This window comes from Streptomyces sp. NPDC059895 (assembly GCF_042731035.1).
Lineage (GTDB): Bacteria > Actinomycetota > Actinomycetes > Streptomycetales > Streptomycetaceae > Streptomyces.
Genome location: NZ_JBHWKO010000002.1, coordinates 1 through 115,343, shown reverse-complemented (window position 1 = coordinate 115,343; position 115,343 = coordinate 1). Strand labels below are relative to the sequence as shown.

The 115,343-nt window shown below is 74.3% G+C and carries 61 protein-coding genes and 4 pseudogenes (1 of these 65 running past the window's edge); 36 read left to right on the top strand and 29 right to left on the bottom strand.

Features of this window, described 5'->3' with window-relative positions:
• The 6 genes from ACFV9M_RS02555 to ACFV9M_RS02530 all read right to left on the bottom strand — a co-directional run.
• Nucleotides 1–6,729 carry the beginning of a non-ribosomal peptide synthase/polyketide synthase gene (locus tag ACFV9M_RS02555; protein ID WP_385102316.1) on the bottom strand. Its footprint begins 13,773 nt before the window's first position, so only the first 6,729 of its 20,502 coding nucleotides appear in the window; its start codon is at nt 6,727–6,729; its stop codon lies beyond the left edge, outside the window.
• Between the two features lie 13 nt (nt 6,730–6,742).
• A complete protein-coding gene (locus ACFV9M_RS02550; protein WP_385064832.1) occupies nt 6,743–25,573 on the bottom strand; it encodes a non-ribosomal peptide synthase/polyketide synthase in 18,831 nt (6,276 codons plus the stop codon).
• 258 nt (nt 25,574–25,831) lie between these two features.
• A complete protein-coding gene (locus tag ACFV9M_RS02545) occupies nt 25,832–27,181 on the bottom strand; it encodes a serine hydrolase domain-containing protein (RefSeq protein ID WP_385064829.1) in 1,350 nt (449 codons plus the stop codon).
• Between the two features lie 91 nt (nt 27,182–27,272).
• Nucleotides 27,273–28,397 carry a cytochrome P450 gene (locus ACFV9M_RS02540; RefSeq protein WP_385064826.1) on the bottom strand — a complete coding sequence of 375 codons (1,125 nt, stop codon included), beginning with the start codon at nt 28,395–28,397 and terminating at the stop codon, nt 27,273–27,275.
• A 949-nt stretch (nt 28,398–29,346) separates the two neighbouring features.
• Complete coding sequence (locus ACFV9M_RS02535) at nt 29,347–30,270, bottom strand: Rieske 2Fe-2S domain-containing protein (RefSeq protein ID WP_385064823.1); 924 nt, start codon at nt 30,268–30,270, stop codon at nt 29,347–29,349.
• 228 nt (nt 30,271–30,498) lie between these two features.
• Entirely contained in the window at nt 30,499–30,915 is a 417-nt protein-coding gene (locus ACFV9M_RS02530) for a DUF1761 domain-containing protein (RefSeq protein WP_385064820.1), read from the bottom strand.
• 278 nt (nt 30,916–31,193) lie between these two features.
• On the opposite strand from ACFV9M_RS02530, the gene ACFV9M_RS02525 reads away from it, so the two are divergent.
• The 14 genes and pseudogenes from ACFV9M_RS02525 to ACFV9M_RS02460 all read left to right on the top strand — a co-directional run bounded on the left by ACFV9M_RS02525 (nt 31,194) and on the right by ACFV9M_RS02460 (nt 55,144).
• Nucleotides 31,194–31,988: a 2,3-dihydro-2,3-dihydroxybenzoate dehydrogenase gene (locus ACFV9M_RS02525; RefSeq protein ID WP_385064817.1), complete on the top strand. Its 795-nt coding sequence runs from the start codon at nt 31,194–31,196 to the stop codon at nt 31,986–31,988.
• Nucleotides 31,989–32,133: 145 nt separating this feature from the next.
• Nucleotides 32,134–33,741 (top strand): annotated as a pseudogene (locus tag ACFV9M_RS02520) ((2,3-dihydroxybenzoyl)adenylate synthase); the annotation flags it as partial.
• A 108-nt stretch (nt 33,742–33,849) separates the two neighbouring features.
• Nucleotides 33,850–34,419: an isochorismatase family protein gene (locus ACFV9M_RS02515; RefSeq protein WP_385065014.1), complete on the top strand. Its 570-nt coding sequence runs from the start codon at nt 33,850–33,852 to the stop codon at nt 34,417–34,419.
• A 336-nt stretch (nt 34,420–34,755) separates the two neighbouring features.
• Nucleotides 34,756–36,336: a tryptophan 7-halogenase gene (locus ACFV9M_RS02510; protein WP_385064814.1), complete on the top strand. Its 1,581-nt coding sequence runs from the start codon at nt 34,756–34,758 to the stop codon at nt 36,334–36,336.
• Nucleotides 36,337–36,370: 34 nt separating this feature from the next.
• A complete protein-coding gene (locus ACFV9M_RS02505) occupies nt 36,371–36,643 on the top strand; it encodes a hypothetical protein (RefSeq protein WP_385064811.1) in 273 nt (90 codons plus the stop codon).
• A gap of 236 nt (nt 36,644–36,879) precedes the next feature.
• Nucleotides 36,880–38,076, top strand: a complete 1,197-nt coding sequence (locus tag ACFV9M_RS02500; RefSeq protein ID WP_385064809.1) for an isochorismate synthase — start codon at nt 36,880–36,882, stop codon at nt 38,074–38,076.
• 295 nt (nt 38,077–38,371) lie between these two features.
• Nucleotides 38,372–38,611 (top strand): phosphopantetheine-binding protein, encoded by a 240-nt coding sequence (locus ACFV9M_RS02495; protein WP_385064807.1) that lies wholly within the window; start codon nt 38,372–38,374, stop codon nt 38,609–38,611.
• A complete protein-coding gene (locus ACFV9M_RS02490) occupies nt 38,608–39,552 on the top strand; it encodes a siderophore-interacting protein (protein ID WP_385064804.1) in 945 nt (314 codons plus the stop codon). Before ACFV9M_RS02495 ends, ACFV9M_RS02490 begins: the two co-directional genes overlap by 4 nt.
• Before the next feature lie 94 nt (nt 39,553–39,646).
• Nucleotides 39,647–40,651: an ABC transporter substrate-binding protein gene (locus ACFV9M_RS02485; RefSeq protein WP_385064801.1), complete on the top strand. Its 1,005-nt coding sequence runs from the start codon at nt 39,647–39,649 to the stop codon at nt 40,649–40,651.
• Nucleotides 40,648–41,670: a FecCD family ABC transporter permease gene (locus ACFV9M_RS02480; protein ID WP_385064798.1), complete on the top strand. Its 1,023-nt coding sequence runs from the start codon at nt 40,648–40,650 to the stop codon at nt 41,668–41,670. Before ACFV9M_RS02485 ends, ACFV9M_RS02480 begins: the two co-directional genes overlap by 4 nt.
• Nucleotides 41,671–41,780: 110 nt before the next feature.
• The gene (locus tag ACFV9M_RS02475; protein WP_385065011.1) at nt 41,781–42,710 is read left to right on the top strand and encodes a FecCD family ABC transporter permease; all 930 of its coding nucleotides are present in this window, start codon (nt 41,781–41,783) and stop codon (nt 42,708–42,710) included.
• A complete protein-coding gene (locus ACFV9M_RS02470; protein WP_385064795.1) occupies nt 42,707–43,492 on the top strand; it encodes an ABC transporter ATP-binding protein in 786 nt (261 codons plus the stop codon). The genes ACFV9M_RS02475 and ACFV9M_RS02470 overlap by 4 nt, the downstream gene beginning before the upstream one ends.
• A 1-nt stretch (nt 43,493) precedes the next feature.
• Nucleotides 43,494–53,738 carry an amino acid adenylation domain-containing protein gene (locus ACFV9M_RS02465; protein WP_385064792.1) on the top strand — a complete coding sequence of 3,415 codons (10,245 nt, stop codon included), beginning with the start codon at nt 43,494–43,496 and terminating at the stop codon, nt 53,736–53,738.
• Entirely contained in the window at nt 53,735–55,144 is a 1,410-nt protein-coding gene (locus ACFV9M_RS02460) for an MDR family MFS transporter (protein WP_385064789.1), read from the top strand. The genes ACFV9M_RS02465 and ACFV9M_RS02460 overlap by 4 nt, the downstream gene beginning before the upstream one ends.
• A gap of 158 nt (nt 55,145–55,302) precedes the next feature.
• Here ACFV9M_RS02460 and ACFV9M_RS02455 read toward each other — a convergent pair whose 3' ends face one another.
• The 9 genes and pseudogenes from ACFV9M_RS02455 to ACFV9M_RS02415 form a co-directional block, all read right to left on the bottom strand.
• The gene (locus ACFV9M_RS02455) at nt 55,303–55,605 is read right to left on the bottom strand and encodes an alpha-amylase (RefSeq protein WP_385064786.1); all 303 of its coding nucleotides are present in this window, start codon (nt 55,603–55,605) and stop codon (nt 55,303–55,305) included.
• A gap of 485 nt (nt 55,606–56,090) precedes the next feature.
• Nucleotides 56,091–59,162, bottom strand: a pseudogene (locus tag ACFV9M_RS02450) (alpha-amylase family glycosyl hydrolase); the annotation flags it as partial.
• 255 nt (nt 59,163–59,417) lie between these two features.
• Nucleotides 59,418–62,522, bottom strand: a pseudogene (locus tag ACFV9M_RS02445) (alpha-amylase family glycosyl hydrolase); the annotation flags it as partial.
• A gap of 146 nt (nt 62,523–62,668) precedes the next feature.
• Nucleotides 62,669–64,369 (bottom strand): carbohydrate-binding module family 20 domain-containing protein, encoded by a 1,701-nt coding sequence (locus tag ACFV9M_RS02440; RefSeq protein ID WP_385076019.1) that lies wholly within the window; start codon nt 64,367–64,369, stop codon nt 62,669–62,671.
• 421 nt (nt 64,370–64,790) lie between these two features.
• Nucleotides 64,791–65,840: a LacI family DNA-binding transcriptional regulator gene (locus ACFV9M_RS02435; protein ID WP_385076022.1), complete on the bottom strand. Its 1,050-nt coding sequence runs from the start codon at nt 65,838–65,840 to the stop codon at nt 64,791–64,793.
• A complete protein-coding gene (locus ACFV9M_RS02430) occupies nt 65,837–67,522 on the bottom strand; it encodes a glycoside hydrolase family 13 protein (protein WP_385076025.1) in 1,686 nt (561 codons plus the stop codon). The genes ACFV9M_RS02435 and ACFV9M_RS02430 overlap by 4 nt, the downstream gene beginning before the upstream one ends.
• A 25-nt stretch (nt 67,523–67,547) precedes the next feature.
• Nucleotides 67,548–68,447, bottom strand: coding sequence for a sugar ABC transporter permease (locus ACFV9M_RS02425; protein ID WP_385076085.1), 900 nt, complete (start codon nt 68,445–68,447; stop codon nt 67,548–67,550).
• Entirely contained in the window at nt 68,441–69,451 is a 1,011-nt protein-coding gene (locus ACFV9M_RS02420) for a carbohydrate ABC transporter permease (RefSeq protein WP_385076028.1), read from the bottom strand. Before ACFV9M_RS02420 ends, ACFV9M_RS02425 begins: the two co-directional genes overlap by 7 nt.
• Nucleotides 69,452–69,474: 23 nt before the next feature.
• On the bottom strand, nt 69,475–70,749 hold the full coding sequence (locus ACFV9M_RS02415; RefSeq protein ID WP_385076031.1) for an extracellular solute-binding protein: 1,275 nt from the start codon (nt 70,747–70,749) through the stop codon (nt 69,475–69,477).
• A 405-nt stretch (nt 70,750–71,154) separates the two neighbouring features.
• Here ACFV9M_RS02415 and ACFV9M_RS02410 point away from each other — a divergent pair, with 405 nt between their 5' ends.
• Nucleotides 71,155–72,219, top strand: a complete 1,065-nt coding sequence (locus ACFV9M_RS02410; RefSeq protein WP_385076033.1) for a LacI family DNA-binding transcriptional regulator — start codon at nt 71,155–71,157, stop codon at nt 72,217–72,219.
• Between the two features lie 245 nt (nt 72,220–72,464).
• On the opposite strand, the gene ACFV9M_RS02405 is transcribed toward ACFV9M_RS02410, so the two are convergent.
• Entirely contained in the window at nt 72,465–73,412 is a 948-nt protein-coding gene (locus tag ACFV9M_RS02405; RefSeq protein WP_385076035.1) for a zinc-binding alcohol dehydrogenase family protein, read from the bottom strand.
• A gap of 88 nt (nt 73,413–73,500) precedes the next feature.
• Here ACFV9M_RS02405 and ACFV9M_RS02400 point away from each other — a divergent pair, with 88 nt between their 5' ends.
• Nucleotides 73,501–73,971: a MarR family winged helix-turn-helix transcriptional regulator gene (locus tag ACFV9M_RS02400; RefSeq protein ID WP_385076038.1), complete on the top strand. Its 471-nt coding sequence runs from the start codon at nt 73,501–73,503 to the stop codon at nt 73,969–73,971.
• A 172-nt stretch (nt 73,972–74,143) separates the two neighbouring features.
• Here the strand turns inward: ACFV9M_RS02400 and rfbB are convergent, their stop codons facing one another.
• Nucleotides 74,144–75,121 carry a dTDP-glucose 4,6-dehydratase gene (gene rfbB, locus ACFV9M_RS02395; RefSeq protein ID WP_385076040.1) on the bottom strand — a complete coding sequence of 326 codons (978 nt, stop codon included), beginning with the start codon at nt 75,119–75,121 and terminating at the stop codon, nt 74,144–74,146.
• Nucleotides 75,118–76,182, bottom strand: a complete 1,065-nt coding sequence (locus tag ACFV9M_RS02390) for a glucose-1-phosphate thymidylyltransferase (RefSeq protein WP_385076043.1) — start codon at nt 76,180–76,182, stop codon at nt 75,118–75,120. Before ACFV9M_RS02390 ends, rfbB begins: the two co-directional genes overlap by 4 nt.
• A 265-nt stretch (nt 76,183–76,447) precedes the next feature.
• Here ACFV9M_RS02390 and ACFV9M_RS02385 point away from each other — a divergent pair, with 265 nt between their 5' ends.
• The 17 genes from ACFV9M_RS02385 to ACFV9M_RS02305 all read left to right on the top strand — a co-directional run bounded on the left by ACFV9M_RS02385 (nt 76,448) and on the right by ACFV9M_RS02305 (nt 101,436).
• A complete protein-coding gene (locus tag ACFV9M_RS02385) occupies nt 76,448–77,740 on the top strand; it encodes an aspartate aminotransferase family protein (protein ID WP_385076045.1) in 1,293 nt (430 codons plus the stop codon).
• Nucleotides 77,737–78,885, top strand: a complete 1,149-nt coding sequence (locus ACFV9M_RS02380) for an ATP-binding cassette domain-containing protein (protein WP_385076048.1) — start codon at nt 77,737–77,739, stop codon at nt 78,883–78,885. The genes ACFV9M_RS02385 and ACFV9M_RS02380 overlap by 4 nt, the downstream gene beginning before the upstream one ends.
• The gene (locus ACFV9M_RS02375; RefSeq protein WP_385076051.1) at nt 78,882–79,691 is read left to right on the top strand and encodes an ABC transporter permease; all 810 of its coding nucleotides are present in this window, start codon (nt 78,882–78,884) and stop codon (nt 79,689–79,691) included. The genes ACFV9M_RS02380 and ACFV9M_RS02375 overlap by 4 nt, the downstream gene beginning before the upstream one ends.
• Entirely contained in the window at nt 79,688–80,509 is an 822-nt protein-coding gene (locus ACFV9M_RS02370) for an ABC transporter permease (RefSeq protein WP_385076054.1), read from the top strand. Before ACFV9M_RS02375 ends, ACFV9M_RS02370 begins: the two co-directional genes overlap by 4 nt.
• A 7-nt stretch (nt 80,510–80,516) precedes the next feature.
• Nucleotides 80,517–82,082: a hypothetical protein gene (locus tag ACFV9M_RS02365; protein ID WP_385076057.1), complete on the top strand. Its 1,566-nt coding sequence runs from the start codon at nt 80,517–80,519 to the stop codon at nt 82,080–82,082.
• 2 nt (nt 82,083–82,084) lie between these two features.
• Nucleotides 82,085–84,184 (top strand): glycosyltransferase, encoded by a 2,100-nt coding sequence (locus ACFV9M_RS02360; RefSeq protein WP_385076060.1) that lies wholly within the window; start codon nt 82,085–82,087, stop codon nt 84,182–84,184.
• A complete protein-coding gene (locus tag ACFV9M_RS02355; protein WP_385076063.1) occupies nt 84,177–85,346 on the top strand; it encodes a sugar phosphate nucleotidyltransferase in 1,170 nt (389 codons plus the stop codon). Before ACFV9M_RS02360 ends, ACFV9M_RS02355 begins: the two co-directional genes overlap by 8 nt.
• Nucleotides 85,343–86,263, top strand: a complete 921-nt coding sequence (locus tag ACFV9M_RS02350; RefSeq protein WP_385076066.1) for a carbohydrate kinase family protein — start codon at nt 85,343–85,345, stop codon at nt 86,261–86,263. The genes ACFV9M_RS02355 and ACFV9M_RS02350 overlap by 4 nt, the downstream gene beginning before the upstream one ends.
• Before the next feature lie 11 nt (nt 86,264–86,274).
• On the top strand, nt 86,275–89,520 hold the full coding sequence (locus ACFV9M_RS02345) for a Cof-type HAD-IIB family hydrolase (RefSeq protein WP_385076069.1): 3,246 nt from the start codon (nt 86,275–86,277) through the stop codon (nt 89,518–89,520).
• A complete protein-coding gene (gene malQ, locus ACFV9M_RS02340; protein ID WP_385076071.1) occupies nt 89,517–91,595 on the top strand; it encodes a 4-alpha-glucanotransferase in 2,079 nt (692 codons plus the stop codon). The genes ACFV9M_RS02345 and malQ overlap by 4 nt, the downstream gene beginning before the upstream one ends.
• Nucleotides 91,596–91,603: 8 nt before the next feature.
• Nucleotides 91,604–92,770, top strand: coding sequence for a sedoheptulose 7-phosphate cyclase (locus tag ACFV9M_RS02335; RefSeq protein ID WP_385076074.1), 1,167 nt, complete (start codon nt 91,604–91,606; stop codon nt 92,768–92,770).
• On the top strand, nt 92,767–93,168 hold the full coding sequence (locus ACFV9M_RS02330) for a cupin domain-containing protein (protein WP_385076077.1): 402 nt from the start codon (nt 92,767–92,769) through the stop codon (nt 93,166–93,168). The genes ACFV9M_RS02335 and ACFV9M_RS02330 overlap by 4 nt, the downstream gene beginning before the upstream one ends.
• Nucleotides 93,149–94,234, top strand: coding sequence for an ROK family protein (locus tag ACFV9M_RS02325; protein WP_385076079.1), 1,086 nt, complete (start codon nt 93,149–93,151; stop codon nt 94,232–94,234). Before ACFV9M_RS02330 ends, ACFV9M_RS02325 begins: the two co-directional genes overlap by 20 nt.
• Nucleotides 94,234–95,154: an SDR family oxidoreductase gene (locus tag ACFV9M_RS02320; protein WP_385076082.1), complete on the top strand. Its 921-nt coding sequence runs from the start codon at nt 94,234–94,236 to the stop codon at nt 95,152–95,154. Before ACFV9M_RS02325 ends, ACFV9M_RS02320 begins: the two co-directional genes overlap by 1 nt.
• Before the next feature lie 507 nt (nt 95,155–95,661).
• Complete coding sequence (locus tag ACFV9M_RS02315) at nt 95,662–97,152, top strand: GMC family oxidoreductase (protein WP_385071615.1); 1,491 nt, start codon at nt 95,662–95,664, stop codon at nt 97,150–97,152.
• Entirely contained in the window at nt 97,145–98,116 is a 972-nt protein-coding gene (locus ACFV9M_RS02310; protein WP_385071612.1) for an aldo/keto reductase family oxidoreductase, read from the top strand. The genes ACFV9M_RS02315 and ACFV9M_RS02310 overlap by 8 nt, the downstream gene beginning before the upstream one ends.
• Nucleotides 98,117–98,469: 353 nt before the next feature.
• Entirely contained in the window at nt 98,470–101,436 is a 2,967-nt protein-coding gene (locus tag ACFV9M_RS02305; protein WP_385071610.1) for a carbohydrate binding domain-containing protein, read from the top strand.
• 137 nt (nt 101,437–101,573) lie between these two features.
• Here the strand turns inward: ACFV9M_RS02305 and ACFV9M_RS02300 are convergent, their stop codons facing one another.
• The 4 genes from ACFV9M_RS02300 to ACFV9M_RS02285 form a co-directional block, all read right to left on the bottom strand.
• Nucleotides 101,574–102,554: a zinc-binding dehydrogenase gene (locus tag ACFV9M_RS02300; RefSeq protein WP_385071607.1), complete on the bottom strand. Its 981-nt coding sequence runs from the start codon at nt 102,552–102,554 to the stop codon at nt 101,574–101,576.
• 32 nt (nt 102,555–102,586) lie between these two features.
• On the bottom strand, nt 102,587–103,009 hold the full coding sequence (locus tag ACFV9M_RS02295; RefSeq protein WP_385071605.1) for a PPOX class F420-dependent oxidoreductase: 423 nt from the start codon (nt 103,007–103,009) through the stop codon (nt 102,587–102,589).
• Nucleotides 103,010–103,038: 29 nt separating this feature from the next.
• A complete protein-coding gene (locus ACFV9M_RS02290) occupies nt 103,039–103,929 on the bottom strand; it encodes an NAD(P)-dependent oxidoreductase (RefSeq protein WP_385071602.1) in 891 nt (296 codons plus the stop codon).
• Nucleotides 103,930–104,024: 95 nt separating this feature from the next.
• Nucleotides 104,025–104,552 (bottom strand): SRPBCC domain-containing protein, encoded by a 528-nt coding sequence (locus ACFV9M_RS02285; protein WP_385071600.1) that lies wholly within the window; start codon nt 104,550–104,552, stop codon nt 104,025–104,027.
• Nucleotides 104,553–104,756: 204 nt separating this feature from the next.
• Here ACFV9M_RS02285 and ACFV9M_RS02280 point away from each other — a divergent pair, with 204 nt between their 5' ends.
• A complete protein-coding gene (locus tag ACFV9M_RS02280; protein ID WP_385071597.1) occupies nt 104,757–105,713 on the top strand; it encodes a LysR family transcriptional regulator in 957 nt (318 codons plus the stop codon).
• 38 nt (nt 105,714–105,751) lie between these two features.
• Nucleotides 105,752–106,675 (top strand): polysaccharide pyruvyl transferase family protein, encoded by a 924-nt coding sequence (locus ACFV9M_RS02275; RefSeq protein WP_385071595.1) that lies wholly within the window; start codon nt 105,752–105,754, stop codon nt 106,673–106,675.
• A 327-nt stretch (nt 106,676–107,002) separates the two neighbouring features.
• Here ACFV9M_RS02275 and pqqE read toward each other — a convergent pair whose 3' ends face one another.
• The 7 genes and pseudogenes from pqqE to ACFV9M_RS02240 all read right to left on the bottom strand — a co-directional run bounded on the left by pqqE (nt 107,003) and on the right by ACFV9M_RS02240 (nt 112,973).
• Nucleotides 107,003–108,157: a pyrroloquinoline quinone biosynthesis protein PqqE gene (pqqE, locus tag ACFV9M_RS02270; protein ID WP_385071593.1), complete on the bottom strand. Its 1,155-nt coding sequence runs from the start codon at nt 108,155–108,157 to the stop codon at nt 107,003–107,005.
• Nucleotides 108,154–108,375, bottom strand: coding sequence for a pyrroloquinoline quinone biosynthesis peptide chaperone PqqD (pqqD, locus tag ACFV9M_RS02265; RefSeq protein WP_385071629.1), 222 nt, complete (start codon nt 108,373–108,375; stop codon nt 108,154–108,156). The genes pqqE and pqqD overlap by 4 nt, the downstream gene beginning before the upstream one ends.
• 284 nt (nt 108,376–108,659) lie before the next feature.
• Nucleotides 108,660–109,370: pseudogene (gene pqqC, locus ACFV9M_RS02260) on the bottom strand (pyrroloquinoline-quinone synthase PqqC); the annotation flags it as partial.
• Between the two features lie 8 nt (nt 109,371–109,378).
• The gene (pqqB, locus tag ACFV9M_RS02255; protein ID WP_385102312.1) at nt 109,379–110,293 is read right to left on the bottom strand and encodes a pyrroloquinoline quinone biosynthesis protein PqqB; all 915 of its coding nucleotides are present in this window, start codon (nt 110,291–110,293) and stop codon (nt 109,379–109,381) included.
• 9 nt (nt 110,294–110,302) lie between these two features.
• A complete protein-coding gene (gene pqqA / locus ACFV9M_RS02250; RefSeq protein ID WP_385071585.1) occupies nt 110,303–110,440 on the bottom strand; it encodes a pyrroloquinoline quinone precursor peptide PqqA in 138 nt (45 codons plus the stop codon).
• A gap of 53 nt (nt 110,441–110,493) precedes the next feature.
• Nucleotides 110,494–111,606, bottom strand: a complete 1,113-nt coding sequence (locus tag ACFV9M_RS02245; RefSeq protein ID WP_385071582.1) for a PQQ-dependent sugar dehydrogenase — start codon at nt 111,604–111,606, stop codon at nt 110,494–110,496.
• Between the two features lie 218 nt (nt 111,607–111,824).
• Complete coding sequence (locus tag ACFV9M_RS02240; RefSeq protein WP_385071580.1) at nt 111,825–112,973, bottom strand: PQQ-dependent sugar dehydrogenase; 1,149 nt, start codon at nt 112,971–112,973, stop codon at nt 111,825–111,827.
• A gap of 430 nt (nt 112,974–113,403) precedes the next feature.
• Between ACFV9M_RS02240 and ACFV9M_RS02235 the strand changes: the two genes are divergently transcribed.
• Nucleotides 113,404–115,056 carry an FAD-dependent oxidoreductase gene (locus ACFV9M_RS02235; protein WP_385071577.1) on the top strand — a complete coding sequence of 551 codons (1,653 nt, stop codon included), beginning with the start codon at nt 113,404–113,406 and terminating at the stop codon, nt 115,054–115,056.
• Nucleotides 115,057–115,343: the final 287 nt, after the last annotated feature.

Genomic DNA, 115,343 nt, shown 5'->3' with positions numbered 1-115,343 from the left:
GACCCGGGCGGCCGTGCCGGTCGTGGTCACCAGGATCACCGGGGCGGCGTCGGCGAGGAGGTGGCCGATGCGTTCGGCGGGCGAGGCCGGGTCGATCGGCAGGTAGGCCGCGCCGGTCTTCAGGACGGCGAGGATCGCGACGACCTGGTCGCACGAGCGGGGCAGGGCGAGGGCGACGAACCGCTCGGGCGCGGCGCCGAGTTCGGCGAGCCGGTGGGCGAGCCGGCCGGCGCGGGCGTCGAGCGTCGCGTAGTCCAGTCGCTCGGTTCCGCAGGTGACGGCGACGGCACCGGGCGTGCGGGCGGCCTGCGCCTCGAAGAGGTCGACCAGGGTCTGCTCGGGGCGGCCGGGGTCGGTGCCGTCGCGGTCGGTGCCGGTCCGGTCGATGCCGTCGCGGTCGACGCCGGTCCGGTCGATGCCGTCGCGGTCGGTGCCGGTCCGGTCGGTGCCGCTGCGGTCGGTGAGCGTGCGCCGTTCCGCGGCGGTCGGCCGGGCCAGGGTGCGCAGCGGTCGGTGGAGGCCGTCGGCCAGCTCCGTGAGGAGCCGGCACAGCCGGTCGGCGAGCGAGCGGACGGTCGCCGCGTCGAACAGGGCGGGGTCGTAGGCGAGGTCGAAGCCGAGGCGTCCGCCGTGGTGGGCACGGAGCACGAGGGGGTAGTTGGTGGCGTCGCGGGAGGTCACCTCGGCCAGGCGGACCCCGGAGCCGGCCGTGCGGGCCTCGTCGAAGGGGTAGTTCTCGAAGGCGACCATGCTGTGGAAGAGCGGGCTGCCGGACGGCACGTCGCTCAGCTGGGTCAGCTCGGCCAGCGACACGGCCGCGAACCGTCTCGACTCGGCCTGGGCCTCCTGCAGTTCCCGCAGCCACGCGCCGGCCGGGCGCCCGGCGTCGACCCGCACCCGGGTCGGTACGGTGTTGATGAACATGCCCACCATCGACTCCACGCCGGGCAGGTCGTCGGGCCGGCCGGAGACGGTGGTGCCGAACACCACGTCGTCCTCGGCGGCGTACCGGGCCAGCAGCAGCGCCCAGGCGCCCTGGACGACCGTGTTGAGGGTGAGTCCGGCGTCGCGTGCGGTGCGCGCCAGCCGGGCCGACGCCTCGTCGTCCAGGCCGGCCGCGTGCACCTGGGCGGAGCGGGCCAGGTGGGCCTCGCGCAGGGGGCGGTCGGCGGGCAGCGGGGTGGGGGTGGTGAAGCCGGCGAGGACGTCCTGCCAGTGCGCGCGGGCGGCGCCCGGGTCCTGCTCGGCGAGCCGGCGCACGTAGTCGCCGAAGGGACGCCGTACCGGCGGCCGGGACTCGGCGCCGGCGGTGAGCGCCGCGTACTCCTCGAACACCTCGGTCAGCACCTGGGCCAGGCTCCAGCCGTCCAGGATCAGGTGGTGGGAGGTCCACAGCAGGTGCAGCCGCGCGTCGGGCAGCCGGACCAGGGCCAGCCGCATCAGCGGCGCGGCGGCGAGGTCGATGCCGCGGGCCAGGTCGTCCGCCCGCAGCCGGGCGAGGCGCTCGGCGCGCTCCGGCTCGTCCAGGTCCCGCCAGTCGAGGTGGGTCACCGGCACCCGCGCGTCCCGGCGCACGACCTGGAGGGGCACCGGTACGTCCTCCCAGACCACGTGGGTGCGCAGGGCGGGCGTGCGGTCGGTGACGCGCTGCCAGGCCACGGCGAGGGCGTGCGGGTCGGCGACGCCGTCGAGCAGGAGCGCCGCCTGGTCGACGTAGACGTCGTCGGGGCCGCCGACCAGCCGGTGGAAGAGCATGCCCTCCTGGAGCGGGGTCAGCGGCAGGACGTCCTCGACGTCCCGCCCGTCGCCGACCAGCCGGTCCAGGCGGTCCTGGTCGAGGCGGGCCAGCGGGAAGTCGGACGGGGTGCGGCCGCCCGCGCCGGGGCGGCCGCAGTGCCCGGCGATCGCGGCGAGCGCGCGGGTCATGCCGTCGGCGAGGGCGCGGACGGTGTCCTCGTCGTGCACCTGGTCGCTGTAGTGCCAGGTGATCTCCAGTTCGCCGCCGACGACCACGGCGGAGACGTCCAGCAGGTGGGCCGGTGGCTCGTCGGCGGCGACGTCCCGGCCGGGCGCCTCGCCCGCCGGGGCGAAGTCCCGACCGTCGCCGGCCTCCCACTGGCCGTGGTAGTTGAAGCAGACCTGCGGCAGCGGCAGGTCCCGCAGGGCGCGGGCGGCCGGGTCGGGCGAGCCGAGGCGGGCCAGGGCCTCGTAGCTCAGACCGTGCCGGGGAACGGCCCGCAGGCGCTCCTTCACCGTCTTGAGGGTCGTGCCCCAGTCGGGCGCGTCGGACGGTCCGGCGGGTGCCAGGGTGACGGGGTACTGGGTGGTTAACCAGCCCACCGTGCGGGACAGGTCCAGCGTGTCGTCCTCGCGGCCGTGGCCCTCCAGGGCGACGGTCACCCGCTCGGTGCCCGTCCAGTCGGCGAGGACCCGGCTCAGCGCACTGAGCAGCACGTCGTTGACCTGCGTGCGGTAGACCGCGGGCACCTGGCGCAGCAGGGCCCCGGTGGTGGCGCGGTCCACGCGGGTGCGCAGGGTGCGGACCGAGCCGGCGAGCGGGGTGCCGGGACGGTCCACGGGCAGCGGGGTACGGGGTTCGGCGGCCTCGGCCGTCCAGTGCGGCAGGTCGGCGTCGAAGTCGCCATCGCGCACCCGGCGGGACAGGTGGGCGGCCCAGTCGGCGAACGGCGTGGGCACGGGCTCCAGGTGGACCGGGTCGCCCTGGGCCGCCTGCCGGTAGGCCCGCGCGAGGTCGGCGAGGAGGACGCGCCAGGAGACGCTGTCCACCGCCAGGTGGTGCGCGGTGACGAAGAGCTGGGGGCGCCCGCCGGGAAGGGGCGGCAGCAGGGCGGCGCGCAGCAGCGTGCCGGTCTCCGGGTCGAGCCCGGCGCGGGCCGCCTCGGCGGCCTCCTCGCGGGCGGCCGTCGCGTCGGCGGCACGGGAGAGGCCGTGACGGGAGAGATCGTGGCGGGTGAGGTCGTGGCGGGACAGGTCGTGACGGGAGGGGCCGTGGCGGGAGAGGTCGTGGCGGGACAGGTCGTGGCGGGACAGGTCGTGGCGGGACAGGTCGTGGCGGGACAGGTCGTGGCGGGACAGGTCGTGGCGGGACAGGTCGTGGCGGGAGAGGTCGTGGCGGGAGAGGTCGTGGCGGGAGAGGTCGTGGCGGGTGAGGGGGCCGGTGGCCGGGGCGTCGCCGGGGTGCTGGCGCCAGGTGTCTCCCGAGCGGAGGAAGCGGGTGCGCAGCGCGGGGTGGTGGGCGACCAGTGCCTCCAGGGCGCGCTCCAGGGCCGGCTCGTCCAGGTCGTGCGGCAGGTCCAGCAGCATCGACATGCTGAAGTGCCGCAGCGGGCCGTGCGTGGCGAAGAACCACTCCTGGACCGGCGTCAGCGGCGCCGGGCCCTCCTCGCGCGGGCGCCGGGGCGCGGGCACGTCGGCGGTCCGCGCGGACGCGGCGGCGGCGAGGTCGGCGACGGTCTGGTGCCGGAAGACGTCCCGCGAGGTCAGCCGGAGACCGGCCGCGCGGGCGCGGGAGACGGCCTGGATGCTGAGGATGGAGTCGCCGCCCAGCTCGAAGAAGTTGTCCGTCACGCCGACCCGGCGCGCGCCCAGCACCTCGGTCCAGACGCGGGCGAGGGTCTCCTCCTCGGGGGTGCGCGGGGCGACGAACTCCCTCTCGCGCTCGCCGCCGTCGAGGTCGGGTGCGGGCAGGGCACGCCGGTCGACCTTGCCGCTGACGGTCGTCGGCAGGGCGTCGATCACGGTGAAGGAGGACGGCACCATGTGGTCGGGCAGCACGCGCCGGCAGGCCGCCCGCACGTCGGCCGCGGTGAGCCGCGCCTCAGGGCCCGCCGGCACCAGGTAGGCGGCGAGCCGGGTGTGGCCGTGCGGGTCGGTGACGGCGACGACCGCGGCGGCGGCGATGCCGGGCTGCTCCGTCAGGGCCGCCTCGACCTCGCCGGGCTCGATGCGGTGACCGCGGACCTTGACCTGGTCGTCGGCGCGCCCCAGGTGGTCCAGGCGTCCGTCGGCGGTCCAGCGGGCCAGGTCACCGGTGCGGTACATGCGGGTGCCGGGCGGGCCGAACGGGTCGGGCAGGAACCGTGCGGCGGTGAGCCCCGGCCGGCCCGCGTAGCCGCGGGCCAGTTGGACGCCGGCCAGGTACAGCTCGCCGCCGACCCCGGGCGGCACGGGCCGGAGCCCGTCGTCGAGGACGTAGGCGCGCACATTGGCGAGCGGCCGGCCGACGGTCGGGCGGCCGTCGCCCTCGATGCGGCAGGCCAGGGCGTCGACCGTGCACTCGGTGGGCCCGTAGAAGTTGTACGCGGCCACGTCCGGCCGCGTCGCCAGCTCCCGCCACAGGGCGGGCCCGACGGCCTCGCCGCCGAGCATCAGCACCCGGGGGCGGTGGCGCGGGTCGGTGAGCAGGCCGGCGGGCAGCAGCTGGCGCAGGTAGGTGGGGGTCAGGTCGAGGAAGTCGATGCGGTGTGCGACGACGTACTCGACCAGCGCGGCGGCGTCCAGCCGGGTCGTCTCGTCGACCAGGTGCAGCGGGTGGCCGTCGGCCATCAGCAGCACGCCCTCCAGCGAGGTGTCGAAGGAGAACGACGCCGTCAGCGCCACCCGCAGCGGCCCGCCGCCCGCCTCGGCGACGAAGCCCTCGCGATGGCCCGCCAGGAGGTTCGCCGCGGAACGGTGGGCCACGGCCACCCCCTTGGGACGGCCGGTGGAGCCGGAGGTGTAGAGGACGTAGGCGGTGGTGTCCGGGTCCGGCGGCGCGAGCGGACCCGCGTCGGCGGCGGGGCCGGCGGCGGCAGCGTCGGCGGCGGGGCCGGCGGCGGCAGCGTCGGCGGCGGGGCCGGCGGCAGCAGCGTCGGTGGCGGGGCCGGGGTCGGCGGCGGACAGGTCCCGCAGGGCGGCCTCGTCCAGGACGAGCGACGGCCGCGCGTCGTCCAGCAGGAACCGCACCCGGTCCTCGGGCAGCGCGGGGTCCAGGGGCAGATAGCCGGCGCCGGCCTTCCAGACGGCGAGGATCGCCACGATCATGTCGGCGGTGCGGGGCAGCCTGAGGGCGACCAGCCGCTCGGGTCCCGCGCCGCGCGCGAGCAGGTGGCGGGCGAGACGGTCGGCGCGGGCGTCGAGCGTCGCGTAGTCCAGGCGTACGTCCCCGGCGACCAGGGCGGTGGCGTGCGGGGTGCGGGCGGCCTGCCGCGCGAACAGCTCGGGCAGGGTCTCCTCGGGCACGGGCCGCGCGGTCGCGTTCCAGTCCTCCGTCACCTGCCGCGTCTGCCGGGGCGAGAGCAGGGGCAGGGCGCCGAGCGGGCGGTCCGGGTCGGCGGCGGCGCCGTCCAGCGTGCGCAGCAACTGGTCCGCCATGCGCTCGGCGGTGGCCGCGTCGAACAGGTCGGTGCGGTACTCCAGCAGGCCGGTCAGCCCGTCCCCGTCGGGGACGAACTCCACGCTCAGGTCGAAGGTGGCGGCCCGCCGGGGAACGGCGACCGGGGCGGTGGCCAGGCCGCGGGGGTCGGGGGCGGCGGGCGGCGCGGGGTGCAGCAGGACCATCACGTCGAACAGGGGGTTGCGGCCCGCCTCACGGGTCGCGCCGACGGCCTCCACCAGCCGTTCGAACGGCGTGTCGCCGTGGGCGAAGGCGTCGTTGACGGTGTCCGCGGCGGCGGTGAGCAGATCACGGAAGGACGCGCCGGCCTCGACGCGGGTGCGCAGCACGACGGTGTTGACGAAGAACCCGACGGCCCGTTCCAGGTCGGTGCGCCCGCGTCCGGGGGTGAGGGAGCCGACGGTGATGTCGTCCTGCCCGGACCAGCGGGCCAGCAGGGCCTGGCAGGCGGCGGCCAGGGCCGCGAACAGGGTGGTGTGCCGCTCGGCCGCGAGGTGCTTCAGCCGGGCGGTGGTGGCCGCGGGGACGGTGAAGGTGTGCACCGCGCCCGCGCCGGACTCCTCGCCGCGGCGCGGCCGGTCCAGCGGCAGCCCGGGTGCCACCGCCCCGGACAACCGCTCCTTCCAGTGCGCCAGTTCGCGCTCCAGCCGGTCCCCGGACAGCTGCTCGCGCTGCCAGACGGCGAAGTCCGGGTACTGCGTCGCCACCGGCGGCAGCTCGGGTCTCTCGCCCCGGGCGAGGGCGTCGTAGGCGGCGCACAGCTCCTCCAGCAGCACGCCCATCGACCAGCCGTCGGTGACGATGTGATGGGCCGTCAGCAGCAGGACGTGCGTGTCGGGCGCCTCCCTGAGCAGCAGGGCGCGCAGCAGTGGCCCGGTGCGCAGGTCGAAGGGGCGCTCGTACTCGGCCAGCAGCACCGCGTCCAGGTCCGCCGGCCCGTCGCCGGGAGCCGTCAGGTCCCGGACGGGCAGCGGGAGGGGCCCGGCGGGGTGCACGGTCTGGGTGGGGCTGCCGTCGGTCTCGTCGAACGTGGTGCGCAGCGCCTCGTGCCGGCCCGCCGTCCGTTCCAGCGCGGCGGTCAGGGCGGTGTGGTCGAGGGTTCCGGTGAGCCGCAGCGCGACCGCGCTGTTGTAGCGCGGGTCGCCGGGGCGCAGCCGGTCCAGGAACCACAGGCGCTGCTGGGCGAAGGACAGCGGCAGCGGCCGGCCGCGGTCCGCGTGCGGGATGGTCCGCCGGGCGGCGGCGCCCGCGGCGCGTCCGGCGAGCCGGCGGCGGAGTGCTTCCTGGAGGTCCTGGGGCAGGGCCTCGGCGCGGTTTCGCTTCGACGACGTCATGGTTGTCCGGTCCTCACCGTTCTGCGTGGTCGCTGTCGCCGCGTGCGGCGTCTTCGAGTTCGCTCAGCACCTGTTCCTCCACCAGGTCCGCCAGAGCGGCGACGGTGCGGTTGACCAGGACGTCGCGGGGCGTGAGGGTCACGCCGAAGGTGTCGTTGGCGCGGGAGGCGATGAGCAGGGCGCGCAGGGAGTCGCCGCCCAGGGCGAAGAAGTCGTCCTCGGCGCCCACGGTGGTCTCCAGGGCCTCCTCCCACAGGGCGGCGACGGCCTCCTCGGTGGGCGTGCGGGGCGGCACGTGCCCGGCGGCCGGCTCCTGCGCCCGCGGGCCGGGTGCGGGCAGCGCGGCCCGGTCGGTCTTGCCGTTCTCCGTGAGCGGGAACCGGTCCAGGGCCACGAACGCCGAGGGCACCATGGGGGCGGGCAGGGTGCGGGCGGCGAAGGCCCGCAGGTCCGCGCCGGCGGGCGGTTCGGCGCCGGGCGCGACGAGCAGGTGGGCCACCAGGCGCGGCAGGCCCGGTTCGTCCTCCCGCACGCTCACCACGGCGTCCAGCACCGCGGGGTGGCGCACCAGGGTCGCCTCGACCTCGCCGGCCTCGATGCGGTGGCCGCGCAGCTTGAGCTGGTGGTCGGTGCGTCCGAGGTAGTGCAGTTCGCCGCGGGCGTCGCGGCGGACCAGGTCGCCGGTGCGGTACATGCGGGTGCCGGGCGGTCCGAAGGGGTCGGCGGTGAAGCGGGTCGCGGTCAGGCCGGGGCGGCCCAGGTAGCCGCGGGCCAGGGCCGGTCCGGCGAGCCACAGTTCGCCGGGCACGCCGTCGGGGGCGGGGCGCCGGCGCGCGTCGAGGACGTAGGCGCCGGTGGCCGGCAGCGCGCGGCCGATGGGCGGCGCGGAGCCGTCCGGTTCCAGCGGGTCGGACCAGGTGGCGACGACGGTCGCCTCGGTGGGCCCGTAGGAGTTGACCATGCGGTGGTGCGGCGCCCACCGGGCGACCAGTTCGGCCCGGCAGGCGTCCGCGCCGACGATCAGGGTGCGCAGGTCCGGCAGGGTGCCGGGGGTGTCCGGCGGGAGGGTGGCGAGCGCGGCGGGCGGCAGCAGGGTGTGGGTGATGCGCTCGGTGCGCAGGACGTCGGCCAGTTCGGCGCCGAGCAGCGGGCCGGGCCGCGGTACGACGAGGGCCGCGCCGCTCGGCAGGGACATGCACAGCTCCAGCACGGAGGCGTCGAAGCTGGGCGTGGCGAAGGCCAGGACCCGGTCGCCGGCGCGGACCCGGTAGTGCGCGGCCTCGGCGGCGGCGAAGCCGGCCAGTCCGCGGTGGGTGACGACGACGCCCTTGGGGGTGCCGGTGGAGCCGGAGGTGTAGATGACGTACGCCGGGTCGTCGAGGTGGAGCGGGCGGACGCGGTCGGTGTCGGTGGGCCGGTGGCCGGGCGTCCCGTCGGGCGGCGCCGCGAGCAGGCCGGCGACCTCCTCGGCGGTGAGGGTGACGGCGGGGTCCGCGTCGCGCAGCATCAGCGCGATCCGGTCGGCCGGGTAGCCGGGATCCACCGGGAGGAAGGCGGCGCCCGCCTTGGCCACGGCGAGCTGGGCGAGGACCATGTCCGCCGACCGCGGCAGGACGAGGGCGACGGTGTCGCCCGGTCCCGCTCCGCGCGCGATGAGCCGGTGGGCGAGCCGGTCGGCGTGTGCCTCGGCCTCGGCGAAGGTCAGCGTCGACTCCGCTGCGGCCAGGGCCGGTCGGTGCGGCCACCGGTCGGCCGCGGCCTCGATCAGCGCGGGCAGCGTCGCCGGGGGCACCGGCGCCATCGGCGGGCGGGTGGGGCCGTGCGGCAACCGGTCCCTTTCGTCGGGGGGCAGCACGTCGACGGCGTGCAGCGGCGTCCGGTCAGCGGATGCGGCGAGGGCGGACAGGGTGTGCGTCAGCCGGGCGGCCAGGGCGTGGGCCGTGCTCTCCTCGAAGTACCGGGTGTCGTAGCCGAGTTCGACGCTCAGCTCGTCGCCGGGCGAGATCACCACGGTGAGCGGGTAGTTGGTCGCCTCGCGGGCGTCGAGGTCGCGGATCCGCACGCCGTGGGCGCCGGCGGTGGCGTCCCCCACGGGGTAGTTCTCGAAGACCAGCAGGCTGTCGAAGAGGGCGGTGCCGGGGGGCAGTTCGCTCCACTGGTGCAGGTCCGTCAGCGGCACGTGGTCGAAGCGCCGGTCCTCCGCGCGGGCGGCCTGGAGCTCCCGCAGCCACGCGGCGCACGGCGCGGACTCGTCCACGGTGACCCGCGCGGGCAGGGTGGTGATGAACAGGCCGGTGATCGTGTCCGCGCCCGGCAGGTCGGCGGGCCGGCCGGAGACGGTGGTGCCGAAGCACACCTCCCGCTCGCCGCCGAGGCGTGCCAGCAGCAGCGCCCAGGCGCCCTGCACCAGCGTGTTGAGGGTGAGCCGGTGGCGGCGGGCGAAGTCCGTCAGCCGAGCCGTGGCGTCGGCGCCGAGCCGCCGGGACAGCCAGGTTCCCGACCGGGCGGCGGCGCCCGGGGCGGGCCTGCGGTCGTACGGCAGCGGGACGGTCGCGGCGTAGCCGGCGAGGGCGGCCTTCCAGTGCTCCTCGGCGGCGGCGGTGTCCCGGCCGGCCAGCCAGGCGGCGTAGTCCGCGAAGGGGCGCCGCCGCGGCAGCCGCGGTTCGGTGCCGGCGGCGAGCGCGGCGTGCGCGGCCATCACGTCGCCCAGCACGTGGAAGACGCTCCACCCGTCCAGCAGGACGTGGTGGAAGGTCCACACGACGCGCACCTCGTCGGGGCCGAGCCGGATCAGGGTGACGCGCAGCAGCGGGGGGCGGTCCAGGGCGATGCCGCGGGCGCGGTCCTCGTCGAGCAGCCGCCGCAGTGCGGTGTCCCGCCGCTCCGGGTCCAGGCCGCTCCAGTCGAGCGCGGTGACGGGCAGCGTGACGCGGCGGTGCACGGTCTGGAGCGGGACGGGCACCCCGCCGAGGGCCACGGCGGTCCGCAGCACGGGCGTGCGGTCCACGACGTGCTGCCAGGCGGCCGCCAGCAGCCGGGGGTCGCGCACGCCGTCCGCGACGAAGGTGATCTGCTCGGTGTACAGGCCCTCGCCGGGCTCGTCCAGGGCGTGCACGACCATGCCGGTCTGCGTGGGGGTGAGGGGGTAGAGGTCCGTCACGTCGCGGCCGTCGCCGGCGAGCCGGTCGACGGCCGCCTGGTCCAGCGCGGCGAGCGGGAAGTCCGACGGGGTGCGGCCGCCCGCGCCGGGCTCGGCGCAGTGCCGGACGATCCGCCGCAGTTCCTCCGCCGTCTCCCGGGCGAGGCGTGCGACGGTGTCGTGCCGGTGCACCTGCCGGGAGTACGACCAGGTGAACTCCAGCCGCTCGCCGGTGACGCGGCCGAGGACGTCGATGAGGTGCGGCCGGTCCGCCGAGCGGTCCATGCCGCCGGAGAGCCCGCCGTGGGGCGCGCGCAGCAGACCGCCCTCGGCCGGGTTCCAGTCCTGCTGTCCCAGGTAGTTGAAGCCCACCCGGGGCGGTTCCGGCAGTTCGCGTCCGGCCGTGGGGTGCAGGTGGCGCAGCGCGCCGTAGCCCACTCCGCCGCGCGGCACGGCGCGCAGGTTCTCCTTGACCGTCTTCAGCGCGGCCCCGAGGCCGGCGTCGCGGGGCACGTCGAGGCCCACGGGGAACAGGGTGGTGAACCAGCCGACGGTACGGGCGAGGTCGACGTCGTCGAAGAGGTCCTCGCGGCCGTGTCCCTCCAGCGCGACCACCACCCGGTCCTGTCCCGTCCAGCGGGCCAGGACCCGGCCGAGGGCGCACAGCAGGACGTCGTTGACGCGGGTGCGGTAGGCGTCCGGCCCGTCCTTCAGGAGCCGGCGGGTGTCCTCCTCGCCGAGGCTCACCGTCACGGTCTCCTCGTCGGCGGCGGTGTTGCCGCCGGTGAGGTCGGTCGGCAGGGCGGTGGGGCGCAGGCCGCTCCAGTACGCGATCTCTTCGTCGAAGCCGCCATCGGCGGTGTGCGCGGCCAGTCGCCGGGCCCACTGCCGGAAGGAGGTCGTCTTCGCCCCCAGGTCGGGTTCGGCACCGGCGCGCAGGGCCCGGTGGGCGGCGTCGAGGTCCTCCAGGATCACGCGCCAGGACACCGCGTCGACGACCAGGTGGTGGGCGGCCAGCAGCAGGACGGGCGGCCGGTGGCCGTCCCGGCGGCACAGGGCGGCCTTGAACAGCGGCCCCCGTGCCAGGTCGAATCCGGAGGACAGGCCGGCCGCCACGGCGTCCGGCTCGGCGGGCGCGTCGTGCACCTCCAGGTGCGGCGCGGCGCCGGGCGGGGTGCCGTGCTGGCGCCACCGTCCGTCGCCGGCCGGTTCGTACCGCATGCGCAGCGCGTCGTGCTGCTCCAGCACCGCCGCGAGGGCGGCGCGCAGCAGCGTCTCGTCGGTGTCGGACGCGAGCGTGAAGGAGACCGCCTGGGTGAAGCGGGCCGGGTCGCCGGTGAGGGTGTCGAACAGCCAGTGCTGTACGGGGGTCAGCGGGACGTCTCCCAGCACCGGGCCCTGCTCGGCGGCGCCCGTCGCCGCGGCCGGGAACTCCTCGACGGCCGTGGCCAGTTCGGCGACCGTCTGGTGCTGGAAGAGGTGCCGGGGCGTCAGCGCGAGTCCGGCCCGGCGGGCGGCGGAGACGATCCGGATGCCGAGGATGGAGTCGCCGCCGAGCCCGAAGTAGTTGTCCGTCGCGCCCACGTCGGGCACGCCCAGCACCTCCGACCAGATCGCGGCGAGCGTCCGCTCGGTGGCGGTGCGCGGCGGCCGGGTGCCGTCCGTGGTGACGGCCGCGGACCACACCGGGTCGGGCAGGGCCCGCCGGTCCAGCTTGCCGGTGGCGCCCAGCGGCAGCCGCTCCAGCGGCACCACGACCGCCGGGACCAGGTGGTCGGGCAGCGTCCGGGCGAGGAAGGCGCGCAGGTCGGCCGGTGCCGGGGCGTCGCCGCCGCGGGGCACGGCGTAGCCCACGAGGCGTTTGTGGCCGTCGTGCTCCACGACCCGGGCGGCGGCCGCGGCGACCCGCGGATGCCGGGCCAGCGCGGCCTCCACCTCGCCGAGCTCGATGCGGAAGCCGCGCACCTTCACCTGGTCGTCGGTCCGGCCGAGGTACAGCAGGTCGCCGCCGGCCGTCCAGCGGACCAGGTCGCCGGTGCGGTACATGCGGCTGCCGGCCGGGCCGAAGGGGTCGGCCGGGAAACGGGACGCGGTCAGGCCCGGCCGGTTCAGGTAGCCGCGGGCCACGCCGGTCCCGGCGAGGTACAGCTCGCCGGGCGCCCCGACGGGCACGGGCCGCATGCGGGCGTCGAGGACGTAGGCGCGGGCGCCGCCGACGGGCCGGCCGATGGGCGGGACCCGGTCGGGGTCCGCCGGGTCGCAGGTGAAGGCGGTGGCGTAGACGGTGGCCTCGGTGGGGCCGTAGATGTTCATGACGCGGCAGCCGGGGACCGCCTCCCGCACCTGGCGGACGGCGCGGGCGGGCAGCGCCTCCCCGGCCAGGACGACGGTGCCGGCCGTGACCCGCACGGTGTCCTCGGCCAGCAGGCGGCCCAGGGCGGAGGGGACGGCGCTGAGCAGTCCCGCACGCCACGGCCCGGGCCGTTCGGCGAGGGCCAGCAGGTCGCGGACGACCTCGACGTGGCCGCCGGCCAGCAGCGGGGTGAGGATCTCGAACACCGACACGTCGAAGGTGAGCGACGTGGAGGCCACCACGTGGGCGAGGTCGCGGTCGGTGAACTCGGCGGCGGCCCAGTCGGCCAGCGCCACCACCGAGGCGTGCGGGACGACGACGCCCTTGGGCCGGCCGGTGGAGCCGGAGGTGTGGATGACGTAGGCGGGGTGGTCCGGCAGCAGCCCGCCGCGCCGCTCGCCGTCACCGACGCCGGCGGCGGACGCGGCGGCCAGCCGCCCGGCGCAGGCCGCGTCGTCCAGCACGATCCGCGGGTACGGGCCGTCCGGCAGCCGCTCGGAGGTCCGGGCGCAGGTGATGACCGCGTCGGGCCGCACGTCCTCGAAGAGGAACGCGATGCGCTCCGCCGGATGGCCGGGGTCGACCGGGAGGTAGGCGGCGCCGCTCTTGAGGACCGCGAGGAGCGCCACGACCAGGTCGGCGGTGCGGGGCAGGGCCAGCGCGACGAACCGCTCCGGTCCGGCCCCGGCCTCGATCAGGAGGCGGGCCAGCCGGTTGGCGCGCTCGTCGAGCTGCCGGTACGTGAGGTGCTCGGCGCCGGCGGTCACGGCCGGGGCGTCGGGGGTGCGGGCGGCCTGGGCCGCGAAGGCGTCCGGGAGGGTGCGGCGCGGCAGCGTCGCCACCGGCCCCGCGAGCCGGTCCAGCAGGCGGCGTCCGTCGTCCGGTTCGAGCGGCGGCAGGTCGGTCAGCCGGCGGTCGGGGTCGGCGGCGATCCGCGTCAGCACGGTGCGCAGGCTCGCGCCGAGGCCCTCGACGGTGGCGGCGTCGAAGGCCGCCGGGTCGTGGTCCAGGGACACCGTCACGTCGTCGCCGGGGGCGACGACCACGCTGAGCGGGTAGTTGGTCGGCTCCAGGTCGCGTTCCTGTTCGACGGCGATCCCGTGCCGGGCCAGGGCGCCCTCGTCGAACGGGTAGTTCTCGAAGACGACGATGCTGTCGAACAGGTTGGTGCCGCCGGGCACCTCGCTCCAGGTCTGCAACTGGGCGAGGGAGACGAAGTCGTGGCGCCGGGCCTCCGACTGGGCGGCCTGCACCTCGCGCAGCCACTCCAGCAGGGGGCGCCCGCCGTCGATCCGCAGCCGGGTGGGCAGGGTGTTGATGAACAGGCCCACCATGGAGGTCACGCCGGGCAGTTCGGCCGGGCGGCCGGACACGGTCGTGCCGAAGACGACGTCGTCACCGCCGCCGTAGTGGTGCAGCAGCAGCCCCCAGGCGCCCTGGAGCACCGTGTTGACGGTCAGCCCGGCCCGCTGCGCGGTCTCCTTCAGCCGCGCCGACACCTCCCGCCCGAGGGCCACCCGGACCGTTCCCGACGAGGACGTGCGGTGGGCGTCCGCGGTGCGCCGGTCGCGCGGCAGCGCGGTGGGGACGGCGAACCCGGCGAGGGTCTCGCGCCAGTGGCGCCGCGCACGGCCGGTGTCCTGGGCGGCCAGCCACCGCAGGTAGTCGGCGAAGGGCGCCCGGTCGGGCACCCGTGGGCGGTGCCCGGCGGTCAGGGCCGCGTACCGCTCGCACACCTCGTCGAACACCTGGGCCGCGCTCCAGCCGTCGAGCAGGACGTGGTGGAACGTCCACACCATGCGCACGCGGTCCGGGGCCAGCCGGATCAGCGTGAGCCGCAGGAGCGGAGCCGCGCCGAGGTCGACGCCGGCCCGCCGGTCCGCGTCGAGCAGCGACTCCATGTCCCGCGCGCACTCCTCGGCGGGCCTCGCGGACCAGTCGTGGTGGGTGACGGGCACGACGGCCCGCCGCTCCACCACCTGGAGGGGTTCGGCGGTCTCCTGCCACACCAGGCGGGTGCGCAGGATCGGGTTGGCGTCCGCCGTGTGCCGCCACGCCTCGGCGAGCGCGTGCGGGTCGGTGACGCCGCGCAGCACCACCTGCACCTGGTTCACGTAGGTGCGGGCCCGGGGATCCAGGAGGCTGTGGAACAACATGCCCGCCTGCATCGGCGTCAGCGGGTACACGTCCTCGACCGTGCGCCCGTCCCCCACGACCCGGTCGACGGCCCTCTGGTCGAGCCGGGCCAGCGGGAAGTCCGAGGGGGTGCGGCCGCCGGCGTCCGGGGCGGCGCAGTGCGCGACGATCTCCTCCAGCGACCGCAGCATGCCCTCGGCGAGCGAGGCGACCGTCTCCTCGCGGTGGCGTCCGCCGCTGTAGTGCCAGGTGATCTCCAGCTCGTCGTCCTCGACGCGGGCCACCACGTCCAGCAGGTGCGGACGCGGCGCCCCGGGGTCCTCGGCGCCGCCCAGGCCGCCGGGCACCGCCCGGACCAGCGCGCCGCCGTCGGCCGACCAGTCGAACCGGCCCAGGTAGTTGAAGCTGATGCCGGGCGGCGGCGCGGCGGCGAGCCGCTCGTCGCCCGCCAGATGGCGCAGGACGCCGTGGCCCACGCCCCGGTCGGGTACCGCTCGCAGCTGTTCCTTCACCGACTTCAGGGCGGTGCCCCAGTCCCCCTCGGGCAGTTCGAGGGCGACCGGGAAGAGGCTGGTGAACCAGCCGACCGTGCGGGACAGGTCGAGGTCGTCGAAGAGCTGGTCCTCGCGTCCGTGTCCCTCCAGTGCCACGGCGACGGTGGCGCGGCCGGTCCAGTCGGCCAGCACGCGGCCGAGGGCGGTCAGCAGGACGTCGTCGATGCGGGTGCGGTAGACGCCGGGAACCTTGCGCAGGAGGTCGTCGGTGCGCCGGCGGTCGAGGCGTACGGTCCTCGCGCGCAGGTCGGCGACGGTGTTGCCGCCGTCGAGGTCCACCGGGAGCGGGTCGGCGCAGTGCCGCGAGACGGTCTCCCAGTGGGCGCGCCGCGCGGCGAAGTCCCCCTCGCCGGCGCGCTCGGTGAGCCGCCGCACCCATTCCCGCACGGACGTCGTGCGCCCCGGCAGCCGTATCGGCTCGCCGGCCCGGGCCTGCCGGTAGGCGGTCTCCAGGTCCTCCAGCAGCACGCGCCAGGAGACGCCGTCGACGACCAGGTGGTGGGCGGTCAGCAGCAGGCGGGCGGCCCGGTCCCCGCCGGTGAACAGCCGGGCGGCGATCAGCGGGCCGGTGTCCAGCCGGAAGCCGGTGTGCGCCTCCCGCGAGAAGCGGGCCTCGGCCTCCTGCGCGGCGCCCGCGTCGAGACCGGTCAGGTCGTGCACCCGCAGCAGCCGGGGGGCGTCGGCGGCGAGGGCGGCGTACTCCTGGTGCCAGGTGCCGTCCGCGGCGCGGGTGAAGCGGGCGCGCAGGGCGTCGTGGTGGGCCCACAGCGCGGCCAGGGCGGCGCCGAGCGCGTCGGCGTCCACGTCCGGGGCCGTCTCGACGAGCACGGACTGGTCGAAGTACTCCGGGCGCGGCGGTGCGGCGTCGAGGAACCAGTGCTGGATCGGGGTGAGCCCGACCTCGCCGGTCACCGGACCGGTGCCCGCGACGGCCGGGGCGGCGCCGGTCGCGGCGGTGGCCAGGGCGGCGAGGGCGGGGTGCCGGAACAGGTCCCTCGGGGTCAGCGCGAGCCCGGCGGTACGGGCGCGGGAGACCACCTGGATGCTGACGATCGAGTCGCCGCCCAGCATGAAGAAGTTGTCGTCGACGCCGACCCGTTCCACGCCGAGGAGCTCGGCCCAGATGCCGGCGAGCACCCGCTCGGCGTCGGTGCGCGGCGCGCGGTAGGAGGTGTCGTCCGCCGCCGGCAGGCCGGGTTCGGGCAGGCGTCGCCGGTCGACCTTGCCGTTCGCCGTCAGGGGCAGCTCCGCCACGGTGACGAACGCGGCCGGGACCATGTAGTCGGGCAGCTCACCGGAGAGGCTCTCGCGCAGCCCGGCCGCCGGCGGCACCGCCGCGCCGGGGGCCGGCACCAGGTGGGCGACCAGGCGGCTGCGTCCCGCGTGCCGCGCCACCGACACCACCGCCTCGGCGATCGCCGGGTGCGCGGTGAGCCGGGCCTCGATCTCGGCGGGTTCGACGCGGAAGCCGCGGATCTTGAGCTGGTCGTCGGCGCGTCCCACGAAGTGCAGGTCGCCGTCGGCGCTCCAGCGCACGATGTCGCCGGTGCGGTACATCCGTCCGCCGGGCGGGCCGAACGGGTCGGCCAGGTAGCGGGCCGCCGTCGCGCCGGGGCGTCCGGTGTAGCCACGGGCGAGCCCGGCGCCCGCGAGGTACAGCTCGCCCGGGACGCCGGGCGGTTGCGGCTGGAGCATGCCGTCCAGGACGTACACGCGGGTGTCGTCCAGGGGGCGGCCGATGGGCAGGGCCGCGGGCAGCGCGTCACCGGCGCGGAAGACGCGCCGGGTGGCGAAGGTGGTGGTCTCGGTCGGGCCGTACACGTCGACGACGGTCAGGTCCGGGCAGGCGTCCAGCACCCGCCGCACGGCGGAGCCGGGCACGGCCTCCCCGCCGGTCCACACCTCGCGCGCGCCGGTCAGGCAGGCGGGGTCCTCCTGGGCGAGCAGGCGGAACAGTCCCACCGTCAGGAACAGGCAGCTCACCCCCTGTTCGGCGATCGCGTGGCGCACTGCGGCGGCCTCGAGGTCCCCCGGCGGGGCGAGCACGGCCGTGCCGCCGCGCAGCAGCGGCACCCACAGCTCGTAGGTGGAGGCGTCGAAGGCGTGCGGGGAGTGCACGAGGACCCGGTCGTGCCGGGCGAAGGCGCGGTCGAGGGCGAGCGCCGCGACATCCCGCTGCCGCACCGCCACGCCCTTGGGGCTGCCGGTGGAGCCGGACGTGAACATGAGGTACTGGACGTTGTCCGGGTGCACGCGTCGCGACGCGGCCGGGGGGTGTGGGGTGGGGGCGGCGGGGCCGTCCGGCCGCGGGGGCGGGGCGGCGGGGTCGTCCGGCCGCAGGACAGAGGCAGCGGGGCCGTCCGGCCGCAGGACCGGAGCGGCTAGGTCGTCCTGCCGCAGGACCGAGGTAGCGGGGCCGTCCGGCCTCACCGCCGGAGCAGCGGGGTCGTCCGGCCGCAGGACAGAGGCAGCGGGGTCGTCCGGCCGCAGCACGCGGACCTCCGGGAGGAGGGCCGCGGCCGTCTCCGCCCAGGCCCCGTCCGTGAGCAGCAGGCCGGCGCCGGCTTCCGCGAGCATCGTGCGCAGCCGTTCCTCCGGCGCCCTGCCGTCGAGCGGGACGTACACGCCGCCGAGGCGGGCGAGGGCGACCTGGGTGACGACGAGACCGGCCGAGCGGTCCATCAGGACGCCGACGGCGACCTCCGGGCGCACCCCGAGCGCGGCCAGCCGGCCGGCCAGTGCCGCGGCCCGGTCGTCGAGTTCGCGGTAGGTGAGCCGCTCGTCGCCAACCAGCAGCGCGACGGCGTCGGGGGTGCGCCGCACCTGCGCGGCGAACAGGTCCGCGGTGGTCGCCGCGGGAGTGTCGGTGGCGGTGTCGTTCCACGCGTGGAGCACCTGCTCGCGCCGGGCGGCCGTCAGCAGGGGCAGGCGGGCGGGCGCACTCTCGGGTGCGGTGGCGAAGCCCTCCAGCAGGACGGTGAGGTACTCGGCAATCCGCTCGACGGTGGCGGTGTCGAAGAGGTCCGGGTCGTAGCCGAGGCGCAGGGCGAGTTCCGTGCCGGGGTAGGCGACCAGGCCGAGCGGGTAGTTGGTGGTCTCGATGCCGTCCAGGCCGCTGAGCCGCAGCCCGTGCGCGGTGGCGAGACCGTCGTCGACCGGGTAGTTCTCGAACACCACGATGCTGTCGAACAGGGCGGCGCGTTCGGGCAGTCCGGTGAACGCCTTCATGTGGTGCAGCGGCACGTGGCCGTGGCGGCGGTCCTCGCTCTGCTCCTGCTGGAGCCGGCCCAGCCAGGTGAGCAGCGTCCCGTCCCGTGGCACGGTCACCCGGGTGGGCAGGGTCGCGATGAACAGGCCGTTCATGGCGTCGGCCCCGGGCAGCTCGGGCGGCCGTCCGGAGACGGTGGTGCCGAAGACCACCTCGTCGCGGGCCGCCTGGCGGCTCAGCAGCAGCGCCCAGGCGCCCTGCACGAGGGTGTTCACGGTCAGGCCCGCCGTCCTGGCCAGGCCCTCCAGTGCCCGGGTGGTGGTCTCGGGCACCGTGACGCGCACCGCCCGCGTCGACTCCGCGCGGTGGCTCTCGCGCGGTTCGCGGTCGAAGGGCAGCGCGGTGGCCTCGTCCAGGCCGTCCAGGCGGGTCCGCCAGTGCCGTTCGGCCTCGGCCCGGTCGGCGCGGTCCTGGAGCCAGGCGACGTAGTCGCGGAAGGGCCGGCGGTCGGGCAGCGGGACGTCCGCGGCGCCCGCCAGGCCGGCGTGGCACGCGAAGACGTCGGAGAGGACCTGGAACAGGCTCCAGCCGTCCAGGATCAGGTGGTCGAAGGACCACACGACACGGACCTCGCGGTCGGAGAGCCGGGCCAGCACCAGGCGCTGGAGCGGCGCGCGCGTCAGGTCGATCCCCCGGGCACGATCGCCGTCGAGCAGTGCGCGCAGCCGCTCGTCCCGCTCGGCGTCGGACAGGCCGCGCCAGTCCGGGCACTCCACCGGCACGGCTGCCCGGCGCTCCACGACGAGCAGCGGTTCGGGCACGTCCTGCCACGCCACGCGGGCGCGCAGCACCGGCGTGCGGTCGGTGACCCGCTGCCAGGCGTCCGCCAGCACGGCCGGGTCCGCCACCCCGTCCAGGACGAACGTCAGCTGCTGGAAGTACACGCCGCGGTCGTCCTGCGAGAGCCGGTGGAAGAGCATGCCGGCCTGGGTGGGCGTGAGGGGGTGGACGTCCTCCACCCCGGCGGGGTCCTCCCCCGCGATGCGGTCGACGTGCGTCTGGTCGAGCCGGGCCAGCGGGAAGTCCGAGGGGGTGCGTCCGGCGGCGCCGGGCCGGGCCGCGTACCGTGCGAGACCGGTCAGCGCCTCGGCGAACCGTCCCGCGAGGTCCTCGACGGTGTCCCGCCGGTGCAGTTCGTCCGAGTAGAACCAGGTGAACTCCAGGCTGTCGCCGTCCAGCCGCCCCACGACCTCCAGGGCGTGCGGGCGGGACGCCGAGGGGTCGGCGTCCAGCTCCAGCGGACGGAACGGCCCGCCGTACAGCCCCTCGGAGGTCCCGGAGGTCTCGTAGGTCCCGGAGGTCTCGGAGAACCCGAAGCGGCCCAGGTAGTTGAAGCTGATCTGCGCGGTGGTCGCCGGGAGCGGTGCGGCGTCGCGGCCCGGCAGGGTCAGGACGCCGTGGCCCATGCCGTGCCGGGGCACCGCGCGCAACTGCTCCTTGACCTGCTTGAGCACGGTGTCCCAGGGCGCCTCGGGCGGGACGGCGAGGGCGACGGGGTGGCGGGTGGTGAACCAGCCCACGGTGCGGCTGGTGTCGACGTCGGCGAAGAGTTCCTCACGGCCGTGGCCCTCGACGTCCACCAGCACCCGGTCGTGCCCCGTCCAGCCGCACAGCACCCGGCCGAGGGCGGCGAGCAGGACGTCGTTGGCCCGGGTCCGGTAGGTCTCGGGCAGGGTCCGCAGCAGCGCTTCGGTGTCCCGGGGGGCGAGGCGTACCGTCACCGAGCGCTGCGAGGCGTAGGTGTCGGCGCCCGCCCGGTCCGACGGCAGGGCGGTCCGGGCGCCCTCGGTCGCCCGCTCCCAGTAGGCCCTCTCGTCGTCGAATCCGCCCGCGGCGGCGTGCGCGGCGAGGCGCTCGGCCCACTGCCGCAGCGGGGACGACTTCGGGGGCAGCGCCGCCGCTCCGTCCCGGCCCGCGCGGCGGGCGCGGTAGGCCCGGTCGAGGTCCTCGAGGAGCAGGCGCCAGGAGACTCCGTCGACGACGAGGTGGTGGACGGCCAGGTGCAGCACGTGCGGCCGTCCGGGGCCCCGGTCGTGCAGTACGGCACGCAGCAGCGGGCCGTGGCGCAGGTCATGGGGGCCGAGGTGGGGGGTGTCGGTGTCCGGGCCGGTGTGGCGGAGGAGGCGGCAGGGCGCGGCGGGGCCGTCGATCAGCCACCGTACGCCCGTGTCGTCGGTGAGGAAGCGGGAGCGCAGCGCGTCGTGGTGGGCGATCACGTCGTCGAGGGCGGCTTCGAGCGCGGCCGCGTCGACGCCGGCGCGCAGTTCCACGGAGAAGGTCTGGGCGAAGTGCCCGGCCCGCTCCGCGGCGCTGTCGAAGAGCCAGTGCTGGATGGGTGTCAAGGGCGCGGAGCCGGTCGCCTCGACGGGTGCGGACGCGGCGGCGGGCCGCCGGCTTCCCGCCTCGTCGGCGCGGCGGGCCAGGGCGGCGACCGTCTGGTGCCGGTAGACGTCCCGCGAGGTGATCGTGAGGCCCGCCTGCCGGGCCCGGGCGACGACCTGGATGCTGAGGATGGAGTCGCCGCCCAGCGCGAAGAAGTTGTCGTCGACGCCGACCCGCTCCACGTGCAGGACGTCGGCCCAGATGGCGGCGAGGGTCCGTTCGGTGGGGGTGCGGGGGGTGACGTGGCGGGTGGCGGGGGCGGCCGGCGCGGGGTCCGGGAGCCGGCCGCGGTCCAGTTTGCCGTTGGGGTTGAGCGGCAGGGCGGGCAGCACCACGACGGCCGCGGGGACCATGTAGTCCGGCAGGGTGCGCCCGAGTTCGCGGCGCACCGCCTCCGGTTCCACGCGGGCGCCGGGGGCGGGGACGACGTATCCGGCCAGGCGGCGGTGGCCGTCGCCGTCGCGGACGGCCGCGGCGGCCTCGGCGACGCCCGCGCAGCGGCGCAGGGCCTCCTCGACCTCGCCCAGTTCGATGCGGAAGCCGCGCACCTTGACCTGCTGGTCGACGCGGCCGAGGTACTCGAGCCGGCCGTCGGCGCTCCAGCGCACCAGGTCGCCCGTGCGGTACATGCGGTCGCCGGGGGCGCCGAAGGGGTCGGCGACGAAGCGCGCGGCGGTCAGACCGGGGCGTCTCAGGTAGCCGCGGGCCAGCCCACCGCCACCGAGGTACAGCTCGCCGGTGACGCCCGGGGGCTGGGGGCGCAGCAGGCGGTCCAGCACGTAGGCGCGGGTGCGGGCGACGGGACGGCCGATGGGCGGGGCCTGGTCGGGGACGGTTCCGCCGGCGAACCAGGCGGTGGCGTAGACGGTGGCCTCGGTCGGGCCGTAGAGGTTCGCCACCTCGGCCGCGGGCATGGCGTCCCTGATGTCCCGCACGGTCCGGGCGGGCAGGGCCTCGCCGGCCAGGACGACGGTGTCCGCCTCGACGGCGCCGTCGCCGCCGAGCACGCGGGAGAGCACGGACGGGACGCCGCTGAGGAGTCCGGCCCGGCGCGGGCCGGGGCCGTCGGCGAGGGACGGGAGGTCGGCGACCACCTCGACGCCGCCGCCGGCCAGCAGCGGGCACAGCAGCTCGAAGACGGACACGTCGAAGTTGAGGGAGGTGGACGCGACGACATGGGCCAGCCCGCTCGGGCCGAACGTCTCCGTCGCCCAGGCGGCCAGTGCGGCCACGCTGCGGTGGGTGACGATCACGCCCTTGGGGCGGCCGGTGGATCCGGAGGTGTAGATGACGTAGGCGGGGTGGGACGGGTCGAGCGGCCGGGTGCGGTCGGCGTCGGTCAGGTCGGCTTCGGCCGGGCGGGCGTCGGTCGGGTCCGGGGCGTCGGCGCCGGTGTCGGTGTCGGACGGCACGGTGCCGGTGTCCTCCAGGAGCAGCGGCTCGCAGTCGTCGGGGAGCGCGTGGGCGGTCTCACGGGTGGCGACGACGAGGGCGGGGGCCGCGTCGGCGAGCATGAAGCGGATCCGCTCGGCCGGGTAGCCGGGATCGACGGGCAGGTATCCGGCGCCCGACTTCAGGACGGCCCACAGCACCGGCAGCAGCTCGGTGGAGCGCGGCAGGCAGAGCGCCACCAGGGACTCCGGGCCCGCGCCGTGCGCCGTCAGCAGCCGGGCGAGCCGGTTGGCACGCCGGTTCAGCCCGGCGTAGTCCAGCCGGACCTCGCCGCAGGTCACGGCGGTCCGGTCGGGGGTCCGGGCCACCTGTGCCTCGAACAGCGCCGGGAGCGTGGCGTCGTCGGCGTGGCCGTCGGCCGCCGCGGGCGGGTTCCAGGAGTCGAGGAGCGTGCGCCGCTCCTCCTCCGAGAGCAGCGGCAGTTCGGCCAGCGTCCGGTGCGGGCCGTCCGCCATGCCCTCCAGCAGACGGTGCAGCTGCCCGCTCATCCGGGCCGCGGTCGCCGCCTCGAACAGGTCGGTGTTGTACTCGACCGTCAGCTCGCAGCCGCCGTCGGCGCGCGGCGCGAACTCCAGCACGAGGTCGAAGCGGGCCGCCGGGCGGGGCAGCGGATGCTCCTCGATCCGCACCCCGGCCGCGCGCGGGGGCAGGGCGGGCGCCGCCTGCTGCACCACCAGCACCTGCACCAGCGGGGTGCGGCTGGGGTCCCTCGGCGGGGCCAGTTCCTCGACCACCCGGTCGAACGGCACGCCGTCGTGCGCGAAGGCGTCCAGCACGGTCGCGCGCACGGACTCCACGAACCGGTCGACGGTGACGGCGTCGTCGACCTCGCCGCGCAGCACGACGGTGTTGGCGAAGAAGCCCGTCACGTCCTCCAGTTCACGGCGGTCCCGCCCGTTGGTGATGGTCCCGAACGCCACGTCCCGCTGCCCGGACCAACGGGAGAACAGCACGGCCGCCGCCCCGGCGAACAGCGTGAAGACGGTCGTGCCACGGCTCTCGGCCAGCCGCCGCAGCCGGTCGACCAGGTGCTCGGGGAGATCGTGGCGGTGTGCCGCGCCCGCGGTGGTGCGCACCGCCGGGCGGGGCCGGTCGGTGGGCAGTTCGAGCTGCTGCAGGCCGGCCAGGTGGCGCTTCCAGTAGCCGAGGTCGTCGGCGTCGTCGGCGGCGTCGGAGCCGGTGCGCCGCTCGCCCTCCCACAGCGCGAAGTCCGGGTACTGCGGGCCCGGCCGGGGAAGGCCGTCCGGTTCGCCGCCGGCCTCCGCGCGGTAGAGGGCCGCCAGGTCCCGGGTCAGGACGCCGACCGACCAGCCGTCGGTGACGATGTGGTGCTGGGCCAGCAGCAGTACGTGGTCCTCGGGTGCGCGGCGGACGAGCAGCGCCCGGGTCAGGGGCCCGGTCGTCAGGTCGTGGGGGCGTTGCAGTTCCTCGGTCAGCAGGCGCTCGACGGCGTCGCCGCGCTGTTCGGCGGGCAGGTCCCCGACGTCGGCCGTGCGCAGGGGCAGCACCGCCTCGGGGGCGATCAGCTGGACGCCCCGGCCGTCGACGGTGGCGAAGGTGGTGCGCAGGGAGTCGTGGCGGGCGGCGAGCCGGTCCAGGGCGCGGCGCAGGGCCGGCGTGTCGAGCGGGCCGCGCAGCCGCAGCGCCACGCCGGTGTTGTACTCGGTGCCGCCGTCGGCGAGGTCGTCGAGGAACCACAGGCGTCGCTGGGCGCTGGAGAGCGGGACGGGCTCCCCGCGCGGGGCGCAGGGGATCGGGTCCGGCGGCGCGGCGGCGGACGGCTCGGCGGCCAGCGGGGCGAGCGCGGCGACGGTCCGCGCGGTGAACACGTCGCGCAGGGAGAGCCGGACGCCGAGGACCTCCCGGATCCGCGTCAGGGTGCGGGCGGCGAGGATCGAGTCGCCGCCCAGGTCGAAGAAGTCGTCGGTGACGCCGACGGTGTCGACGCCGAAGACGTCGGCCCAGATCGCGGCCAGGGCCCGCTCGTCGTCGGTGCGCGGCTCGGTGTGCTCCCCGGTGCGCGCGCCGCCGGGGGCGGGCAGGGCCCGCAGGTCGGTCTTGTGCTGCGGGGTGAGCGGCAGCGCGTCCAGGACGACGACGGCGGAGGGCACCATGTGGGCGGGCAGGGCGGCGGCGAGGGCGGCGCGCAGCCGGGCGGGCTCGGGTCTGCGGGCCGGGTCGGCGGGGGTGACGTAGCCGACGAGCCGGCCGCGGGCGGGTTCCTCGTCGCGGACCACGACGACGGCCTCCCGGACGCCGGGGTCACGGGTCAGGGCGGTCTCGATCTCGCCGGGCTCGATGCGGAAGCCGCGCACCTTGACCTGCCGGTCGGCCCGGCCGAGGAACTCCAGCTCGCCGTCCGCCCCGCGGCGCACGCGGTCGCCGGTGCGGTAGAGGCGGGCGCCGGGCGGCCCTGCGGGGTGGGCGACGAACCGGGTCGAGGTCAGGCCGGGGCGGCCGAGGTAGCCGCGGGCCAGCCCGTCGCCGCCCACGTACAGCTCGCCCTCGGTGCCGTCCGGCACCGGGCGCATCGCCGTGTCCAGGACATGGGCCTCGGTGCCGGGCAGCGGGCTGCCGATGGCCGGTGTTCCGGTGCCGGCGGTCAGCGGCCCGGTCCAGGTGGCGACGACGGTGGCCTCGGTCGGCCCGTAGGAGTTGATCATGAGGCGGCCGGGTGCCCACCGGTCGACGAGCGCGGCCGGGCACGCCTCGGCCCCGACGATCAGGGTGCGCAGGTGCGGCGCGCCGCCGGTGTCCGCCGGGTCGGGCAGGGTGGCGAGGGCGGCGGGCGGTATGAGGGCGTGGGTGATGCGGTGCTCGTCCAGGACGGCGGCCAACTCGTCGCCCAGCCAGGGCCCCTCCGGCGGTACGACCAGCAGGGCGCCGGACAGGACGGAGACGCACAGCTCCAGTACGGAGGCGTCGAAGCTCGGTGAGGAGAACTGGAGCACGCGGTCGCCCGGGCCGACGGCGTACCGCTCGGCGGCCGCCGCGGCGAACGCGCCGATGCCGCGGTGGGTGACGGTGACGCCCTTGGGGGTGCCGGTGGAGCCCGAGGTGAAGATGACGTAGGCCGCGTGGTCGGGGTGCACTCGGGCCGGGGGGAGGTCCGTCGCCCGGTCGTCGGCCTCCAGCAGCGCGCGGATGCGGTCCGGGTCGTCCAGGACGACGGCCGGTGCGGCGTCGGCGAGCATCAGCGCACGCCGTTCGGCCGGATAGCCGGGGTCCACGGGGAGGAAGGCGGCGCCGGCCAGGGCCACGGCCAGCTCGGCGGCGATCAGTTCCATGGAGCGCGGCAGGACCAGCGCCACCGTCCGCTCCGGTCCGGCGCCGCCGTCGGCGAGGTGGGCGGCGAGGCGGCCGGCCCGCCGCGCGAGTTCCCCGTACGACCAGGTGCGCCGGCCGTCGGTCACCGCGGGGGCGTGCGGGTCGCGCGTCACCCACCGGGTGAACAGCTCGCCGAGCGGGACGTGACGGGTGGTGTGGTCCGCGCGGGGCGGGGTGGTGCCGACCGGTGCGGAGGCGGGCGCGGCGGGGCGCTGGGCGTGCAGGTCCGTCATCGGGGCGAAGTCCTTCGGGCGGGGGGTGGCGCGCGGACCCGGCGCGCCGGTCTCGGGCGGGCCGAGGACACACCGGAGCGGTGCGGGGTCCGTGCGTACGGGGCGGGTGCGGTGACGCGGGGCGGGTGCGGGTGCGTGACGCGGGCGCGGGGGGCGGGGGCGGGGGCGGGGGCGTGACGCGGGCGCGCGTCAGACGGTGCCGGTGCGGCACGCGTCAGACGGTGCCGGTGCGGCACGCGTCAGACGGTGCCGGCGCGGTCAGGCGGTGCCGGTGCGGCGCGCGGTGCGTCCGGAGATCTGCAGGCGGTCGATGGTCCCGGTGGCGGGGGCGCGGTGGAAGCGGCCGCCCGGCTCGTGCCGGCCGGTGGCCGGGTCGACCAGATCGCAGGACAGGTCCGGGTAACACACCAGCGGGATGGGGTAGTCGCCGTCCACGGACAGCGTCGGAGTGCCGTCCCCGTCGAGCTTGACCGCGTACTCGGTGTCCCCGTTGCGGTAGGTGCCGGCGCACTCCGGCAGCGGTACGGCGGGACCGCGGCGGGCGGTGGCCGGAGCGGTCGGCACACGGATGCCGGTGATCCGGGCGAGGTCGGCGGCGAGTTCCCGCCACAGGGCGGTGGCGCCGCCGGCGTTGCCGGTGAAGGCGACGACGACGCCGCTGTCCGGCTCGGCCCGCAGATGGCAGGAGGTGCCCTGGGCGTTCCCGTCGTGGCCGCACCAGAGGCGGCCGTCCTGCCGGAAGAGGGCGAGGCCCAGGCCCCAGGAGTCCGCCAGGGCGCCGGGGTCGGCGGCGGGCTGGGGACGGCGCATCCGGGCGGCGACGGGCGCGGGCAGGACGGTGGACCGGCCGATGACGGCCCTTCCCAGGGCCACCAGGTCCTCGGCGCTCGCCAGCAGGGCTCCGGCCGGAGCCTCCACCGGGGCGAGGTTCTGGTGGGCCGGGCGCACCATGCCCGTGGCCGTGTTGAGGGCGTGGCCGGTGGCGACCGGCCGGGCGGGGGTGGCGTCGCCGAGGAAGGCGGGGACGATGCTCAAGGGTTCGAGGAGGAGCGCTCGCAGCGCCTCCTGCCAGGTCATGCCCGTCACTTCGGACACGAGCCGGCCGGCGGCGACGTAGCCGGCGTTGGAGTAGGAGAAGCCGGTTCCCGGTGGGAACAGGGCGCTCTGCGCGGAGCAGACCGCCGCGAGGTAGCGCGTGGTGGTGGTGCCGGCGGCGCTGTCGGAGTCGGGTCCGGTGGGCAGGCCGGCGGTGTGACTGAGCAGGTGGCGCACGGTCACCTCGGGCGACAACCGTAAGTCGGGCAGCAGTTCGGCGGCGGACTCGTCGAGGTCGAGGTCCCCGTCGTCGGCGAGAAGCAGCACGGCGGCGGCCGTACCGAGCTTGGTGACGGAGCCCAGGGGTACGGCCGTGTCCGCGGTGAACGGGGCTCCCGTCAGGGCGTCGGCCGCGCCGGTGTGCACGCTGAGGGTGTACGAGCCGGTGTGGACGGCCAGTTGGGCGCCGGGCACGCGGTGGGCGCGCGCGAGGGAGTCGAGGCGGCTCTGCATCTCCTGGCGCAGCGGGGACGGCGGCCGGTCGGCGGCCGGAGCGGCGGTGGGGTACGGCATGGGAAGGGGACTCCTGATGAGAGCGGGTGCGGGGAGGGAACGCGGCCGGCCCGCGGGTGAGCGGTGCGGGACCTGCGCGCGTCGACGCGCCTCACGGCCTGGTGACGGCGATCGGCAGCTGGCGTACGCCGACGAGGACGGCCGGGTTCTGGTACGTGACGTCGTCGTAGGAGGGGACCGCGAGGGTGGGGAAACGTTCCATCAGCATATGCAGCGCGATCCGTGCCTCCAGCCGGGCCAGTGGCGCTCCGAAACAGAAGTGGATGCCGTGGCCGAAGGTCAGATGGGGATTCGGACTGCGGGCCACGTCGAAGACGTCCGGAGCGGTGAAGCGGGAGGGGTCACGGTTGGCGGCACCCAGGTGTGCCATCAGCAGGGTGTCGGCCGGGATCTCGTGGCCGCCGAGCACCACCGGCCGGGTGGTGCGCCGTCCCAGCTCGGGGAAGGGCGGCAGCCAGCGCAGCACTTCCTCGACGGCGTCCGGCAGCAGGCCGGGGTTCTCGCGCAGCCGGGCGAGGGTCGCGGGGTGCCGGTCGAAGGTGACCACGGCGTTGCCGAGCAGCGCGGTGGTGGTGATGTGCCCGGCGACCAGCAGCAGGGCGACGAATCCGAGGATCTCCTCGTCCGCCAGGCGCGTTCCGTCCACCTCGGCGGTGAGGAGTCTGCTGGTGAGGTCGTCCCCGGGGTGGGCGCGGCGGTGCCGGATGTGGTCCAGCACGTAACCGTTCATCTCCCGCACGGTCGGGGCTATGGCCTCCAGCGCCCGTTCCAGGTCGGCCATGTCGAGGCTGTCGCCGAGCTGGTCGCCGCCGAAGAGGGTACTGGCCCACTCCTGGAACAGCCGGTGGTCGTCGGCGGGGATGCCGAGGAGTTCGGCGATCACGATGATCGGCAGGGGGTGGGCGAGGGTGTCGACCAGGTCGAACCGGTCGCGGTCGGCGACGCCGTCGAGCAGGCGCGCGCACACCGCCTCGATGCGCGGAGCGAGCCCGTGGACCACTCTGGGGGTGAAGGCCTGGCTCACCAGGGTGCGGAGTGTGCGGTGTTCCGGCGGGTCCATGCCGACGAAGTTGCCCTGCCGGAAGGTCTCGAAGTCCTGCTGGGTGGGGGTGATCGACGTGAGGTCGGAGGAGTAGGTCGCCGGGTCGGCGAGTACGGCGGAAACCCCCTGGTGGTTCACGACACGCCACTGGTCCAGCGCTTCGTCGAACGTCACGGGGCCCGCCTCGCGTAAGGACCGCCATCGCCCGGGTAACGCGTCCAGGGGCGATGCGGACCCCGCCAGTTGAGTGCTTGTCACCGTTTCTCCTTGGGTGGGGACGCGCGGACCCGGCCTGGGCCGTCGACGGTGGTGCGGGTGCGCCGGGCAGGAAGCCGTGGCCGTCATGGGCGCGGTCCACGGGTGGGCCACCGCGCGGCGGAGCCCGCTCCGTGCCAGGTGGCCGGCTCGTGGTCGGGCCGGGCCGGCCGCCACTCGCGAGGGGCCCGCCCGCCCCCTCACGGCATGCCCGTGGCCGCCTGGGGTATCAACAGCCCCGGGGACAGGTTCCGTACGCCGGGGCGGCGGTTCCGAGCGGTCCGGACGTCCGCCGCGCGGCCGGCGCGCCCGCACGCCCGCAGCCTGGTGGCACGTGCCTCGGACACAAAGCAGACATCACTACATCCCCCCAGTGACTTCTCCCGCGCAGCGGCTCCGCGCAGGACTCTCCTGTCCCACAATTTGGTACTTTGCGTCCCGAAAAGGCGCTTCAGCACGATCCATCCGGGCGAATGCGCTCACAGTTTTCACGTTGGGTCACGAGATGGCAACCCCCCGAAATTGAAGGGGAGATGGCTCGTCAGCGACCCACCGCCACAGGCGTGTATCCCCTCGCTTCACCCTCAAACCCCTTGCCCGCACGGAAAAATCGGCTCTCGTCCCGGCAACCGGGTCACGACCGCCACCACCACCTGCCATCCGCCCCGGACGCGTGGCGGGTGACCGGCCGGTACGGAGTGACCGGCCGGTACGGAGTGACCGGCCGGTATCGGGTGACCGGCCGGTACCGGGTGACCGGCCGCTACCGGGTGACCGGCCGCTACCGGGTGACCGCCCGGTAATCGTTGCGCGCACGACAGGCGGGAACAGGTCCGCCCTGTGGACCATCGGAGGTGCGAGCCGGCTGTCAGCCGGCGTGCCCATGGGCCCTCTGCGTCTTCGTTCCGCTCCATTTGCCGTTCGCCTCCCGGCCGTTTCGACGCAGGCGCACCTCGACGTGGCCGTCGAGGACGCGGGTGTCGAAGGCGGGCTGGGGTGCGGTGGCGGGGCCGCGCACGTTCCAGCCGTCCGAGAGCCGGAACACGCTGCCGTGCCACGGGCACTGGACGCACCCGTCGGCGACCGCGCCCTCCGACAGAGGACCCGCGAGATGGCTGCACCGTTCGGCCAGGGCGTGGATCGTCCCGCCGGACTCGCGGACGACCAGGACCGGCACGTCGTCCACGACACGCCGCACGGGCTGCCCGGCCGGGAACTCGGAGACGTCGCCGACACGGTGCCAGACGTCCCGGATCACGTGCGGGACCTCTTCGGCGTGGTTGGCGCCGGACGCCTGGCGGTAGGCCAGGTGACCGCCCAGCATGCCGCCCAGTCCGACCGCCGTGAGCCCCAGGAAGCCGTACGTTCGGCCGGCTCCCGTACGTCCCCCGAGGCGGCAGGCGAGCGAGGCCGCGTACAGGCCCACGGCCGCGCCGTTCGCCAGGGCGTGCACCAGCCCCACGCGTGACTGCTCGCGGTGCAGTTCCGCCCAGTCCACGGCGCCCGCCAGCGCCGCGGGCACGGCCGCGGCCAGGCCGACGCCCACCAGCAGGCCCGCCTCGCGGGAACGGCCGGGCCATACGTCCAGCACGGCCGCGGACAGCCAGCTGCCGACCGGCACCTGCACCAGCAGCGGATGCACCGGGTGCCCCAGCCACCTGCCGTGCAGCGCGTCCCTTCCGCGCCCCAGCGGCAGGGAGCGGACCCCCGTACGCAGCGCGGCGATCAGCGGATCGGCCCGTGGATCCCGTTCCAGACGATCCAGGAGCCACAGCATTCGGCTCTGCTTCATCTTCATCCGGCTCGTCCGGTTCGTTCGGTTCATCCGGTGGCGACGTCTCGTTGTGCTCATGCGCCGCCGGGTTCCACACCCGCACATCCGGCAAACGGGTCCGGTCGGGCGACCGGAATTCCAGCCGGAGCAGGAGCGCCGGCAAAAGAGGCGTGCGCGGCGGCGGCAGCACAACACGCAGCGGACGCCGCGGCGGCCCGAGCCGCCGGAGCGGGACGAGGCCGCCCGTCAGCGCATGGCGGCCAGGACCACGCTGCTGAGCACGCTGGTGATCACGAAGAACGGTGCGTTGAGGATGCCGTAGTAGAGCGGGCGCGGGAAGTTCGGGTTGACGGCGATCTGGAAGGTCATCGCGCCGAGATGGCCGACGCCGACGACGAGCCCGAACGTGACGGCGTCGCCCGTGCCCGTGATGTCGAGCGCCTCGACGAGAACGGCGCTGGTCAAGACGGTGGCGAGGAGGCAGATCAGCGGACCCGCCGTGGTGAGCGGCGTCGGCGCGGGTGCCGGCGCGCCCTCGCGCCCGAGGGCGACGGCGTACGGTGCGGCGATCACGACCGCGAACCACACTCCGGCGATCAGGAACGACGCGACCGGCGCGATCGTGACAGCCAGCCAGTCGATGTCGGCGAGGACGGAGAACACGCGGAGACTCCTTACGGACGAGCGGACGAGCGGACGAGCGGACGAGCGGCCGAGCGGCCCTCGTGGCCGCTGACGGGAAGAGCTTCGGCGATCTTTAGGACGGGGTGTGTCCTAGAGGCGCCCGCCTCCGCACCACCGCCCGTCCTGCGCGGCCCTGGCGACCGACCCGCCCCGTAGGTATGGTGAGCCAAACCTGACTTGCACGCGCTCTCGCTTCAGACCATGTGAGCCGGCACCAGTCCGCTCACCGCTCCGGCGTCGCCGGAAAGGATGGCCGAGTGAGTACCGAGCGGGATCTGGCCGGACGGCTCGCCCTGGTGACCGGGGCGGCCCGGGGTATCGGCGCCGCCGTGGTCGAGGTGCTGGCCGAACGCGGTGCGCGCGTACTCGCCACCGACGTCGACGCACCCGCCGTCGAGGCGCTGGCCGAGCGGTACGGGGACGGGGTCGTCGCCCGCGCCCTCGACGTCACCGACGCCACGGCGGTGGAGAACGCCGTCGCCGGGGCCGAGAGCGTCCTCGGCCCGCTGGACATCGTGGTCAACGTGGCCGGCATCCTGCGCGGAGCGGCCGTGGTCGAGCTGGACGACGCGGACTGGGCCGCCGTGTTCGCCGTCAACACCGACGGCGTCTTCCACGTCTCCCGCGCCGCGGCCCGCCGTATGGCGTCGCGGGGCCGGGGCAGCATCGTCACCGTCGCCTCCAACGCGGCCGGCGTCCCGCGCAGCGGCATGGCCGCCTACGCCGCGTCCAAGGCCGCCGCCGTGATGTTCACCAAGTGCCTGGGGCTGGAGGTCGCCCGGCACGGGGTGCGCTGCAACACCGTGTCTCCCGGCTCGACCCTGACCGGCATGCAGCACGCCCTGTGGGAGAGGTCCCCCGGCGGTGCGGAGGCGGGCCGGCGTGCCGTCCTCGACGGCGACCTGGAGGCGTACCGCACCGGCATCCCCCTGGGGCGGATCGCCGAGCCGGCCGACGTCGCGCACGCCGTCGCCTTCCTCGTCTCCGACCGCGCCCGTCACATCACCCTGCACGACCTGTACGTCGACGGCGGCGCCGCCCTCCGCGCCTGACGGCCCCGGTGGAGTGCCGCCGAGTTCCCTTCCCTCGTACCGTCCTGGACCCTGTGGGAGTCTCGCCGTGACCGTCGACCCGACATCCGTACGCCCCGGCCCGTCCGCCGCCCGGCCCGAGGCCGCCGACGCGCTCACCCCGGGCGTGGACGCGCCCACCTGGCCCGCGGAGTTCGCCGAACGCTACCGCGCGGCGGGCCACTGGCGCGGCGAGACCTTCGGCGGCATGCTGCGCGAACGCGCCGCCGCCCATCCCGGCCGGATCGCCCTGGTCGACCCGGCGCCGGAGCGCCGCACCTGGACGTACCGGGAGCTGGACGAGCGGGCCGACCAACTGGCCGCCGGGTTCGCGGCGCGCGGGATCGGGCGCGGCGACCGGGTCGTCGTCCAACTGCCGAACACCGGCGAGTTCGTCGAGGTGGTCTTCGCGCTGTTCCGCATCGGCGCCCTGCCCGTGTACGCGCTGCCCGCGCACCGCGAGACGGAGATCGGCTACTTCTGCTCCTTCACCGAGGCCGTCGCGTACGTCGTCCCGGACGTGCACGACGGGTTCGACCACCGCGCCCTCGCCTCCCTGGTCCGGGGGCGCACCCCCGGCCTGAAGCACGTGTTCGTCGCCGGCGACCCGGGGGAGCACACGGCGCTGGCCGAGGTTCCGTGCGAGCCGGGGCAGCGGCCGATCGCCGGACCGGAGCCGCACGAGCTGGCGTTCCTCCAGCTGTCGGGCGGCACGACGGGCGTGCCCAAGCTCATCCCGCGCACCCACGACGACTACGCCTACTCGCTGCGCGGCTCGAACGAGATCTGCGGCGTCGACGCGGACACCCGCTTCCTCGTCACCCTCCCCGCCGCCCACAACTTCCCCATGAGCTCGCCCGGCTGGCTGGGCGTGCTGTACGCCGGCGGCACCGCCGTGATGTGCCCGCGGCCCGACCCGGCGACCGCGTTCCCGCTGATCGAGAGCGAGCGGATCACCATGACCGGGCTGGTGCCGCCGCTCGCCCTGGTGTGGACGGCCGCCGCGGCGCGCGGCGGCCCCGACCTGTCCAGCCTGGAACTGGTCCTGGTCGGCGGCGCCAAGTACAGCGAGCAGGCGGCGCGACGCCTGGAGCCCGCGCTGGGGTGCCGGCTGATGCAGGTGTTCGGGATGGCGGAGGGGCTGGTCAACTACACGCGGCTGGACGACGATCCGGAGACCGTGGTCACCACGCAGGGCCGGCCGATCTCCCCGGACGACGAGATCCGCATCGTCGACGACACCGGGGCGGAGGTCCCCGACGGCGCGTTCGGGCATCTGCTCACCCGCGGCCCGTACACCATCCGCGGCTACTGGCGGGCCCCCGAGCACAACGCCCGCTCCTTCACCGAGGACGGCTTCTACCGCACAGGCGACATCGTGCGCCGCACCCCCACCGGCCACCTCGTGGTCGAGGGCCGGGCCAAGGACCAGATCAACCGGGGCGGCGAGAAGATCGCGCCGGAGGAGGTCGAGAACGTCATCCTCGCCCACCCGGCCGTGCACGACGTGTCCGTGGTCGCCGTACCCGACGAGTTCCTCGGCGAACGCACCCTCGCCCACGTGATCCTGCGGGAGGGCGCCGGGCCGCTGAAGGCCTCCGCCGTCAAGGCCTTCGTCCGCGAACGCGGCGTCGCCGCCTACAAGGTCCCCGACCTCGTCGAATTCGTCGACGCCTTCCCGCAGACCGGCGTCGGCAAGGTCAGCAAGAGGGGCCTGCGGTCCGCCGCCGAGCGGCATGCGCAGGCCGGTCCGCGCCCGGCGCCCCCGGCCGTCACCGCCTACCCGCTCCCGGCCGTCACCGCCTACCCGCTCCCGGCCGGGGACCGGTTGCCGGTCAACCGGGTGTCCTGGACCGTGGACCCGGCCCGCTGCGTGCTGCTCGTGCACGACCTCCAGCAGCACTTCCTGTCCGCGTTCCCCGCCGGTGAGCAGCCGCTGACCGGCATGCTCGCGAACACCGCCCGGCTGCTGGAGGGGGCCCGCGGGAGCGGTGTGCCGGTGGTCTACTCGGCCCAGCGCGGCGGCCAGACCCCCGAGGAGCGCGGGCTCCAGCTGGACTTCTGGGGCCCGGGCGTCGCGGACGACCCGGCGGCCGTGGCCGTTCCGCAGTCGGTGGCTCCCGTGCCCGGCGACACGCTGCTGACCAAGTGGAAGTACAGCGCCTTCACGCGCACCGACCTCGAGGGGCGGATACGCGGCTGGGGCCGCGACCAGCTGGTGATCGTCGGCGTGTACGCCCACATCGGGGTCATGATGACGGCCTGCGACGCGTGGATGCGGGACATCCAGGCGTTCGTCGTCGCCGACGCCGTCGCCGACTTCTCCCGCGAGGACCACGACATGGCGCTGCGCTGGGCCGCCGGCCGCTGCGCGGCCGTCACCACCACCGACGCGGTGTTCGCTGAGGCCTGACGCGCCGCCCAGGCGGCTCGACGCGCCTCCCGGGCGTTGACAGTCCCCTCCCCCGTTCAGGAAAGTTAGGCTAACCTAACTTTTCGATCGAGGTCGCACGGCCGTCAGTCCCACGCCTTACGAGTTCCGGCACCTTTCCGTCCATCGGCCCGACCCGCGGCCGAGGACGGTCCAGCTCCGCGAGACGCCGTCCCCGCACGCACGCTCCCCGCACACACGCTCCCCGCACGCACGCTCCCGGCACGCACGGTCCCGCGCGTCCGGGACGGCGGCCGTCTGTGAGACCAGCTCCCCATCACCACGCCGCCTACGGCCCCAGTTCCAGGGAGACATCAGATGACCACGCCCGAGCGCGCTTCCGGCACCGGTACGGGCACCTCCGCCGAGTCCTTCGACGTCGTCGTGGTCGGCGGCGGCCCCGGCGGCTCCACCACGGCCGCCCTGGTCGCGATGGCAGGCCACCGCGTGCTGCTGCTGGAGAAGGAGTCCTTCCCCCGCCACCAGATCGGCGAGTCGCTGCTCCCGGCGACGATCCACGGGATCTGCCGTTTCCTCGGCGTCCACGAGGAGATGGAGAAGGCCGGGTTCATGCCCAAGCGCGGCGGGACGTTCCGCTGGGGCTCCAACCCCGAGCCCTGGAACTTCCTGTTCGCCTACTCGCCCCTGATGTCCGGCCCCGCCTCCACGGCCTACCAGGTCGAGCGGATGAAGTTCGACAAGATCCTGCTCGACAACGCCCGTCGGCTCGGCGTCGACGTGCGCGAACAGTGCACGGCCGTGACGACGCTGACCGAGGGCGAGCGCGTCACGGGCCTGCGCTGGACGGACGGCGACGGTCACCCCCACGAGACCTCCGCGCGGTACGTGGTCGACGCCTCCGGCAGCAACAGCAAGCTCGCCCGCGCGGTCGGCAAGCGCAACTACTCCGACTTCTTCCGCAACGTGGCTCTGTACGGCTACTACGAGGGCGGCAAGCGCCTGCCCGGACCGGACGCCGGCAACATCCTGTGCTGCGCCTGGGACGACGGCTGGTTCTGGTACATCCCCCTCAGCGACACCCTCACCAGCGTCGGCGCGGTCGTCAACCGCTCCCAGGTCGGCGTCCTCTCCCGGGACCCCGAGGCCGCCATGGCCCAGTTCGTCGAGCGCGCGCCCATGATCAAGGACTATCTGGCGGACGCCCGGCGGATCACCGAGGGGCCGTACGGCGAACTCCGCGTCCGCAAGGACTACTCGTACGCCATGGAGCGCTTCTGGCAGCCCGGCATGGTGCTGGTCGGTGACGCGGCCTGCTTCGTCGACCCCGTCTTCTCCACCGGCGTCCACCTCGCCACCTACGGCGGCCTGCTGGCGGCCCGCTCCCTCAACAGCGCGCTCGCCGGCGACCTCGACGAGGAGCGCGCCTTCGGCGAGTTCGAGCGCCGCTACCGCCGCGAGTACGGCGTCTTCTACGAGTTCCTCCTCGCCTTCTACGACATGCAGCACAACGAGGACTCCTACTTCTGGCAGGCCCGCAAGGTCTCCCGGGCCGAGGCGACCGACCTGCGCGCCTTCGTGGAACTGGTCGGCGGCGTCTCCGCGGTGAACTCCGGCGAGTCGGCGCTGTTGGACACGGAGGTGCTCAGGGAGCGCTTCGGCGCCTCCTCGAAGGACCTCGCGGACGCGGTCGACCGGACCGGGCCCGCGCAGACCGAGAGCGGCGAGCGGATGAGCGAGCTGTTCGGCACCCAGGTCGTGACGGACGTGATGCGGGGCATGAACGAGATCCAGGCCCGCGCCTCCCTCGGCGGCGCGACGAGCTTGGAGCGCCCCCTGTTCCCCGACGGGCTGGTCGCCTCCCCCGACGGCCTCGGCTGGGCCCTCCCCCCGGGCGCCGGCACCGGGAAGTCCGCGGCCCAGGGCGGTTCGGTCGCATGATCCCGCCGGTCACCGACTCATCGGCGCCGGACCGGTGAACGCCGGGCAGATCACCTCGAGCGTCCTGCCGGCCACCGGCGCGGTCGTGGCGTTCGCGGCGTTCCTCTCCGCGCCGGCCCGCAGGATCGGGCAGCCTCCGGTCATCGGCCAGGTGCTCGCCGGCATCGCGCTCGGGCCGAGCGTGCTGGGACAGCCGCCCGGCGACCCGAGCTCGATGCTCGTCCCGGACGAGGCGCTGCCCTCGCCGGCGGGCGGGCCGTGCGTGACCGCCCGGAGCCGTGATCCACCGGGCGCCACCGCGAGCTGACGGATCGTCAAATATACGCCGGGCAGGAGGCGTTGCTTCCTCTTGCTGCCAGACACCCACTTAGTTAGGTTAGCCTTACTTCGCTCGACCGAGAGGAGACCCGTGCGTGCCGGAACGAGGGGAGCGGCGAGCCAAGCCTCGCCGTTCACGGTCTCCGACCACGGACGGCAGCTCACGACACAGGTCCTCTTGATCTGCGGCACGCCCCCGCGCGCCTGAGAAAAGGATTCGCCGACGTGTCCCTATCCGCAGTCCTGCGCCCCAGCCCCGTGCACCTGGCCGCCGACCTGCTGGCGGCCTATCTGACCGGCTCGTTCTACTTCTCCTCGGCGCGCGGCACGATGCTCGCCGACGGCGTGCGCGCCCGGATCCGCTCCGGGAGCGGCGCACGGGCCCTGGCCGCGGCCGAGGCGCTGGACGCGGCCGCCGCGACGGGGCTGTCCGATCCCGTGGTCGTCGGGGCCGTCGGGTTCCGCCCGGAGGCGGAGGCCTGCCTGGTGGTGCCCGCCGTCGTGCGGCGCGCGGGCGCCCCCGCGGACCTACGCGTCCCCGACGTGCAGCCCGGCGCGGGATGGAGGGTGTCGCCGCGCCCCGAACCCGCGCGCTACACCGACGCCGTCCGCCGGGCGCTGGAGCTGATCGGGGCCGGTGACCTGCGCAAGGTCGTGCTGGCCCGCTGTCTGGAGCTGACCTCCGCGTCCCCGGTCTGGGTGCCCTCGCTGCTGGCCCGGCTGGTCCGCGCGGACCCGGCCTCCCACGCCTTCGCCGTCGACGTCACCGCGCCGGGCGACCCCGCCCCGCGGACCCTGGTCGGCGCCAGTCCCGAGCTGCTGGTGTCCCGGCACGGCGCGAGTGTGATCGCCAACCCGCTGGCCGGGTCGGCCCCCCGGTCGGGCGACGACACGGTCGACCGCGAACGGATCGCGCGCCTTCGCGCCTCGGCCAAGGACCTCGGCGAACACGCCCACACCGCCGCGCGGGTGGCCGAGGTGCTCGGCGGCTTCTGCCGCGACCTGGAGGTACCGGACCGGCCCGAGGTGATCGGCACGCCGACGATGTGGCATCTGTCCACCCGGATCACCGGACGGCTGCGCGACCCGGCGGACCCGGCCTCCTCGGCCCTCGGCCTGGCCGAGGCACTGCACCCGACTCCCGCGGTCTGCGGCGTCCCCACGGCCGGGGCGCTCACGGCCATCGCGGCCCTGGAACCCCAGGACCGCGGCTTCTACGCGGGGATGGCCGGCTGGACCGGTCTGAACGGCGACGGCGAGTGGGCCGTGACGATCCGCAGCGCCGAGGTGTGCGACCGGACGGTACGCCTGTTCGCCGGCGCCGGGATCGTCGCCGGTTCGGAGCCCCGGGCCGAACTGGACGAGACGTCCGCGAAGTTCCGCACCCTGTTGCGCGCCCTCGGTCTGGAGGACGTGGCGTGATCCCGCACCACGCACCGGCGTCGCCGGCCACCCCGTACGCCGACCGCGTCGCCGCGGGCCCGCCGGAGTCCGGCCTCGCGCCCGCCGGCCGGCCCGCCCCGCTCACGGTGAGGGACCGCCGACCGTCCGACCCGACTCCGGCGGCCTTCACTGTCGCCAACCCCTCCCCTGAACACCACCACCGGACACGCCGCAGCGCCGCCCGCCGCCGCGCCGCCCGCCACGGGGGCGTCCCGACCACCGCATCCGACGCGCCGGCCACCCGGCCGGCGCCGACACCCACAGGAGCCGGCCGATGACCCAGGCACTGTCACCCGACCGCATCCGCGCGGACGTCGCGGAACTGCTCGGCTGCGAGCCCGCCGAGATAGCACCCGACGAGAACCTGCGCGACCTCGGCCTGGACTCGGTGCGGCTCATGACGCTGGTCGAGCGCTGGCGCGCCGGCGGAGCGGACACGCTGGAGCTCCCCGACCTGGCCGAGCGGCCCGAACTGGCGCACTGGACGGCGCTGCTGACGGGTGAGACCCCGTGACGCGGACCGGCCACCGGCACCTGGACCGGATCGAGGAGGTCCGGGCGGGCCACCGCCCCGAGAAGGTGCGCTATCCGATCCGCGTCCGTGAGACGCGGGTCGTGCGCACCGCCATGGTGGGCGCCGGCCTGCTGCGGGTGACCCTGGGCGGGCCGGGCACCGAGGGGTTCGAGGCGCACTCGCCGATCGACCACGTGAGGCTGCTCTTCCCCGATCCGGACGGCTCGTTGCGTCTTCCGGAACCCGACGGCGACCTGCTGCGCTGGCCGCGCCCGGCACCCACGTCGCGGGAGTACACCGTACGCCGCTACGACCCGGTGGCAGGTGAGATCGACATCGACATCGCGCCGCACGAGGGGGGACTGGCGTCGGACTGGGCGCGCGGCGTCCGGCCGGGCACCGTGATCCATGTCGCGGGGCCGCCCGGCGGGCTGATCGTCCCGCACACCTACGACCGCTACCTGTTCGCGGGCGACATCACGGCGCTGCCCGCGATCGCGCGCTGGCTGGAGGAACTGCCCCGGAGCGCGAGGGGCTGGGCGTTCGTCGAAGTCGCCGACGCCGACGAGGAGATCGCGCTGTCCGCGCCCGAAGGCGTCGAGGTGCGCTGGCTGCACCGCGGCGACCGCCCGGCGGGCACCGGCGGCGCGCTGGCACGGGCCGTGACCGCCACCACCGTGCCCGAGGGCGAGCGCCTGTACGTGTGGATCGCGGGCGAGGCGGGGCAGATCAAGCCGCTGCGGCGATGGATCCGTGACGAGTTGCGGCTGGAGAAGGCCGACCACGAGATCACCGGCTACTGGAAGCGCGGCGTCGCCGACTTCGACGACGAGGACGAACACCCCCACGAGCATCCCGACGGACACCCTCACGAGCACGACCACACCCACCCTCACACCCACACCCACACCCACGAACACGCGCACGAACCCCAGCACTGACACGCACCGACACGCACCGACATGCACTGACGACCCGTCAGCAGCAATCGTCGTCCCACGAGTTCCTCCCGCACGTTCCCAGAAGGAGTTGCGCATGTTCGCACGCAGATCAGCGGGCCTGGTCGGTGCCCTGACCCTGGCACTGGCCCTCACCGCGTGCGGGTCGTCGTCGGACAGCGGTACGGCGGACACGTCCGGGAAGAAGGCCGGGACCCGTGTGTTCACCGCGGACAACGGCAAGGTCACCATCCCCGCCGCCCCGCGGCGCGTGGTGGCCACCGGCTACGCCGTGCCGACCCTGATCGAGGCCGGCGCGCCGCTCGTCGGGATCTCCTCGTGGCAGCGCGGCGAGGCCCTGATGAGCGACGAGGACCTGGCCACCTACAAGAAGCTGACCAAGGTCGCCGGCGAGCAGGCCGCCGAGACCAACTACGAGGCCATCGCCGAGGCCGAGCCGGACCTCATCGTCCTCGGTGTGCCGACCCCGGTGCTCGGGGACATCGACATGGAGCGGCTGAAGTCCATCGCCCCGGTCGTGGCGGTCGGCCCGACCGTGCCGTCCCAGTGGCGCGAGGTGTCCCGCAAACACGCCGACGCCGCCGGCGTGCTCGGGAACTACGACAAGGTCAAGGCCGAGTACGAGGCCGAGGCCGCGGAGCTGAAGAAGAAGTACCAGGCGGTGCTGCCGCAGCTGAAGCTGGGTCACGTCGGCTCGTACGGCGACACCTCCAAGGGCACCTTCCAGCGCGAGTTCGGCGGCTCCTGGGGCACCAGCGTCGCCCAGGACGTCGGCGCCGCGTACTACGGCGAGGTCAAGAAGGCCGGTCCCGGCTCCCAGTCGGTCAGCGAGTACCCGTCCATCGAGGAACTCACGGACTCGCTCGGTGAGGCCGACGCCATCACCTACTCGGTCGACCCCGACGGCGGCGTCCCGGAGTCGGTGAAGTACGTCATGGACTCGAAGCTGTGGAAGAACCTGCCCGCGGTCAAGAACGGCATGACCTTCCCGATCGCCTACACCGAGGCCGCGACCTACGGTGACGCCCTGAAGACCCTCGACGCGATCGACACGTCGTTCGCGCCTCTCCTGGACCGGTGACCGCCGCGGGCCGCGCCTTCGCAGGGGCGGGAACCGGGCGGGACCTGCCGCGCGCCGGCCTGCTCCTCGGCGGACTGGTGCTGCTGGCCGCCATCGCCGTGCTGAGCATCGGCATCGGCGCCCACCGGGTCGCGCCCACCGAGGTGGTGCGGGCCCTGTTCGACTACCGGGGGACGAACGACCACGTGATCGTACGGGACGTCCGGGCGCCGCGCGCGCTGCTGGCCACGGCGGTGGGCGCCGCGCTCGCGGTGGCGGGCGCGCTGATCCAGACGCTGGCCCGCAACCCGCTGGCCGAGCCCGGCATCCTCGGGGTCACCGCGGGCGCGGGGTTCGCCGTCACCGTCGGCTCGGCACTCGGCCTGGCCGGCGCCCAGGCCGGGCAGCTGATCTGCGCCGTCGTCGGCTCGGTCCTCGCCGCGCTGCTGGTGATGGCGGTCGGGCGGCGCTCGCCCCTGCGCCTGGTCCTCACCGGCGTGGCCCTGACCGCGGTGCTGAGCGGCATCGCGCTGGGCCTGAGGCTGATGCTCCCGGACGTCTTCGACGCGTACCGGTTCTGGTCGGTCGGCACGCTGGCCGGCCGGGAACAGGCGCCGCTGGCGCTGCCGTCGGCCGCGATCGGGGTGTCCCTGCTCGGCGCGCTGCTGCTGAGCAGGCCGCTGAACGCCCTGGCGCTGGGCGAGAGCGTGGCGCAGACCCTGGGAGCGGGCGTGGCGCGGACCCGGGCCGCCACCCTGGTGCTGATCACCGTGCTCAGCGGGGCCGCCACGGCGGTGGCCGGTCCGATCCTGTTCGTCGGGCTGATCGTGCCGCACCTCGTGCGCAGGCCGGCGGCCGGATCCGTGCCCTGGCTACTGCTCTACTCGATGGTGCTGGGCCCGATCCTGCTGCTGGTCGCCGACATCGGTTCACGCGTCCTGCTGCCCACCGGTGAGGTGCCGGTGGCCATCGTGACCGCGTTCCTCGGGGGCCCGATGCTGATCTGGGCCGTCCGCCGCCACGGGGCGGGGGCGCTGTGACCGCGGCCGTGCCGCGCACGGCGGCGGCCGGGCCGCGGGCGACACGGGTGAAGGCGGTGCTGCGGGCGGCGCGCCGCACCGTGCTGGTCTGCGCGGTGCTGGTCGCCCTGATGCTCGGTCTGGGCCTGCTCGGTCTGTGCTACGGCGCGTCCTGGGCCTCCCCCGGCGAGGTGCTGGCCGTGCTGACCGGGTCGGAGCACTCCGTGGTGATCCTCGAATGGCGGCTGCCGCGGGTGGTGGCCGGGCTGGTCTTCGGCGCCGCGCTGGGAGTGGCCGGCGCGCTCTTCCAGAACCTGACGCGCAACCCGCTCGGCAGCCCCGACGTGATCGGTCTCGACGCGGGCGCCTACACCGGGGCCCTGGTCGCCATCACCGTGCTGTCGGGCACGCCCGCGCAGCTGGCCGGCGCCTCGGTGGCCGGCGGGCTGCTCGTCTCGGCCGTGGTCTACCTGCTCTCGTCCGACCGGGGCTTCTCGGGGCTGCGGCTGGTGGTGATCGGCATCGCCGTCAACGCGATGGTGACCGCGCTCAACTCGTGGATCGTGCTCCGCGCCGACCTGGAGGTCGCCATCGCCGCGGTCGGCTGGAGCGCCGGTTCGCTCAACGGCGTGGACTGGGCGGACCTGTGGCTTCCGTTCTGGGTGATCGGCGGGCTGCTGACCCTGATGGCCGTGCGGAGCCGCGCCGTGCACCAGAGCGCGCTCGGCGACGCGCTCGCGGTGACCACCGGGGTCGCGCTGGGCCGGCTGCGCCTGCTGATGGTGCTGGTCGGTGTCGGCTGCACGGCGACGGTGACCGCGGTGGCCGGGCCGATCGCGTTCATCGCGCTGGCCGCCCCGCAGATCGGCCGCAGGCTCGCGGGCGCGGCCGGGATCCCGCTGCTTCCGGCCGCGCTGACCGGGGCCGTCCTGCTCCAGGGCGCCGACCTGCTCGCCCAGGCGCTGCTGGCGCCGGTCGCGCTGCCGGTGGGCGTGGTGAGCACCGCGATCGGCGGCTGCTATCTGATCTGGCTGCTCACCAAGGAGGTGGGGCGGGCGTGACCGCACGTCTGACCGCGCGGGAGATCACCCTGCGCTACGGCGACCGCGTGGTGTCCACCCGGCTGAGCCTGGACGTCCCCGACGGCGCCTTCACCGCCGTCGTGGGCCCCAACGCGTGCGGGAAGTCCACCCTGCTGCGCGCGTTCGTCCGGCTGCTGCGCCCCGACGCCGGGCACGTGGAGCTCGACGGGCGCGAGGTCGGCGGCTACCCGTCCAAGGCCCTGGCCCGGCAGCTCGGCTTCCTGCCCCAGGACCCGCTGTCCCCCGACGACATCAAGGTCCGGCAACTGGTGGCCCGGGGACGCTTCCCGCACCAGTCGCTGCTCACCCTGTGGTCGGCCGGCGACGAGGACGCCGTCGACGAGGCGATGGCCGCCGCGGGCGTCACCGACCTGGCCGGGCGGCCCGTGCAGGAGCTGTCCGGCGGGCAGCGGCAGCGGGTGTGGATCGCCATGGTGCTCGCCCAGCAGACGCCGTACCTGCTGCTCGACGAGCCGACGTCCTTCCTGGACATCACCCACCAGTACCAACTGCTCGCTCTGCTGGCCCGGTTGCGCGACCGGGGCCGCACCGTCATCGCCGTCCTGCACGACATCAACCAGGCCTGCCGCTTCGCCGACCACCTGGTCGCCATGCGGGGCGGGCAGGTGGTCGCCGAGGGAAACCCCGCGGACATCGTGGACGCCGCGCTGATCAAGGACGTGTTCGACCTGCCGAGCGTCATCGTCCCCGACCCGGTGACCGGTACCCCGATGGTCGTCCCCACGCTGCAAGGAGAGTGAGTTGAGCACCTCACGCGTCCCCTCGGACCGCCTGCTCCCGCTGACCGGCGCCCAGTCGGGGATATGGAACGCGCAACGCCTGGAGCCGGACTCGCCGTACTACGTGGTCGGCGACGTGGTGGAGATAGCCGGCGACGAGCCGATCGACACCGAGGCGCTGGCCGAGGCCGTCCGGGCGGTTTACGAGGAGGCCGAGAGCCTGCGGCTGCGGGTGTACGACACCCCGTCGGGGCCGCGACAGGCGGTCGGCGGGGCGCCGGTCGAGCCGCCCGCGGTGGTCGACCTCGGCGGGGAGGCGGATCCCGCGGCGGCGGCGGCCGCGCTCGTCGAGGCCGAGCGGGCCCGGGCGGCCGAGACATGCCGGGAGATGGTGGACCGGCCGCTGTACTCACCGGTCGTCATCCGGCTGTCGGACCGCGAGGTCTGGTACACCCAGATGGGCCACCACCTGGTCATCGACGGCTACAGCGGCGCGATGCTGGCCCGCCGCACCGCCGCCCGCTACACGGCCCTGGTCCGCGGGACCGAGCCGCCGCGGCCCGCCTTCGGCACGATCGCCGGTCTCGTCGCCGCCGACCGGGCCTACCGGGACAGCGGCCGGGCCGCCGAGGACCGCGCGTACTGGGTGGACCGGTTCACCCCGCTGCCCGACCTCGGCGACACGCGGAGCAGCGCCGGGCCGCCCGGCCGCGCCCTGACCGCCCGCGCCGTGCTCACGCCCGGGGAGACGGCCCGGCTGCGCGCCTTCGCCGACCGGGAGGGCGTCACCTGGGGCGAGGCGCTGATCGCCTGCTACGCCGCGTTCCTGCACCGCATGCTGGGCCGCACCGACGTGGTCTTCGCGCTGCCGCTGATGTGCCGGACCGAGTCGGTGGAGCTGCGCACCCCGGCCATGGCGGTCAACGTGCTGCCGCTGCGGGTGGCCGTGCGCGGCGGGGACGGCCTCGCGGAGCTGACCCGGCGGGTCGCCGCCGTCCTGCGGGAGATGCGCGCGCACCAGCGCTACCGGGGCGAGGACCTGCCCCGCGACCTCGGCGTGCCCGGCGCGGGCGCGCTGCTGCACGGGCGCGGCATCAACCTCAAGGCCTTCGACCTGGCGCTGGACTTCGCCGGGGCGAGGGGGACGATGCGCAACATCGCCGGCGGCCCGCCCGAGGACATGGGCCTGACCGTGCTGCCGACCCCCGACGGCGGGCTGCACCTCGGCTTCGAGGTCGACGCCCGCGGCAACGACCAGGCCGCGGTCGACGGCAAGCTGACCGGGCTGCGGGCGCTGCTCGCCGGGCTGCTCGACGGTCTGCCCGTGGGCCGCGTCCCCATGGCCGGCGCCCCGGACGGATGGCCGGCGCAGTGGACGCCCGAGGCCCTGCCGGGGGTGCCGGCCGCCGTGCCGGACGCGTTCGACGCCATGGTCGCCGCCCGTCCGGGGCGCACCGCCCTGGTCTGCGGCACGGAGCGGCTGTCGACGGACGAGCTGGCGGACCGGGTGCACCGGCTGGCCCGGGCGCTGCGGGCCCGCGGGATCGGGCCCGACGACGTCGTGGCGCTGGCGCTGCCCCGCTCGGCCGGCCTGGTGACGGCCCTGCTGGCGGTGCTGGACGCGGGCGCCGCGTTCCTGCCCCTGGACACCACGCATCCGCCCGAGCGGCTGCGCGCGCTCGTCGACGACGTCCGCCCCGCGCTGGTGGTGACGGCCGGCCCGGTCGACGGGCTGGGGTGGGACGCTCCGCTCGGCGAGGCGGACGGACCGTCCGGCACGGTCGACGGGCGGGAGCCGACAGCTCCGGCCGGCGAGGAGGAGAAGCCCTCCGGCCCGGTCGGCCGGCTGGCGTGGGACGCTCCGCTCGGCGAGGCGGACGGACCGTCCGGCGCGGTCGACGGGCGGGAGCCGACGGCTCCGGCCGGCGAGGAGGAGAAGCCCTCCGGCGCAGTGGCCGACGAGGAGGAGAAGCCCTCCGGCGCGGTCGACCGGCTGGCGTGGGACGCGCTGCTCGGCGAGGCCGAAGGGCTGTCCGGCGCGCCGCTCGGGGCCGGCGAACTGGCCGCGCCCCGGCACCCCGACCACCTGGCCTACGTGATCCACACCTCCGGGTCGACCGGACGGCCCAAGGGCGTGCTCGGCCGGGCCGGCGGTCTAGCGGCGCTGCTGCACCACCACCGTGCCGCGGTCGTCGCTCCGGCCGAGCGGGCCGCCGGCGGGCGGCTGCGCACCGCCCACACCTATTCGTTCGCGTTCGACTCCGCGTTCGACCATCTGGTGTGGCTGCTGTGCGGGCACGAACTCCACGTCTACGACGCCGAGACCGCCCGCGACGCCGACGCCCTGCTCGCCGCGTACGCCCGCGACGGCATCGACGTCGTCGACACCACCCCGTCGATGGCGACGCCGTTGATCGACGGCGGTCTGCTGGACCTGCGGCCGGCGCTGCTCGTCCTCGGCGGCGAGGCCGTCCCGCCCGCGCTGTGGCGGCGGATCGCCGCGTCCGGGGTCACCGCCCGCAACATGTACGGGCCGACCGAGGCGACCGTGGACAGCACCACGGCGCCGGTCAGCGGCGACGAGCCGACGATCGGCCACCCCCTCGCGGGCACCCGCGCCTACGTCCTCGACGGCGCCCTGCATCCGGTGCCGCGGGGCACGGTGGGCGAGCTCTACCTGGCGGGCCCGCATCTGGCCCGCGGCTACCTGGGCAGGCCCGGCGCGACCGCCGACCGGTTCGTCGCCGACCCGTTCGGCCCGCCCGGCGCGCGGATGTACCGCACGGGCGATCTGGCCCGGTGGGTGCCCGGACGCGGCCTGGAGTACGGGGGCCGCGCCGACGAACAGGCCAAGATCCGCGGTCACCGGGTGGAGACCGGCGAGGTCGAGGCCGCGCTGGCCGCGGTGCCCGGGGTCACGGCGGCCGCCGCGGCCGTGCGGGCGTCCCGGCTGATCGGGTACGTCGTGTCCGACTCGGTCACCGGGGACGCGGTCCGCGCCCACCTGGCCGAGCGGCTGCCCGAGCACCTGGTGCCCGCGGCGGTGGTGCTGCTCGGCGCGCTGCCGCTGACGCCGAACGGCAAGCTCGACCGGGCCGCGCTGCCCGCGCCCGCGGCGAGCGGCGGCGGCCGGGAGCCGGGCACGGAGCGGGAGCGGCTGCTGTGCGCGGCGGTCGCCGAGGTGTTCGAGGTGGAGCGGGTCGGTGTGGACGACGACTTCTTCGCCCTCGGCGGGGACAGCATCACCGCGATCACCGTCAGCGGCAGGCTGCGCGCCAAGGGCCTCGCACTGCGGCCCCGGGACCTGCTGGAGCGCCGCAGCTTCGCCTCCCTGGCCGCCTCCGCCGGGCAGGTGGAGGCGGCCGTCGAGCAGGCCGACGACCCGACCGGTCCGGTGCCCGCGCCGCCGATCGTTCGCGGCCTGCTCGACGCGCACCCGGACGTGGACGTCGTCGCGGGCTACGCGCAGTGGACGGCCCTGCGGATCGGCGAACTCGCCTACGGCGACCTGGTCCTGGGCGTGCGGGCGGTGCTCGACCGGCACGACGCGCTGCGGCTGCGCGTCGGGGACGACGGCCTGGAGATCCTGCCCGAGGGCACGGTCCGGGCCGTCGTCGCCGAGGTCGGGGACGAGGACGTGCGGACGGTGGCCCGGCGCCTGGCCGACGAGCTCGACCCGAGGCGGGGCGACCTGCTGCGGGCCGCCCTGGTCCGCACCGGCGACGGCGGGCCGGACCGGCAGGACCGACTGGTCCTCGTGGCGCACCACCTCGCCATGGACGGCGTGTCCTGGCGGATCCTGCTGCCCGACCTGCACACGGCCTGCACGGGCGGGGCTCTGCCGCGGACCGGGGCGTCCTGGCGGCGGCACGCGACGCTTCTCGCCGGGCAGGGGACGTCCGGCGCGCGCCGGGGCGAACTCGGCCACTGGCGGGACGCGCTCGGCTCCGCGACCCGCCTGGGCGCCCGCCCGCTGGACCGGTCCCGCGACACGGTGTCCACCGCGCACCGCTCGCTGACCGTGGCCTCGCCGGACGTCACCGAGGCCCTGCTGACCACGCTGCCCGCCGCCTACCGCGCGGGCGTCGACGAGGTGCTGCTGGCCGCGCTCGTGCTGACGCTGCGGGAGTGGGGCGCGGGCGGTGACGCGGTGACCGTCACGATGGAGGGCCACGGCCGCGAACACCTCGACCTGTCCCGCACGGTCGGCTGGTTCACCAGCGAGTACCCCGTGCGCGTACCGGCCGTCGGCGACGTGGGGGACGTCCTGCGCGCGGCCAAGGAGGCCAAGCGCGGTGTCCCCGGCGCCGGCGTCGGCTACGGCGTGCTGCGCTGCCTGGACCCGGAGTCCGGTGCCGGACTGGCCGCCGTAGCGCCGCCGGACGTGCTGCTGAACTACCTGGGCCGGTTCGCGCCGCTGTCCGGCACGGGGTGGCGGCTGCCGGAGCGGGACGCCTTCTCGGTGATCGAACCCGGTGCCAAGGCCCTGGAGCAGGTGCTGGCGCTGAACTGCTTCGTCCACGAGGAGGGCGCGCCCCGGCTCGCCGTCGAGTGGACGGCCGCGACCGGGGTGCTCGGCGCCGACGCTCTGGCCGCCCTCCAGAAGTCCTGGGCGGCGGCCCTGGAGGCGCTGGCCGAGCACGCGCTGCGCGCCCCCGGCGGGCTCACTCCGTCGGACCTTCCGCTGGTCGCGCTCGGCCAGGACGCCATCGACGCCCTGGAGCGCGCCGGCCGGATCGAGGACGTGTGGCCCGCCACGCCGCTCCAGGTCGGGCTGTCCTTCCACACCCTGGTCCGCGACGACCGGGACGCCGACGTCTACGTCGTCCAGGCCGTGACGACCCTGGACGGCGATCTGGACCCCGAGCGGATGGCGGAGGCCGCGCGTGAGCTGCTGCGCCGCCACCCCTCGCTGCGGGTGTACCTGGCCCCGGCGGGGGACGAGGTGGTGCAGGTGGTCCCCGCCCCGGTCACCCTGGAGTGGCGGCGGGACGACCGGTTCCCCGAGGCCGCCCGCGCCGAACTGCGGCGCCCGTTCGACCCGTCCGGGCCACCGCTGATCCGCTTCCTGCTGTCCCGCACCGGCCCGGCCGAGCACAAGCTGGTGATCACCAATCATCACGCGCTGCTCGACGGCTGGTCCATGCCGCTGGTCGGCCGGGCCCTGCTGGGCCTCTACGCCGAGCTGGGCGGCGGCCCGCCCGTGCCGGCCGCCACCGACGTGTCGGAGTACTTCCGGTGGCTGGCGGGCCGGGACCGGCAGGCGTCCCTGGCCGCGTGGCGGCGGACGCTGGACGGCGTCGACGGCGCCACGCGGCTGGCACCGGCGAGCGTCGGCACCGGCGTCGAGCGGCCCGGCCGGGTGGCGGTCGACCTGGGCCGGGAGTTCAGCGACCGGCTGCGCGCGTTCGCCCGCGAGCGGGGCGTCACCCTGACCACCGTGCTCCAGACGGCCTGGGGCCTGCTGCTGGGCCGGCTCACCGGGCGGCACGACGTGGTGTTCGGCTGCCCGGTGTCGGGCCGGCCCGCCGAGGTCGACGGCGTGGAGTCGATGATCGGCCAGCTCGGCACCACGATCCCCGTGCGCGTGCGGCACACCCAGGACATGACGGCGGGGGAGCTGATGGCGCGGGTGCACGCCGAGAACGTCGCCCTGGCCGAGCACCACTGGGTCGGCCTGCCGGAGATCCAGCGGGCGGCGGGCGTCGGCGAGCTGTTCGACACCATGCTGGTGATGGAGAACTTCCCGCTCTCCAGCCGGAACCGCACTCCGGTCGGTCCGGGGCTCGACCTGGCCGGGGTGGACATCACCGACGCCACGCACTACGCGCTGACCGTGATCGTGATCCCCGAGGAGTCGATCACGATCGGACTCGGCTACCAGCCGCGCGCCTTCACGGAGACGGCCGTGCGCGACCACGGCCGCTGGCTGCGCCATCTGCTGCGGGAGATCGTCGACGATCCGGAGCGGCCCGTGCTCGCCCTGCCCCTGCTCGACGGGGGCGAGCGGGAGCGGATGCTGCGCACCGGCACCGAGGCCGTCCCCGCCAAGGAACGCGGGCCCTGGCTGGAGGAGTTCGCCGCCTGGGTGCGCCGCAAGCCCGACGCCGAGGCCCTCGTCTGCCGCGACCGCGGCCTCACCTACGCCGAACTGGACCGGGAGGCCAACCGCCTGGCCCACGCGCTGATCCGGCGCGGGGTACGGCCGCAGGACCCGGTGGCGGTGCTGCTCGGACGCGACCTCGAGATGACGGTGGCGCTGTTCGGCGTGGCCAAGGCGGGCGCGGTGTACGTGCCGCTGGACGCGAGCCACCCCCGCGACCGGCTGGCGTACCTGCTCGACGACATCGCCCCGGCCGCCGCCGTGACGACCGGCGCCGAGCTGCCCGCCGCGCGGGAGATCCCGGTGGTGCGGCTGGACGATCCGGCCACGCTCGCCGCCGTGCCCGACACCGATCCGGCGGAGGCCCGCGCCGCGCTCACCGAGGACGCCCTCGCCTACGTCATCTACACCTCCGGCACCACCGGGCGGCCCAAGGGCGTCGGGGTGACCCATCGCGGCGTGCCCGACCTGATCGCCCTCCAGGAGGAGGTCGTGGGGGTCACCGAGCACGACCGCTATCTGCACTTCGCGTCGACCGGCTTCGACGTGGCGTTCTGGCAGACCATGGTGCCGCTGCTGTCCGGGGGCACCTCCGTGATCGCGCCCGAGGAGGTGCGGGTCCCCGGCGACGAACTGCTCGACTACATCGTGCGGCACCGGGTGACCGGGGTGAACCTGCTGCCGTCGTTCCTGGCGGCGATGCCCGACGACCGCACCGTCGATCCCGAGGTGTTCTTCGTCGTCGGCGCCGAACGCCTCGACCCCGAGCTGGCGCGGCGCTGGGGCGAGGGGCGACGGGCGCTGTTCAACGCGTACGGCCCGACCGAGGTCACCATCAACTCCGTGACCTGGCGGTACGACCCGGACGACCCCGGCCCGCTGCCGATCGGCCGGCCCGACCCGAACGTCCGCGCCTACGTCCTGGACGGCGGGCTCCAGCCGGTCGGCACCGGGGTGACGGGCGAGCTGTACCTCGCCGGGCCGAGCCTGGCCCGCGGCTACGTCGGCCGCCCCGGCCTGACCGCCGCCGCGTTCGTCGCCGACCCGTTCGGGCCCCCGGGCGAGCGGATGTACCGCACGGGCGACCTGGTGCGGTGGCGGCCGGACGGGCAGCTGGTGTTCCTCGGCCGCGCCGACCACCAGGTCAAGATCCGCGGCTTCCGCGTCGAGCTGGGCGAGATCGAGTCCGTCCTGACCCGCCATCCCGGCGTGCGCGCGTGCGCGGTGATCCTGCGGGAGGGCCGGCTCGTCGGCTACGTCATCCCCGCCGACGGCGCCGAACCGGACCTCGCGCGGATCCGCGCGTACCTGGCCGCACAGCTCCCCGAGCACATGGTGCCGACCGCGCTGGTGGTGATCGACCGGCTGCCGTTGAGCCCCAGCGGGAAGCTCGACCCCGCCGCGCTGCCCGCCCCCGAGACCGCGGCCGCCCGTCGGCGCGAACCGGCCACCCCGGCCGAGGCGGTGCTGCTCGGCGTGTTCCGGGACATCCTCGGCGGCGACGACATCGGCCCCGACGACGACTTCTTCGCCATCGGCGGGGACAGCATCGTCTCCCTGCAAGTGGTGTCGCGGGCCCGCCGCCAGGGGCTCGGACTGACCGCGCGGGACGTGTTCGAGGGAGAGACGGTCGCCGGGATCGCGGCCCGCGCCCGCGCCCTGGACACCGGGGACGCCCCCGCGGTCGGGGACGCGCCGCTGACCCCGGTCATGCGGGCCCTGCTGCGCCGCGCGGGCTCCGCCGCGGACGGGTTCTGCCAGTGGGTGGAGGTGTGCGTGCCGCCCGGCGGCGACGAGGCCGGCTGGCGGGCCGTGCTCGACACCGTCCTCTCCCGCCACGACGTGCTGCGGGCCCACCTGGCCGGCGACGTGCTGCGCGTCCCGCCGGCCGGCGCGGTGACCGGCGCCGACGTACTGACCCGGGTACCGGCCCCGCGCGACCCGCGCGCCCTCGTCGACGCGTGGACCGCCGCCGCCCGCGACGCGATGGACCCGCGCACCGGTCCGCTGCTGCGCGCGCTCTGGGTGGACGCCGGGCCGACCGCACCGGGCCGGCTCGTCCTGCTCGCCCACCACCTCGTCGTCGACGGCGTGTCCTGGCGCGTCCTGCTGGACGACGTACGCCACGCCCGCGAAGGCGGCACACCGGCCCGCCACGGACAGTCGTTCCTCGGCTGGGCGCGCTCGCTGCGCGAAGCCGACCGGCGGGACGAACTGCCGCACTGGCGGCGGATGACCCCCACACCGGCCCTGGCGGCCCGGCCGCTCGACCCCGCCCGGGACACCGCGGCCACCTCGGCGCACCACGAGATCCACCTCGACGCCGGCACGACCCGCGCCCTGGTCACGGCCCTGCCCGCCGCCCTGCGCACCACGCCGGACGCGGTGCTGCTCACGGCGCTCGCCCGGGCGGTACGGGCCTGGCGGGGGACGCCTCGGCTGCTGGTCGCCCTGGAGAGCCACGGCCGCCCGCCGCAGATGGACCTGGAACAGACCGTCGGCTGGTTCACCGCCGTCCATCCCCTGCTGCTCGACGCCGACGACGACCCGAAGGCGGTCGGGGAACGGCTGCGCGCCCAGGGCGACGGCCTGGGCCACGGCATCCTCACCACGGCCGGCCTGCTCGACCCCGTCGCGCCGGAGGTCTCCTGGAACTACCTCGGCCGCTTCCCCGGCGCCCCGGACGGCGACGTCCTCTGGCAGGCGCCGCCGGACGCCGATCCGCTCGGCTCCGGCGGCTCGGACGCGCTGCCCCTGCCGTACGCCCTGATGGTCGACGCCCTGGTGCGCGACGACACGCTCGGGGTGCGGCTGACCTGGCCGGCCGCGCTGTTCACGGCCGACGGGATCGAGGAGCTGGCCGGGCATCTGCGGACCGCGCTGCTGCGCACCGCCGCCGCGCCGGAGATCAGCTCGCTCAGCGGCGACCGGCCGGTCGCCGAGGTGCAGCCGCTGACCCCGTTGCAGGAGGTGATGCTGCGGCACTCGCGCACCGAACGCCCCGACCCCTACACCGTGCAGTCGGCGTTCTCCCTCGCCGGGCCCCTCGACCTCGACGCCCTGCGCGCCGCCGGCGCGGACCTGCTGGCCCGCCACCCGAACCTGGGCGCGGTCTTCCCCGCCGGTCTCGCGGTGATCCCGGAGTCCCCCCGGCCGGATTTCCGGGTGTCCGACGGGCCGGCCGAGGAGGTGCTCGCCGCCGACCTGGCCGAACCGTTCGACCTGGCCACGGGCCCGCTCGTCCGCCTGACCGTGATCCGCCAGCACGCCGAGCGCGCCGACCTGGCGCTGACCAGCCATCATGTGCTCTCCGACGGCTGGTCGGCGCCCCGTGTCCTCACCGAGCTGTTCGCGCTGTACACGGCGCGGGTCCGGGGCGGGGCACCGGAGCTGCCCGCCCCCGTGCCGTTCGCCGACTACCTGCGCTGGCGCGCCGCTCACGAGCCCGACCTCACCGTCTGGGCCGCCGAGCTGGAGGGCCTGCCCGAGGGCGACCACCTGGTCGGCGGCGAGGACGTGGGCCCCGCGTGGCAGGAGCCCACGATCATCACGTTCGACGCGGCGCTGGTGGCCGGGCTCACCCGGATCGCCGCACAGCGCGGCCTGACCCGGAACACGCTGGTGCAGGGCGCGTGGGCGGTGCTGCTCGCGCGCCGCTCCGGCCGCGCGGACGTGTGCTTCGGCGCCATGGTCGCCTGCCGTCCCCCGGAGCTGGAGGGCGTCGAGGAGATCATCGGGCTGCTGGCCAACACCGTGCCCGTACGGGCCCGGCTCACCGGCACGCTCGCCGACAGCCTCACCGCGCTCCAGGCCGGTCAGCGGGCCCTGGTCGAGCACCACCACGTGGCGTTGTCCGACCTGGAACGGCTTACCGGGCGGCGCAGGCTGTTCGACAGCCTCGTGGTGTTCGAGAACTATCCGGTCGACCCGGACCGGCTGCGCGAACCGGCCCCCGGGCTCAGGGTCGTCGGCACCCGCTTCCGCGAGGCCACCCACCATCCGGTGACGCTGACGGTCGTGCCGGACGGCGACGCCTGGACCGGGGTGCTCGCCCACCGGGCCGGGGTGGCGGCCGACGGGCTCGCCGAGGAACTGCTCGGCCTGCTGCGGGCCCTGGGCGACCGCCTCGACGACGACGTCCTCACCCTCCTGGAGCGCCGATGAGCGAGGACACCGCGCCGCCGGCACCGGCCGAGCGGGTCGACGGACGGCTGCTGCGCACCGCGTTCACCCTGGTGCTCGGCACGTTCATGGCCACGGTGGACGCCACGATCGTCAGCGTCGGCATCGGCACCCTGGCAGACGAGTTCGGCGCCTCCGTCGCCGAGGCCCAGTGGGTGAGCACCGCCTATCTGCTGGCCGTCGTCACGGCCGTGCCCGCGTCGGGCTGGCTGGCCGACCGGTTCGGCGGGCGGCGGGTCTGGCTGGCCGCCGTGGGCGTGTTCCTGCTCGGCTCGGCGCTGTGCGCGCTGGCCTGGTCGGCGTCGAGCCTGATCGTCTTCCGGGTGGTCCAGGGACTCGGCGGCGGGCTGCTGCCGCCGACCGGGCAGGCGCTGCTGGCCCGCATCGCCGGCCCGGCCCGCACCGGACGGGTGATCAGCGTCGTCGCCGTCGTCCCCCTGCTGTCGCCGGTGCTGGGCCCGCTGGCCGGCGGGTCCCTCCTCGCCGTGGCGTCCTGGCAGTGGCTGTTCCTGGTCAACCTGCCGATCGGGGTGGTCGCGGTGCTGCTCGCCCGCCGCCATGTGCCGGTGGTGCCGGCGGCACCGGGGCGGACGGCGTTCGACGTGCGGGGGGCCGCGCTGCTCTCCCCCGGCCTGGCCGTCCTGGTGTTCGGCCTGACCGAGGTCGCCGACGGACGCGCTCTCACCGCCGCGGTGGGCGTGTCCGCGGGCCTGGCGATGCTGGCCGGCTTCACCGTGCACGGGCTGCGGGCGCGCCGCACCCCGCTGATCGACCCCCGGCTCTTCGCCCGGCCGCCCTTCGGCGCCGCCGCCCTCGCGCTGCTCGTCCTGGGCGCGTCGGTGTTCGGCACGATGTTCCTGCTGCCGTTGTACCTCCAGACCGGCCGCGGACTGTCGGCGTGGCAGGCGGGGCTGCTGCTGGCCCCTCAGGGGCTGGGCGCGGCGGCGGGGTCGGTGCTGGTCAACCGGACCGTCGACGCGGTCGCCCCGAGGACGCTGGTGGTCACCGGCATCGCGCTGGTCCTGGCCGGCACGGTGCCGTTCACCCAGCTCCACCACGGGCTGCCGGACGCCGCGACGGCCTCGGCGCTCGCGGTGCGCGGCTTCGGGATGGCCATGATCAGCGCCCCGGTGATGAACATCGTCTACAGCCGTATCGAGCCCGCAAGCATCCCCCGCGCGTCCGCGGCGCTCAGCCTGCTCGGCACCGTCGGCGGCTCGGTCGGCACCGCGGGCCTCGCCGTGGTCCTCCAGGACCGGCTGGCCGCCCGGCACCGGGACGTCCCGGAGGCCTTCGCCGACACCTTCTGGTGGGTGGTCGGTCTCGGACTGCTGGCCGCCGCCGGTGCCACCCGGCTGCCGCGGACCCGTGCCGCCAGACGGGCGTGACGCGGCCGCCGGCCGCCCCGGCCGCTCTCGGCGCGGCGGCCGACGCCCCGCGCGCCCGCGAGGACGCCGGAGCGGCGTGACACGACCAGTCCTACGCCGGGAGGGCGGGGCGGCGGCCCGACAGGTGCCGCCCCGCCCGGGGCCGTCGTCGCTGGCGGTCAGCCGTCCTCGGTGGTGGCGCACAGGACGGCGCCGAGCACGTCGGCGCCGTCGGTGCCGTAGCCGGGGAAGGTGATGTAGTCGCCCGGGTTCGCGACGCGGCACGGTACGTCCCGGCCGTCGCTGTAGGAGATGGTCAGGGTGTAGGTGCCGGAGCAGGTGTTGCTGACGAACGTGTAGCGCCAGTCCGCGCTGACCTCCAGGCAGGAGGGGGCGCTGTCGTACGTCTCCGCCGTCGCGGGCGACACCGCGTGTGCTGCCGAGCCTCCCGTCAGCACCGACAGCGCCGCTGCCGCGACCACGATGGTTGAACGCGTAACCCGTCGCACTGGGGTCCTTCCCTTCAACTCGTGAAACCGACGACTCGACTCTATGGGCGTTCACGAGCACCCCGATCCACTTTGGGCCAGCTTTCGCAACTTTCAGTAACGTCTTTCAATTACTTCTGTACTCAGTGCCCGGGGATACCCGCAGGTGCCGGGGTCGACGGCTCCGCTTCCGTACACGGGTGAACGGGCGGCGCGTGGGACGCCCCGGGAGGGTCCCGCGCCGCTCCGGGGCATCACGGCAGGGCAGGGCACGGTTGCCGGCGCCGGAGCGCCCCGCCCCGCGCGGACCGCCCGAATCGGCCGGAAGAAGCCGTCGCCCGCCCGGCACGCAAGGCGACGACGCGTGCCGCGCGGGCGGCCGGAAAACGGGCGGCGCCGGTCCCGTCCGTCGAGCAGTCGACGGACGGGACCGGCGCCCCGGTTCAGGCCCTCTCAGAGGGGCCGCTTCAGAACCGCACCTCCACACCGGTCGCCGCGAGCAGTGCGCCGTTGGCGGCCCGCTGGGTGGCGACGACCTGGCCGCGCAGCGCCTCCGCCACCCGGTCGCGGTCGCGCGGGTCGACGGTGAAGGCCGGCAGGTCGCTCAACTGCGGGTGGGCGGCCTTCTCTGCGGCGGTGAGCTCCGTCGGCCTCAGGCGCAGCCACTGGCCCTCGTGGGAGAGGGCCCCGTCCTCGATGGCGAGCGTGCCCTCGCCGTCGTAGACGAGCTGCTGGGTCGTCGAGCCGGTGGCCTTCACGTTCCACACCAGCGTGTCCGTGCCGATCCAGTGCGCCTCGGACGTGCCGAGGTCCAGGTCGGGAGCGGCGCCCACGGTGGGCAGCAGATAGCCGGTGTCGCCGCTGACGAGCCAGGCCTCCTTGCCGTAGGTGGCGAAGTCCAGGGAGCGGTCGCTCGCGATGTCCTTCTCGTCGCCCTTGTGGATGATGTAGCTGAGCGAGGTCGCGTTGTCCGCCAGGGGCACTTCGAAGGTCACGCCGAAGGCGTCCTCGGCGACCGGAAGCAGCGGCTTGGTCCAGTCGGTGGGAGTGGCGGCGCCGGTCCAGGCGTGCAGGCCCCAGCCGTCGTAGTCACCGGCGCTCCGGTGGTAGTGGATGACGGCGGTCTTCGCGTCCTGCGGCGGGTAGGCGCCGTCGGGCGCGGTCTCCGCCTGGCCGTCCTGGCCCTGTTCGATCCAGACGGCGCCGGTGTTGGCCAGCGCGACGGTGCGCTCGGGGCCGTCGGCCACGCCGTCCTTCTCCACCGTGTACGTCACCTCGGCGGCGTCCTCGGCGAGCTTGACCCAGGCGAAGGCGCCATAGGCGTCGCGGCCGACGAAGTCCGCCGTGGCCGTACCGGACTTCAGCTGCCAGCCGTCGTAGTCACCGTCCGTCCTGCGGTAGTGGACCACGGCGTAGTCGCGGTCGACCGCGCTCGGGCGGGCCGGCTCGGGCGGTTGTCCGGCGCTGGTGGTGGCGAGGTCGCTCGCGGTGCGACCGCGGCTGTCGACGACGACGGCCTTGTACCGCAGGGCCGTTCCCGCCGTCACCGTGTCGGGCAGGTGCTGGGTGATCCGGTAGGGCGCGTGGTCGGCCGAACCCAGGGTCTGCCAGGCACCGTCACCGACCTGCGCGGCGAACACCACCCGGTTCAGACCACCGCCCGACACCTCGGCGGAGATCTCCACATCACCCGTGGCACCCGCCGCCGGAGCCGTCAGCGTCACCTCGGGCGCCACCGCCGGGGCCTTCAGCCGCTGCCCGGCCTTCAGCACCACGGCCGACAGGCCCGGAACCGTCACGGTGATCCGCCGGCCGGCGTCGCTCTTCACCTTCGCCGACGTGCCGTACAGCCCCGTGAACGCCGTCCGCGCCGAGCCGGTCTCCAGCTCCACCGTCCGCGGCTCGGCCGAGTTGTTCACGGCCACGACGTACTCGATCCGCTCCTCCGCGTCGGTCCGCGAGAAGGCGTACACGCCCTGTCCGCTGTCCGCGTACCGCTCCGTCTGCACACCGTCCCTGAGCGCCGGGTGCTCCTTCGTCAGCTGCGACAGCGAGGCGATGGAACGGTACAGGGGGTGCCGCTGGTCGTAGGCGTCCGAGGCGTGCGTGCGGTCCGTGCCGATCAGGTCGTCGTCCAGGTAGTCGGCGACCTGCGAGGCGAACAGCGTCTGGCGTGCTCCCTTGTCGCCGCCGGGGCCGGTGAAGCCCTGCTCGTCTCCCGCGTAGATCACCGGGTTGCCCCGGGACAGGAAGAGCAGCTCGTGCGCGAAGGTGGACCGCTTCAGCAGTTCCGCGTCGCTCGCGTCCGGGTTGTCCTGGGCGATGAAGGAGCCGATGCGGCCCATGTCGTGGTTGCCGAGGAAGGTCACCTGCTCATAGGCGTTGGCCTTGTCGGTGGTGTACCGGTAGTCCTGTGCGAAGACGTCGGAGAGCGTGCCGGCCGGCTTGTCCTGCGAGGCGTAGCCGCGGATGGCGTTCTGCAGCGGGAAGTCGAGCGTGGCGTCGAGGCGGCCCTGGGTGACGTAGGGCGCGGTGACGGCCGGGTCGGAGGAGAGCGTCTCCCCGAAGACGAAGAAGTCCTCGCGGCCCCTCTTCGCGGCGTACGCGTCGATGGCCGTGGCCCACTGGGTCCAGAACTCCATGTCGACGTTGCGGACCGTGTCGACGCGGAAGCCGTCCACGTCGAAGTCCTTGACCCACTTCTGGTAGATCCGCTCCATGCCCTCGACCACTTCGGGACGCTCGGTCCACAGGTCGTCGAGGCCGGTGTGGTCGCCGTACAGGCCGCTCTCGCCGACGAACGTGGAGTCGCCGCGGTTGTGGTACATCGTGGGGTCGTTCAGCCACGCCGGGACCTTCGTCCCCTCCTCGCCCTCCATGGTGACGGGCGTGTAGGGGAAGCTGTCCGCGTCGACCTCACGCACCTCCTGGGTGTCGTCGAAGGGGCGTCCCTCGGTGTCGAGGTAGGGGTAGGCGCCCTTGGCGCGGTAGCCGAGCTCCTTCTCGGCGTAGGTGACGGTGTCGGCGGTGTGGTTGGTGATGACGTCGAAGAAGACCTTCATCCCCTTGGCGTGCGCCTTGTCGATGAGCCGCGCCAGGTCGGCGTTGGTGCCGAAGTGCGGGTCGACCTGGGTGAAGTCGGTGATCCAGTACCCGTGGTAGCCGGCGGACTCGCCGCCGCCCTGCACCGGCTTGTTCTTGAAGATGGGCGCCAGCCAGATGGCGGTGGTGCCGAGCCCCTTGATGTAGTCCAGCCGGTCGATCACCCCCTTCAGGTCGCCGCCCTGGTAGAAGCCCTTGTCGGTGGGGTCGTAGCCGGTCTGGGTGCGGTCGCCGGTCAGGCCGCCCTCGTCGTTGGCGCTCGACCCGTTGGCGAAACGGTCCGGAAGGAGGAAGTAGGCCTGTTCCCGGGTGAGGTCGTGCCGGGCCGGCTCGGCGGCCAGCCGGGCGTCCGACGGCGGGGCCTGCGGCCGGGAGCCCGCCGACGCCGGAGTGGCGGCGTGCAGCGAACCGGCCAGCACCGCGGCGGCGACGGCCGCGGCGGTCGCCACGGCGGTGCGGCGGGCGGCACGCCGCGCCGGGGCGCCGGGACCGTCCGCGCCGCCACGGGTGCTGCGGGTATCGCGGGTATCGCGGGTATCGCGGGTATCGCGGGTATCGCGGGTATCGCGGGTGTCGCGGTTCTCCGGCGGCGGGCCGGGGACGGCTCTTCGGCGCGTCGGGTCCTTCGGTGCTCCGGCGTCGTGCCGGTGGGTGGGGTCTTGGTGCGAACCAGTCACCGTGCTGGGTCCTTCCGGTCAGTTGTCCGCGATGCGGACGGTGGTGGCGCCGAGCAGGGCGCCGCTGTCCGCGCGCTGGGTGGCGATCAGCCCGCCGTCGAGCGCCTGGGCGACCCGGTCGCGGTCGCGCGGGTCCACGTGGAACACGGAGGCGTCGGCGAACTGCGGATACGCCTCCTTCTGCTCCTGTGTCAGCTCGCCCGGCACCAGGCGCAGCCATCGGCCCTCGTCGGAGAGGGCGCCGTCGACGAGCGTGAGGCCGCCCTCGGGCGCGTAGACCAGCTGCTGGCTGGCGACACCCGTGCCCTCGCCCTCCCACACGACGGTGTCGTCGCCGATCCAGGTGGCGGCCGACTCGCCGAGGTCGAGGCCGTAGGCCCCGCTGAGGGAGGGCGCCAGATAGACGGGGTCACCGGCGACGCGCCACACCTCGTGCCCGTACAGGGAGAAGTCGAGGGCCTCGTCGGCGGCGATGTCCTTCTCCTCCTTCTTGTGGAGGATGTAGCTGAGCGAGGCGGCCCCGTCCGTCAGCGGGACCTCGAAGACGAGGCCGAAGGCGTCGTGGCGCACCGGCTGGAGGGGGTCGTTCCACTCCGGCGGATCCGCCGAACCGGTCCAGGTGTGCAGGCCCCAGCCGTCGTAGTCGCCGTCGGGCCGGTGGTAGTGGATGACGGCCTTCGTGGTGTCCTGGGGCGGATCGGCGTCCTGGGGCCGGTCGGTGCGGACCGTGTCGCTGCCCTGCTGTGTCCACACCTCGGCGGCCACGGAGAAGTCGACGGTGCGTTCGGGTCCGTCGGCGGTGCCGTTCTTCTCCACGGTGAAGCGGACGGGTCCGGTGCCGGGCGGGATCCAGGCGAAGGCGCCGTAGGAGTCGCGGCCGGCGAAGTCCGCCGTCGTGCCGTCCGCGGTCGTCAGTCGCAGCCCGTCGTAGTCGCCGTCGGCCCGCTGGTAGTGGACGACACCGTAGGTACGCCGCACGGTCGGCTTCCCGGGGACGGGGGCCTGTCCGGCGCTGGTGGTGGCGAGGTCGCTCGCGGTGCGACCGCGGCTGTCGACGACGACGGCCTTGTACCGCAGGGCCGTTCCCGCCGTCACCGTGTCGGGCAGGTGCTGAGTGATCCGGTACGGCACGTGGTCGGCCGAACCCAGGGTCTGCCAGGCACCGTCACCGACCTGCGCGGCGAACACCACCCGGTTCAGACCACCGCCCGACACCTCGGCGGAGATCTCCACATCACCCGTGGCACCCGCCGCCGGAGCCGTCAGCGTCACCTCGGGCGCCACCGCCGGGGCCTTCAGCCGCTGCCCGGCCTTCAGCACCACGGCCGACAGGCCCGGAACCGTCACGGTGATCCGCCGGCCGGCGTCGCTCTTCACCTTCGCCGACGTCCCGTAGATGCCCGTGAACGCCGTCCGCGCCGAGCCGGTCTCCAGCTCCACCGTCCGCGGCTCGGCCGAGTTGTTCACGGCCACGACGTACTCGATCCGCTCCTCCGCGTCGGTCCGCGAGAAGGCGTACACGCCCTGTCCGCTGTCCGCGTACCGCTCCGTCTGCACACCGTCCCTGAGCGCCGGGTGCTCCTTCGTCAGCTGCGACAGCGAGGCGATGGAACGGTAGAGCGGGTGCCGCTGGTCGTAGGCGTCGGAAGCGTGCGTGCGGTCCGTGCCGATCTGGTCGTCGTCCAGGTAGTCGGCGACCTGCGAGGCGAACATCGTCTGGCGGCCGTCGACATCACCGCCGGCGCCGGTGAAGCCCTGCTCGTCACCGGCGTAGATCACCGGGTTGCCCCGGGACAGGAACAGCAGCTCGTGCGCGAACGTGGACCGCTTCAGCAGTTCCGCGTCGCTCGCGTCCGGGTTGTCCTGGGCGATGAAGGTCCCGATGCGGCCCATGTCGTGGCTGCCGAGGAAGGTCACCTCACCGTAGGCGTTGGCCTTGTCGGTGGTGTACCGGTAGTCCTGTGCCAGGACGTGGGAGAGGTCGGTCGCCGGGCCGCCCCGGGAGGCGTAGTTGCGGAAGGCGGCCTGGAGGGGGAAGTCGAGGGTGCCGTCGAGCCGGCCCTGTACCAGGTACGGCGCCATCACCACCGGGTCGGCCGAGAACGCCTCGGCGAACACGAAGAAGTCGGGTCGTCCCTGCCGGGCCGCGTACGCGTCGAGCGCCGTGGCCCACTGGGTCCAGAACTCCATGTTCACGTTCTTGGCGGTGTCGACGCGGAAACCGTCCACGCCGAAGTCCTTCACCCACGTCTCGTAGATCCGCGCCATGCCCTCGACCACCTCGGGGCGCTCGGTCCACAGGTCGTCGTTGCCCATGAAGTCGCCGTACAGGGCGCTCTCGCCGGCGAAGGTCGAGTCGCCGCGGTTGTGGTACATGGCGGGGTCGTTGAGCCAGTCGGGCACCATCCGGTCGTGCTCACCGGTGCGCGGCCGCGGCGTGTAGGGGAAGCTGTCCGCGTCGACCTCGCCCATGCCGGTGCTGTCGTCGAAGGGGCGTCCCTCGGTGTCGAGGTAGGGGTAGGCGCCCTTGGAGCGGTAGCCGTACTCCTTCTCGGCGTAGTCGACGGTGTCGGCGGTGTGGTTGGTGATGACGTCGAAGAAGACCTTCATCCCCTTGGCGTGCGCCTTGTCGACGAGCCGCGCCAGGTCGGCGTTGGTGCCGAAGTGCGGGTCGACCTGGGTGAAGTCGGTGATCGCGTATCCGTGGTAGCTGGCGGACTGGTGGCCGTTGATGGTCTGGACGGGTTTGTTCTTGAACACCGGCGCCATCCAGATGGCGGTGGTGCCCAGTCCCTTGATGTAGTCCAGCCGGTCGATCACCCCCTTCAGGTCGCCGCCCTGGAAGTAGTACTTGTCGGTGGGGTCGTAGCCGGTCCGGGTGCGGTCGCCGGTCAGGCCGCCCTCGTCGTTGGCGCTCGACCCGTTGGCGAAACGGTCCGGCAGGAGCAGGTAGAACTGCTCGCGGGAGGAGGCCGGGCGGGCCGGGGTGCGGGCCAGCACCGCGTCGGACGGGGGGTCGGCGACGGCCGCGGCGGCGGCCGGGGGCGCGGCGGGCGGCAGGGACGTCAGCGCCGGGGCGATCAGGGCCAGGGCCAGTAATCTGGCGGTCCTGCGCCGGGGCGGGGACACGATCACGGGGTATTGCTCCTCAACGGTCGCACGTAGGGCGCCGCCCGCGGGTCGCGGGCGGCGTGGGTGGTGCTGTGGTCGCCCGGTGCGCCGCCGTGAGGGCGGCGCACCGGGCGGTCGTGGGGGCAGGACCGTGAGGGGGGACCGGCTCAGCTGCGCCAGGTGTCACTCAACGTGATCTTGCCGCTGGAGGGGACGGTGGCGGTGCGGTTGCTGCCGCTCTCCCAGGTGACGTTGCCGGAGGCGTCCTTGCGGATGTACTTGTACTCGAAGGAGGTTCCGGCGGTCAGTTCGACGTCGAGCTTCCACACGGGGTAGCTCGTCGGGTCGAGCTTGAGGGCGTTGGCGGTGTTCCAGCTGCCGAGCGCGCTCTGGTTGCCGGTGACGTAGATGTTCTCGCCGTAGACCGTGGTGGCGTTGACGTTGAACGACGCGCCGGTGCTGACGGCCGGCTCCTCGCTCGTGTCGTCGCCGCACGAGGTCGCCCCCGTGTGCAGGGCGAGCGCGGTGTTGGAGCCGAGCGTGGCGGTGAACTGGCCGGAGCTGTTCACGGTGACGGGCTGGTTGCTCTGGACGTCGCAGTAGGTGCCCGCGGGCAGCGAGGTCTGGAAGGTGCTGGTCAGCGAGGACGACTCGTGGTTGATCACCACGTAGGCACTGCTGCCGCGGCCGAAGGCGATGGCGTTGTTGCCGTTGTCCCACCAGTTGGTGACCGCGGCGTCGCCGGCGGTGTTGCGCCAGCCGATCATGCTCGCGATCTCGCGCCAGGCGTGCTGGCACTTCCACCCCTCGGTGTAACAGGCGTTCACCTGGCCGCTGTTGGGCGGGCCGGCGTCGTGGTCGGAGAACTCGTAGCCCGAGTGGACGTCCGGGGAGCCGTAGGGCCAGGCCAGCATGAAGACGTTCGCCAGGGTGAAGTTGGCGCCGTCCTTGTAGGTGAGGGTGGCGCCGGTGCGCTCGGTGTCGTGGTTGGTGACGAACACGGAGGAGGTGGCGCTGGGCAGGTAGCCCCAGGCCTCGCCGAAGTTCTTCAGGTACGACAGCTTCTCGCTGCTGAAGATTCGCTTGAGGTCGCGGCCGTAGGTGAACTCCTGGACGTCCCCGGTGCCCGTGTACTGGCTGGGCTGCACGGCCTCACCGGAGGCGCCGATGGTCTCCTGCTTCCAGTAGACGCTGGAGTTGGTGAGCCGGCTCTTGATGTTGCTCAGGTCCGCCGGGGCGATGTGCTTGGCCGCGTCGATGCGGAAGCCGTCGACGCCGAGCGAGAGCAGGTCGTTCATATAGCCGGCGATCTTCGAGCGGACGTACTCCTCGCCGGTGTCGAGGTCGGGCAGTCCGCCCAGCTCGCAGTGCTGGACGTTCCAGGCGTCCGCGTAGTTGCTGATCGAGGCCGTGCAGTCGTCCAGGTCGGCCGCGGAGTAGGTGCCCGGGTAGTCGTACTTGCTGAACGTGGAGCCTCCGGAGCCCGTTCCGGAGCTGTTCGCCATGTGGTTGATTACCGTGTCCACGACAACCTTGACGCCGGCGGCGTGGCAGGTGCTCACCATGGACGCGAAGGCGGTCCGGTCGCCCAGCCTGGTGTCGATCTTGTAGCTGACGGGCTGGTACGCGGTCCACCACGGGGTGCCCTGGATCCGCTCCTGCGGCGGTGACACCTGGACGTACCCGTAGCCGGCGGGCCCGAGGGAGTCCGTGCACGCCTGGGCGACCGAGCTGAACTTCCATTCGAACATCACGGCCGTGACGTCCTTGTCGCCGGGAGGCGCCGCCTGGGCGGTACCCGGCACCGTGACGGCCACAGCGGCTCCCGCGACGAAGGCGAGTGCAGCGGCCACGGTTCTTCTGGCCATGGTTCCTCCTGATCCACGCACGTGGGGGATGCGGATGAGAGGCCTCACGCAGCAACGCGCCGTGCCTGGGGGCCTGTTGACGGTTTTTGCTGAAACACGGCAGAACTTCTTGCGGTCGTGACCGTACGAGTCCGACCACCGTTGGTCAACAGGTGGCGCAAGAGCTCGTTCATCTTGTTGAAGAAGCCCAAGGTCAGGCGAACGCTCGGTGGTTGACTGGCTGAAAACTCTTTCGCAACCGTTGCAGCGGTGTTACGTTCAAACGCACTTCCGGTCCGGTGCGCCGGAGGGACGGGACGTACGTCCGACGCCCTCACGCGCCCGGCCCGCCGGACCGGTTGCACGACCGAGGCCCCGCGGCCTACTGCCGCCCCGCTGCCCCGACCAGGGCCGGCCGCGGGGCCTCTCCCGCACGGCCGGCTCACGCGTTCCACCGCGCGGTCGAGCCCCGCACCACCAGCTCCGGCTGGAACACGAACTCGGTCCGCTGCACGGGGTTCCCGTCGACCTCCTCCAGCAGCGCGTCCACCGCGGCCGTCGCCATGGCCTGGACGGGCTGGCGCACCGTGGTCAGCGGCGGATCGGTGAAGGCGATGAGGGGCGAGTCGTCGAACCCGATCACCGAGACGTCACCGGGCACGTCCCGCCCGCGCTCGCGCGCCGCGCGGATCACCCCCAGCGCCATGAGATCGCTGCCGCAGACGATGCCGGTGCACCCCTGGTCCAGCAGCGCGCCACCCGCCGCGTGGCCGCCCTCCACGGTGAACAGGGTCCGTCTGATGTTCCGTCCGATCGCCTCGCGGGGCACGCCCAGCTCGCTGCGCAGCGCCACCGCGAACGCCTCTGCCTTGCGCCACGACGGCACGAACCGGGTGGGGCCGATGGCGAGCCCCACCCGCTCGTGCCCCAGGTCGGTGAGGTGCCGCACGGCCATCCGGATGGCCGACCGGTCGTCCGAGGAGACGCACGACGCCCTGATCTGCTCGTTGAAGCCGTTGACCAGCACGAACGGCATGCCGCGGCTGGCGAGCTTGTGGTACCGGGTCGGGTCGGAGGTGAGGTCGGCGTGCAGCCCGGACAGGAAGACGATGCCGGTGACGTCCCGCTCCAGCAATTGCTCCACCAGCTCGTCCTCGGTGGCTCCGCCGGGCATCTGGGTGCACAGCACGGGCGTGTACCCGTGCCCGGCAAGCACCTGCTCGATGACCTGTGCGAAGGCCGGGAAGATGGGGTTGGTGAGCTCCGGGATGACGAGGCCGACCAGGCCCGCGCTGCGCTGGCTGAGCCGCATGGGCCGCTCGTAGCCGAGGACGTCGAGGGCGGCCAGCACCCGGCGCCGGGTGCCGGCCGCCACCCCCGGCTTGCCGTTGAGCACCCGGCTAACGGTGGCCTCGCTGACCTGTGCCTGGGAGGCGATGTCCAGGAGCCGCGGGACGCCTCGGTCGACGCCCCGCGGCAGGGAGAGCGTCACACCACAGCCCACCAGACAGTGCAGTCCGCCGGCAGCTCGACCTCGTCGGCGGCGTCCACGGAGGCATCGCTGCTCAGCAGGATCCGGCCCGGCGACGGCAGCCGGACGGGCGCGTCCGTGGTGTTCACGGTGCAGACCAGGTCGGACTGGAACGGCTCGCCCCCGGGCCGGCGCGAGGCGCGGCGGAAGACGAGGACGCCCTCGGGCGCGTCCAGCCACTCCACCCGGTCGCCGGCGCCCAGCGCGGCATGGTCCCGGCGCAGCGCCAGCGCGCTGCGGTACAGCTCCAGGGTGGAGTCGGGGTCGCCGGACTGCGCCTCGACGGACAGCTCCGCCCAGCTCGCCGGCTGGGGCAGCCAGGCCGGTCCGCCGGCGGGCCCGAAGCCGTACGGCGGCTCGCTCCCCGACCAGGGGATGGGCACCCGGCAGCCGTCGCGCAGCCCGTCCTGGCCGTTGTCCCGGAAGAACGACGGGTCCTGGCGCACCTCGTCGGGCAGGTCGGTCACCTCGGGCAGGCCGAGTTCCTCGCCCTGGTAGACGTAGGCGGAGCCGGGCAGCGCCAGCATCAGCAGGGTGGCCGCGCGGGCCCGGCGCAGCCCGCGCCCGGGATCTCCGTCGGCGAGGCGGGTGGCGTGCCGTACGACGTCGTGGTTGGACAGGACCCAGGTGCTCGGCGCCCCGATGGGGCGCATCGCGTCGAGGGACTCGTCGATGGTGAGCCGCAGCGCGGCGGCGTCCCAGCCGGTGCCCAGGTAGTGGAAGTTGAAGGCCTGGTGCAGTTCGTCGGCGCGCAGGTAGAACGCGGTGCGCTCGGCGCTGGGTGTCCAGGCCTCGGCGACGCCGATGCGCTGGTCCGGGTACTCGTCGAGGATCTCGCGCCAGGAGCGGTAGATCTCGTGCACGCCGTCCTGGTCGAAGAACGGCAGGGCCTGGTTGCCCAGCAGTTTCAGCTGCTCGCGGTGGCCGAGGTCGGGCAGCCCGGCGGCCTTCACCAGGCCGTGGGCGACGTCGATGCGGAAGCCGTCGACGCCCATGTCCAGCCAGAACCGCAGCACGGAGCGGAACTCGTCCCGGACGGCCGGGCTGTCCCAGTTGAAGTCGGGCTGCTCGGGGGCGAACAGGTGCAGGTACCACTCCCCCGGTGTGCCGTCCGGGTTCGTGGTCCGGGTCCAGGCGGGTCCGCCGAAGACGGACTCCCAGTCGTTGGGCGGCTCGCCGCCGTCGGTGCCGCGTCCGGGGCGGAAGTGGAACCGGTCCCTCAGCGGGGAGCCGGGGCCCTCCCGCAGCGCCCGGCGGAACCAGTCGTGCTGGTCGGAGCAGTGGTTGGGGACCACGTCGATGATGACACGCAGGCCCAGGGCGTGGGCGTCGCGGATCACGGCGTCGGCGTCGAGCAGGGTGCCGAACATGGGGTCGACGGCCCGGTAGTCGGCGACGTCGTAGCCGCCGTCGGCCTGGGGGGAGACGTAGAAGGGGCTGAGCCAGACGGCGTCGACGCCGAGTTCCCTCAGGTACGGCAACCGGGTCCGCACCCCCTCCAGGTCGCCCTCGCCGTCGCCGTTGCTGTCGGCGAAACTGCGCGGGTAGACCTGGTAGATGACGGCGTCGCGCCACCACTCGGGGCGGTCGGGGCCGCCGGCGCCTTCGACGCCGGGGACGGGTTCGGTCAGGTACTGGGTCATGTCTTCTCTTCCTGCGAGAGGACGGTCAGGACTTGGTGGCGCCCGCGGTGAGCCCCGAGACGAGGTGCCGCTGGACGAGGCCGAAGACGATCGCGGCGGGCACCGCGATGATCACGGCGGCGGCGGTCAGGGATCCCCAGTCGCTCGTGTACTGGTTGACGAAGGTCTGCAGACCGCCGGCGAGCGTGAGGTTCTCCTCGCCGGTCATGAACGCGGAGGCGTAGGCCACTTCGGCCCAGCCGGTGATGAAGGTGTAGAACGCGGTGACCGCCAGGCCCGGCTTGGCCAGCGGCAGCACCAGCCGCCAGAACGTGCCGAACGGGGTGAGCCCGTCGACCCGGCCGGCCTCGTCGATCTCCACCGGGATGCCGTCGAAGTAGCCCTTCATCATCCAGGCGCAGAACGGCACCGCGACGGTGAGGTAGGTGACGACCAGGCCCAGCGGCTGGTTGAGCAGCCCCAGGCCGGCCAGCAGGTTGTACAGCGGGACGATCAGGACCGCGACCGGGAACATCTGGGTGAGCAGCAGCATCCACATCAGCGGGCGCATGCCGGGGAACCGGAAGCGGCTGACCGCGTAGCCGGTGGTGGCGGAGATGAAGACGCCTACCAGGGTGGTCAGGCCGACGACGAGCAGGGAGTTCTGCAGCCAGGCGAGGAAGTCGGTGTCCTGCACGACGTGGCGGTAGTTGCCCAGCGTGAAGTCCTTGACCAGCGAGGTGTCGAAAGCGTCGGACTTCGGCTTGAACGAGGTCACCACCAGCCACAGCGGCGGGAACACCGCGACGACGGCGGCCACCAGCAGCCCCGCGTGCAGTCCCACCGAGGCGATCAGGGAGCGTTCGGCGCGCCCGCGGCCCCCGCGCCGCGGGGCGGTGGCGGGTACGGGGCCGGCGGGTGCGGACGGGGTCGTGTCGGTCACCAGACGTCTCCCTGCTTGCGGAGCGCGCGGCGGTAGCCCGCCGCGAAGAGGGCGAGGAGGAGCAGGATCAGCACGCCCCAGGCGGCGGATCCGGCGTAGTCGCGCGGGCTGATGACGAAGGACAGCCGGTAGGCGTAGGTCACGAGGATCTCCGTGGCGTCGCCCGGGCCGCCCCGGGTCAGCAGGAAGATCACCGGGAACATGTTGAACGTCCAGATGGCGCTGAGCAGGACGACCGTGCTGGAGACCGAGCGCAGCCCGGGCAGGGTGATGTGCCGGAACCGCTGCCAGGGGCCGGCCCCGTCCATCTCGGCCGCCTCGTACAGGTCGCCGGGGATCGCCTGGAGTCCGCCGAGGAGGGCGATGAGCATGAACGGGACGCCGAGCCAGACGTTGACGGCGATGACGGAGATCTTCGCCCAGGTCGGGTCGTTGAGCCAGGAGATCTGCTCGAAGCCGGCGCCGGTGAGCAGCGTGTTGAACAGTCCGCTGCGTTCGTTGAACAGCAGCCGCCAGGTGAAGACGGACACGAACGCCGGGACGGCCCAGGGCAGGATGAGCGCGGTGCGGTAGACGCCGCGGCCGGCGAGTCTGCGGTTGAGCATGACGGCCAGGACCAGGCCCAGCACGAAGGAGAGCGCCACACAGGTGACCGTCCACACGATCGTCCAGGTGAGCCGGTCCCAGAAGACGTCGTCGGCGAGGATCGACGTGTAGTTGTCGAGTCCGACGTGCTCGTACGTGGCCGGGATGTGGTTGACGCCGATGGTGCGCTCGACGTTGGCCTCGTTGGCGTCGGTGAAGGAGAGGTAGAGGCCCCGGGCGAGGGGGTAGCCGATGATCAGCCCGATCACGATCACCACGGGGGCGACCATGCTCCAGGCGTACCAGTGGGTGGCGAGGGCGCGGCGCAGCCGGCCCGGGTGCTTGTCGGTGCTGCGGCGGCGACCACGGGGAGCCGGAGCTCCCGTGGTCTCCACCGTCGACCGGGTGGTGTCGACAGCCATGGGTGGGTCAGCCTTCCCGGGGCCTACTGGTAGTCCTTGAGGAGCTTGCGGTAGGCCTCGCCGTTCTCCTTGGCGGCCTGCTGCGGACTGGTCTTGCCCGCCAGGACGTTCGCCATCTGCACGCGGATCGACTCGAACAGGGCGTTGCCCTGGGCGATCCAGGGGCGCTCGACCGCCTTGTCGACGGCCGGCTTGAAGAACTTGACCATCTCGTTGTCCGCGACGGACGGGACCTCGTACACGGAGGCGCGGGTGGGCAGCAGGCTGAGCTTCTCGGTGGTCTGCTGCTGGACCTCGGCCGAGCTCATGTACTTCACGAAGGCGTAGGAGGCGTCCAGGTTCTTGGAACCGGCGTAGACCGACAGGTTCCAGCCGCCCTGCGGGGAGCCGGCCTTGACGCTGCCGGCCGGGACGGGGGCGACGCCGAGGTTGGCCGGGTCCTCGAACTTCTGGCCGCTCTTGACGTCCTCGATGGCCCAGGGGCCGTTGACCATCATGGCGACCTTGCCCGACTTGAAGGCGTTCTGCATGTTGTTCCAGCCGTCGGCCGCGTCCGTGATGGCCGCCTTGCTGTCGACCAGGTCCTTCATGGCCGCGTAGGCCTTGGCGCCGGGCTCGTCGTCGATGGTGATCTTCTTGGACTCCTCGTCGACCAGGTCACCGCCCTCGCCGTAGAGGTAGGGCAGGAACCAGTACGGGTCGTCGCCGCGCAGGTAGAGGCCGGTGGCGCCGGTCTCCTTCTCGATCTTGGTGGCGGTGGTCTTCAACTCCGTGAGGGACGTGGGCACTTCGACGCCGGCGTCCTCGAGCAGCTGCTTGTTGTAGAAGAGCGCCAGGGTGTCGATCACCTGGGGCACCGCGTAGGTCTTGTCCTCGTACTTGGTGCTGGCCGCCGCCTGCGGCAGGTAGTCGGCCTCGTTGTCCAGCGCGGCGGTGCCGTCGAGCGGGGCGAGGTAGCCGATGCTGGCGAAGTCCGCGACCCAGGCCACCTCGGTGCGCATCACGTCGGGGGCGCCGGAGTTGCCGCCGGCCGCGTTCTTGAACTTGGCGTTCGCCTCGCCGAAGGGCACGTTGACGTACTTGACGTCGACCCCGGGGTGTTCCTTCTCGAAGCCCTCGGCGAGCGCCTGGTAGGTCGCCTTCTCGGCCTCGTTGGAGGTGTCCCAGAAGGTGACGGTGCCCGAGAGCTCCTTCCCGGAGCCGCCGCCGTTGCTGTTGTCGTCGCTGTCCCCACCACAGGCCGTCGCCGTCAGGGCGACGGCTGCGATCAGCGCGGTGGCCGCGATGCCACGCCGCATGTGAACTCCTTCGACTGGGTCCCGGAAGAGGGCGGGGGCGCAGGTCGCCGCCCGCTGGCCGCTGCCTCGCGGCGCCGGGTAGCCAGGAACGTAACAGGGATGAAAAGTTCCCGAAAGGTCTTGCGGCAAGTTACAGCAAGTAGATTCCGGCCAATTTTCCTTGCAGAGAACGGGAGTTGACCGAACAGCGGCGCCCGGGGACCTGCTGGGACGCCGCCGACAGAGGGCGTGACATCCGGAATCAACCCTTCCGTCCGGCGCGGGTGCGCGCAGTTTCTGTAAGTGTTTTCTGCAAGTCCCGAGCGGGAGATGTGGAGGCGGCCGGTGCCGACCGGAACCCGGCGTGTCGCGGGCGGCGCGGCACGCGGTGGGCAACGCGGCGGCCAACAGGTACAGTCCACTGCCATGACCGCGCGACTCGCCGACATCGCAGCCCGGGCGGGGGTCAGCAAGGCCACGGCCAGCCGTGTGATCAACGGTGCGCGTGGCGTCGCCTCGGACACCCGCGCGTCCGTCCTCGCCGCGCTCGACGTCCTCGGCTACGAACGGCCGCCCCGACTGCGGCAGCGCGCGGAGCTGGTGGGGCTCGTCACCCCCGAGCTGGACAACCCGTTCTTCCCCGCGCTGGCCCAGGTCATCGGACAGGCACTGACCCGCCTCGGGCGGACCCCGGTCCTGGCGGCCCAGAGCCCGGGAGGGTCGACGGAGGACGAGCTCACCGCCCTGCTGGTGGCCCGGGGAGCGGCCGGGATCATCTTCGTCTCCGGCATGCACGCCGACACCACCGCCGACACCGGCCGCTACGAGCGGCTGCACGAGGAGAACGTGCCGTTCGTCCTCATCAACGGGTTCTCCCCCGCCATACGGGCGCCGTTCGTCTCTCCCGACGACCGCTTCGCCATGGCCCTGGCGGTGACCCATCTGACGGCACTCGGGCACACCCGGATCGGACTGGCGCTCGGGCCCGAGCGGTTCGTGCCGGTGCAGCGCAAGATCGAGGGCTTCCGCAGCGCCGTACGGGAGCAGCTGGGGCTGCCGGCCGAGGCGGCCGCCGAGCTGATCCGGCACTCCCTGTTCACCCTGGAGGGCGGCCAGGCAGCGGCGTCGGCGCTGCTCGACCAGGGGTGCACGGCCATCGTGTGCGCCAGCGACATGATGGCCCTCGGCGCCGTCCGCAGCGCACGGCAGCGCGGGCTGGCCGTACCCGGGGACGTCTCGGTGATCGGGTTCGACGACTCGCCCCTCATCGCCTTCACCGATCCGCCGCTGACGACGATCCGGCAGCCGGTGCAGTCGATGGGGCAGATCGCCGTCGAGGCGCTGCTGGAGGAAATGGCCGGGAACCCCTCCCCGCACACCGAGTTCGTCATCATGCCCGAGCTGGTGGTCCGGGGGTCGACCGCGTCCGCGCCGCGCGGGCGGCGGCCCGCCGCGCGGCACGGACGGGCGCCGGCCGTGCGCCGCGGCTGAACGGCCGGCGGCCCGTTGTTCACGGTCGTACCGGCCCGTTGTTCACGGTCGTACCGGCCCGCCGGCCGGTGCGGACACCGCCCGGCGCCGGTGCGGACACCGCCCGGCGCCGGTGCGGGCGCCGCCCTGACCGCGCCGACGCAGGTACCGCGCACGCGCGGGATCGGCCGGTACCCCTCGCACCTTCGGCCGGTATCGCTCGCCACTTCGGCCGGCACCACCGGGCCCGGGCGGGTCCGGGCGGGTCAGCCGATGCGGACGACGCTCTTGCCGCGGGTCCCGCCGGCGGCGAGGCGCTCGACGGCGGTGTCGAGGTCGGCCGGCTCGTAGGTGGCGGTGATGTCGATACGGACACGACCGTCCCGCACGAGCCGCATCGCCTCGCCCGCCGTTTCCGCGAGGCGTTCGGGGAAGGTCCGGCTGAGCAGGTCACTGTTGTAGGCGAGGACGGACTTGCCCTGCGCGAGCAGATCGTTGGCGTCGATCCGGACGGGATCGAAGGTGGCCATGTTGCCGTAGACGGCCAGCCGGCCGTGGGGGGCCAGATGATCGAGGCAGGCCAGCCGGGCGGGGCCGCCGACCGGGTCGAGGATCACGTCGAACCGCTCGTCGCCGAGGGCCGCGGGGAAGTCGTGGCGGGAGACCAGGCGGTCGTAGCCGAGTCCGGCGGCGTACTCGCCCTGGCGGGTGTCACCGACGACGCCGACGATCCGGCCCGCGCCGGCGGCGGTGGCGAACTGGGCGGCGAGACTGCCGACGCCGCCGAGAGCGGCGTGGACGAGGACGCTCTCGCCGGGCCGGACGCGCGTGACGGTGCGGATCAGGTCGTAGGCGGTGGGGGCGGCCCAGCCGAACGCCGCGGCCGTACGCGGGTCCACGCCGAGGGTGGGGAAGGCGAGCACGGCAGGTGCGACGACGACCTCGGCGAAGGCGCCGGAGCCGGTCAGCACCGCGACGTGCTGCCCGATGCGGGCCGGGTCGACGCCGTCTCCCACCGCGATGACACGCCCGGCGGCCTCGAAGCCGGGGACGAACGGCCGCGGGACGGGGAAGTGGCCGTCGCGGACGAGGACATCGCCCCACTGGATGCCGGCGTACTCCACCCGGACGGCGACCTCGCCCGCCCCCGGCGTGGGTGCGTCGACGGTGGTGAGGGTGTAGCGGTCGTCGGCGTCGAGAACGACAGCCTTCATGGGTATGCCCCCTGCGTTGACTCAGTATGCTGACACTCCCGACGGTAAGGCGACTCAGGTACCTGAGTCAACGCAGGAGGCTGATTCAATGGGCGGCGAGGCGGCCGGGATCCCGGCGGAGGAATATCTGTGCACCCGCATCCGGCGTGCCGAGCAGACGCTGACGGCACATCACGAAGCGGTCCTGCGCGGCTACGGCCTGACGATGACGCAGTACACGGTCCTGCTCACGCTCTCCCGGCAGGGCGGCATGTCCGGAGCCCAGCTGGCGCGGGCGTGCGGGGTCACCCAGCAGACGATGGCCACCGTACTGACCGGAGTGCAGAAGAAGGGGCTCATCGCCCGTGAGGCCTCCCCCGTGCACGCCAAGGTGCTCGTCGCCTCGCTGACCGAGGAGGGGGAACGTCTGCTGAGCCGGGCGTACGAGGAGGTGGTCGTCCTCGAACGGGCTCTCGGCGACGCGTTCACCCCGGCGGAGCACGCCGCGCTGTGCGATCTCCTCGAACGCGCGACAGCCGTCCTGGCCGACCAGACCCGCCGGGCCCGGAAAGCCCCGTGATCCGTGCCGGGGGACGGCGGCCGGCCGCGACCACCGGGCCGCGGCCGACTGCCGTTTTCAGCCGAGTGCCGTTGTCAGCCGAGTGCCGTTGTCAGCCGAGTGCCGTTGTCAGCCGAGTGCCGTTGTCAGCCGACTGCCGTGTTCCAGGGGTGATGTGAGGGAAGGGGGCGGCTCAGTGCGCCGCGAGCAGGGAGCGCCACCAGTCGGGGTGCCGCTTGTACCACTCGGCGGTCGCGGCCAGGTCGGCGGCGAAATCGCTGCGCGGGTGGTAGCCCAGCTCGGTGGTGATCTTGGTGTGGTCCACCGCGTAGCGGCGGTCGTGCCCCTTGCGGTCCTCGACGGTGACGATCCGCTCGGGGCCCGCGCCGCACAGCGCGAGCAGGCGGTGCGTCAGGTCGAGGTTGGTGAGCGAGGTGCCGCCGCCGATGTTGTAGATCTCGCCCGGCCGGCCCGACAGCCGGACCAGTTCGAGCGCTCGGACGTGGTCGTCGACGTACAGCCAGTCGCGGATCTGCAGGCCGTCGCCGTAGAGCGGGACGGTGCCGCCCTCCAGGAGGGCGGTGAGGAAACGCGGGACGAGTTTCTCGGGGTGCTGGTACGGGCCGAAGTTGTTGGAGCAGCGGGTGACCCGGACGTCGAGGCCGTGCGTGTGGTGGTGGGCCAGGGCGATGAGGTCGGCGGCGGCCTTGGAGGCCGCGTAGGGCGACGACGGGCGCAGCCGGTCGGTCTCCTTCGCCGCGCCGGTCGGCAGCGATCCGTACACCTCGTCGGTGGAGACCTGCACGAAGGTGCGGACTCCGTGCCGCAGGGCGGCGTCCAGCAGGACCTGGGTGCCGACCACGTTGGTCCGGGTGAAGTCGCCGCCGTCCGCGATGGAGCGGTCGACGTGCGACTCCGCCGCGAAGTGCACGACCTGGTCGTGCCCGGCCATCAGCGACGCCACCAGCGACGCGTCGCACACGTCGCCCTGGACGAAGGTCAGGTCGGGGTGGGCGAACACCGGATCGAGGCGGGCGACGCTGCCCGCGTAGGTGAGCTTGTCCAGGACGGTCACGGCCGTGCCGCCGGGACCGTCGGGGCCGAGCAGGGAACGGACGTAGGCGGATCCGATGAAGCCGGCTCCGCCGGTGACGAGGATGCGTGAGCTCATGAGGTGAGATGCACCTTGCTGTGGTCGCCGATCACGAGACGGTGGGCTTGCGGGGGACGGGGGGCCTGCCCCACCACGGCACCGCGGCCGATGAGGGAGGCCTCGATGCGGACCGCCCCCTCCACCTGGGCGCCGCGCAGCAGGACGGAGTACTCGATGGCGCTGTCCTCGACCCGGCAGTCCTCCCCGATGGAGGTGTACGGTCCCACGCTGGAGTTGCTGATGACGGCGCCGGCGCCGATGACCACCGGGCCCACCACGCGCGAGCCGCGCACGACGGCGCCCTCGGCGACGCGGACCCGGCCGATCAGGGTGCTGGCCGGGTCGACCTTGCCCTCGACGCCGCCCTCCAGCCCGTCGAGCACCTCGCGGTTGGCCTCCAGCATGTCCTCGACGCTGCCGGTGTCCCGCCAGGGCCGGGTGGTCACGATGGCGCGCACCGGCAGGCCCTGGTCGATCATCCACTGGATGGCGTGGGTGATCTCCAGTTCGCCGCGCGCGGAGGGGCGGATGGCACGCACCGCCTCGTGCACGGCCGGGCTGAACGCGTAGACGCCGATGAGGGCGAGGTCGCTGCGGGGGGTGTCGGGTTTCTCCTCCAGGCGCAGCACCCGGCCGTCGGCGTCCACTTCGGCGACGCCGAAGGTGGACGGGTCGGCGACGGGGGTGAGCAGCAGCCGGGCCTCGGCGGGCCCGGCGGTGCCGCGCACCAGCTCGGTGACGCCCTGGGGGAGGTAGTTGTCGCCCAGGTAGAGCAGGAAGTCGTCGTCGCCCAGGAAGTCGCGGGCGATCAGCACCGCGTGCGCCAGTCCCAGGGGTTTCGGCTGCGCGAGGTAGGTGATCCGCAGGCCGAAGTCGCTGCCGTCGCCGGTCAGTTCGCGGATCGCGGGGCCGTGGTCGCCGACGACGACGCCGACGTCGCGGATCCCGGCCGCCGCCAGGGACTCCAGGGCGTAGAACAGCACGGGCTTGTTGGCGATCGGAAGCAGCTGCTTCGCGCCGGAGTAGGTGAACGGCCTGAGCCGACTACCGGTGCCCCCCGCCAGGACCAGCGCCTTCACCTCGGCCTCCAAGGTAACGAGGCCGTCTGAAGGTGTTGTGCTCTCACGGATCCCTCCTCGGGCAAGAGGCGTGGTGCGGCCGGAAGGCCACCAAGACTCAAGCAGAGGCGAGCAAGCCGCCGCAAGGGCAAACTGAAAGTTTCAGCAACTGCTTGCGATCTCCGTGCCAGGGTGTTTGACTCACTTCTCGCACCGCCAACGGCGTTGTCCTGCAACGCATTTCGCGAGTTTCGCAAGGCAGTCCGTCCACCCACTGGGGGCCGCAGTGACAGGTTTCCGGCAAGCCCGGCAACTGGAGAGAGAGGCCCGGCATCTCGCGCCCGGCGCCTCCGAGGAGGCCGAGCACGGGCGCCGGGTGTTCGCCGAGGGCAAGGGACCGGTCCTGACCGACCTCGACGGCAACCAGTACCTCGACTTCGCCGCCGGCACCCTGACCCAGTCCCTGGGCCACGGCCACCCGGAGGTCGTCGAGGCGCTCACGGCACAGGCGCACCGGCTGTGGAACGTGCACGACAGCGCCACACCGGACCGCGCCGAACTGCTCGAACTGCTCGCCCGGCTGCTCCCCGACCACCTCGACACCTACGCGTTCTTCTCCACCGGCGCGGAGGTCGTGGAGGCGGCCCTGCGGGTCGTGCAGTCGACGGCCGCGCCGGGCCGCAACCGGATCGGCGCGCTGCGCCACGGTTTCCACGGCAAGACCATGGGCGCCCGGATGCTGGTGCACTGGGACGTCGGCCACCAGGCGTTCAGCGGCAACAGCGTGCTCGGCTACGCGCCCTACTGCTACCGCTGCCCGCTGGAACTGGAGTACCCCACCTGCGACGTGCGCTGCGCCTCGCTGGTGCGCCGGCACATCGCCACCAAACCGAACGTCTCCGCGCTGGTCTTCGAGCCGGTGCTCGGCGCCGCGGGCGTGATCGTGCCGCCGCCGGGCTACTGGGAGCGGGTCGGCGAGGCCTGTCGCGACAACGGGGTGCTCCTGGTGGCCGACGAGGTGCTCACCGGCGGCGGGCGCACGGGCGCCTTCCTCGCCAGTGAGCGGCTCGGCATCGAACCGGACCTGGCGATGCTGGCCAAGGGCACCGCCAACGGGTTCCCGTTCGCCGTGCTGGCCGGCCGCTCCGAGGTGCTGCGCAGGCCGGAGGCCGCCACCCCGGGGGCGTACGCGTCGACGTTCGCGAGCAACCCGCTCGGGATCGCCGCCGCCCGCGCCACCCTGGAGGTCATCGAACGCGACCGGCTGATCGAGCGCGTGGACACCCTCGGCGCGCTGCTGGAGGACCGGCTCGCACAGCTGCACCACCGCTTCGACCAGCTCGGCCAGGTCCGGGGACTGGGACTGCTGTGGGGGCTGGAGTTCGTCACCGACCGCGTCAGCCGGACCCCCGCCCCGGACATCGCCCGCGCCGTCTACACCACCGCCCTCGACCTGGGGCTCAGGGTCGCGCTGGGCGGGCACGTGCTGCGCCTGGCGCCGCCGTTCACCATCGACGAGGCCCTCCTGGAGCAGGGCGTGACGCTGCTCGGCGAGGCCATCGAGCGGGTGGTCGCGTGATCGTCGCCGACCACCTCGTCAAGGAGTTCCGCCTGGCCGAGCGCAAACCCGGCCTGCTCGGCAGCGTCTCCACCCTGTTCACCCGCCGGCACCGCATCGTCCGCGCCGTCGACGACGTCTCCTTCGAGATCCCGGCCGGCACCAAGACCGCCTACATCGGCGCGAACGGGGCCGGGAAGTCGACGACCATCAAGATGCTCACCGGGATCATGACCCCGACCTCGGGCCGCTGCCTGGTCGGCGGCCTGGAGCCCTACCGCAACCGGCAGGCCAACGCCCGCCGCATCGGTGTGGTGTTCGGCCAGCGCAGCCAGCTGTGGTGGGACCTGTCGGTCCCGGACTCCTTCCGCATCCTGCAACGCATCTACGACATCCCCGAACCGGTCCACCGCCGCAACCTCGCCCTGTTCAGCGAACTCCTCGACATCGACGCGCTCGGCACCACCCCCGTGCGGCAGCTCAGCCTCGGCCAGCGCATGCGGGCCGAGATCGCGGCGAGCCTGCTGCACGACCCCGAGGTGCTGTTCTGGGACGAGCCGACCATCGGCCTGGACATGGTCCTCAAGGACGCGGTGCGCGAGCTGGTCAACCGCGCCCACCGGGAACTGGGCACCACCGTGGTGCTCACCAGCCACGACATCGCCGACATCGCCGCGATCTGCGACAGCGCCCTGGTCGTCGACCACGGCCGGGTGGTCCACCAGGGCTCCCTGCACGACCTGTTACGCACCTCCGGTCACCGCTCGGTCGTCTTCGACCACCGCGACGGCACCTCGGTGCCGGCGGCGCTGCACACCATCGAGGCGGGACTGCCCGGGGTGCGCGCCGTACCCGGCGACGACGGCCGGATCCGGGTGGAGTACCCGACCGGTGAGTACACCTCCCGGCAGGTGCTCACCTTCCTGCTGGACCGCTTCGACCTCGCCGACTGGTACGCCCCCGAACCGGACCTGGAGGACGTGCTGCGGCAGATCTACGGCCGCTCCCGCACCCCCCGGCCCGCGGCGGACGGCGACACGGCCGCGAGCGACACGGCGGCGAACGACACGGCGGCGAACGACACGGCCGGTGACCCGGCCTCGGACCCGGCCGCGGACCCGGCCGCGGACCCGGCCGACGGCGCGGTACGGAACGGCACCGCATGACGAACCGCCTGCGCGCCTACGTGCCCTTCGCCACCAGCGGACTCCAGTCGCTGCTCCAGTACCGCTCCATGTTCGCCATGACCGCGATGACCGCCGCGGCGGGCGCCGCCGTCACCGTCTTCCTGTGGCGGGCCGTGTACGCCGGGAACCCCGGCACCGGCCCCGGCGGCTTCGACCAGCGGAGCATCACCACGTACCTGCTGGTGGCCCAGCTCCTCCAGGTGCTGCACACCAACCGGGTGGACGACGAGGTCGCCGCCGAGGTCTACCGGGGTGACGTGGCGGTGATGCTGGTACGGCCGGTCAGCTACCCGCTGATGCGGTTCTTCGCCTGCCTGCCGGTGGTGGGCGCCAACGCGGTCCTGGTCGGCGTACCGGTGCTGGGGCTGTTCGCGCTGCTGGTGCCGCTCACCACGCCCCGGCCGCTGGACCTGCTGCTGTTCGTGGTCTCCACCGCGTTGTCGGTGCTCCTGGCGTTCTGCGTGAACCTGCTGACCGGCATGACCGGCTTCATCACCACCAACACGTGGGGTGTGCGGATGGTCAAGCAGAGCGTGGTGGCCTTCTTCGCGGGCCAGCTGGTGCCCCTCGCGCTGATGCCCGGACCGCTGGCCACGCTCGCGCGGGCCCTGCCGTTCAGCGGCATGGTCGACGGCCCGCTCACCCTGCTGCTGGGCCGCTACGACGGCTGGGCGGCCGCCGCCGGGGTGCTGGCCGGCCAGCTGGCCTGGGTGACCGTGCTGACCCTGCTGTGCGCGGTGCTGTGGCGGGCCAGTCTCGGACGGCTGGAGGTGCTCGGCGGATGACACCCACCCAGCGCACGACGGTCCGCACCCTGATCCGCTACCTGCGGCTGTCGTTCTTCCTCGGCGGGGTCGGGCTGCACCGGCTGACCGCCTACCGCATGGACTTCCTGCTGGGCGCCGGCGCGTTCCTGGTGCGGGTCGGCATCCAGACCGCCGTCGTCGGCCTGGTCTTCCGCGAGGTGCCCGCCGTGGGCGGCTGGTCGTACCACGAGGTGCTCTTCCTGCTCGGTTTCTCGCTGCTGCCGCGCGGACTGGACCACCTGTTCACCGACCAGCTGTGGGAGCTGGGCCGCAAGCTCGTCCAGCGCGGGGAGTTCTACCGGTATCTGATCCGGCCGGTGAACCCGCTGTTCTCCCTGCTGTCGGAGCGGTTCTTCCATCCCGACGGGCTCGGAGAGCTGGTCGTCGGGGCGGTCCTGGTGGGCTACGCCGGATCCGAGCTCGGTCTGTCGCCGACCCCGGAGCAGTGGCTGCTGGCACCGCTGCTGGTGCTGTGCGGCGCGGTCATCCACACCTCGGTGAAGCTGTTCTTCGCCTCGCTGTCCTTCTGGACCGTGACGAGCCTGCCGTCGATGTACGCGGCGAGCCAGGTCTCGGAGTTCGCCGCCTATCCGCTCGACATCTACCACCCCTCGCTGCGCGGACTGCTGACCTGGGTGCTGCCGTTCGCCTTCACCGCGTACGTGCCGAGCACCTATCTGCTGCACGGCGAGACCGGGCTGCTCGGCTGGCTGCCCGTGGTGACCGCCGGCGCGCTGGCACTCGCCCTGGCCGTGTGGCGACGCGGCGTCAACACCTACGAGACGACGGGGAGCTGACTCGCCCATGACGGACAACGACGCACTGGGGGCCCTGCTGCGCGCGGCCCCGTGGATGAGCGAGGACGGCCGGCGGGCCGACCGCTTCGAGCGGACCGACCAGGTGGCGCTCGACGAGCACACCCGCCTGCTGGTGGTGACCGCCGTCGGCGGCCCCGCGTCGGGGCAGCGGTACTTCGTACCGGTCCGGACCGGGTCGTCCGCCGCGCCGGACCCGACAGATGTGGCTGGTCCGGCAGGTTCGGCGGGTACGGCGGGTACGGCGGCCCCGACAGGTACGGCTGGTCCGGCGGGTACGGGCGGCCTGGAGGAGGCCCACGGCGCGCTGGAGTTCGACCGCGCCGTCTGGCGGGCGGTCGGGGCCGGAGCGGAGCTGCGGACCGCCCGGGGCGGCAGCGTCCGCTTCCGCGGCGCGGGCCCGGCGACCGGCCCGCTGCTCCGGCTCCCCTTCGAGCGCGGCTGGTCCTCCAACGCCCTGTCGCTCCTGGAGACCGGGGGCACGGCGTACGTGCACAAGACCTACCGGCGGCTGGACGAGCCGGTCCGCGAACCGGAGCTGCTGCGGCTGATGAACGGCACCGGCCGCACCCCCGACTGGGCCGGCGACTACGTCTACGTCGACCCCGCCGACGGCACCCGGCACCCGCTCGGCGTGTTCTACCGCTACGCCCCGGGCGACGGCGTCGACACCCCGCTCCGGCAGAACATGCGCTCCCTGTGGCCGAAGGTGGCCGAAGGTGCTGCCGGCAGCGACGTCGAGCGGACGGTCCGCGACCACCTGCGGCCACTGGCGGGCAACCTGCGCGACGCCGGACGGTTCCTGAGCGGGTTCCACCGCGACCTGGCCGCCCGGCTCGGCGGCGGCACCCCGCGGCCGTACCCGGTGCTCGACGCGCTGAGCCGCGCCGAGGCCCGGCTGACCGACCTGGAGCAGGTGGACATCGCGCTCCCGCCCGGCGTCCGCGCCGCCGCGTTCGAGGCGCTGCGGGCCGAGAGCGCCGCGCTGCGCGCCGGGTTCGAGAGCCGTCCCACCGCCTTCCCGTCCGCTCCCGCCCACGGTGACCTGCACCTGTCCCATCTGCTGTGCCGGCCGCGCGACGACGGCGGCTGGTCGATGCAGGTGATCGACATGTCGACCCCGGCGCTCGGCCCGGACGAGCCGGGGTGGGCGGCGCAGTCCCCGGTGCAGGACCTGGTCGCGGTCGAACGGGCCCTGGAGTACTTCGCCGCCGACGAGGCGGCCTTCGAGAGCGCCGGACGGCTCGGCATCGACTCCCTGGAGACCATGACGGGCGCGCTGGACGGTGCCGCCGACTGGCCGGACGCGCCGCGCGCCGTGCTGCGCCAGGTCTTCCACGCCGCCGACGTGTGGCGGGCCCAGGTGCTGCGGCTGCTGCTCGGCCCCACCGCTCCCGACCCGCTGCGCCGTCTGCTGTACCTGGCGCGGCTGCTGCACGAGCTCGCCTACAACGGCGACCACGCCCGCCCCTACCACGCCGCGATCGACCTGCGCCACGCGCTGATGACCGCCGCGCACGCCCCGGCCCCGACCCCCACCTCAGCGAGGACGTGAACGTGACCGTGCCCGAACCCCGCATGCACATCGTCGAGACGTACTTCGAATGCTGCGGTTTCGACCACACCTTCCTCCAGGGCGGCACCTCGGTGTACCTGTGGAACCTCTCCCGGGCGTTCGCCGCCCGCGGTCACCGGGTCTCCATCGTCACCCCGGCCCACGGCCGGCTGGACGACCTGCGGAGCCGGTACGAGGTCGAGGACCTGGACTACTCCGACACCTACACCCTGCCGCTGGTGCTCGACCCCGACGTGTGGCGGGGCTTCCCCGCCGAGGCGGAGCTGCCGCTCACCACCACCGCGCACCGCATCCGGCTCGACGGCGTCGACCTGTACTTCCTGTCCAACGACTACCTGAACCGGCTCCCGGACACCTTCTACCCGCCGTACTCGGCCAAGGGGCGGGACCTGGTCTTCTTCAAGCCGCTCGTCTTCCAGGTCGACAGCGTGCGCTTCCTGCGCAGCTGGTTCGGCGACGAGAAGACCCTGGTGCACGCCCACGAGCCGTACTACCACTACCTGCTGCCGGCGGCGCTGCGCGACGACCCGCTCAAGCCGGTGGTCAGCACGGTGCAGAGCAACATGCCGATCACCAAGAAGGTCTACGGCCCGAAGGTGCGCAGGCTGCTGGAACTGCTGGGCGCCGACGTGACCCTGCCGCTGGACCCGCCGCCCGCCGGGGAGCGGCCGGACGTGATCCGCCAGTACCAGCAGCTGACCCATCTGCACTACGACTACCCGCCGGACCACGTGGCCCTGTACCGGCTGATCCTCGACCACGCCGACCTGGTCGACTTCCTCTCCCCCGGCCAGCTGGACTTCTACGCCTCCTTCCGCGACACGCCGTTCGAGGCCCTGTTCCGGGAGCTGCCCATCGCCGGCGCGGTGCGCGACAACGCGCACAAGATGTTCGTCGGCGGCTGCGCCATCTCCGACCAGTGGCTGGCCTGGGACCCGGCGGAGGTGGACCGCGAGGAGGTGCTGTCCGGCCTCGGGCTGGACCCGGCGCTGCCCACGTTCTTCCACAACGCGCGCTACGCCCTGCACCACAAGGGCCAGCTGGAGCTGGTGCGCGCGGTGGACCGGGTGCTCGGCGAGGGCCTCGCCGCCAACTTCGTGCTGCGCTGCATCTCCGGCGCCCCGCTCGACGACCCGTACTTCCGGGAGGTGGCCGACCGGCACAAGGGGCGCCTGTACCTGGAGTCGGAACGGGTCGACGAGCGGCGGGTGTTCGAGTACGCCGCGTCCAGCGACTTCTGCCTGTTCCCCTCCAAGTTCGAGATGGACACCTTCCTCATCGCCCAGGGCGAGGCGATGGTCTGCGGGGCCGTCCCGATCGCCACCGCCCAGCAGGGCATGGCCCACTTCGGGCACGCCCTGACCGGGCCGGACGCCACCGGGTTCGCGGTGAACCGCTCGTTCGCCGAGGACGACACCCTGCTCACCGACGCCCTGGCCGAGCGGATCCACGAGGCCGTCACCCTGTGGGCCGAGCAGCCGGAGCGGTACCGCGAACTGGCCGAGCGCGCCGCCGCGGTCGCCCGGCGGTTCACCTGGGAGCACTGCGCGGACCTGCACCTCGCCGCGTTCCGCCGGCTCTGGGAGGGCGAGGCGGCCGTCCTGCCGGCCGAACGGGCCCTGCGGCACGGCTGGTTCGACCTGCTGGCCGACGAGGAACTCACCGAGGAGGCGCTGCTGCTCCACGGCGACCTCACGGCGTACGAGCGTCTCGCGCCGGTCGACGCGGCGGTCGCCCGCCGGTTCTTCGACGCCGCCTGGGAGCGGGCCGACTTCGCGGCCTGCGAGCGGATCGCGGACCGCTTCCCCGAGGCGGTGCCGGACGACCTGCGGCGCGCCCTGCGCGAACGCCACCGTGTCGGCGACGGCGTGCTGACCTACCGGCTGCCGCACGCGGAGCGGGTGGAGCTGGTCTCCCCGGCCGCCCGGGACGGCGCGGCGCCCCGGTCCCTGCCCGTCGTACGGCGGCTGGACCGCACCGCGCCGGGCGTGTTCGAGGGGCCCGCACCCGAGCCGGACGCGCGGCTGCTGCTGACGCTGAACACCGGTCGCGTCACCTGGGACGAGGTGCGGCATGGCTGAGCGGAACGCGGTGCGCGCCGTACTCCTCGCGGGCGGCGAGGGCCGGCGGATGGGTCCGCTGGGCACCGGCCGGCTGAAGCCGCTGGTGCCGTACGGCGGGGCCTGCCGGCTGATCGACTTCAGCCTCGCCAACGCGCGGGCCTCCGGCCTGGGCGAGGTGCTCCTGCTGTCCCAGTACGAGGAGCGCCGGCTCATGGACGACCTGCACCGGGTGTGGAACCGGAGCGCGGACTTCCGGGTGCACTTCGGGCCGTACGACCGGGCCTACCGGGACGCGGGCGACGCGCTGCCCCCGGAGCTGCCCGAGCGCACCTGGCCGGCCGAGCGGGGCACCGCGGACGCGCTGATCCGCAAGGCCGAGTACGTCTTCGGCGGCGGCCCCGAGCAGGTGCTGGTGCTGCACGCCGACCACGTCTACCGCTTCGACCACGGGCCGCTGATCGCCGCCCACCGGGCGTCGGGGGCCGCGCTGACCGTCGCGTACCAGCGGATCGAGCGGCGCTGGGTGCATCTGTTCGGGATGGTCCGCTTCGACGCGGCGGGCCGGCTCACCGAGTTCACGGAGAAGCCCGCGGAGCCGACGAGCGACCTGGTGTTCGCCGCGTTCTGCGTCTTCGACGCGGCGGTCCTGCGCCGTTACCTGGAGAAGCTCGACGGCACCGACTGGCAGCACGACATCAGCCGGGACGTCATCCCGGCGATGCTCGCGGCCGGGGAGCACATCCGCGGCTACGAGGTGGCCGGCCACTGGGAGGACATCGGCACCGTCGAGCGCTACCACCGGGCGCACCTGAGGCTGGCCGCCGACGGTCCGCGCTCCGGTCTGCCGGTCGAACGCATGCCCTGGACGGTCCGCCCGGACGTGGCCCGCGGCTGGGTGGCCGATGCCCCGGGGGTGACGTCGTCGTTGGTCCCGGCGGACCTCGTCAACGAAGGCCGGGTGGAGCACAGCGTGCTCTTCCCCGGTGTCCGCGTCGGGGCGGGCGCGCGGGTCCGGCGCAGCGTGCTGCTGCCCGGAGTCACCGTCCCGCCGGGCAGCGACATCGACTCGGCGGTGGTCCTGGAGAACGGACACGTCCAGCAGGTCGCGCACGACGCGGCCGCCCCGGACACCACAGCGGTCAGGGACACCGCCGCAGTCACGGAAGGAACCCGCACATGAGCCTGCCCCCCTACGACGTCCTGGTGGTCGGCGGCGCCGGAGTGGACACCGTCGTACGCGTCGAGACGCTGGAGGTCCCGCCGGGGGACTCGCTGCACGTCCCGCCCGTGTACGACTACGTCGCGCACACCGGCAACGGCGTGGCGCTCGGCTGGCACGCCCTGGGACTCGGCACCAAGTTCATCGACTTCCTCGGCGACGACCCGCAGGGCCACGCGGTGCTCGCCGCCTACGCCGAGCGCGGCCTGGACTTCAGCCACCTGGTGTCGCCGCACGGCACCCCGCGCGGCATCAACCTGGTCGACGCGCAGGGCCGCCGGTTCTCCTTCTACGACTCCCGGCACCCGGCGGACCTGCGGCTGCCCCGCTCGTTCTACCTGCCGCACCTGGAGCGGGCCCGCCATGTGCACCTGTCGATCGTCGGCCACAACCGCGACATGTACGAGGACGTCCACCGCCTCGGCGTGACCAGCTCCACCGATCTGCACGACTGGGACGGGGCCAACCCCCACCACCTCACCTACGCCCTCGCCTCCGACTACGTGTTCCTCAGCGCGGCCGCCCTGCACGGCCGGCTCGACGAGGTGCTGCACCGGATCGTCGACGAGGGGCGGGCCCGGCTCGTGGTGGCCACCGACGGCGCGGCGGGCTGCCATCTGCTGGAGCGCGGCGCGGACAAGCCCCGGCACTTCCCCGCGGTGCGGCCGGAGCGGCCGGTCGTCGACACCAACGGCGCGGGCGACGCGTTCGTCACCGCCTTCCTGCACGCCCTGCTGGAGGGGCGGTCCCTGGACGACTGCGTGCTGGCCGGTTCCGTCGCCGGCGCCTTCGTCTGCGGAAGCGCCGGCACCCACACCGAGTTCATCGATCTGCCCGGTCTGCGCGCGGCCAGCGCCCGCGCCGTCCGGGCCGGATGAGGAGCCCTCAGGTGCACATCATCGCCTTCTCCTTCGAGTGCGGCGGGTTCGACAACCGGCTGATGCGCGGTGGTCTCTCGCCCCTCGTGTGGAACCTCTCCCGCGAGTACGCCGCCCGGGGCCACCGGGTGTCGCTGGTGACCCCGGCGCACGGCCGGCTCGACGCGCTGCGCGAACGCTTCGACCTGGAGGAGCTGGACTACCGGGCCACCGACACGGTGCCCCTGGTACTGGATCCGAAGACCTGGCCGGAGCAGCCGCCGACGGTCGACCTGCGGCTCACCACGACCGCCCACCTGCTGCGGCTGGACGGTGTGGACGTCTACTTCCTCTCCAACGCACACCTGGACCTGCTGCCGGACCGGCTCTATCCGCCGCCCGGCACCGAGGGCCGGGACCTGGCCTTCTTCAAGTCGCTGGTGTTCCAGGTGGACGGACTGCGCTTCGTCCGACGCCGGCTGGGCGACGCGTCCGGGGAGCCGGCCGTGGTGCACGGCTTCGAGCCGTACTACCACTACCTGCTGCCCGCCGTCCTCGCCGACGACCCCCGGTACCGGACGGTGAGCACGGTCGCCGCCAACGCCCCGGTCACGCAGAAGGTCTACCGCCCCCAGGTGGAGCGCCTGCTGGAGCTGTTCGGCGCGGACGCCACCGGCCTGGACGCCCTGGACGGGCCGCCGCCCGCCGAGGACTCCCCCGAGGCCACCGTGGCCCGGGCGCTGGCCGGAACCCGGATGCACGTCGAGCACGGGCCGGACCACGTGGGCCTGTTCCCGCTGGTCGCCGCGTACGCGGACCTCGTGGACTACGTCTCCCCGGGCCAGCTGCGGCACTACAGCACCTTCGAGGGCACGCCCGTGGAGCCGCTGTTCGCGCCGCTGCCGGTGGCGCGGCTGCTGCGCGAGCGGTCGCACAAGCTGCTGGCGGGCGGCTGCGCCGTCTCCGACAGCTGGCTGGAGCGCGACCCCCGGGCGGTGGACCGGGACGCGGTGCTGCGCGGGTTCGGCCTCGATCCGTCGCGGCCCGTCTTCTACCACGCGGCCCGCTACGCGGTGCACCACAAGGGGCAGCTGGAGCTGATGCGGGCCGTGGAGGACGTCCTCGCCGACGACCCCGACGTCAGCTTCCTCATCCGCTGCTCGACCGGGGGCGGCGCGGACGACTCGGCGACCGTGGCGAACGCCGCGTTCCAGGCGGTCGCCGACCGGCATCCGGGGCAGGTGCGCCTGGACTGGCGGCTGGCCGACGAGGAGACCCTGTTCGAGGAGGCGGCCTGCGCCGACTTCTGCGTCTTCCCGTCCAAGTACGAACTGGACGGCTTCCTGATCGCCCAGGCCGAGGCCATGGCGTGCGGGGCGGTGCCGATCGCGACCGCGCAGCGGGTGACCGGCCACTTCGGCCACGACCGGCCGGTGGACGACCCCGACGCGACGGGCTTCTCCGTGCGCGGCTCGTTCCGGGACGACGACGCGGGCCTGGCGGTGGCGCTCGCGGAGCGAATACGGGAGGCCGTGGCGGTGTACCGCACGGCACCCGAGACCTACGCCCGCCTGTCGGCGAACGCCCGGCGCACGGGCCGCTCGTTCACCTGGGCGCGCAGCGCCGAGACGCGGCTGGCGGCCTACGGACGGCTCCTGCGCGACGAGCCGGGCCCGCTGCCCGTCGAGGAACTGCTGGAGCTCGGCTGGCTGGACCGGCTCCCCGAGTCCGCCTGGACCGACCACCGCGACCGCGTCGAGCGGGCCGCCCTCGAACGCGGTGACGCCACCGCCTACGCCCGGGTGCTGGGCGTCGAGGTCACCGCGCTCGGCGCCGACGCCCTGGGCCGGCTCTTCGAGGCCGCCCACCGGCGCGCGGACTTCGCCCGGTGCGCCGAGATCGCCCGGCTGTCCGGCCGCCCCGAGCTGACCGACCGGCTGACCGGACGGTGCCGGCTGACCCGTGCCGCGGACGGCACCTGGCACGTGCGGTACGTCCATCCCGGGGCCGACCACGTCGACGTGGTGGTGGACGCGGGGGCGGCGGCGGCCGTGGGGACCGGGCCCGATCCGGCGCCCGCCGGCCCGGCGCCCACGAGCTCCGTGTCAGGCGCGCGGACCGGTGGCGAGCCGGAAGGCGCGCAGACCGGTGGCGAGTTCACAGCCGCGCGCACCGATGGCGAGCCCACAGCCGCGCACACCGATGGCGAGCCCACAGCCGCACACACCGGTGGCGGCCCGGCGGCCGTCCCCTCCGGGCCGGCCCCCGTCCGGGAGTCCGCCACCGAGGCCCTCGCCTCCGACGAGCCGGTGCCCGCCGACGGCGGGGCCGCCCTGATGCCCCTCGTGCCCGACGGTGCCGGTGGCTTCACCGGCGTCCTCGACGGGCCGCCCGTGGGGCGTCACCTCGTCGCCCAGGTGACGCTGCGGACGGGCCGGGTCGCCTGGGACGCCGTCCCCGTCCCCGCGCCGCCCTTCCGGGTCGTCGCCACCGACCTGGACGGGACCCTGCTGCGCAGTGATCTGACGGTCTCCGAGCGCACCCGCCGCGCGCTGGCCCTCGTCCACGCGTCGGGCGCCCACCACCTGGTGGTCACCGGACGTCCCGCGGTCGCCTGCAAGGAACTGCTCGACAGCATCGGCTACCGGGGACTGGCCGTGTGCGGGCAGGGCGCGCAGCTCTACGACGCCGGCGCCGACCGGCTGCTGTCCTCGCAGCCCCTGGAGCTGGACCTCGCCCGCGAGGTCGTCGCCCGGGTCGAGGGCGCGCTGGGCCGGGTGGAGCTGGGCATCGTCACCTCGCCGCCGGAGAGCAGGTTCAAGGTCACCCCCGGGTTCGGCGAACGCGTCCGGCACGGCTGGGACCTGACCACCGATCCGGCCCTGCTGTGGAACACGCCGATCGACAAGCTGATCCTGCACCACCCCGAAGTGGACGAGGACCGGCTGGCCGCCACCGCACGGGAGGTGATGGGGGACGCGGTCACCGTCGTGCACTCGGTGAAGGGCATGGTGGAGATCCTCCCGGCCGGTACCGACAAGGGCACCGGTGTCGCCCGCGCCGCCCGGATGCTGGGCTTCACCGGCGCGGACACCATCGCCTTCGGCGACATGCCCAACGACATCCCGCTGCTGGCCTGGGCGGGTCACGGCGTCGCCATGGCCGGCGGCCACCCGCACCTGCGGGCGATGGCCGACGAGATCGCGCCCGACCACGACGAGGACGGCGTCGCCGCGGTCCTGGAACGCCTGTTCAGCGCACCGGAGGTCCGCCCATGACGTCACCTGCCCCGCCGGGTCCCGCGCCGGACGGCGCGCTGCGGGAACTGGCCCGCCGCAACGGCATCGCCACCGACTACACCACCGACCGGGGACGGCGGATCACCGTCCCGTCGGACACCCTGGTCGCCGTGCTGGCCGCGTGCGGGGTCGACGCGGCCGACGAGCGCGCGGCCCGGGACGCCCTCGCCGGCGGGCACGGTCCGGCCGCGGGCCGCCTGCTGCCGCCCTGCACCGTGGTGCGCGCCGGTTCGCCCGCCGGGGTGCCGCTGCCGCCCGGGGCGCGGGCGTACGTCGCCCTGGAGGACGGCGGCCGGGCCGAGGTGTCCGCCGCGCTGCCGCCGGGCCGTCACGTCCTGCACGTGCGCACCGGGACGCGGGAGGAGTCGGCCCCGCTGCTGGCGGTGCCCGACCGGGTGCCGGTGCCCGAGCGGCGCGACTGGGGCTTCCTCGTCCAGCTCTATTCCGTCCTGTCTCGCCGTTCCTGGGGCATGGGGGACCTCGGCGACCTGGCCGAGCTCGCCGCCTGGTCGGGCCGTGCGCTGGGCGCCGGCTTCTTGCAGCTCGGCCCGCTGCACGCGATGGAGCCGGGCGGTCTGCCGGACCCGTCGCCGTACCGGCCGAGCTCCCGGCGGTTCACCGACCCGATGCACGTACGGGTGGCGGCGGTGCCGGAGTACCGGGAGCTGAGCGGCCCGGCCCGGGGCCTGGCGGACTCCTGCGCCGCACGGGCGCGGGAGCTCAACGACCGGGTGCTGCGCGGGGAGACGCTCATCGACCGGGAGACGGTGCGCGCGCTGAAGCACCAGGCGCTGCGCCTGGTGCACACGGTGCCGCTCGCCCCGGCCCGCCGGGCGGCGTTCGAGGCCTTCGCCGCGCGCGAGGGGCAGGACCTCACCGACTTCGCCACCTGGTGCGCGCTGGCCGAGGTGCACGGCGGGGCCTGGCGTTCCTGGCCGACCGCGCTGCGCGACCCCCGGTCGGCGGCGGTGGCCGCGGCGCGCGAGGAGCTCGCGGACGCCGTCGGGTTCCACCGCTGGCTGGCCTGGATCACCGACGAGCAGCTCGCCGGGGCGCAGCGCACGGCCAGGGAGGCGGGCATGAGCATCGGCCTGGTCCACGACCTGGCGGTGGGGGTGGCCCCGGAGGGCGCCGACGCGTGGGCGCTCCAGCACTGTCTCGCGGACGGGATGAGCGTGGGCGCGCCGCCCGACGACTTCAACCCGCACGGCCAGGACTGGGGCCAGCCGCCCTGGCGGCCCGACGCGCTGGCCGCGGAGGGGTACCGGCCGCTGGCCGCGCTGCTGCGGGCCGGCATGCGGCACTCGGGGGCCCTGCGGGTCGACCACGTCATGGGCCTGTTCCGGCTGTGGTGGGTGCCCGAGGGCCGCCCGCCCTCGGAGGGCACGTACGTCCGCTACGACGCGGAGGCGATGCTCGGGGTGCTGCTGCTGGAGGCGCACCGGGCCGGGGTCCAGGTGATCGGCGAGGACCTCGGCACGGTCGAGGCCGGGGTCCGCGAGGAACTGGCGGCGCGCGGGGTGCTCGGCACGTCCGTGCAGCGCTTCGAGTACCTGGGCGGCTCCGAGGGGCGGCACGGCCCGCTGCCCGCCGCACAGTGGCGGACGAACTGCCTGGCCACGCTCACCACGCACGACCTGCCGACGACCGCCGCGTGGCTGAGCGGCGAACACGTCGACCTGCGGTCCCGGCTGGGGCTGCTGACCCGCCCGGAGACGGAGGAGAAGGAGGAGGCCGCCGCCGAACGGGACGGCTGGCTCGCCGAGCTGCGCCGGGAGGGCCTGCTGCCCGACCCGGACGGGGAGGTCGTGGCCCTGCACCGCTTCCTGGCCCGCACCCCGTCGCGGCTGCTGGGGGTGTGGCTGCCGGACGCGACGGGGGACCGCCGTCCGCAGAACCTGCCCGGCACGGCGACGGTGCACCCCAACTGGCGGCTGCCCGTGGCGGACCCGGACGGCCGTCCGGTCCCGCTCGACGATCTGCCCGGCCACCCCCGGGTGCAGGCCATCGCCCGTGTGTTCACCGCGGATGAACCGCGCCGACCGACCAACTGAGGAGAGAGATGTCAGGCCAGGCCCTTGCCCGGGTTGAGGGGGTGCTCGAGGACGCCGGAGGCTTCGACCTGCTGGCACCGGAGGGCACGCGGTACCGCGTGGACGTCACGGAGTCGGTGTTCGACCCCGGCAACCCCCTCCTCGCCGAGTACGTCGCGGGGCGCCGTGTGGTGGCCTTCGTCGGCCCCACGGTGCACCGGCTCTACGGCGACCGGCTGCGCGCGTACCTCGACGCCCGGCTGACGCCGGGCAGTTGGAGCGTGCAGGTGATCGAGACCGGTGAACGGAACAAGACCCTCGCGTCCGTGGAACAGGTGTGCGCCGTCGCCAAGGCGACCGGCCTCGACCGCCACGGGGTGATGCTCGCGGTGGGCGGCGGCATCGTCGCGGACGTCGTGGGCTTCGCGGCCTCCATGTACGCCCGCGGCATCCGCTACATCAAGGTCAACACCACCCTGGTGGGGCAGGTCGACGTGGGGGTGGGGGTGAAGACCGGCGTCAACGCCCTGCACTCGAAGAACATGTTCGGCGCCTACCACCCGGCGCACGCCTCGATCAACGACCCGGCGCTGCTCGCCACGCTGCCGCCCCGGGAGATCCGCTGCGGTCTGGCGGAGATCGTGAAGATGGCGGTGATCCTCGACGGCGACCTGTTCCGGACGCTGGAGCGGCACCCGGACGCGTTCCTCGGCGCCGCGGACGGCGAGGTGGAGACGTACATCCTGCGCACCTCCATGCGGCTGATGATGGAGGAGCTGTGCCCGAACCTGCGGGAGCACGAACTGGCCCGGCTCGTCGACTTCGGCCACACCTTCAGCCCGGTGATCGAGACGGCGGGCGGACACCGGCTGGAGCACGGTGAGGCGGTCGCCGTCGACATGGCGCTGTCGGCGCACATCGCCCGGCTGCTGGGGCTCGCCGACGCCCAGACCTGCGAGCGGGTGGTGACGCTGCTGCGCCGTATCGGCCTGCCGGTGTTCGACGCGGCGACCTGCACCGAGGAGCTGATGACGCAGGCGTTGCAGGCGTCCTGGCAGCGCCGGGGACGCAAGCTGCACCTCGTCGTCCCGACGGGCGTCGGCAAGGCGACGTTCGTGTCGGAGCTGGAGGACCTGCCCGCCGACGTGCTGCGCGAGGCCCTGCGGGCCCTCGCGGCCGAGGGAGGTGCGCGATGACCTCGCACGACGTGGCGTCCGCCGGCGCGCCGCCGGACGTGGCGAACCTGAACGACCTGTTCACCGGCAAGGAGCACGACCACGGCGGGCTCGGCACGATCCGCGCGCACCGGGTGTTCTCCCGGGCCGAGGGCGGCGAGGGCGCGGAGTTCGTCGACCTGGCCGTGCTGCCGCCGGGCACGTCGATCGGGCGGCACCGGCACGGCGCGGACCGCGAGACGTACATCGTGCTCAGCGGCGACGGGCTGATGTACCGGGACGGCGTGGAGTTCCGCGTCACCACCGGCGACATCGTGGTGAACCGCCCCCACGGCGAGCACGGGCTGGTCAACGACTCGGCCGCCGAGCTGTGGCTCCTGGTCTTCGAGGAGGAACTCCGTGACGGTTCCGGGGTCTGACCGGCTCACCCCCGTCCCGCCGGCGGACGCGCCCGCCGGCGGCGCCGACGGCCCGTTCACCGTGCTGGACGTCGGCGGCACCACGCTGCGCACCGGGACGTACGACCCGGTGACGGCGGTGCTGTCCCGGGTGCGCCGGGTGCCGGTGGAGGGTGTCGCCCGGCATCCGGGCGATCCGGTGGCCGTGCTCCAGGAGCGGGTGGTGGACCAGATCGTCCACGAGGTCGCCCGGCACACGGACGGCGCGCCGCCCCGGGCCGTCGGGGTCGCCTTCGCGGGGCCGATCTCGGCGGGCGGTCTGGTGCTGGCGGCTCCCACGGTGTGGGGGCGGCGCGGTGACCCCCTGCCGCTGGGTCAGCTGCTGTCGCGGCGGATCGGCGCCCCGGTGGTGGTCGTCAACGACCTCACCGCGGCGGCCTGGCGGTACGCGGCGACCGAGGCGGAGCCGTTCTGTCTGCTCACGGTCAGCTCCGGGATCGGCAACAAGGTGTTCCGGGGCGGCGACGTGCTGCTCGACGCCGACGGTCACGGGGGCGAGCTCGGCCACTGGGTGTGCGACCCGTCGCCGGACGCGCCGCTGTGCGACTGCGGCGGGCGCGGGCATCTGGGCGGCATCGCCTCCGGGCGCGGGGTGCTCGCCGCGGCCCGCCGCGCGGCGGCCGCGGATCCGGCGGGCTTCGCGCGGTCCCGGCTCGCCGAGTTGTGCGGGGGCGGCGCGGACGCCCTGGACAATCCGGCGATCGCGGCGGCGGTCCGGGAGGGCGACCCGTTCGCGACCGGGGTGCTGCGCGGCACGCTCACCTATCTGGCGCAGGCGATCGGGGCGGTCTTCACCTCCATAGGGATCTGCCGGTACGTCATCATGGGCGGCTTCGCCCTGGCGGTCGGCGAGCGCTACCGCGAGCTGCTGGTCGGGGAACTGGTGCGCCTCGGGTGCTTCGGCCTCGACACGGACGCGGTGGACGCCCTGGTGTCCCTGGGCCGTCCGGACGACGACCACGGACTGATCGGCGTCGGCCGGCTGCTGGCCGACCGGACCGGCCCGCACCTACGGCAGGAGGCGTGATGGCGGCCCCCCGCACACTCGTCGTCGGCAGCGGCTTCGTCGGCACCCGTATCGCCGGCCGTCTCGCCTCGGCGGGCGAGACGGTCACCCTCGCCTCCCGCACCCGGCCCGCGGTGCCGCCGGCCGGCGGCGCCGACTGGACCGCGCTGGACGCCACCGACCGCGAGGCGTGCGGCCGGCTCCTGGCGCGGCTGCGTCCGGACCGGGTGGTGCTGGTGCACGGCCCCTCGGACGTCACCTGGTGCGAGGACCATCCGGACGCCGCGGTCGCGGCGCACACCGCCGCGGCCGAGAACTTCGCCGCGCGCTCCGGCGGGGCGCGGCTGGTACTGATCTCCACCGACAACGTCTTCGACGGCAGCCGCGCCGCCAGCGCGGAGGACGACCCGGTCCGTCCCGCCAACGCGTACGGCCGGGCCAAGCTGAGCGCCGAGCGGACACTGCTGGGCGCGACCGCGGACGCCGTGGTGCTGCGGGTCAGCCTCGTCTACGGCCATGAGCCCGCCGACGCGGGCAAGTGGCTCAACTTCTACTCCGCGTGCGCCCACCGGCTGCTGCGCGGTGAGCGGGTCGCGGTACCGGCGGACCAGTGGACGACCCCGGTGCTGGTGGACGACGTGGCGGAGGTGACGGCCGCGGTGCTGCGCGCCGACGGCCCGCTGCCCCCGGTGCTCCATCTGGGCGGCCCGGACCGGGTGAGCCGGGCCGCCTGGGCCTCGGTGATCGCCGAGACGCTCGGCGCGCCGCCGGACCTGGTCGTCCCGACGGCCCGGGCGGGCACCCGCTACGCGTCCCGCCCGGAGAACACCTGCCTCACCAGCGGTCTCCTCGACCGGCTGCCCGCCACGAAGGACACCGCGGTGCGCGGGGTCGCGGAGGGCGCCCGCCTCCTGGCGGGCACCCTCCGGAGCGCCGGCTGAGCCGTGCCCGGCCGGCGCCGGTGGGGACGCCGGCCGGGCGCGGCCACGGGCTACCGCGGGCTACCGCGGGCGACCGCGGGCGACCGCGGCGGCGGATCCGGCCCGTCCGGCGCCGCGCGCCGGCGGACACGCCGGTGGACACGCCGGCGGACACGCCGGCCGGGGTCCGGCGCCGCTCGTCCGTCGCGGGCCGACCGGCCCTCTCCGGTCACGGCGTCCGCCGGGCGCCATCCGGTCGGGGTCACGTACCCGTCGCCGGCCGGATCCGGTCGCACCGCTGCAACCGCCGCGACCGCCGCGAGCCGTGTCCGGTCGCACCGCTACGACCGCCGCGACCGCCGCGCGTCCACCACAGGCCGGATCCGGTCGTGCGTCGCACCCGTCACGGTCCGGCCCCGGGCCCGGACCCGGATCCGGATCCGGAGCCGGAGCCGGTCGACGCGGTCGTACGTCGCACCCGTCACGGTCCGAGCCCCCCTTCCTCGACGAAACCCGCAGGAGACCCGTATGACAGCACTATCGGCACGGAGCCACGACGTCGTCGTCCTCGGCGGCGGTGTGGCGGGGTGCGTACTGGCCGCCCGGCTGAGCGAGGACCGCTCACGGTCGGTCTGTCTGGTGGAGGCCGGGCAGGACTACGGGCCCCACGGCGAGGGCTGGCCGGACAGTCTGCTCGACGCCCGCAGCCTGCCGCGCAGCGACGTCTGGGAGCGGCACACCGAGGTGTACCGCCTGCGGGCACGCGTCATCGGGGGTTCCTCGTGCGTCAACGGCTGCTGGAACACCTGGGGCACCCACGGCGACCAGGCGGAGTGGGAGCGCGCCGGCGGTGCCGCCTGGTCGGCCGCGGCCCTGGACCGCCATCGCAAGGCGGCCGTGCAGCAGATGGACATGCGCCCGGTGCCCGACGGCGAGCTGTCCCCCTTCAGCCGGGCGGCCCTCGCGGCGGCGGACGAACTCGGCTTCGTCCAGGCCGACATGGGCACTTCCGGCGGTCCCGGCCGCGGCACTCCGCTGCTCAACGCGGTCGACGGGCTGCGCTGGAACGCGGCCTTCGCCTATCTGGACCCCGCCCGGTCGCGCCCCAACCTGACCGTCCTCGGCGGCGCCTCGGCCCACCGCCTGGACGTCCGGGGCGGCCGGGTGCACGGGGTGGAGGTCGTACGCGACGGCGAGCGGGTCACCCTGACGGCGGACACCTACGTGGTGGCGTGCGGCACGTACGGTTCGCCCGCTCTGCTGATGCGCAGCGGCATCGGACCGGCCGACCGTCTGCGCGAGGCCGGCGTCCGGCCCGAGCTCGACCTGCCCGGTGTGGGCGCCAACCTGACCGACCAGCCGGGCGTGTTCGTCCCGCTGGCGCCGACCGACGGGCTGAACGCCGCCCTGGCCGAGAAGGAGGCGCGCGGTGAGCTGTACGGGAACCGCATGCTGATCAGGGCGGCGAGCCCGTACTGCCGGGACGGCTCCTGGGACCTGCACATCCTGGCCAACGCCGGACCGCCGCTGTTCGGGAAGCTGCCGCCGGGGCAGTACGAGGCGGGCCTGTCCTCGTACCTGATGAAGCCGGCCTCGCGCGGCCGGGTGCGCCTGCGGTCCGCCGACCCGGCCGAGCCGCTCGACATCGACCCCGGGTTCTTCACCGACCCGGAGGGCCGCGATCTGGCCGCCGTGCGGGCGGGGCTCGGCATCGTGGAGGACCTGGCCGCGTCGGCCGCGCTGCGTCCCCTCGTGCGGCAGGTCGAGGAGCACCCGTCGCGGCTGACGGACGAGCGGATCCGGGCGCGGGCCGGCACCTACTGGCACCCGGTGGGGACCTGCGCCATGGGGACCGACGACGACCCGGGCGCGGTGGTGGACGGGGCGGGGCGGGTGCACGGCGTGTCGAACCTGCGGGTCGCCGACGCCTCGGTGCTGCCGACGGTCCCGGCCGCCAACACCCAGCTCCCGGTGCTCGCCGCCGCCGAACTGCTGGCCGAGGCGGTGCTGCGTGACTGAGGCCGGCACCGCGGGGGACACGATGCCGCGGCGGGACATCCGTGAACACCGGGTGCTGTACGGGTGCATGGGACTCGGCGGGGGCTGGGACCGGGCGCCGTACACCGCGGCCGACGTCGACCACGCCGAGAGGGCGGTCCGCGCCGCGCTGGAGGCCGGCATCACGGCCTTCGACCACGCCGACATCTACCGCCACGGCAAGTCCGAGGCGGTCTTCGGAGAACTCCTCGCGCGCGACCCGCAGCTCAGGGACCGCGTCCTGATCCAGACGAAGTGCGGCATCGTGCTGCCGGACGGTTCCCGTCCCGGCCACTACGACCTGCGCGCCGGGGCCGTCGTCCGGCAGGTGGAGCAGAGCCTCACCCGGCTGCGAACCGACGTGATCGACGTCCTGCTGCTGCACCGTCCCGACCCGCTGGCGCGCCCCGAGGAGATCGCGGAGGCGTTCGCCGCCCTGCGGGCCCAGGGCCTGGTGCGCCAGTTCGGCGTGTCCAACATGAGCGCCGCGCAGATCGCCCACCTGCGGACGGCCGTGGAGGTGCCGCTGGTGGTCGACCAGCTGGAGATGAGCCTGCACCGGCGGGGCTGGGTGGAGTCCGGCGTGCTGGTCAACACGCCGGCCGCGGCGGCGGACGGCTTCCCGCACGGCACGCTGGAGTACTGCGCGGCGCACGGGATCCGGCCGCAGGCGTGGGGCGCGCTCGCCGGGGGCCGGTTCTCCGGCGGCGACGACACGCCGGCGGCGCGGCTGGTCGCCGACCTGGCGGCCCGCAAGGGCACCACACCGGAGACCGTCGTCCTGTGGTGGCTCCAGCGCCATCCGGCCGGTGTCGCCCCGGTCATCGGCACCACGCGGCCCGAGCGCATCGCCGCCTGCCGTGACGCGGTGGACGGCCCGCCCGGACTCGGCCACGAGGAGTGGTACGCCCTCTGGGTCGCCGCCCGGGGCGCCCCGCTCCCCTGAGGCACCCTCAGGCTCTCCAGCCCCGAAGCCCTCAAGGCCCTGAAGCCCTCAAGGCCCCTGAAGTCCTCAAGGCCCTGAGGCCCTCGCGGCCCGGCCCACGTCCCCCGGCGGGTTTTCCGCCGGGGGACGTCGCCGTTCCACCCCGGCCCCACGGCAACGGGTCCCTGCGCACCCCCTTTACGACACTGACATGCACAGGTAATCTCCAGGCGCCTGCAAGAAGTTGCTGGAAATTTCAGACAGACGATGCGTTGCAGGTGTGGGTGCATCGGGATTCTCGAGGCGCGTCAGGATCTGCGGTGTGCGTCCACAAGGAGCCACGGGTTCCGCCTCACCCCACTGGAGAGACGCACATGAGACGCCATCGACCACCCGCCCGCGGCTGGACCGCGGGCTCCCTGGCGGCAGGGCTCCTCGCCCTGACGGCCGTCACGGGTCCCACCGCCCCGGCCGCCGAACAGGCGGCCGCCGACACGAACTCGGCGACGGTCTTCTACTACACGAAGACCAGGAACTGGTCCTCCACCTATCTGCACTACGCCCCCGACGGCGGTTCCTGGACGACCGTGCCGGGCACCGTCATGCAGGCCGCCTGTACCGACTGGGTGAAACTCACCGTCGACCTGGGCTCGGCCACCGGGCTCCAGGCCACCTTCAACAACGGCTCGGGCACCTGGGACAACAACGCGGGCCAGAACTACGCCCTGGGCACCGGTGACATCACCGTCAAGGACGGGGTCATCGCGCACAGCGACCCCTGCGCCGAGTCGGATCCGGAGACCTCGCAGTCGGCCACCGTGTACTACTCGTCGCAGGCGACCGGCTGGACCACCGTGAACTTCCACTACGCCCCGGCCGGCGGGTCCTGGACCACCGTCCCCGGCGTCGGCATGGAAGCGGCCTGCACCGGCTGGTGGAAGAAGACCGTCGACCTCGGCTCCGCCACCTCGCTGAAGGCCGCCTTCAACAACGGCAACGGCACCTGGGACAACAACAACGGGGCCGACTACACGATCGCGTCCGGCACGAGCACGGTGGCGAACAACACCGTCACCGCCGACGCCGACGACCCGTGCGCGGCCCAGGAGCCGGACACCGAGGCGCCCACCGCCCCGACCGGCGTCCAGGCCTCCGCGACGAACACCTCGGTCGTCGTGTCGTGGAACGCGGCCACGGACGACACCGGCGTGACGGGCTACCAGGTCACGCGCACCGGCGGTACCAAGGGCTCGATGGTCACCGACGTCACCTCCACCGTGTTCTCCGACACCGGCCTGGAGGAGAACACCGCCTACACCTACACGGTGCGGGCCGTGGACGCCGCCGGGAACGTCTCCGCCGCCTCGGCCGGCGCGTCGGCCACCACCGGGAGCGCGCCGGAGGAGGCCGCCTCCGGCACCCCGCTGGGCACGGACCCGCGCAAGGACCCGATCTACTTCGTGCTCACCGCGCGGTTCAACGACGGTGACACCTCCAACAACCGCGGCGGCAGCCAGCACGTCAAGTCGGGCAACTCCGCCAACAACGACCCCATGTTCCGCGGCGACTTCAAGGGCCTGGTCGACAAGCTCGACTACATCAAGGGCCTCGGCTTCTCCGCCGTGTGGATCACCCCCGTGGTGCTCAACCGCTCCGACTACGACTACCACGGCTACCACGGCTACGACTTCTACAAGGTCGACGCCCGCCTGGAGTCGGCCGGCGCCTCCTACCAGGACCTGATCAACGCCGCCCACGCCAAGGGCATGAAGATCTACCAGGACGTCGTCTACAACCACTCCTCCCGCTGGGGCGCCAAGGGCCTGTACACCCCGACGGTGTACGGGGTGCGCGACACCCAGTGGAGCTGGTACTACGACGAGAAGAACGAGGGCTTCGAGTACGACGGCCTCACCATGGAGACCAAGTCGGGCAAGTCGTACTACAACGGCGACCTGTGGTCGACGGCCGAGCCGTCCGGCAACACCTGCCTGAACTGGGGCGTTCCCACCGGAGGCAAGAGCGCCGAGGGGTACACGGTCTACAACTGCCAGTGGCCGAGCCCCACCTCGGGCATGTTCCCGAAGGCGTACTACCACCAGTGCTGGATCGGCAACTGGGAGGGCGAGGACGCCCGCTCCTGCTGGCTGCACGAGGACCTCGCCGACTTCAACACCGAGTCGACGCCCGTGCAGAACTACCTGATCGGCGCGTACAACAAGTACATCGACATGGGGGTCGACGGCTTCCGCGTCGACACCGCGGTGCACATCCCCCGCGTCACCTGGAACCGCCGGTTCCTGCCCGCCATCTACGACCGGGTCACCCAGCGGTTCGGCACCGCGGCGGCGGAGAACTTCTTCGTCTTCGGCGAGGTCGCCGCGTTCGTCAACGACAAGTGGAACCGGGGATCACCCAACCACTCGGCGCAGTTCTACACATGGAAGGAGCGCAAGGAGTACAGCGCCGACGACGCCACCGCCGCGCTGGAGCAGTTCGATTACGAGCAGCAGCAGGGCACCGGCAACCAGCCGACGTCCACCAACGCCTTCCTCGACGGCAACAGCTACCACACGCCCGACCACAGCAAGTTCTCCGGCATGAACATCATCGACATGCGCATGCACATGAACTTCAGTGACGCGCAGAACGCCTACAACAACGGCAAGGACTCCGACGACAGCGTCAACGACGCCACCTACAACGTCGTCTACGTCGACAGCCACGACTACGGCCCGAACAAGAGCAGTACGCGCTACAGCGGCGGCACCGACGCCTGGGCCGAGAACATGTCCCTGATGTGGACCTTCCGCGGCATCCCCACCCTGTACTACGGCTCGGAGATCGAGTTCCAGGCGGGCCAGCGGATCGACTGCGGGCCCAGCTGCCCGCTGGCCACGACCGGCCGCGCCTACTTCGGCGACCACCTGGCCGGCAGCCTCTCGGTGTCGGACTTCTCCAAGGTCGACTCCGCGAGCGGGCAGGTCGCCACGACGCTGAGCCAGCCCCTGGTCAAGCACGTGCAGCGGCTGAACCAGATCCGCCGGGCGGTCCCGGCGCTCCAGATGGGCCAGTACTCCACCGACGGCATCTCCGGCTCCATGGCCTTCAAGCGGCGGTACACCAGCGGCAGCACCGACAGCTTCGCGCTGGTCACCGTCACGGGCGACGCCACCTTCACCGGCGTGCCCAACGGCACCTACCGGGACGCGGTCACCGGAGACGTCAGGACCGTCTCCAACGGCACCCTGAGCGTCGCCGCGCCCGGCAAGGGCAACCTGCGGGTCTACGTCCTCAACGGCCCCGGCAAGATCGGGTCGGACGGCCCCTACCTGAAGTGACGGGCGCGACCTGAGGTGACGGTCACGGGCCGGGTGGTCCACCGGCCCGTGACCGGGCGCCCCCGCGGGGAGGGATCTCCGCGGGGGCGTCCTGGCGTGCTCCCCCGTCAGGACCAGGACCGTCAGGACCAGGACCGTCAGGACCAGGACAGCACCAGCTTGCCGCGCACCCGGCGGCCGGCCAGCTCGGTCAGGGCCGCCGGGACCTGCTCGGGGGTGAGCGTCCTGGACAGCATGGGGTCCAGGCGTCCGTCCGCGACCAGGGCGAGCAGTTCGCCGAGCATGGCGGACAGATCGGCACGGGCACGCGCGTCGCCGTGGCTGTACGCGGCGCCCAGGGCGATCTCGTGCAGCGAGGGCGCGAGGGTGAACGGCGGCACCACGGCCAGGTCCGGGCGGCCGGCGACGGCGGCGAGCCCGCCGCCGTGCACCAGCAGGGTCAGGTTGGCCGCGGCGGACTCCGGGCCGACGGTGTCCACCACCGCGTCGACACCCCGCCCCCCGGTCAGCTCCCGCACCCGGGCGGACACGTCCTCGGTGCGGTGGTCGACGACCTCGTGGGCGCCCAGCGCGCGGACGTGCTCGGCGTTGGGGGCGGACGCCGTCGCGATCACCCGGGCTCCGGCACGGGCGGCGAGCTGGACGGCGAAGCCGCCCACCCCACCCGCGCCGGCGGTGATCAGGACCGTGTCACCGGCGGTCACCCGCAACCGGCGCACCACCGCCTGATGGGCCGTCATGCCCGCGCAGGGCAGGGCGGCGGCCGTCACCGCGTCCACGGAAGCGGGGATCCGCGCCAGGACCGCCTCATCGGCGAGCACGTATTCGGCGAATCCGCCGGGGCGGCGCAGGTCGCCGTGGAAGACGACCCGCTCCCCCGGCCGGACGCCGGTGACACCGTCGCCCACCGCGTCGACCGTGCCGGCCGCGTCCAGACCGAGGACGTGGGGCCAGGCCCAGTCGGGGTGGCCGCCGGCGGCGACCTGGTAGTCCACCGGGTTCAGTCCGCACGCCTCCACCCGCACCCGCACCCGGCCGGGACCGGGCTCGGGGCGGGGCACGTCGGCGACGCGCAGGGTGCCGGGGCCGCCGGGACGGTCGAGAACCAGGGCACGCATGGGGTACGACACCTCTCCTTCACGCACGGCTTTCAGGTGGACGCCTGGTCGCTGTCCTTCATCGCGCCCCAGCCGTGCCAGCGCTCGACCTCGATCCAGGCGCTGACGCGGGCGCGGACACGGTCGGTGTAGGGCTTGCCGGTGTAGTGGGTGGCGATGCGGTCGATGTCGGCGAGGCCCTCGTCCTCGTACGTCTCGACGACACGGCCGATGAGCGTGACGTGCGTGTACCAGTCGTCGTCGGCGAGGACGGTGACGGTCAGGCGCGGGTCGCGGCGCAGGTGCTTCAGCCGGACCCGGCCCTCGTCCAGGCTGATCAGGACGCGGTCGTCCTCCCACAGGTACCAGGTGGGGGTGGAGACCGGCGCCCCGTCCGAGCGCAGGGTCGCCATGACGGCCGGGTTGGGGCGGCGCAGCAGGTCGGAGGCCTCGGGCGGCAGTGGGGGCTTGGACATCTCGGTTCCTCTCGGTTCCTCTCGTTCCCTCAGGAAGCGGGCTCGTCGTCGAAGCTCGCGTAGTACGCGGCGGCCATGTCCTCGTCGGCGTGGCCCCGGGCGGCGGCGCGCTCCATCCGTTCGGCGCTCGCGGCGGCCACGTCCAGGCGCACGCCGCGCCGCTCCCCGGCCTCGACGATCAGACGGGCGTCCTTGGCGGCGGTGGCCACCGCGAACTGGGGCGGCGACAGCCGGCCGTCGAGGATCAGCCCCGACTTCGCCCGCAGGTACCCCATGTCCAGCGGTCCGCCCGCGATGGCGTCGAAGAAGCTCTGCGGGTCGACGCCGAGCGCCCGGGAGAGGGCCAGCACCTCGCCGGCCGCGGCGGTCGCGGCGATGACCCAGCTGTTGGCCACCAGCTTCAGCCGGGTGGCGCTGCCCTGCGCGCCGTCCTCACCGGTCCACACCGTCCGGGCGCCGACCGCGTCGAGGACCGGGGTCACCGCGTCGCGGCGGTCGGCCGGCCCGGCGGCGAGCACGAGGAGCTGACCGGCCTCGGCGGGCTGGCGGGTGCCGAGGACGGGCGCGTCGAAGAAGACCAGGCCGTGCTCGTCGGCGAACGCGGCCAGGTCCTCGACGGCCTCGACGCCGGCGGTGGTGGACTGCACCCACGCGGTGCCGGGACGCAGGGCGGGAGCGGCCTGCCGCATGACGTCCAGGGCGGCGGGACCGTCGTACAGCATGGTCAGGACCACGTCGGCGCCGTCGACCGCCTCGGCGGGCGTGCCGGCGATGTGCGCCCCGTCGGCGGCCAGCGGCTCCGCCTTGGCGCGACTGCGGTTCCAGACGCGGACGGTGTGTCCGGCGCGGGCGAGGTTGCGGGCCATGGCGGCGCCCATGATGCCGGTGCCCAGAACGCTCACGGTGAGCTTGTCGGTCATGACGTCGATTACCGATCCGTGCGAAGGGGTGCGAAGGGGTGCGGGGCCCGGCCGCACCGCGAAGTGCGCGGTCGCGGCCGGGAGTCCACGGTCTGTCAGGCGCCCAGCATGCCGGAGGCGGCCCGGATCAGTCCGTCCAGCCACGCCTGGTGGCCGTTGAGCATGGGGTTCGGGCGCTCGGCGGCCAGTGCGGCGGCCGGCGCGCCGATCTGGGTCTCCTGGGTGAGGACCCGGACCCGGTCGCCGGGCAGGTCCTCCACCAGCCAGGCGTGCAGCACGTCGAGGCGCTCCTCGGGCCCGCCCTCCTGCTTCGCCGTCCAGGACAGCCGGCCCGGCACGCCCTCGGCCGGGGCCTGGAACTCCACGACGTGCGCGTCCAGGGGCGGGAAGCCGAAGGTGCCGAAGCGGAAGGCGAGGTCGTCGCCCAGCTCGGGGCCGCCGCCGTCGGGGAAGGAGATGTCGGCGACGTTGTCGTAGTACGACTCCCAGGTCGAGGTGTCGGTCAGGTACCGCCAGACGTCGGCGGCGGTGACGCCCTGGACGATCACCTCGTTGGAGACGAAGTTGTCGCCGGTGCCGGGCAGGTACGTGTCGGGCCAGTTGATCGCGTTCTGCGTGGTCATGGGGGGTCTCTCCGAAGCGGTGGGGGGAGGGTCGGCGGAGCTTCCGGAGCTTCCGGGGCTCCGGCTGCATCCTCGTCGGCCGGATGCGCCGCCGCATCACGGCGACACCCACGACGCTAGACCCGCGCCCCATCGGAGGGCCAATAGGGATCCCGATCCCAGCGATCGGAAGCCCGATGGTGGACGGGGAATACCATGGACGGCATGACCGACCGGACACTGGACGGGACGGGCCCGGCGACCGACCGGAGCAGGAAGCTCCCGGCGCACGCGGACCTGAACCTGCTGCGCACCTTCCTCGCCGTCTACCGCTCCGGCACCTTCACCGCGGCGGCCCCGCTCCTCGGCCTCTCGCAGCCCACCGTGACCGCCCAGATCCGCACGCTGGAGCAGCAGACCGGCCGCGAGCTCTTCACCCGGCTCCCCCGCGGTGTGGAACCCACCCCCCTCGCCCACGAGCTCGCGGGCCAGATCGCGGGGCCGCTGGACGCGCTGGCCGTGCTCGAGGGCACCGGCCCGCTGTCCGGGCGCACCGCCCCGGTCCACCTGGCCGGCCCGTCGGAGCTGCTGTGCGTCCGCGTCCTGCCCGCGCTCACCCGGCTGATCGCCGAGGGCGTGCAGCTACGGGTCGCCCAGGGGCTGCCCGAGCCGCTGCTGGAGGAGCTGCGCGCGGGCCGGCACGACCTGGTCATCGCCACCCGGCGGCCGCGCGGACGGGCCCTGGAGTCGGTGCCGCTCGCCGACGAGGAGTACGTGCTCGTCGCCGCCCCCGCCTGGGCCCGGCGCGTCGGGGACCGGCCCGACGCCGACGACCTGTGCGCCGCGCTCCGCGACCTCCCCCTGGTCACCTACGCGGAGGACCTGCCCATCGCCCGCCGCTACTGGCGCACCGTCTTCGGCAGGCAGCTCACCGCGCGCGCCGCCCTGACCGTGCCCAACCTGTACGCCGTCCTGTCGGCGGTCAACTCCGGCGCCGGGTACAGCGTGCTGCCCCGCTCCCTGTGCCAGGAGTACCTGGACTCCGGCCGGCTGGTCCTCCTGCACGACCCGGAGGAGGCCCCGCTCAACACCCTCTTCCTCGTCCAGCGTCCCGGCGCCGACACCAACCCGGACGTCCTGCGGGTGCGCGACCGCCTCCGCAGGGCGGCCCTCACCTGGTAGCCGAGGGCGCCGGCGGCCGGTGGTTGCCGTCCGGCCGGATGGGCACCCGGGTCGCCGTGGCGGAGCCGCGGCGGATCCTGGTGACCGGGTGGTTCGGCTTCCCGGACGGGGAGGCGACCGCCGGTGACGTGCTGGCGCTGGACCGGGTGCGGGACGTGCTGCGGCAGGCGGGTGTGGACCACGACGTCGCCTGGAGTCCGGGGTTCCGTCCCGGCGGTCTGCATCTGTCGCGGGTCCGGCCCGAGGAGTACTCGCACCTGGTGTTCGTCTGCGGTCCCCTGCACGGGCCGCAGATCGAGGAGCTGCACCGGCGCTTCGCGCACTGTGCGCGGATCGCCGTGGGCGTCTCCGTCGTCGACCCCGAAGGCCCGGCCGTCACCGGCTTCCACCGGGTACTGGCCCGCGACGGCGGCGGCCCGGAGCCCACCCGTGACCTGGCGGCCCGCGCGCCCGCGCTGCCCGCCCGCCCCGTCGTCGGGGTGATCCTCACCCACGGCCAGCACGAGTACGGGGCGCGCCGACGGCACGAGCGGGTCGCCGAGGAGGTGACACGCTGGCTGTCCGGCCGGGACTGCGCGCGCCTGGAACTGGAGACCCGGCTCGACGCGCACGACTGGCGCCTGCACGCGACGCCGGCCCAGCTGGAGTCGGTGCTCTCCCGGCTCGACCTGGTCGTCACCGACCGGCTGCACGGGATGCTGCTCGCGCTGCGCGCGGGCGTTCCCGCGCTGGCCGTCGACCCGGTCGAGGGCGGCGCGAAGGTGACGGCGCAGGCCCGTGCCTGCGGCTGGCCCGCGCTGGTGCCCGCCGAGCGGCTCGACGCGGCGGCCCTGGACCGGTGGTGGGACTGGTGCGCGGACTGTGGCCGCGAGCTCGCCCGGCAGATCGGCGCCGGATTCCGCCGGGGCACCGGGCCGGACAGCGCGGACGGTCTGCTCCAGGCCCTCGGGATGCGCGGATGACCGGACCGGGCGGCCCCGGCCGGCGCCGACCGCTCGGCACTCGGCGCCGACCGCTCGGCACTCGGCGCCGACCGCTCAGTGCCGGGCGCGCAGTGCCGGACGGTCGGTGCCGGACGCGCAGTGCCGGACGGCCGGTGCCGGACGGTCGGTGCCGGACGGCCGGTGCCGGACGGTCGGTGCCGGACGGCCGGTGCCGGACGGTCGGTGCCGGACGCGCAGTGCCGGACGGTCGGTGCCGGACGCGCAGTGCCGGACGGCCGGTGCCGGACGGTCGGTGCCGGACGGTCGGTGCCGGACGGTCGGTGCCGGGCGGTCGGTGCCGGGCGGTCAGCGCCCCTGCGGCACCACCCCGGGGCGGCGGTAGACGTAGGGCGGCGGGGGTTGCGCGGTGGAGCCGTGGTCGTCGACGAGCGTGCGCACCAGGTGGTGGTCGGGGGAGAGCGCGCACGCCGGGTCGGTGCGGGCCGCGTCGCCGGTGAGGGCGTACGCCTGGCAGCGGCAGCCGCCGAAGTCCTCCTCCCGGCGCGGGCAGCCCCCGCAGGGGCCGGTCATCCAGCCGGTGCCGCGGAAGCGGCCGAAGGCCGGGGAGTGATCCCAGATCCAGGCCAGGGAACGGTCCCGTACGGAGGGCGCGTCGAGGTCGGGCAGGGAGGCGGCCGCCGGGCAGGGCAGGACGGTGCCGTCCGGCGCGACGGTCAGCGAGACCGCCCCCCACCCGCCCATGCAGGGCTTGGCGACCCCGTCGAAGTAGTCGGGGACGACCCAGACCAGGTCGACCCGGCCGGCGAGCTGTTCCCGCCGGCGCTCGACGGACTCGCGCGCGCGAGCCAACTGGGCGCGCGTGGGCAGCAGCGCGGCCCGGTTGAGCAGCCCCCAGCCGTAGAACTGGGTGTTGGCCAGCTCGATCCGGTCCACGCCCCAGGCCACGCCCAGCTCGACGAGGTCGTCCACGGCGTCGAGGTTGTCGCGGTGCAGCACCACGTTCAGACCGAGGGGCAGCCCGGCCCGGCGGACGAGGGCCGCCGCCCGCTCCTTGGCGGCGAAGGAGGACGGGCGGCCGGCGATCCGGTCGTTGGCCTTCGGCTCCGCGTGCTGGACGGAGAGCTGGACGCTGCGCAGCCCCGCCGTGCGCAGCGCGGCCAGCCGGGGCTCGTCCAGGCCGGTGCCGCTGGTGACCAGCTGGGTGTAGATCCCGGCGGCCTCGGCGGCGGCGACGATCTCCTCCAGGTCGGGGCGGAGCAGGGGCTCGCCGCCGGAGAGATGCGTGTGGACGACGCCCAGTGCGGCGGCCTGGCGCAGTACGTCCGCCCACTCCCCCGTGCTCAGCTCGCCCGACCGGCGGGCCAGTTCCACGGGGTTGGAGCAGTAGGGGCAGTGCAGCGGGCACGCGTGGGTGAGTTCGGCGAGCAGCGCCCAGGGCCGCGCCACGGGGGCGGAGCCCTGGGCGTCGGCCGGGTCCACCGACGCGGGGGAGACGGTCATGCGATCCAGCCCTCCTGGTGCAGGCGGTCGAGGAAGGAGGGGACTTCGGTGGCCACCGGGGCACCCGGGTAGCGTTCGGCCAGTTCGTCGACGATGCCGCGCACGGTGCGCGTGCCGTCGCACAGGCCGACGACCTGGCCGGCGTGTCCCTGGAGGACGACCACGCGTTCCGGCAGGACCAGCAGGTCGGTGCCGCGCACGCGGTCGTGCCGCAGCATGAGGGCCGGGGCGAGGGCGGGTCGCCACCGGCTGTCGGGCACCGGTGTCACCCCTGCCCCCGTCCGTCATGGCGCCAGGGACGGCCGGCCGGCGCCACGCGGCCGTCCCGCTGGTCCCGCCCGTCGCGACGCCACGGACGGCTGTCCGGCAGCGGCCGGCCGCCACGCTCCCGCTCTCCGACCGCGTCGGGCCGGCCGTCCGGAGACCGCCGTACGGCCGCGTCGGACCGGCCGTCCGGGAACCGCCGTACGGCCGCGTCGGACCGGCCGTCGTGAGACCGCGGTCCGGGCCCGTCCCGCCGTTCCTCCTGCTGCACGGCGTCCAGCAGGGCCCACAGCACCTCGCACTTGAAGCTCAGCGCGGCCACGGCCCGCTCCTGGTCCTCGCGCGTGCGGGCCCACTCCAGGACCAGGGCGAGCGCCTCGGTGCTGTCGCGCCGGCCCTGGTGGACGCGGCTGCGGAAGTAGTCGAGTCCGGACGGCTCGATCCACGGGTAGTGGCGCTCGAAGGCGTCGATGCGCAGGCGCATCAGGTCGGGCGCGGTCAGCTCGGTGAGGGAGGCCGCGACGGCCTCCAGCGGCGGGCGCAGCCGGCAGAAGTTGACGTAGCCCTCCACCGCCAGCCGCACGCCCGGCAGGACACCGTCGCCCGCCAGCAGGCCGGCGCGGTCGAGTCCGGCCGCCTCGCCGAGGCGCAGCCAGCGCTCGATGCCGCCCTCGCCGTCCTGGCGGCCGTCGTGGTCCTCGATCCTGTGCAGCCACATGCGCCGCAGCCGCGAGGAGTCCAGTTTCGCGGTGATCAGCGCGTCCTTGACGGGGATGTGGCGCTGGTAGTGGAAGCGGTTGGCGATCCACCGGCGGACCTCCGCCGGGCTGAGGTCGCCCTCGTGCATCCGTACGTTGAAGGGGTGGCGGTCGTGGTACCGCTCCTGGCCCACCTCGCGCAGGCGGGCCTCGAACTCGGCGGGGCTCCAGGGCTCGGCCAGGGTGGGCAGTGCCGTCGTCACAGCTCGATCACCATCTCGTCGTAGGCCACCTCGACACCCAGTCGGGCGAGCCGCTTGTGCTGTGCCGCGGTGGGGTCGACGAGGGGGTTGGTGTTGTTGAGGTGCGTGTAGTAGCAGCGGGCGGACAGTCCGGCGAGGATGCCGGCGGTGCCGCCCGGTCCGTCGACGGGCAGGTGGCCCATGCCCGTCGCGGTGCGGGAGGAGAACCCCGCGCGGCGCGGCTCCTCGTCGTCCCAGAAGGTGCCGTCGACGATGACGCAGTCGGCCTCGGCGGCGGCCCGGTGCAGCGCGTCGGACCAGACGGCCACGGCGGGGGCGTAGAGGGCCGACCGGCCGGTGGCCGGCTCGTACAGGCGCAGGGCGACCACCCAGCCGTCGTCCTCCGGGGCGTCGGCGGCGTAGCGGGGGCGTTTGCCGGACACGGGGACGGCGCTGATCCGCACGCCGTGGCCGGCCCGGTCCGCGTCGCCGCCGTGCAGGGGCACCGCTCCGTGGCAGGGCAGGTCCCGCCAGGTGAGCGTGGTGTAGGAGCCCAGGACGTCGTCGAGGCGCAGACGGTCGGTCAGCGCCCGGCGGACCGGGGCGGTGGCGAGGATCTCCACGCCGTCGGCCTCGCGCAGCCGCGCGCGGCCGAGGGTGTGGTCGAGTTCGGCGTCGGTGAGGACCACTCCGGCGATCGGGGTGCGCCGGGTTCCGGGCTCCGGCCGGAGCTCGGGGTGGGCCTCGATCTGGTCGCCGATGTCGGGGGTCGCGTTGACGACGTACCAGCGGCCGTCGTCCGTGCCGACCGCGAGCGAGGCGTGGCGGCGGCGGCGCTCGGGATGGGCGCGTGCCCCGGAGCACCCGGGGCACGCGCAGTTCCACTGAGGGATGCCGCCGCCTGCCGCGGTGCCGAGCACCTGCAGCAGCATGGCGGCGGGCTAGCGGACGGAGAGGGAGTAGGCGGTGACCTCCAGCGCGGTGTCGACGACCGTGTAGCCGGGGGTCTGCCAGGCGGTCCGGTCGGTCGGCTCCGTGGTGGTGGCCGGGTGCTGGATCTGCTCGTCGGTCTGGGGCATGGTGCGTACTTCCTTTCGGGGAGGTGGGTGTTGTCCCTTCGTGCGAAGGGAGGTCAGTCGGTGGTGACTTCGAGGATGAGGTCCTTGTCCTCGCCCCGGTCGCTGGTGCCGAGCCAGAGCCGGTCGGCGCCGGGGACCTTGACGATCGCCCGCAGCCGGCCGTAGGTGCCGTTGTAGTAGGCCTTCGCGGTGCCGACGTCCTTGCCGGTGGCGTCGATCGGCAGCGCCCACAGGCGCTGGCCGCGCAGTGTCGAGACGTACAGGACGTCGCCGCTGACGGCGATCTGGGCGGGTACGCCTCCCTCGCTCGGCTTCCAGACCCTCTTGGGGTTGGTCATGCCCGCCTTGGCGCAGGAGCCCTCGCAGGTGGGCCAGCCGTAGTTGCGGCCCGGCTCGATGAGGTTGAGCTCGTCCCAGGCACTGTCGCCGACCTCGGTCTCCCACAGCCTGCCCCGGGAGTCCCAGGCGAGGCCCTGGGGGTTGCGGTGGCCGTAGCTGTAGACGCGGGTGCCGAACGGGTTGCCGGGGGCCGCCTCACCGGTGCGGGTGATGCGCAGGATCTTGCCGTTGAGGGAGTTCTTGTCCTGGGCGAGCTTCGACTGGTACGCCTCGCCGGTGGTGACGTACAGGTGGCCGTCGGGGCCGAAGGCGATCCTGCCGCCGTTGTGGTCGCCGCCCCGGGTGATGCCGCCGACCAGGACGGTGTAGCCGCTGAGCGAGGTGCCGTCGAAGCGCATCTTGACGACCCGGAGGTCGTTGGCGGCCGTGTGGACGAAGAAGACGTCCTGGTCGGTGGTGCCGTTCCAGGTGGGCGAGGGGGCCACGCCCAGCAGCCCGCCGCTGCCCGACAGGACGGTGGGCGAGGGGACGACGGTGTGGGGCACCGTGCCCACCTTCTTCTTGGTGCCGTCGCGGTGCTGCACCCAGACCGCGGCGGCGACGCGCTCGGTCACCAGGGCCCGCTTGCCGTCGGGCAGGAAGGAGATGGACCAGGGCTTCGTCCACTTGTCGGAGAGGACGGAGGCGCCCGTCGGCTTGCCGCCGTCGGGGAGGACGCCGGGATCGGCCGTCGCCGGGGGCTGCAGGGCGCAGACACCCAGGAGGGCGGCGACGGCGGTGACCAGGACCGTGCGCGGACGGACCCGGCGCAGCGCCGGACGTGCCATACGTGACATTCCGTTGCCTTTTCTGTCGTGCGAAGGCACCGACGCGCTGCCGGGAGGGGACCCGGTGCCTTCGGTGGGGGAGGTGAGGGGCGGGAGTACGGAAGAGGCCGTGGCTCCCGCGACGCATCGTGGGTGGCGGCCGTTTCGCGGGCCACCGGTGATCGTCCATCCTGCTGACGGCCCCACCGCGCGGTGCCGGGGGCCCGGCCGGGCCGCGGTCACCCGACGGTGACCTTGAGGAGCAGGTCCTTGTCGGTGCCGCGGTCGCTCGTGCCGAGCCAGAGCTCGTCGGCGCCGGGGACCTTGACCAGCGCGCGCAGCCGGCCGTATGCGCTGCTGTAGTACGTCGTGGCGGTCCTGACGTCCTTGCCGGAGCTGTCGATGGGCAGCGCCCACAGCCGCCGGCCGCGCAGCGTCGACGCGTAGATGACGTCGTCGACGACCGCGAGCTGGGCGGGTACGCCTCCCTCGTCCGGCTTCCACACCTGCTTCGGGTTCGTCATGCCCGCGGCGGAGCAGGAGCCCTCGCAGGTGGGCCAGCCGTAGTTCCGGCCGGGCTCGACGAGGTTGAGCTCGTCGTAGGCCTGGTGGCCGATCTCCGTCTCCCACAGCCTGCCCCGGGAGTCCCAGGCGAGGCCCTGGGGGTTGCGGTGGCCGTAGCTGTAGACGCGGGTGCCGAACGGGTTGCCGGGGGCCGCCTCACCGGTGCGGGTGACGCGCAGGATCTTCCCGTTGAGGGAGTCCTTGTCCTGGGCCAGCTTTCCCGCGAACGCGTCGCCGGTGGTGACGTACAGGTAGCCGTCGGGGCCGAAGGCGACGTTTCCGCCGTTGTGCTGGGTGTCCCGGCGGATCCCGGTGAGCACGGGGGTGTAGCCGCTCAGGGACGTCCCGTCGAAGTCCATTTTGACGACGCGGTTGTCGGTGGCCGTGGTCTCCATGAAGAACACGTCCCGGTCGGTGGTGCCGTTCCAGGTGGGTGACACGGCGACGCCCAGCAGCCCGCCCTTGTCCTGTGCCTCCAGGCTCCAGACCACGTTCGGCACCTTGCCGACCCGCCGCCTCGAGCCGTCGCGACCGGCCTCGAAGACCTCGCCGGTGTTGCGTTCCGTCACCAGCGCCGTGTCCCCGTCCGGCAGGAAGGAGATCCCCCAGGGAGTCGTCCACGTGTCCGACAGGGTGCTGATCCCCGACGGCGCGCCGCCCGCCCGGAAGTCGTCGGGGACGGGGTCCTCGGCGCGGGGAGGGAACGGGGCCGCGGCCGCCGGAGACGACGGGAGGACGCCGGCGGTCATCACTGCGGTGACGGCGGCGATCGCGACGAGGCCCGGACGGACTCGGCGCGGTGCCGGTTGCGGCAAGGGTGACATGGGGGGTGCCTTTCCTTTCGTGGGGGGCCGGCGGTGTGGGGGCGGGCGAGGGTGTGCGTCCGCCGCCGTGTCCGACGCGGAGGGCGCTCGTTGCCGCACCGCACGTGACGCCCCCTCAAAAACCGGACAATACAAGGAAAAGGTCATAAATCGAAGCATGGCCATGCCTCCTGCGCGGAGGATCGAGCCCTTCTCCGCCGTACGGGCCGCCCACGGGCCACCTGCGGGCCGCCCGGGGACCGCTTGCGGGCCGCCCGGGGACCGCTTGCGGGCCGCCCGGGGACCGCTTGCGGGCCGCCTGCGGGTTAAGCGAGTGAAGCCTGCACCGCCGTCCGCCGTGCGGGTGCCGGGTGGGGCATGCATGAAGATCCCGGCCGTAACCGGCCATGTACCGGCCGGAGCGGCGAACCTGACGCGCTGGAGGCGAGCGATGCACGAAAGAGACGACCGGTCCGACCACACCCACACAGTCCCCGTCCTCATCGTCGGCGGGTCCCTGGTGGGCCTGTCGACCTCGGTGTTCCTGGGCCGGCTGGGTGTGCGGCACACCGTGGTGGAGCGCCATGCCGGCACGTCCATCCACCCCCGTGGACGGGGCAACAACGTCCGCACGATGGAGCTGTTCCGGGTGGCCGGCGTCGAACCGGCGATCCACGAGGCCGCGGCCACCCTGGCCGAGAACCACGGCATCCTGCAGACGCCCACCCTGGTCGGCGACGCGGGCGAGTGGCTGTTCCGGCGGATCGACCCGGGCGGCGCCCTGGCCCGGTTCAGTCCGAGCTCCTGGTGCCTGTGCAGCCAGAACGACCTGGAGCCGGTCCTGCTCGACCACGCCGTGGCACTCGGCGGCGACCTGCGCTTCTCCACCGAGCTGGTGTCGTTCGAGACCGACTCCACCGGGGTGACCGCGGTGGTCGAGGACCGGAACACCGGTGAGCACACCACCGTCCGGGCGGCCTACCTGGTGGCCGCCGACGGGCCGCGCAGCCCCGTGCGCGAGCGGCTCGGCATCGCCCAGAGCGGCCCGGGCGAGCTGTTCCACAACATCAGCATGACCTTCCGCTCCCGCCGGCTCGCCGATGTGGTCGGCGACCGCCGTTTCATCGTGTGCTATCTGACCGGGCCGGAAGCCGACGGCGCGCTGCTGCCGGTGGACAACCGCGAGAAGTGGGTCTTCCACGCCCCGTGGCACCCCGAGCACGGCGAGACGCTGGAGGACTTCACCGACGAGCGCTGCATCGACCACATCCGCCGGGCGGTCGGCGTGGACGACCTCGACGTGGAGATCACCGGCAGGGCCCCCTGGCACGCCGCCCAGCGCGTCGCACGGTCCTACCGGTCGGGACGGGTCTTCCTGGCCGGCGACTCGGCCCACGAGATGTCCCCCACCGGGGCCTTCGGCTCCAACACCGGCATCCAGGACGCGCACAACCTGGCCTGGAAACTGGCCGCGGTGCTCGGCGGCTGGGCGGGGGACCGCCTGCTGGACACCTACGACATGGAGCGCCGGCCGGTGGCGGAGGCCACCAGCGCCCGTGCGGCCGCCCGGTCGGTCGAGCACAGCCACCCCGGCTACACACCGCCGCCCGGCGCCGGCGGCACGCCGCAGCGCGGCATCCTGAACGTGACCCTCGGCCACCGCTACCCGAACGGCGCCGTCGTGGACGCGGACCCCACCACGCCGGTCATCCCGGAGCAGCTCGACCTGACCGGGGAGCCCGGCAGCAGGGCGCCCCACATGTGGGTACGGCAGGAGGGCCGCCGTATCTCCACCCTCGACCTCTACGAGCGGTCCCTGGTGCTGCTCAGCGACGCGGGCGAGCCCAGCGGCTGGCACAAGGCCGCCGTCCGTCTGGCCGAGCGGATGTCCGTGCCGCTCGTGTCGTACCGGATCGGGATCGGGGACGACGCCGAGCTGGCCCCCGAGGACGGTGCCGACTGGGCGGAGTGCCACGGCACGACCGTGTCGGGCGCCGTCCTCGTCCGTCCCGACGGGTTCGTCGCCTGGCGGGCGCGGGGTCCGGTCACGGACGCCGAGTCGACGCTGGGTCAGGTTCTCACCACGGCACTGGCCCTGGACTGACCCGCGAGGGACGGTGGCGGACCGCGCCGTCACCCCGCTCGGGTCGCCCGGCGTCCCCCTGACGGCCGCCGGGCGACACCCTTTTGTGACCTTGCCGCAATGGGCGGACCCGGCAGGCGAGTTGGATCGGATCGGGGCGGCCGGGGCGGGATACGCGTTCACTCGGCTGAGCGTCCCGAGTGGTGGGAGACGGGGTGCTGGCTGACGGTGGATCACGTCGGGGCCCGAGTCGGTTCAGCTGACGAGACGCCAGCTGCTCGGCCCTGGCGGAAGGACTCTCCCATGCG

Coding starts and splice junctions, on each gene's coding strand:
- ACFV9M_RS02550 (WP_385064832.1), bottom strand. CDS start 25,573: ATGACGGACCTGCACGCCCAGCGCCCCGCCGCGCCCGCCTCCGCACCG.
- ACFV9M_RS02545 (WP_385064829.1), bottom strand. CDS start 27,181: ATGCCGTACCCCACCGCCGCTCCGGCCGCCGACCGGCCGCCGTCCCCG.
- ACFV9M_RS02535 (WP_385064823.1), bottom strand. CDS start 30,270: ATGAAGCAGAGCCGAATGCTGTGGCTCCTGGATCGTCTGGAACGGGAT.
- ACFV9M_RS02510 (WP_385064814.1), top strand. CDS start 34,756: ATGACCACGCCCGAGCGCGCTTCCGGCACCGGTACGGGCACCTCCGCC.
- ACFV9M_RS02495 (WP_385064807.1), top strand. CDS start 38,372: ATGACCCAGGCACTGTCACCCGACCGCATCCGCGCGGACGTCGCGGAA.
- ACFV9M_RS02485 (WP_385064801.1), top strand. CDS start 39,647: ATGTTCGCACGCAGATCAGCGGGCCTGGTCGGTGCCCTGACCCTGGCA.
- ACFV9M_RS02475 (WP_385065011.1), top strand. CDS start 41,781: ATGCTCGGTCTGGGCCTGCTCGGTCTGTGCTACGGCGCGTCCTGGGCC.
- ACFV9M_RS02460 (WP_385064789.1), top strand. CDS start 53,735: ATGAGCGAGGACACCGCGCCGCCGGCACCGGCCGAGCGGGTCGACGGA.
- ACFV9M_RS02440 (WP_385076019.1), bottom strand. CDS start 64,369: ATGGCCAGAAGAACCGTGGCCGCTGCACTCGCCTTCGTCGCGGGAGCC.
- ACFV9M_RS02430 (WP_385076025.1), bottom strand. CDS start 67,522: ATGACCCAGTACCTGACCGAACCCGTCCCCGGCGTCGAAGGCGCCGGC.
- ACFV9M_RS02420 (WP_385076028.1), bottom strand. CDS start 69,451: ATGGCTGTCGACACCACCCGGTCGACGGTGGAGACCACGGGAGCTCCG.
- ACFV9M_RS02415 (WP_385076031.1), bottom strand. CDS start 70,749: ATGCGGCGTGGCATCGCGGCCACCGCGCTGATCGCAGCCGTCGCCCTG.
- ACFV9M_RS02410 (WP_385076033.1), top strand. CDS start 71,155: ATGACCGCGCGACTCGCCGACATCGCAGCCCGGGCGGGGGTCAGCAAG.
- ACFV9M_RS02405 (WP_385076035.1), bottom strand. CDS start 73,412: ATGAAGGCTGTCGTTCTCGACGCCGACGACCGCTACACCCTCACCACC.
- ACFV9M_RS02400 (WP_385076038.1), top strand. CDS start 73,501: ATGGGCGGCGAGGCGGCCGGGATCCCGGCGGAGGAATATCTGTGCACC.
- rfbB (WP_385076040.1), bottom strand. CDS start 75,121: ATGAGCTCACGCATCCTCGTCACCGGCGGAGCCGGCTTCATCGGATCC.
- ACFV9M_RS02375 (WP_385076051.1), top strand. CDS start 78,882: ATGACGAACCGCCTGCGCGCCTACGTGCCCTTCGCCACCAGCGGACTC.
- ACFV9M_RS02370 (WP_385076054.1), top strand. CDS start 79,688: ATGACACCCACCCAGCGCACGACGGTCCGCACCCTGATCCGCTACCTG.
- ACFV9M_RS02365 (WP_385076057.1), top strand. CDS start 80,517: ATGACGGACAACGACGCACTGGGGGCCCTGCTGCGCGCGGCCCCGTGG.
- ACFV9M_RS02355 (WP_385076063.1), top strand. CDS start 84,177: ATGGCTGAGCGGAACGCGGTGCGCGCCGTACTCCTCGCGGGCGGCGAG.
- ACFV9M_RS02350 (WP_385076066.1), top strand. CDS start 85,343: ATGAGCCTGCCCCCCTACGACGTCCTGGTGGTCGGCGGCGCCGGAGTG.
- malQ (WP_385076071.1), top strand. CDS start 89,517: ATGACGTCACCTGCCCCGCCGGGTCCCGCGCCGGACGGCGCGCTGCGG.
- ACFV9M_RS02335 (WP_385076074.1), top strand. CDS start 91,604: ATGTCAGGCCAGGCCCTTGCCCGGGTTGAGGGGGTGCTCGAGGACGCC.
- ACFV9M_RS02330 (WP_385076077.1), top strand. CDS start 92,767: ATGACCTCGCACGACGTGGCGTCCGCCGGCGCGCCGCCGGACGTGGCG.
- ACFV9M_RS02320 (WP_385076082.1), top strand. CDS start 94,234: ATGGCGGCCCCCCGCACACTCGTCGTCGGCAGCGGCTTCGTCGGCACC.
- ACFV9M_RS02315 (WP_385071615.1), top strand. CDS start 95,662: ATGACAGCACTATCGGCACGGAGCCACGACGTCGTCGTCCTCGGCGGC.
- ACFV9M_RS02305 (WP_385071610.1), top strand. CDS start 98,470: ATGAGACGCCATCGACCACCCGCCCGCGGCTGGACCGCGGGCTCCCTG.
- ACFV9M_RS02300 (WP_385071607.1), bottom strand. CDS start 102,554: ATGCGTGCCCTGGTTCTCGACCGTCCCGGCGGCCCCGGCACCCTGCGC.
- ACFV9M_RS02295 (WP_385071605.1), bottom strand. CDS start 103,009: ATGTCCAAGCCCCCACTGCCGCCCGAGGCCTCCGACCTGCTGCGCCGC.
- ACFV9M_RS02290 (WP_385071602.1), bottom strand. CDS start 103,929: ATGACCGACAAGCTCACCGTGAGCGTTCTGGGCACCGGCATCATGGGC.
- ACFV9M_RS02285 (WP_385071600.1), bottom strand. CDS start 104,552: ATGACCACGCAGAACGCGATCAACTGGCCCGACACGTACCTGCCCGGC.
- ACFV9M_RS02280 (WP_385071597.1), top strand. CDS start 104,757: ATGACCGACCGGACACTGGACGGGACGGGCCCGGCGACCGACCGGAGC.
- ACFV9M_RS02275 (WP_385071595.1), top strand. CDS start 105,752: ATGGGCACCCGGGTCGCCGTGGCGGAGCCGCGGCGGATCCTGGTGACC.
- pqqE (WP_385071593.1), bottom strand. CDS start 108,157: ATGACCGTCTCCCCCGCGTCGGTGGACCCGGCCGACGCCCAGGGCTCC.
- pqqD (WP_385071629.1), bottom strand. CDS start 108,375: ATGCTGCGGCACGACCGCGTGCGCGGCACCGACCTGCTGGTCCTGCCG.
- pqqB (WP_385102312.1), bottom strand. CDS start 110,293: ATGCTGCTGCAGGTGCTCGGCACCGCGGCAGGCGGCGGCATCCCTCAG.
- pqqA (WP_385071585.1), bottom strand. CDS start 110,440: ATGCCCCAGACCGACGAGCAGATCCAGCACCCGGCCACCACCACGGAG.
- ACFV9M_RS02245 (WP_385071582.1), bottom strand. CDS start 111,606: ATGGCACGTCCGGCGCTGCGCCGGGTCCGTCCGCGCACGGTCCTGGTC.
- ACFV9M_RS02240 (WP_385071580.1), bottom strand. CDS start 112,973: ATGTCACCCTTGCCGCAACCGGCACCGCGCCGAGTCCGTCCGGGCCTC.
- ACFV9M_RS02235 (WP_385071577.1), top strand. CDS start 113,404: ATGCACGAAAGAGACGACCGGTCCGACCACACCCACACAGTCCCCGTC.